Here is a 115,343-nt window from a genome sequence, read left to right on the forward strand (position 1 = left end):
GGCCAGAACTGGATCAGGTCCGGCATGCCAGCGCGATTGGCCTTGATGTCGAGCAGCAGTCGATTGAACCAGTGTTTCAGGTGTTCGGCGGGCAGACAGTCGAGCGCCTGCTCCAGCAGTTCTTCGCTCAGCACGCCCCAGAATACGAACGGTGACTGCACGCCCCACTTGGCGCTGTAACGCTCGCGGACAGTTTGCACATAACGCCCGTCATCGAGCTCGGCGAGGCAGGCCTGGAACAGGTCCGCGCGCCGCGCATGAAAGTCTTCGTTGTGCAGGTCCACCGGCCCGCGCTGGAACGGGTGAAAAAACGCCCCCGGCAACGGGGCGAAGATCGCCGGCCAGCACAGCAACCCGAACAGCGAGTTGATCAAGCTGTTCTCGACGTAATGCACCGGCGCCGACTCGTCCGCCAGGTGCGCCTGAACGTAAGACTCCACCGATAACGCCGGATCGGGCCTGGGCAGTTGCAGGTCCAGGCGCTGCATGGGCCGAGGGGCTGGCCGCTTGATCGGCGGCCCGCCCAATTTGCGCCGCAGTCTGGGCAGCACACGCGATAGATGCTGATGCTCGGCGGCGCTTTCAGGGGCTTGCTCGGCGTGGGCGGCCAGGTCCATCGCCAGTTGGTATTCAGCACAGCGCTCCAGCACGCGAATCAGCCGCAGACGCGCGCCGGGGTAAGCGCATTCGCGGTAGAGGCTCAGGGCGGTGGAAAAATCCGCGACGCGCTCGCAATGCTGACCGATCTGGAACAGCAGTTTGCCCCGACGTCTTTGCAGCCAGGGGTTGTCGAGCTGCAGCCCGTTGATCTGCCCGACAATCGTCGCCACGTCGTCACCGGCCTCGAAACGCTGCTGACAGTTATGCAGGAACAGGCAGGCATCGACGTCCTCGCGACTGCGCAACCCTCGGGACTCGGCGCAGAACTCGACTTTTTCATAGGTAAAGATGCCCAGGTCGGCCAGCACGAATTCCGACCAGTCCTGGTAAAGATTGCCAAAAAACATCAGCCGCAGCCGGTCGCACAGGCCCATGACGGTCAGGCTGAACAACCGGTCATTCAATGCCGGGCACCACCGGGCAAAACTTTGCGACTCGGGAAACTGCTCGCTCAGAACCGGCAGCCAATCGGTCTTTTTGCCTTTTGGCTGTTCAATAGCGTTGCCAAAGCACTGGAGAATCTCGGCCTTGAGCAATACCTCGAACAAGTCCTCGATGTGCAATGGCGATTGCTCGTCGATCCAGCCCGATGCCAGCAGCGGCGCCGCAGCGCTGTCGATGTCGCCGATCTCGACGTAACTCAGTTTGCCAGCTCTGAAATGCAAACCTTTACGCATCACCAGTCTGACCAGCAAGGCCTGGGACTCGCGGGGCATTCGATTGAAATCGCGGATGAAATCGTGTTCCTCGATGCTCAATACATCGGCATAACGATGTTCAAGCCAATCAAGCACTTGCATGAAGTTGTTCAAGTAATAGAACGGATCGTCGAGAGGATTTACAATCACGGGCAAAAGGGCCATGGCAAACGAGTACTGGTTATGCGTACAGATACCAGCTATGCCCCACCCGGTGCAAACGGAAAAGGATCAGTGGCGAGGCTATTCGGCAATTTTCGGGTGGCCATCGAACTTTCTGCCATTCCATCGCACCAACCGCGTTAGAAGGCACAGTGACGATTACCTCAAGCGAGGCGTTCGCGCTGTTTTTATTCAGTGATGAGAGGTGTGTATGAATATCAAGATTCTGGGTTTGCCCCTGGCCGCAGCGGCCTTTCTGGCCCTGGCCGGTTGCTCGACGCCAACGGTCGTGACCTTGCAGAACGGCACCCAGTATTTGACCAAGGACATGCCAAACACCAAGACCGAGGATGGCTTCTACGAATTTGAAGATATTTCCGGGGCGAAAGTGAAAGTCCGGGCCGATGAAGTGGCCACGGTTCGCAAGGAAGACTGATCCTCTAGTTGCCCGCGTTGTTGTCAACGCGGGCAGCCAATCAGAGATATTTGAGAATCGCAATGTCACGACGGCGCTGTTTGAGGTTGGCGAACCAGCGTGTCGGGAATAACAGCAACACCCCGAGAATCACGCTCCACAGCCAGACCATGGGCAGATTATCGAAGCCGTAATAGGTGCCTTGATTAACGCCCCAGATGGCGACAGCGACCAGGTACATGGCCTTGAGCACGTACAGGTGCAGCAAGTAGAAGAACATCGGCGCACCGCCGTAAATCGCCAGGGTCGCGGTAGACCAGCGATCCTGAGCCTTCTCGAACAACGCCAGAAGGATCAGCCCCAGACCGAGGGTCGGCATCAGGAACATCAGCGATGGCGGGTATTTCTTTGCACTCATGAAGCTCATGAAGGTGCGCAGCGAATCACCGGTCTGCACCCAAGGCTTCTCGCCGTAGACGTTCAGGTAACGGATGAACACGAACGCCACCAGCAGGCCGACGCCGACTTTCAGTAACCGGGAAATCCGCTGGGCCGGCTCCATGTCCTTGCCGAACCACGGCCCGATGGCCCAACCCAGCAGGATCACGCCGATCCACGGCAACACCGGATACGTGGTGCGGGCCCTGGTGAATTCGGTGATGTCGATGAATACCCGCTGATGCAGGATCGACCACGGTACGAAGAACGGCGATTCCGGCCCCACGGTCACGCCATCGAGCAGGTTGTGCCCGGCGACAATCGCCACCCCGAGCACGATCAGCCAACCGCGCTTGAAGTGCAGCAACCCGGCGAGCACGATCATGCAGATACCGATGCACCAGATCACTTGCAGCCACAACGTCTTGGGCGGGAACTCGGCGTTCCAGGCAAAGCACACGAACGTGAGTTCCAGAAACACCAGGAACAACCCGCGCTTGAGCAGGAACACCGAGGTTTCATTGGCCGTGTGTTTCTGGCTGTAGAGCCAAGCCGACAAACCGGTGAGGAAGATGAACACCGGGGCGCAGAGGGTGCTCAGCAGGCGGGTGAAGAACAGGTCCGGGGTCACGCTCAAGGCGTCGATCGGGTCGGTCACCTGGCGGTGTAGCAAAAAGGTTTCCCGCACATGGTCGATAAGCATCAACAGCATGACGAAGCCGCGCAGGGCATCGATGGCCAGCATCCGGGTGTTGGTTTTTGCAACGCTGGTGGCCAGCGCAGGGGAAATACTTCCCGCCTGCCCTGCCACGCTGGTGGATAGGGTCATATCAGTCACTCATGTCGTGGTCAGTGGACTATTGCTGGCGGCTCAGTGAATCCCGGAATGCTGCTGTCGCAGGAAATGTATTGCCCTCCGCGCCGAAGCAGTGGCTCCTGCATCCGCTGACAACGCTCCAGTTCCTGCTGCATCGAACGATCGATGCTGATGTTGCCGGTCTTCTCCGGTTGTTTGCCGTCGCCCAGGCGCACGGTCACCCAGGGCTGTTCCGGCTGGATCTGGAAGCGGCTTTTTTCTTCGATGGGGTTGGCGGGTTCGGTCACTGCCGGTTTCGGCAGTTGATCGGAGGTGACCCCGTAACGGGTCAGAATCGAGCTCTGAGGCAGGTCGGCGGCGGCGGTTGCCGATATAAAGGCCAGCGCCAAACCGAAGGTGTACCTCTTGCTGTTACTCACGTTGCAGAATCTCCTGTACTCAATGGCGGCATGCAGCTATAGCGTTATAGTGTAACGCATGAAAGGGCTGATGCTTTAGTGCCAGTTCCTGTTGATGCAGGTATTGGAGTCCAGGAGTGAATGGTGAGTCACGGAGGCAGGCAGGTTTACCGCGTTATCGTTCTTCGCGAGCAAGCCCGCTCCCACAGGGATTTGATGCGGACACAGATTTTGTGAACATCACCAACCACTGTGGGAGCGGGCTTGCCCGCGATAGGGCCCTAGCAGGCGCCCATTACCCTCAGGCGATCACAATCCCCCCACTGGACAAACTGTCCAGCCCGACCCCCACCAAGGTCACCGAATCACTGCCAAACGTAAGCAGCGTATCCTGCCCCACCGCCGTGGCATGGGCCCGATAATCGTCGTTCGGTGCAACGCCCTGGACCCCGAGGAACACCAGTTTGTCGTTGGCTTGATAACCCACCACCCGGTCCTGACCAAACGCGCAGCTGAACAGGAACGTATCGACCCCGCCACCCGACTCCATCAGGTCATTCCCCGCCCCGCCGACAAACACGTCGTTACCAATGCTGCCAATCAAATGATCGTTGCCATCAAGGCCAAACAACCAGTCGCCCGTTGCGTGCGCGTTGAGAGTATCGGCGCCGCTCGTGCCCTTCACGCTTGAGGCGTACTGGGTCAGGTTGCTGCCGGCCGCAAGGCCATTGGTGGTGACGCTGTGGGTCACGTCATCCTTGAACACACCCCAGAGAAAACCTGGCTCCTTGGTAACGATGCTGCCGATGTCGCGGGTGATGCTGATGCCGCCATTGGCGTCGCGCACGTACAGGTTGCCGGCACCGTCATTGGCAAAGGTGAAGTTCTTCACCGACTGCTGCAGGTCCAGCACGTTGCTGCCCTTGCCGCCCAACAGGATGTTGTAGCCGCCGCCATCGCGGAAGGTGTCGTTGCCGTCGCGGCCTTCCAGGTAGTCACTGCCCTTGCCGCCCTGGATCAAGTCATTGGCGTCGCTGCCGATGATGAAGGTGCTGCCTTTGTGGGTTTCGGCGTTGCGGTTCAAGTCCTGGACCCAAGTGTTGGCACGCGCCGGGTCCGAGAGGTTGGCGACGATGATGGTCGAGTCTTTGCTGGTCAGTTCGTAGAACTGCGACTCCAGCACCCGGGTCATGCCGTCGCCGTAACCGGTGGGCAAGTGCGAAATCCAGGTGGGAATGTTGAGGATGGAATACGGCAGCACGTTCCACGCCGTCGAGGCGTAGTGGTCGTTGAAGCTGACGATGTTATCGGTCGTCGAATCCTTGGCGGCATCGTGCACGCCCACCGAGGACAGGTTAAACGTGGAGCCATCAAGGGCCCGGAACACCGGGTCGTTTTCATAACCGATGTTCAGCACTTTGTCGCTGCTGCTCTGGGTCGGCGAGGCGTAGGCGATGTAGTTGGAATCCTGGTAGAATCCGGACCACTTTTCGCTGCTCAAGTCCGCCAAGCTGTTGACCGCCAACCCGCCGAGGCTGTGGCCGCTGACCAATACATCGTTGCCCGACAGCCCATTGGCCTGGGCAAACGCCGCCACTTTGCCGAGCAAATTGCCGAAGGCTTCGCCCGCGTAATTTTTCGCGTAATCCTTGGGACCCAACGCCGCCAGCAGATCGTTGATCACATCGCCGATGGAGTCGCCGATCTGGATCTCTCGCGGACCGCTGGTGCCACGAAAAGCGATGCCGATTTCGGTGAGATGACCCTGGGCGTCGTACTTGCCGAGGATCTCCACCTGCGCGCTGGTGTAACCGGCCTTCTCGCCGAAGAAGGTTCCGCGAGCGTCGGTCTTGCCGTCATAGCCCAGTTGCGCGGCGGTGATTGGCGTCCAACCGGCTTTTTGCACGGCGTCGAGCGCGGCTTTTTCCGAGTCGGGGTTCCAGGGAATTCCGGGGATGACGCCCTGGGAATCGGTGCCGCCAATCAGTGCGGTCACCAGGGTTGCCGGCAAGCCCAGACCGAAGCCGTTTTGCTGGTAACCAGTGGCGAAACCGTTGTCGAGGTTGTGATAGGAATACAGCGTGATCGCCATGGCGTCGCTGAACAACGCCTTGGAGTCTGCTGTGCCGAAGTTTTTGTAGTCATACACACCCATTGGTATTGCCTCTCTCTTTGTTGGAATTGTCAGAGATAGCTCACAGCCAGGACGCCTCAATCACAAGGCGCCCCGGAGCCTCCAGTGCATGCAGCCTTTACGCAAACGTAATTCCCGAAGCCGAGAGATTATCCAGACCCACGCCCACCAGTGTTACGGCGTAATCGCCAATCTTGAGCACAGTGTCGTTGCCGGCCTGGGTCGCGTGCTGAGCGTAGTCATAGCCCTGCCCCGCGCCCTGGACGCCCACGAACACCAGTTTGTCGCTGCCCTGGTAGCCATTGATCGCGTCGAAACCGAAGGCGCCGCTGAACAGAAAGGTGTTGCCGCCGCCCGAGGCGTGCATCACGTCATTGCCCGCGCCGCCGACGAAGGTCACGTGGCTTTTGTCGCTGCGCAGCAGATCGTCGCCGGCGTTGCCGAACAGCCAGTCACCGTCGACGCTGGCCACCAGCGTGTTGCCGTAGGCGTCGCCATTGAGCGAGTGGTTGTAGTGGGTCAGTTCCGTGCCATTGAGCAAGCCATTGGCGGTGACGTTGTAGGTCACCTCCTTGCTGCCCCACCACGAACCCGATTCCTTGCTCACCAGCGCGCCGATGTCGCGGGTCATGCTGATGCCGCCGTAGGCGTCACGCACATACAGCGTGCCGTCGCCGTCATTGGCAACGCTGAAGTTCTGCAACGGCTTCTGCAGCTCGAAGGTGTTGCTGCCCTTGCCGCCCAGCAGCAGGTTGTAGCCACCGTCATCGCGGAACCGGTCGTTACCGTCACGGCCTTCGATGAAATCATTGCCCGCGCCACCCTTGAGCCAGTCATGGCTGTCGGTGCCGATGATGAACGTGCTGCCGGTGTGCGGCTCGCCGCTGCGGCCCAGGTCTTCAACCCAGATCGAGCCTCGGGACGACTCCGACAGGTTGGACACGATCAGCGTCGAGTCCTTGTCGGTAAGGTCGTAGAAGCGCGAGTCGATCACCCGGTTCAAGCCGTCGGCATAGCCCAACGAGCCATGAGCCGACCAGTTCAGCGGGTTGAGGATGCTGAACGGCACCAGGTTCTGCGCGGTGGACGCGTACTGGTCATTGAAGTTGACGATGTTGTTGGTCGCCGACTCCTGATGACCGTCGTGCTTGCCCAGCGAGCCACTGCTGAAGGTGGTGCCGTCGAGCACGCGAAACACCGGGTCGTTTTCGTAGCCGATGTTCAGCACGTTGTTGCCGGTGGCGCTTTGGGTCGGCGAGGCGAAGGCGATGTAGTTGGCGTCCTTGAAGAAACCGCCCCAGTTATTGCCGCTCAGCTCTGCCAGACTGTTGACCCCCAAGCCACCGAGGCTATGCCCGCTGACCAATACGTCCTTGGCACTCAGGCCGTGAGCGATGGCGAACGCGGCGACGCTTTTCAGCAAGATATCGAAGGCGTTTTTTGCGTAGTTCGTCGCGTAATCCACTGGACCGACCGCGGCCAGCAGGTTGTTTTTCATGTCGCCGAAGGTGTCGCTGTACCCCAGGCCACCGGTGCCACGGAAGGCGATACCGATGCCGATCAGCTTCCCTGCCCCATCGTATTTACCGAGGATTTCGGCTTCGGCGCTGGTGAAGCCGTCCTTTTCGCCATAGAAGGTGCCTTGAGCGCCGACGTTGCCTTGGTAGCCCAACGCTGCAGCGCCAATCGGCGCCCAAGCGGTCGCCGGCAGTGGCTGGCCGGTGGGCGTGTACGCGTAGAGCGTCAGCGCGATGGCGTCGCTGTACAACGCCTTGCCGTCAGCATTTTTGTAATCAAACAGTCCCATGTTGTTGCTTCCTTAGCGTCAAATCAGAACTGCCAGTCCAGGGTCAGGCCCATACCGTGGTCTTTTTCCCGGGAGCCGAGCAGCCCGTTGTAATCCAGGCTCAAGCGGGTATCGCGGCCCAGCGCCAACCCGGCACGGGCACCGACCACCGCGGCATCGCGGTCCATGGACACGCTTTGCACGCTGAACGCGGTGTTGCCGTTGACGAAGGCCAAGTGGTCTTCGGAACGGGTGTTGCTCAGGTTGTGCTGCCAGCCGAGCGTGCCGGACAGTTCCAGCTGTTGCTGGTCGGACAGCGCAATGGCTTTGCTCGCCCGCAGGCCAAGGGTCGAGAGCACCACGTCGCGGTTGTTTTCACCGCCCTTGAGCGCGGCGGTGTCACCTTTTTCGCTGAAGCTTTCAGTGTTCAAGTGCACGTAAGCCAAGTTAACGAATGGCTCCAGAGCGATCGGTTGCAGGTCAAGGCGATACGCCGCCTCGGTGAACAGTTGCGCGGAGGTCGCATCGCGTTTGGATTTCTGCTTGCCGCTGACGCCGTTAAATTGCAGGTCACGTTTGACGTCAATGCGATGCCAGCTGTAAGCGCCGCCAACGCTCAGGCGTAGCGCGTCGATTTCATGGCCCAGGTACGCACCCAAGTGGTAGCTGTCGACCGAGGCCGACGAATGCGTGCCATCGCCCATGCTCAACGAACTGTCGCTGTAACCGGTGACGAAACCCAGTCGCGTATCTTCAGTGATCAAGCCATCGACACCGGCCAGCAACCCGCCAATGGAGCTGTTGGAACTGGCGTTGTCATGCCCGCCATCGCTCTTGCCCCAGGCGCCGAGTACTTTGAGCCAGGCGTTGCTGCGGTCATCGGTGGGTGCCGCGGCGTCGAACAGATCGTGCTCGCGCAGACGCTCGCCAACCGCATCGCGCAGGTAACGGCTGTCATTGATCAGCAGCGTGCCGATTGCCGGATGAATCTCGCCGGAGAGTTGCTGGAACGCTTGTTGCGCGACAGCGGCGGTCGGCGACAGCAGCAGGGTTTCGTAGAGCGGATTGCCTGCGCCCAGTTGCTCGGCGGCAGCGGCCACGGCGCGTTGGTTCGGGGTTTGGCCAGCGCTGGTGAAGGACGTCGCGTTACGCACCACTGCCAATTGAATGCCGCTAGCCGAGTAGTCGAGAGTGCCGCCGAGGAACAGGTAATCCGGCACCACCGCACCGAAGCGCCCTTCGATTCCACCAGCCGCTTGCAGGATGTTGTACTGATTGTCCAGCAGGGATTTCGCTTCGCTGGTGGTCAGCAATGTCGGGCTGTTTTCCAGAGACAGGCTGACGGTTGCGCCTTCGATGATCGCCTTGCCGCTGGCGATGATCTGGTCGCTGCTGGTGGGCGACAGCTCTACGGCGTAGGTCGAGCCAGGCTCGAAAGCCACGTCACCCGCCACCTGTAAGGTGCCGATGGAGTTGCCAGGCGCCACGGTACCGCCGCTTTTCGCGGTCAGCGCCGCGATGCTGCCGTTACCGCCGAGGATCCCGCTGTCATTGACGGTGACGGCCGACAGCAGCGAACCGTTGATTGCCAATCGGCCCTGATTGACCAGGGTCGGGCCGGCGTACGTATTGGCGCCGGTCAGCACCAGCGTGCCGATGCCCTGCTTGGTCAGGCCGCCATGGCCGGAAATGTCGTTGCGCCAGACGTCGAGCCCACAGTGCACGTCATTGCACACACGCTCGGTGGGTTTGCCGGCATCGATGATCGCGCCGATACCCGGCAAGTCCGCGACAAATTGACTGGAGCCGTAGGCGCCTTCGATGCGGAATTCCTCGGGAATGTCCTGCTCGGTCACGAACATGGCCGGGCCATCGATGCCTTTGCGCAGGTTGATCATGCCCCAGCCATACAGCGAATCGACGCCGGGTGCGCCAAGGTCGGTGGCGGTGGTACGCAGCACGCTGGCGACTTGCGCGCCGGTCATGTACGGGAAGCGTTCCATCAACACCGCCACCGAGCCGGCGACGTGCGGCGCCGCCATGGAGGTGCCGTTGTAGTTGGCGTAGCCGGTGGTCAGGTCAGCGGCATTGGTGCCGCTGATGATCGAGCTGTAGATCCGGCTGCCGGGTGCCGACACGCAGAAACTCGCGGTATAGCCGCAGCGCGACGAGAAGGTACTGATGTTGTAAAGCTCGGGACTGTTGATGTCCGGGTTCTTCTGCAACGCAGCGACGGTCATCCAGTTCGGCGCGATCTCCGGAACGAAGTAACCGAGACCGGCGATGGCGTCCGGGTTGTTGAGGTTGTAGTCGTTGCCGGCGGCGAAAATCGTCACGATGCCGCTGCGGGCCGCCGCGATGGCGCCGTCGTAGGCACCGCCGGGTTTGGTCCCGAGCAACGTCTGGATCTCGTTGAACTGCACCTGTGCGTCCTGCACGGTGAAGTGCGGGTACGCCGGGTCACGACCACCGAGGTCGAAGCGGTCGGTGATGCCGATGCCCCAGCTGTTGTTGATGATCCGTGCGCCGCTGGCGATCAGGGCGTCCCAACCGGCCTTGTACACCGCTCCGTCGTTGCCACGAATGATGCCGTCTTCCGGGCCTGGGTCGCCGTTGTCAGCGCTGATGATTTGCGCGCCAAAAGCGACACCGTGCATCGGGCCGCCATCACGACTGCCGGCGGCGATCCCGCCAACGTGGGTGCCGTGGGCACCGAGTTTGCCGTTGGAGCCTACCGAGGGCGAACCGTCATAGAGAAAGGCGTCCCCGGCTTTGACCGGAATGTAGGGGTCGGTGTATTCGCGAATGCCACTGGTGACCAGCGTGATCACCTTGTTGGCCCCGGAAAACTCCGGGTGCAAGGCGTAAACCGGTTGATCGAAGATCCCCAGTTTCACCCCTTTGCCGGTGTAACCGGCCGCGTAGGCCTCCTGAGCGTTGATCGCCCCTAGCCCCCAGTCGGCGTTGAACTCCGTGCTGCGCCAGCTATCGGGATCGCCTGTCCTGCCGTTTTCCACGTAGGGCGCCGCGTGTGCGGTGCCCAGGGTGGCCAGTGCGCAGAGCAAGGCAAGTTTGTTGTACTTGTTATCCATCGAGCTACCGTCCTTAGTTGTGTTGCCAAAATCCTTGTGGCCAGGGGCCTGCCCAATCCTGTCAGTCAAGGTGCGGAACCTGTGGGAGCGGGCTTGCCCGCGATAGCGGTGTATCAGGCAACATTAATGTCGACTGACACTCCCTCTTCGCGGGCAAGCCCACTCCCACAGGGATTGCGCCAGGCCCCCCTCGCCACAATCAGTGTTCACAGACTTAAAACTGCCAATTGAGACTCAGCCCGACGCCGTGGCTCTTCTCGCGGCTGGCCAGTTGGCCGGTGTAATCGAGGTTCAACCGAACATCCCGGCTCAAGGCCAGGCTCGCATGGGCGCCCACCAGCGCCGCATCGCGAACCAGCGGCGAGCTTTCCACCACGAACGGAGTGCCACCGCTGGCAAACGCCAGGTGTTCCTCGGAATCGGTGTTGCTCAGGTTGTGCTGCCAGCCGAGGCTGCCGCTCAGGTCCAGCTGTTGTTGACCGGACAACGTCACCGTTTTCAGTGCGCGTACGCCCAGGGTGCTGAGTACCGCGTCACGCCGATCGCTACTGCTTTTGAGCGCGGCGGCGCTACCTTTTTCGGTGAAGCCCTCGGTGTCGAGGTGCACGTACGCCAGATTGGCGAACGGTTCCAAGGCCAGTGCTTGCAGGTTCAGGCGATACGCTGCCTCGCCGAATACTTGGGTGGTCCCGGCATCGACTTTGGCTTTCTGTTTGGCGCTGACGTCACCGTATTGCAGGTCACGTTTGACGTCGGCCCGATGCCAGCTGTAGGCGCCGCCGGCACTCAAACGCCACGCGCCCATTTCGTGGCCGGCATAGGCGCCCAGGTGATAACTGTCGATCTGTGCTGATGAGTGAGTTCCGGAGCCCATGCTGACCGAGCTGTCGCTATAACCGGCGACCAGGCCCACACGAGTTTGGTCATCGACAGCGCCATCGACACCGGCCAGCAAACCGCCAATCGACGTGGTGTAGCCGGCGGTGTCGTGACTGTCATCGGTCTTGCCCCAGGCGCCCAACGCTTTGATCCAGCCGTTGTTTCGGGAGCCGTTGGCTTCATTGAGACGCTCACCGACCGCATCGCGCAGATAACGGCTGTCATTGATCAACACCGCGCCCAGCGCCGGGTAAATTTCCCCCGACAACTGCTGGAAGGCCTGTTGCGCTGAACTGGCGGTCGGTGACAGCAGCAGGCTTTCGTAGACTGCGTTACCCGCGCCAAGCCCTTCCACTGCGGCGGCGACGGAACGCTGATTCGGCGTTTGCCCGACGCTGGCAAAGGTTGTGGCGTTACGCTCAATGCTCAGCTGAATGCCGGTGGCGGCGTAATCGAGGCTGCCGCCGATGAACAGGTAGTTGGGCAGCACCGCGCCGAACTGGCCTTGAATCCCGCCCGCCGCTTGCAAGATGTTGTACTGATTGCCCAGCAGGCTTTGCACTTGTTGGGTGCTGAGCAAGGTCGGGCTGTTTTCCAGGGACAGGCTCACGGTGGCGCCGCTGATGGTCGCCGTACCGCCGGCAATAATCTGGTCGCTGCTGGTGGGTGACAGTTCGACGGCATAAGTCGAACCCGGCGCGAACGTCACATCGCCGCTGACTTGCAGCGTACCGATGGAGTTACCGGGCGCCACGGTGCCGCCGGCATTGGCATTCAAGGCGGCGATTCGTCCGTTACCGCCGAGGGTGCCGCTGTCATTGACGGTCACCGCCGACGTCAGCGAGCCGTTCACCGCCAGCAACCCGCCGTTGACCGTGGCCGCGCCGCGATAAGTGTTGTCGCCAGTGAGCATCAACCGTCCGGCCCCGGACTTGATCAGGCTGCCTTCGTAGACTCGGTTGGCGGCGGCGGAATCACGAGCTGTGCCCACCGCATAATCGGTCTGATCCTGCTGACTGGCGCCGGCCGGGACACCGTTCTCCCAGCCCTTGTCCTTCAACATCTGTTGCCAGGCGCTGCGTTCGGCGGCGTCTTCTGCCTGACGCTGAATCAGCGCCTTGTCGGTAATGCCGTTGCTCCAGACATCGCTCTGCCCTGCCCCCAGATTGGCGTCGAACGTCCCGAGCAATTGCCCCGGCCCGCGCATTGCCCGCTCAAGGTTGGCCACGCCCCAACCGATGCGCGTACTCGGTGCGTCAGTGATCGAGCCGTCGAGCTGGGTCGCAGTGGTCAGCAGCACCTCCAGCGCCTGCTGATTATTCATGTATGGATAGCGTTCCATCACCAGCGCCAGTGCCCCGGTGGCATGCGGCGCGGCCATGGAGGTGCCGGACTTGATCGCGTAACCGCCGCCGGGAATGGTGCTGTCGATCTTCGCGCCCGGGGTGGTGATGCACCAATACTTGGCGATCCCGCACTGGTTGTATTTCTGCTGGTTGCTTTGATCCAGCCCCGACACTGCGAGCCAGTGGCCTTCCAGGTCCGGCTGAAAATACGGCAAGGCCGAACGCACGCTGGCGTTCGGGTAGCCGCTGTTGCCGGCGCTGAACACGTTGATCACACCACGGCGCGAAACGTCGGCGGCGGCATCGAGCCAGGTGCCTTTGTTCCAGTGCTGGGCGTAGGCGGCATGCAGGTCGTCGAGGGTTCGGTAGCTGACGTCCGGAGGCTGGCTGCCCCAGCTGTTGTTGATCGCACGGACACCGGCATCCGCCAAGGCGTTGTAGACCGCAGTGAAGTAGCGCGGGTCGGGGTTGGGGCCGAATAGAAAACTGTCGTTCTTGTTGGTGTTGCCGACGTAGATTTGCGCGTTGTACGCCACGCCGTGCATGCCAGTGCCATCCCGGGAAGCGCCCATGGTGCCGGTGACGTGGGTGCCGTGGGAGTCGTTGTTGGTGTTGAGCGTGCCGTCGACGTTGAACGCCGAGCCGTCGACATAGCTGCCGCTGGCCGTCACCGCGTGATAACGGTCTGCGGCAAATTCGGGATGGCTGGAATCGAAACCGGAATCCAGCGCGCCGATTTTCACGCCCTTGCCAGTGATGCCGGCGGCATAGGCTTGATCAGCCTGCATGCGCGCCAGGCCCCAATCGCGCTGGAACTCCGTCGAGCGCCAACTGGCGGGGTCGCCGGGTTTGCCGGTTTCCAGATACAGCGCCTGGGCTGGGCCTGGTACTGATGAAATCAGGAGCAATAGCGCGCCGACCGACATCGGCTTGATCTGTACGTCCATGTTCATGACTCTCGCTTTTTTGGCGTTTTTAGAGTTGTAGTCCCCCGGTTCAGGGGCGGCGTTGCTCTGTTTCTGTGGCGAGGGAGCTTGCTCCCGCTGGACTGCGAAGCAGGCCCAATGGCGGTTGCTGCGCAACCGAACGGGAGCAAGCGCCCTCGCCACAATGTTCTAACCGCTACTGAGCTTTCGGGCCCTGGCCGAACGCCTCATCCACCTTGGCCAAATCCTGTTCGTTCAAGGTGCCGGCGTAGTAGTGCAATTTGGTCCAGGCCATCAAATAGTCATAACGCGCCTGGGCCAGATCCCGGCGGGTGGTAAACAGTTGTTGTTCGGCATTCAACGCATCGAGGTTGACCCGTTCGCCGCCCAAAATGCTCTGCTTGGTCGAGACCACTAGCGCTTCGGCCGACGTCAACGCCTTCTGATATGCCCGCAATTTATTGACCCCCGACAGACAGGCGCTGAACTGACGGCGCAACTGGATCAAGGTTTCCCGGGTCTTGCCATCCAGCTCGTACTCGGCCTGTTCCATGGTGCGGCTGGCCTGACGGGTCGAGGCCGAGACCCCGCCACCGGCATACAGCGGCACGTTGACTTCAATGCCGATGGTGTTGGTGTCATAGCGCTGGTTATAGGTATTGCCGCTTTCCGATTCGTTCTGGCGTACCGAGGCGTAGGCGCTGACTCTTGGCAGGTGGCCGGCGCGGTTGCGTTCAACCTCGTAGCGCGCCACTTCCACCGCCTGGCGTTGGGAGGCCAGGTTCGGGTTATTGGCCACCGCCATCTCGTGCCAGGTGTCGTAATTGGCCGGTTGCAGGGTGAAGGTCTGGAAGTTCTGATCCAGTGGTGTCAGGTCACCAATGTCGATAGCCGGCACGCCAATCAGTGCACCGAGCTCGCGCAGGGCCGCATCCTGTTCGTCCCGAGCCTCGATTTCCTCGGCGGTGGCCAGCTCGTAACGTGACTCGGCTTCGAGGATATCGGTGCGCGTGCCCTCCCCTTGGCGGAACATCTGCTCGTTCTGCTGAAACTGCTGCTCGAAGGCTTTTTTCTTGGCTCGCGCGATGTCGATCTGGTCCTGAGCGAACAGCGCCTTGGTGTAATTCTCCAGCACGCGAACCAGCAGTTCCTGGCTCTTGCCACGAAAGTTTTCGTCGGCGAACAGCGATTGCGCCACGCCCTTGCGGTACGCCGCATAAGCCTCGTAGTCGAGCAACGGCTGTTGCAAGGTCAAGGTCGAGCCGTAACTGCTGTAGTTGCGATCATCCGTTTGTCTGTTACCGCGATCGTTGAGGTATTTGACCTCGGAGGAGTTACGCCCCTTGTTGTAGTTGTAACCAATCCTGGGCAGCAGCCCGGCGCGGCCGATGGCACGGTTTTCAAGGCCTGCATCGCGCTCCTTGATAGCGCCGAGGAACACCGGATCATTGCGTAACGCTTGCTCATAGATGTCGAAGGGCCCCATGGCCATCGCGCTGTTGCACGTCAGCAACGCCAGGGTCGCTGCGAGCAGGGAAAACTTATTCATACAGCCGAACATCCTTATTCCTCGGTCAACGCGGAGCCTGCCCGGTCGAGCAGCGGCTTGAACAAATAGTTGAGGAGTGAACGTTCACCGGTGCGCACGAACATTTCTGCCGGCATACCGGGTTTGATCACCAAACCGTTGAGTTTTTCCATGGCCTGGTCACTGACGCTGCTGCGCAGCACGTAATACGGCACACCGGTTTTCTCATCGACCATCTGGTCGGCGGAGATCAGGCTGACTTCGCCGGGGACTCGCGGGGTACGGCTCTGGTTGAACGCGGTGAACAGGATGTCCACCGGCAAGTGCGTGTCGACCTTGTCGATCAGGTTGATCGGCAAGTGCCCTTCCACTTCCAGACGGGTGCCTTGCGGGACGATCTCCAGCAGCGTGTCGCCCTGACGCACCACGGCGCCTTCGGTATGAACCCCGAGGTTGACGGCGATGCCGTCGGCGGTGGCGATGATTTCGCTGTGTTGCAAGTCGAAGCCGGCGGAAGTCAGTTGCTCTTCCAGGGTCACGCTTTTGAGCTGCGCGTCGGCCAGTTGGCTGCGGACTTCCTTCTGGTATTCCTCGCTGTGCTGTTGCAGTTTCAGACGGGATTCAAGGATGCCCTGCTCCACGCGGCCGCTTTCGCCGGTGTTCTCTGCCAGCTGTTGCTGCACTTGCGACAACTGACGCTGGTAATCCATCAAGCGGTTGCGCGGGATGTAGCCGTTGTCCGCCAGGGGCTGAAGATTGCTCAGCTGTTGTTGCAGGGAACTGGCCTGGGCCGTCAGGTCGGTGCGCGCGCGGCGCATGCCGGCCAGTTGCGCGCTGGCGCCTTCGATGTTCGCGCGCAGGGCGGCTTGTTCCCGGGAAAAGGCTTCGCGACGGCTGCTGAACAATTGCCGTTGGCCTTCGAGCACCAAGGCCAGACGCGGGTCAGGATCGTTGCTCAGTTCGGCGGGGAAATTCACCTGCTTGAGGTTATCCCGTTCACTCTGCCAGCGCGCCAGGCTGGCCCACGCCATGCGGTATTGCGCTTGCAGCGATTGCACGTCGGCCGCGACCTGGGTCTGGTCGAGGCGGAACAGCGGCTGGCCTTGCTTCACCACTTGGCCTTCGCGCACCAGAATCTGGCTGACTACGCCGCTGCTCATCGATTGCACGGCTTTGCGCTTGCCCGAGACCACCACGGTCCCCTGCACCGGAATACCTTGATCGAGCGGCGCGAGACTCGCCCACGTGAAAAAACTGCCAGCACCGACAATCGCCAGAATCCAGCCCATGCGAGCGAAGAAACGCGCGTCGCGCTCAGGGCGTTCAACGATGTAGTCGTGTTCCATGGTCGCTTCGCTGTCGTCGTTCATGCGTGTGCTGCTCATACACACGGATTCCTTGTCGTGGGCTGATACTGCCGGCTCATGCTGAGCCCGCCCGGTGCTTGCGCAGGTTTTTCACGTTGTTGTTCCTGGGCGCCGGACGGGTTACCGGCCAGCGCCTTGAGCACTTCCTGGCTTGGGCCGAAGGCCTGCAAACGACCTTCGTTGAGCACCAGCAACTTGTCGGCCTGGGCCAGGGCTGAAGAGCGATGGGTGACCAGAATCACGCTGGTGCCCCGGGCCTTCATGTGCGCGATGGCGCCGGCCAATGCCGCTTCGCCAACGGTGTCGAGGTTGGAGTTCGGTTCATCCAGCACCACCAGACTCGGATTGCCGTACAGCGCGCGAGCCAGGGCCACACGTTGCTTCTGGCCACCGGACAAGCCGCTGCCGTCCTCGCCAAGCACAGTGTCGTACCCTTGCGGCATGCGCAGGATCAGTTCATGAACGCCAGCCTGTTGCGCGGCTTCGACGACTTTTTGCGGATCCGCCTCACGGAATCGGGCGATGTTTTCGGCGATGCTGCCGCTGAACAATTCGATGTCCTGGGGCAGATAACCGATGTAGGGGCCGAGGTCGTCGCGGTTCCAGCGATGAATGTCCGCGCCGTCGAGGCGCACCGTGCCGCCGAGCGTCGGCCAGACACCAACCAGCACTCGGGCCAGAGTCGACTTGCCAGAGCCAGACGCCCCGAGCACACCGAGCACTTCCCCGGCGCCCAGGTTGAAATTGACCATGTGCAAGGTCGCAGCCCGTTGCCCTGGCGGGCCGGCGCTGACTTGTTCGAACGTGATCTGACCTTTCGGCGCCGGCAACACCATCGCCTCTTCAGTCGGTGGATAGGCTTGCAGCAAGGCGTCGAGACGGCGGTAAGCGAGCTTGGCGCCGCTCCACTGTTTCCACACGGCGATCAACTGATCGATGGGGCTCAGTACCCGGCCCATCAGGATGGAACCTGCGATCATCATCCCGGCGGTCATGTCACCCTGGATCACCAGCAAGGCGCCCAGCCCCAGCACCAGGGATTGCAGGCACAGGCGCAGGGTTTTGCTCAGGGAACTGATGACCGCGCCGGTGTCGCTGGCCTGATTCTGCAAGCCGAGAAAACGCGAGTGCACCGCAAACCAGCGCTTGCGCAACGCGCCGAGCATGCCCATGGCCTGAATGGTTTCGGCGTTATGCAGATGACTGGTGGCCAGTTGGCTGGATTTCTGGGAGAACCCTGCTGCTTCGCCCAAGGGCTTTTTGGTCATCGCCTCGTTGAGGCAGGCCAGCCCGATCAGCAGCACCGCGCCTGCGGTGGCCAATACACCGAGCCAGACGTTGAATAGAAAGATCACAAACAAATAGACCGGAAACCACGGTGCGTCGAAGAAGGCAAACAGCGCCGGGCCGGTGACGAATTGGCGAATATGGGTCAGGTCGCCCAAGGATTGCCCCGCATTGCCCTCGCCCTTGAACAGGTTGCGCTCGAAAGCGGCTTGATACACCCGCAGGTTGAAACGACGTTCCAACTGGCTGCCGATACGGATGACAATGAAGCTGCGCACGATTTCCAGCAGACCGATGAAAGCGAAAAACCCGACCACCATCAACGACAACATCGCCAGTGTGGTTTCGTTTTGCGAAGACAGTACCCGGTCATAGACCTGAAGCATGTAAATCGACGGGACCAACATCAGCACATTAATCAGTGCGGTGAAACATCCGACGCTGATCAGGATGCTTTTATAGTCGCCCAGTGCCTTGAATAACGGTGCGGTGGCCGGGCTCTTCGCCATCTTCATTGGTTTTTCCTGAGGTATTAATCCTCGCCTTACTTGGCGAGGTTCCAATTAACTGTCCGCACATGGCCGAGACGTTCTTTTGCCGGTTATCGCTTGCACATTAATAACAACTCTTTGTGTTCTTCAAAGAGCTCCGGTTATTGAACGGCTGCTTATAACGGCAATAACGAGCTTTATATTCAGCGCCTGGTGTCGGTCCGGCATTGTTCACTTACTGCGCTGCGCGCTCGAGCGTAATGATCAGACCTGACTTCAAGGTGCTTTTATAAAGCCCCTCATGCTGTCGGCTGAAAAACACAATTCTTGAGCCTTCTTTACCGGTCACGGCAATGCCATCCGGTTCCGGGAACCAGCCAATCGCCGACTCGTTCAGCCAGGCGCCTAGGCAGTCGGCCCCCTCACCCAGGGTCTGGTTCAATTTGAGCTCGATCGAGCAGACATTCGACGGCTTGTCCTGCAGCGCTTGGGACTCGGGCGAGTCTTGCGCGGTATTCAAGATGGCCTGCCATTTCCCGGCGAGTTCCGACGGATCGGCTAGTTTCAGACTGCGTGCCATGGCTACATCTCCAAGAAACATCATCAGCGTCGCCAACAGCCACGCGGTTGCTTTGCAGGTAAAAGCGTTCTGGATCATAGGGCGTTTTACTCTGGATCGGGGCAGAGAGTGGCGCATCAAGCGCCACCCGCCTTTTTGCCTTGAATCAGGCCACGATGTCCGAGAACGCTGCCTGGCCAACGGTGCTGACCAGGAAGTCAGCCATGCCGTGCCCGGAGAAGTCCACCGACAACAGGCTGTTGCCGCCCGAAGTGGTCAATACCGCATCGCCTGCCGCACCGGTGAACGAGTTCACAAAGTGCAGGCCCGCGCCCTTGGTGATGCCGGTCAGGTCGATCTTGTCCAGGCCACTGACAAAATCGAGGATCTGGTCGACAGTACCTGGCTTGGAGTCGCTGCTGGCCGCGAACACAAAGGTGTCCGAGCCCGAGCCGCCCCACAGTTTGTCCGCACCGCCCGCGCCGAACAGGATGTCGTTGCCGGCACCACCCTTCAACTCGTTGGCCACGCTGTTACCGATCAGCAGGTCGCTACCCGAACCGCCAATCGCGTTCTCGACGGTGACACCCTTGGCGATGGACACATTGCCCACCATGCCGCCAACGTCGGAGAACGAGGCTTCATTGAGGTTGATCTTCTGGTTTTGGGTAAATCCGGAGAAGTCCAGGGTGTCCTTGCCGCCCGCATCCCAGACCGAGAACACGACTTTGTCCGACGACGAAGACGCGCTCAGGAAGTCGCGACCGGCGTTGGAGTTGAAGCCGTAGGTGGTGTCACCGGTACGGGTGGTGGTGTTGGCACCGTAGAGTTTCTGAATGGCGGCGATATCGTCCATCAGCGGGCCGGACGCATAGGCTTCCACACCGCCCTTGCTGAAGTTCTGGTCGGTATTGCTTTCGCTCCAGTAACTCATGAGGCTGTAACCGCGGGTGTCTTCGCCGTAGGTCGCGTCATTGTAGGTCGGTGCACCTTCACCGGCGTTGTAGTCGCCAGGGTGAGCCAGGCCCAGGGAATGACCGATTTCATGGGTCAGGGTCTGACGACCGTAGTTGTTCAGGTCTGGCGTCTTGTTGACGTTATAGCCACTGCCCGTCAGATACCATGAAGTACCGTCATAACCTGGACCCGTGCCAGGCAGATAGGCAAATGCTGCCGCGCCATCCTGACCACCACTGTAGTTACCGAAGGTCATGTGACCGTCGCCGCCAAACGACTTTTCGGTGAAGGTGACATTGGCCACGTCGGCCCAGGATTGCATGGCGAGCACGGCCTGGGCTTTCTGCTGCGTATTGAACTGGCTGAACCCGGTAATGCCGTGCTTGTTCATGGTGCTCGACGAAGCCGAGGTCAGGAACGTATAGGTGAGTTCGATTTTGCCGCTGCCGTCCTTGTCCTGGTAGGCAGCGCCGTCACGCAGCAGTTGGGTAGCTGCCTCGTCGACGGAGAAGGAGGGTTTGCCATTGACCGTGAGATTGCCACCCCGATCATATTGATGGCTGAAACTATCGATCTGGTTGTAGGCGGAACTGGGTGCAGCCAGCGCTTGGAATGGCGCAAAGCCCTGTTCGGCAAGATCAATAGCGTTGTCTTTAACTTTCGACATAAACACACTTCCTTGTTTAGCAATGGAACAGTTTTTGTCCGATACGACAATCTCTGGCGAGATCGTCCTATCACTCGCCCAATGAAGGCGTATAAAAACTGACACAATTCGAAATCAAACGTCTACATTTTTTTTGACGTCAAATTGAGCGGTTCCGGCGAACTCCAGTAAACAGTGCGTGCGCTGTCGAAATATAGTTTTTAGTTGAAGGTTTTAGCCGGATTGTCTGACAATATGCTATCTAAATATTAAATATGGCCAAGTTGCTTTTTGTAGATGAGCTCTCATTTTCCAGGCCCTATTAATATAAGTGCCAGTGTATTGCTATCAACTCTAACTTCTATTGGATGGATCATTTTCACGACTGCTGCGCAGCCGAACGCAGCCTTCGGCAGCTGCTACCAGTCCCGCCCGAATGGGATTGGCAACGACATATCGAGCAAGATTTTTCGCGTCCTCCTCCCGCCGAACTGCTCGATCGTGATAGCCCTTCTGCCACAAACGCCCGCTTCGCCCTAGCGCCTGATTAACGGCCAGACTGCTACGGGATTTGATTCGGCACATCAACTCGGCCAGCGTTTTATCCCGAATTTGTACCAAACAGTGCATATGGTCTGGCATCACCACCCAAGTCAGAAAATCCGCCCAGCGTTCCTCCTGTGCCAGATGCAATTGCTGAGCAACCAGTCTTCCCATTTGCCAATCGGTAAAAATCGACCCGTTCGTGAACAACGGCTGGAGTCGATTCCTGTATGGGCTTTTTTTGTTGGCAGGCAATCAATGGATCAAAAAATCAAAACGTAAGTCTTGCGCACGGCTTCCCGGATGTTGGGACGGGCTACATCAGAGCGTCGCCGTTCAGTGCATGAACCCTTCCATGAACCCCGCGACCCGACTGGCCAGTTTGTGACGCCAGGGCGCGGTGGCCGGGTTGGCCAGGGTCTGGTCTTCGTGGACGAAGCTGCGGATGATCGCGTTGTAGCCCAACCAGCGGCAGGGTTCGGGCTCCCAAGCCTTGAGCGCGTCAAGACCGCCCTGAGCAATCACCCACGGCTGGCGCACCAGCTCGGTATCGCGCTGAAGAATCATATCGGCCAGCGTCCGCCCGCCGAGGTTGCTGGCTCCGACGCCCTCCCCGCCATAACCGCCCGACAAGGCGATGCCGCTGGCTCGATCGCAGAGCATGTGCGGCTTGAAGCGCCGGGACATGCCCAGGTTGCCGCCCCAGGCGTGGGTGATTCGTACGTTCTTGAGTTGCGGGAAGAGTTCGCCGAACAGGTAGCGCCGCAACTCTATTTCGCGAGTGGTCAGGCCGAAGTCATGGCGCAACTTGCCAGCAAATTGATAGCCGCCACGGGCACCGAACACCAAGCGGTTATCCGCCGTACGCTGGCCATAGGTAACTTGGCGGCTGCTTTCGCTAAAGGCTTGCCCGCGACTGAGGCCGATTTCGTCCCAGGTCGCGGCGGACAGCGGTTCGGTCGCCACCAGCAAACTCTGGACCGGCAACTGATAACGGTCCAGCGGTGGCAATGTGGCTGCGTAACCTTCTACCGCTGGCACGATCCAGCGGCCGCGAACCTGAGCCTTGGCTGTACGCAAACTGCCCGACTGCCATTGAGTGACGGGGCTGTTCTCATAGATGTTGACCCCCATGCGCTCCACCGTCCGAGCCAGACCTCGGACCAACTTTGCCGGGTGAATGGTCGCGACGTGCGGTGCATAGATACCGCCATAAGGTTTGGCAATTCTGATCTGCTGCGCCAATTGCTCGGGACTGAGCCAGCGGTAGTCGTGTTCGGTCAGCCCTTGGCAGTGGAGCCCATCCAGATAACCACGCAGACTGGCTTCCTGCTCCGGGTAACGCGCCGCGCAGTAAAGCGCCCCGCCCTTGCGATAATCACAGTCAATGCCTTCTCGTTCGAGGACGTTCTCTACTTCATCAGGGATGCTGTGGAGCAGTTCGAAAGAGGCGCGGCGTTGTTCGGCCGGTAAATCGGCGAGCAAGCGATCTTCGCCCAGCAGATTGCCCATCAACCAACCGCCGTTGCGGCCCGACGCACCAAAACCCGCGATGTTTGCCTCGACGATGGCAATGTTCAGCCCCGGCGCCAGGCGCTTGAGGTAATACGCGGTCCAGAGCCCGGTGTACCCGGCGCCAATGATGGCCACGTCGACGCCCAGATCCTGCTCCAGCGGCGGGCGCGCCAGCAATGGCTCGTCGAGTTGGTCCATCCACAAACTGATCGTGCGCCACGCTGACATGCAAGACTCCGCCACTCAAACCTTCGATGGCGTCGATCCTAGTGCGTGGGCACAGGGATTGGCGAGTATGTGCGCGACAGCATGCCTCGCGATCCGGATGAAGCCCTGGAGCATTCGGACCGTATTCGCCTGGACGGCGACACGGCGCTCATTCAGTACCGCATCACCCTTCGCGGCGGTGAAGGGCTGGACCGTCTCGCCCGTGGCCTGGGTTTGCAACCGACCATCATCATCGGCGGGCATAAAGGACTCGACGAGAAAAAACCGAGCTTGCCGAAGTTCTCGCAGGGCTTCAATGGCCCCGTGGAATGCCCCGGCAATATTGGCCCTTCGCCACAAAATCGGTGTCTCGTGATCTGCGTCAAAAAAAAATGAACCAATCGCTAAACGGCCTGAAAAAATCACATGACTTTCACATCTGGATGCTACTTTTAAAGACAGTCACCGGTTGAGCCATTGAAGGTTCTTCCCTCCTAACATGAGCTAAAGGAAGCGCTCGATGAATAAGGTGGGCAACACATGAATAAAGGCTCCTTCAGCAAAGTCACTTTTCCAAATGCCTGCCAGCTGATGCGCTGGCATTTTCATCCCATGGGTTTCGAAGCGACCATGGATGCACCGGGCAGTATGGTTGCCCGGCTGTTCGACCGCGCCAGTGGCGAAACCATGATCGCCATTGCCGGCATTCCTTGCGCAACGGTCATGAATGCGGCGGATGTAGAACGAATCATTGAAGCCGTGGAAGATGAGCTGGAGGCGTTCATTCCTCCGGAGGCCCTCAGGAGTTATGCCTGATGGTTGGCGTTCCACAAAACCTGTGGGAGCGGGCTTGCTCGCGAATGCAGTGTGTCAGGCAACATTAATGTTTACTGACACTCCCTCTTCGCGAGCAAGCCCGCTCCCACATTGATTGCGTTTAACCAATCTGCATCAGCGCCTGCGCCAGATCGGCGCGCAGGTCTTCGACATCCTCGACACCCACTGACAAGCGCACCAGCGCATCGCCAATGCCGAGTTGTGCCCGGGTTTCTGCGGGGATGCTGGCATGGGTCATGATCGCCGGGTGCTCGATCAGGCTTTCCACCCCGCCCAAGCTCTCGGCCAGAGCGAAGATCCGCACACTTTCGAGGAAACGCTTGGCGCCAGCCAGGTCGCAGTTCAGGTCGAGGGAAATCATCCCGCCGAACCCACGCATTTGCCGCCGCGCCAGTTCGTGCTGCGGGTGCGATGGCAGGCCCGGATAGTAGACGCGCGCCACCTGCGGCTGACGCTCCAGCCATTGCGCCAGCTCCAGCGCGTTACTGCAGTGGCGCTCCATGCGCAGCGCCAGGGTCTTAACCCCGCGCAACGTGAGGAACGCGTCGAACGGCCCGGCGATAGCCCCCACTGCGTTCTGCAGAAAACCCAGGCGCTCGGCCAGTCCAGCGTTCTGCCCGACCACCGCGATACCGCCGATCACGTCGGAATGACCGTTCAGGTACTTGGTCGTCGAGTGCAGCACGATATCGAAGCCCAACTCCAGAGGGCGCTGTATCCACGGGCTGGCGAACGTGTTGTCGGCCACACAAATGATGCCTCGCTCGCGACAGGTGCGCGCGACGGCGGCGAGGTCAGTGAGGCTCAGCAAAGGATTGCTCGGCGTCTCGACCCAGACCATCCGCGTGTCATCCTCAAGCGCTGCTTCGAAGGTCGCCAGATCAGTCAGATCGACGAAGCTGAAGCGATGCCCGGCACTGCGCTGACGCACCTTGTCGAACAGCCGGAATGTACCGCCGTACAAGTCATTACCAGAGACGATGTGGGCGCCGGCGTCGAGCAGTTCGAGCACGTTGGCGATCGCCGCCAGCCCGGAAGCGAAGGCGAAAGCCTGGGTACCACCCTCGAGGTCCGCCACGCAACGCTCCAACGCAAAGCGCGTCGGGTTGTGCGAACGCCCGTAGTCGAAGCCCTTGTGCACACCGGGGCTCTGCTGCGCATAGGTGGAGTTGGCGTAAATCGGTGGCATCAACGCCCCGGTGGTCGGGTCCGGTGTTTGTCCGGCATGGATCACACGGGTGGCAAAGCCCCGTGGCGCGGTGCTTTCATCGTGCTGACTCATGCCAGGGACCTCCGCAAGTGATTGAGCATGTCGACGCGGGTAATCAGGCCATGGAAGCCCGAGGTGTCGGCGATGATCGCCACCAGCCCACGGTCGAGCACCGCCTCCAGCTCAGCAAGACTGGCGCCGGGAGGCAGGGTTTCGAGCTTGTCGGTCATCGCGCTGGTCACGGTCATGCGAAAATGCGTAGCGTCTTCATGCACGCCAAACAGAATATCGGACTCGTCGATGACCCCGACCAGCCGCTGCCCATCCACCAGCACCGGCAGTTGCGACACATCCGCCAGACGCATGCGCTGGAAAGCGGTGAGCAGCGTGTCGTCCGGGCCCACGCTGACCACCCGGCCATCTTCGAAACGCCGCGCGATCAGGTCACGCAAATCACCGTAACGCTTGCGCGCAAGCAGCCCCTGATCGTTCATCCACTGGTCGTTGTAGACCTTCGACAGGTAGCGGGTGCCGGTGTCGCAGACAAAACTGACCACCCGCTTCGGCTCGGTTTGTTCGCGGCAGTAACGCAGTGCCGCAGCGAGCAATGTGCCGGTCGAGGAGCCGCCGAGAATGCCTTCGGCGCGCAGCAGTTGGCGGGCATGATCGAAGCTTTCTTCGTCGCTGATCGAATAGGCCTTACGCACGCTGGACAGGTCGGCAATTGATGGAATGAAGTCTTCGCCAATGCCCTCCACCGCCCAGGAACCGGGCGTACCAAGGGTGCCGCTGCGGCTGTATTCGGCCATCACCGAACCGACCGGATCGGCCAGCACCATTTCCAGGTTCGGTTGTACGCGCTGGAAGAAACGGGTCAGCCCGGTCAGCGTGCCAGCCGAACCGACGCCGACCACGATGGCATCCACATCATGCTGAGTCTGCGCCCAGATTTCCGGAGCGGTACTGCACTCGTGGGCCAGCGGGTTGGCCGGGTTGTTGAATTGATCAGCGAAGAAGGCGTCGGGAATATCCTGCGCCAACCGCGCAGCGACGTCCTGGTAATAATCGGGATGGCCCTTGCCGACGTCGGAGCGGGTGATGTGCACTTCCGCGCCCATCGCCTTGAGGTGCAGGACCTTCTCGGTGGACATCTTGTCCGGCACCACCAACACCACCCGATAACCCTTGGCTCGGCCGACCAGGGCCAGGCCCAGACCGGTGTTGCCAGCGGTGGCCTCGACGATGGTGCCACCGGGGCGCAGGCGGCCATCGCGCTCGGCGGCATCGATCATTGCCAGACCGATACGATCCTTGATCGAGCCACCGGGGTTCTGCGATTCGAGTTTGAGAAACAGCGTGCACGGACCGGTATCGAAGCGGCTGACGCGCACCAGCGGCGTGTTGCCGATCAGTTCGAGCACGGCGGGACGGGAGTCGTTCGGCATGTCGTCACCTCGCTGCATGTATCCGCACTGGATGGACAGCGACCTGCGGCGAATCATTGCGCGCCAGTCGCAAGCAAAGCCTCGCCTTGGACCATAGGCCGGGATTGCGCGCCCCGCAACTTTTCGTAGCCAGTCGGTAACGTCGTCGCCTGAACGCCGCTACCTGAGAGTTCCCGGTTTCATGCAGGCACTTTTCCCTGGCGGTGATCTGCGAAGAACGCCTTGCCCTTGCCGATCCGGTCGGAGGCCTTGGGCATATTCGCAGCCGAGGCATCCTGGCCATCGACATACCAGTAGCAATGGCTCACTGCCCGGGTGATGCCCACGTAGGCCAGCCGCAAGATCTCGTCTTTCTGTGCGCTGTCGTAAGCTTCACTGTCGCCAGCCTTACCGAGTCCGGCCATGCGATAGACCTGGTTCTTGTAAGGTGAACTGGTCAGGTGCTGGCAATCGCCCAGCAGAAACACCGCATCAGCCTGCAGGCCCTTGGCGCTGTGATAGGTCAGTTGTTTGAGCCGTCGCGCCTCATACGGCAAGCTAGAATCCACATTAACTACAGACTGAATATGCTCTTCTATCAATGACTTATCGCTGCTTTTTCGATAAAGCATCAAGATTGAATCGCCCATTCTGTAGTGCTCGGTCAGGCGCTGGGCCATGCCCTGGTCATCCCGGTCGAGCACATTCACCGGCAGCAGTGCCTTGGGTTCACCACTGGCCTTGGCTTTCTTGCCAGCGATCGCCGGTGCCGCGCGGACAATATGCTCCGCCGCGTCGATGATGTGCTGATGGCTGCGGTAATTGTCGCTGAGCATCACTTTGGTCGTGCTTGGCGACGGGAATTCCTTGTTGAACTCCATGAAGTAAGTCGGCGAACTGCCGCGCCAGCCATAAATGGACTGCCAGTCATCACCGACACAAAGCAATGACGATCGTTGCGCGCCGCGCCCCACATGCATGGCCGGTCCGCGACTGCGGATCTCCGTCAGGCTGGCGCGAATCCACGAAACGATCTGCGGCGACACGTCCTGAAACTCGTCGATCATCAAGTGCGACATGGGCCTGAGCAGCTCATCGCTCAGCAGCTTGAGATTCTCCGGCGAATGTTCGCTGAACAAGGCGAACATCCGGTTGTAGGTCATCACCGGGGGCGATTGATCCAGCAGATGATCTTCCAGCGCTCGCCAGAACAGGCTCAACGCCTCGAAGAAAAACCGGTCCGGGTCATCCTTGGCGAAACTCATCTGGCCCACGGCATTGGGCACATCCAGGCCGAGGTTTTCAATGAACCCGGCCGCCGCGACAAAACAGTCCAGCAACGGCGCGGAGCCGAGCTCGCCCTTGACCTTGTAATCGAAGCCCGGTCCGGCGCTGGCGTCTCCGGCAAGCGATGCCAAAACACGCTTTGAAGACTCATAACTATCTAGCCATATCAAAGGCTTACGACAGAAAGCTTGAAACAAGGTACGCTTCACCGCCCATTCTGCGCGCACTGAAAGCTTGGCATTCGGACGGCTGACCTGGGGATTTTCCCGGGGATCGAAACCCAGCACCACCCAGGCGTCCAGCGTCGGAATGTAGCCGTGGCAATGGAAGGTCGCGCCATTAATGTCGAAGGTCTGACGATTCGGTTCGATGCCCTTGATCGGCCAGGCACCGGCGCGAAACCACAAGTCTTCGATTGTGTCGCACAGTTCTTCATCGCGCTTGGCGGCGAGCTCAGTCACCGCCATGCGTTTCTGCACGTCCGGGTGATCACGCTCCAGCTCCTTGAGCTGCAAGGCATGACGAGACAGAGGTTTGATCAATTCGCGAAAGCGCTCATCGCGATTGTGCAGGCTGTGATAACAGGCATTGAGTTGCTGACGCTGAGCGTCGTTGATGCGCAGGTCGAAGGGGTTGCTGTCGACCTCCTCATCGCCGCCTTGCACGCGGTGACTGAGGTTTTCGAAGGCTTGCAGCCGCTCGAAACCTGGCAGGCTACGGACCATCGGCAGAATGCGCGAGTGAAAAGTGCGCACCAGGTCGCGCGCTTCTTTAAGGCTGATTCCCCGGCCCCAGACTGCAAACAGTTCGATCAGCTTGTTGATGAAGTCCTTGCGCGATTCGCGGGTGAAAGTCACCACGGTCATCGAGCTCAGCTCAAACCCCAGGTAATGACTGAGCAGCAGAATTCGCAACACCAGGGTAGTCGACTTGCCCGCGCCCGCCCCGGCGATCACCGAGGTCGACGGTGTGTCGCTGAAAATCATCTTCCATTGGGCAGTACTTGGCTGGGCATGCGCTGGCAGCAGCCGCGCCACGTCGGCCTTCATGCGCTTCTTCAGCTCAGCACTCAATGGCAGGCGCCAATCGTCGAACAGATTGTTATCGACATTGGGCGGTCGATGCTCGGTTGAGCGCGAGTCGCGAATCAATAGAACCTGCCGACCTTCCTCCAACCCCTCGAGTTTGCCTTCCTTATAGCCGTACTCCACACCGGCGCTGTGGCCGCTGCGAAAACCGTCGGCTTGCCCGTGCAACCAGGAAGCACGATGTTGCGCGCGCAGGCGGGTAAGGCCATGGCCAAAGAACCGGGCGGCCAGGCGCTTGAACAAAGGCATCTCGGCCAAGGGACGAAGTTCGGGGGGAAGATCGGGGGTGTGTTGCGGCACGCTGACGGACTCCAGAGTGTGAGGCTGTTGAGGGCTATGGTGTCTGCATTTGCCGTTGAGTTCTAGTGAAATGCTTACAGGTCATTGGCTTATACGATGAAGTGAAGGCTGGGTGAGAATGTTTCGAGGTTATTTGATATCAACTAATTCGATTGTATTGAGGCATTTTTTACGCTTTTTATCGATGAGTGCCTGATAGATGATGCTCGCCATCAACCACCGGTTCTCGTTTGTGGCTCAGACGCTCTGCCCCATGACGAACCTTTTCAGGAGACGATCATGCTTGAACTCAGACCCTTCAACTCGCTCGGCGGCGCGCACCATGGCTGGTTGGATGCCCATCACCACTTTTCGTTCGCCGAGTACTACGACCCCAAACGCATGAACTGGGGCAACCTGCGGGTGTGGAACGATGACGTGATTGCCCCCGGCACCGGGTTCCCGCAACACCCGCACCGCGACATGGAAATCATCACCTACGTTCGTGAAGGCGCGATCACCCACCAGGACAACCTCGGCAACAAGGGCCGCACCGAAGCGGGCGACGTTCAGGTCATGAGCGCCGGCACCGGGATCGCTCACAGTGAGTACAACCTGGAAGCCACCGAGACCCGGATCTTTCAGATCTGGATCATTCCCAACGAAGCCGGTTCGGCACCGTCGTGGGGTGCCAAGCCGTTCCCCAAAGGCGAGCGCGAAGGTTTCGTGACCCTCGCCAGCGGCAAGGCCGGCGACGATCAAAGCCTGCACATTCGCGCCGATGCGCGTCTGGTGGCGGCGAACCTGAAGGCTGGTGAGTGCGCGGAGTATCACCTGGACAGCGGCCGTCGTGCTTACCTGGTTCCAGCCACCGGCGTCATTGAAGTCAATGGCTTGCGTGCACAAGCTCGAGACGGTGTTGCGATCGCCGATGAGCAGGTGTTGCGCGTGACCGCGATTGAGGACAGTGAAATCGTGTTGGTGGATGTGGCTTGATGGGGTAAACGCAGGACAAAAAAAGGGGCGACCGTTGATGGTTGCCCCTTTTTTCTTAAATGTTAGTGACTGTACTGACGCCATCGCGGGCAAGCCCGCTCCCACAGGTTTAGCGCAATCCTTGTGGGAGCGGGCTTGCCCGCGATGGGGCCCTCAATCACTTCGCAGAAATCGCGCCGTCCACCAAGGTCTGAGCTTCCGCTACCAACTGCTTCAGGTGGTCGTCACTGACAAAGCTTTCCGCGTAGATCTTGTAGATATCCTCAGTACCCGACGGACGCGCCGCGAACCAACCGTTCTCTGTCATGACTTTCAGACCGCCAATAGCCTGGTCGTTACCCGGTGCATGGCTGAGGATGCTCTGGATCGCTTCGCCCGGCAGTTGAGTCGAGGTGACCTGGTCCGGCGACAATTTGCTCAGCAGCGCTTTCTGTTCAGGGTTTGCCTTGGCATCGACCCGTACCGAGAAAGGTTCGCCCAGTTCATCGGTCAATGCGCGATAGGCCTGGCTAGGGTCACGGCCCGTGCGAGCGGTCATTTCGGCGGCCAGCAAAGCTGGAATCAAGCCGTCCTTGTCGGTGCACCAGACACTGCCGTCCTTGCGCAGGAACGATGCGCCAGCACTTTCTTCACCGCCAAAACCGAGGGAACCGTCGAACAGACCGTCGGCAAACCATTTGAAGCCGACCGGCACTTCGTACAGACGGCGACCCAGACGTTTGGCAACGCGATCGATCAAGCCACTGCTAACCACGGTTTTGCCCACGGCCGCATCGGCGCGCCACTGTGGGCGGTTCTGGAACAGGTAATCGATCGACACCGCGAGGTAGCTGTTGGGGGCCAGCAAACCACCGGACGGAGTCACGATGCCATGGCGGTCGTGATCCGGGTCACAGGCAAAAGCCACGTCGAAACGCTCTTTCAGACCGATCAGGCCTTGCATGGCGTGGCTGGACGATGGGTCCATGCGGATCTGCCCGTCCCAGTCGACGGTCATGAAACGGAATGTCGCATCAACCTGTTTATTCACCACCTCCAGGTCCAGGCGATAGTGCTCGGCAATCGCCGACCAGTAGCGCACGCCTGCTCCGCCCAGCGGATCGACACCCAGACGCAGCTTCGCATCGCGGATGGCGTCGAAATCGATCACGTTGATCAGGTCGGCGACATAGGTGTTGAGGTAATCGTGGCGATGGGTGGTGCTGGCCTTCAGGGCCTGCTCGTAGCTGATGCGTTTGACGCCAGCGAGTTTGGCCGCCAGCAACTCGTTGGCCTTGGCTTCGATCCACTTGGTGATGTGGGTATCGGCCGGGCCGCCGTTGGTAGGGTTGTACTTGTAGCCACCGCTTTGTGGCGGGTTGTGGGACGGCGTGATGACAATGCCGTCCGCCAGGCCCGAGGTGCGCCCACGGTTGTAGCAAAGAATCGCGTGGGAAATGGCCGGCGTCGGCGTGTACTCGTCTCCTTCGGCGATCATCACTGTCACGCCGTTCGCCGCCAGGACTTCCAGGGCGCTGGCACCGGCTGGCGTGGACAGCGCGTGGGTGTCAATCCCGACGGACAGCGGACCGTTGATGCCCTGGGCTTCGCGGTACAGGCAGATCGCTTGGCTGATGGCCAGAACGTGCCATTCGTTGAAACTCAGGTCGAACGAGCTACCTCGGTGTCCGGACGTGCCGAAGGCGACGCGCTGGGTAGAAATGGCTGCATCGGGCTGGCCGGTGTAATAGGCCGTTACCAGTCGCGGGATGTCGACCAACAGTTCTGCCGGTGCCGGTTTGCCCGCAAAAGGACTGAGTGTCATGCAAAACCTCTGAGGAAGAGTGGTTCGGGAATAGCACGCAGTTTACTGACAGTTTGCTCCTGGCGCGATGTTATCGATTGTCAGGTTCCGAGGATGATTGGCGTCGTCGCTCAGTCGATCGATTCCAGGCGCAAGGCATCCCCCAACAGTCCCAGCGCGTCGGCGAGGTCGTGGTGACCACCGACGGTATGACTCAGGCGCAAATGCTGCCCGTGCAGGCCCTGCAAGCTGAACAATTCTCCCGGAGCAATCACCACATGCTGCTTGAGCAAACGCTCGAACACTCGATGCACATCGACCTGGCGCAACGAGCGAATCCAGATCGTCGCCCCGCCTCGGGGTTCAACGAAGTGCAGCGCGTCGGGCAGTCGCTCTTCAAGCAACTGTGTCATCTGCACCATGCGTTCCTTGAGCAGTCGACGCAATACCACCAGGTGTTGATCGATGCGTCCGTTGCTGTACAGCCGCGCTATGGCTTTCTGACGGATCAACGACAAACGGAAAGCGCGCAGCAAAAAGTGCCGCTGCAATCTGGCACGCAATTGTCGCGACAGCAGATAGCCGAAGGGCGCCTCCGACCCGATGAATTTCTCGAATGTGGAAAACACGATCAGCCGATCCGGGTCCAGCAGATCGCGAAATCGCAGGCCGTTCGGCTCGAACTCAAGCTCGCCATAGCAATCGTTTTCCAGTACCCAACTGCCATGTCGTTTCAGCAGCTGTGCGGCGGAATGCCTGTTGCTGTCGGGCGCCACACTGCCTCGTGGCATGTTCAGCCCCGATGAAAGCATCACCAGTCGCACCGGCTCGGTCTCAAGCAGTTCCTGCAACTTCTCCAGATCCAGACCATCATCGGCTTGCAACGGCAGCTCGATCACCCGCACGTCCGCATCCTGGAGCAGACGCAGAATGCCCCAGTCGCACGGTGATTCGACCACCACCACAGCGTCTTTGAGGCCAAGAGCGGCGATCAATATTTCCAGGACTCCCCGCAGGTCGGCGCCGATATAGACATCATCGGCATGCCAGCAACGTGTCGGCGAAGTGGTGTAACGCGCCGCCAGGGCTGTGCGCAGCTCCAGTTCGCCGCAGGGTTGCGAAGACGGTTGTGGCTGGCGTGGGTACTGGCGCAGCAGTTCTCTCTCCAGCAACAGCAACGGGCTATCCAGCGGTTGTAATAACGCCGGCTCATCGGCGCTCAGCACCAGCATACCGGGACGTCTGGCGTTGACATAAACCGTTTCGAGCAAGTCCTTGCCGCGGCCGGGCATGCCTATTGAGGATACGGGTACGGCGTAGTAGCCGGACTTGGCCACCGAATAGACGCGCCCTTCCTTCTCCAACAGCGAATAGGCGTACTGAATGGTCGAGATCGACACACTCAGGCGGTGCGCCAACTGTCGCAATGAGGGCAGGCGCACTTGCACGTCACTGCCCGGCTCATTGATCAGATTAGTCAGGTAACGGTACACCGCCTGGTACGCAAAATCGGTATCTCGTGGTCCTTTCATGGGTAACGGCCGAACAGGCTACGAACGTCGTGACGCATCCTTGCTGAATCCGTCAGACCTGGCACTTTCACCGGCCCGTCGACCATTCGCCAGCCACAGTCGTTTCACTGTCAGGTTCCACGACTTCAGCGTGCGCACTCACTTCGCCGCTTTCCATGCCGAGCCCCCTGCCCTCATCCCGAACCACAGGCCCCATGCGGTAAAGCGTACCGATCAGACTTACAGGCAACCCGCTGACATCGACCATCCACTGCAGAACCTGCTCGGGTGCCGGACCGCCCTGCATTGCCCGGTGCAAGTCCGGCAACGCCACGAGCATGCCGGGATGGCACTGACGAAGAAAATGCTCAAGCGCCGCGCCGTTATCGACAAAAGGGGCGAACAGCAGACACACCAGTTGAGCCTCGCTCAAACCGAGGTTCTTTTGTGCTTCGACCGCCGCCAGTGCGCGCTGGTCGATCATTGTCACAGGGTTGCCGAACGTCTCCATTGCCTGTTCGCAAAAGCGCTCTGGCACTTGTTTACGCCGCATCATCACCAGCGCCCGCTGCAAGAACTCGCTGACGCCCGCCTCGTAGGTACGACCCTGTGCATAGCACGCTTGCAAGCCACGAAGATGCGCGGATATCGACAGGCTGACGTAGTCGTTATCACTGAGCTGAGCCGACAACTCATCAGGTTGAAACCCGAGGAAATCGGTGAGCAGTGGCCAGCGCTCTTCCAGGTTGCTGACCAGCATGTCGTGAATATCGATGAAGGTTGTGCGGCGACATTCTTCAAAATGCTCGGCGGGACGCCACGCCGCCTGGGCAGACTCAGGATAAAACTCGCGGTAGCAATCGCTGCCCAATTCATCGAGTCGCGCGAACAAGCCCTCATAGCCCGCTTCATGATGGTCCGATGCCTTGAGCCCGGCCTTGGCCGCTGCACGGATCAATCCCTCGAGAAACTGCTTCTGCCGACGGGGCGTATCGCTACTGATCAATGCATCGACACCCTTGTCCCAGCGGGCGATTTGTCCGTAAAACTCGCCGGTCGCCAGATACCCGTCATCCCACAGATCAAGCGGTCCGTCCCAGGCACGGCGGTGCCCGACCATCAGCAGATTGAGCCGATTCGACTCGCGACCGGCTTCGGAGATCGGCGCCAGATGGTTGAACGGCAGGACTTCACGATTATCGACCATCAACACTTCGACCCTGGGATCGTCGTAGAGAAACAACGCACTGCAGCTGCGATGGATGTTTTCCAGGGCCGTCGAGGCCGCACCGTTCAAGCGCAAGGTCGCCACTCGCAGTTGAAACGTCGCCGGTGCCCGGCCGGCAATACTCAGCTGCGCGGCGCGCAGTAGCGCCAGGGTGTAGCAACTGTCGCGGGACCCGGACTGGATCGCCAGCACCTTGTAATCGCTGATACGCTCCAAACCTCCTGCGGACATCACCAGGCGCTGAATCAGCAATTGCAATGCCGTGCGTTCGGCGCGAGAGAAAAAACCCAGCAAGCGCTGCAGCATTTGCTGATAAACATAGTTCATTGCCTGATCATGGGTAGCGGTCATCATTTATTTACCTGTGACTCATAAATTCAATGCCGCGCCAATAACGGGGTGTATTGCGCAACAAGTTGTTTGTCATGAATGGAGTGCCAGTGCCGTTATTCAAATGCTAGCACTTAAGCATTGTGTAATTATTTGAAATGATTGAACGTTGCAGGTACCCCAAGGAGATCAAGATCGGCGCAACACCCCGGAGAGCGGGCGTCTTGCGCCCCCAAGCGTTTTCCTAGGAAATTTCCGACAGCGTCCCACAGACACTTAGCACAAGAAATAAAGAAAGAAGTTGTCCATGAATGTAAGACAACTGAGCGGCGCTGCATTATTTGTTGAGCATATATTGCCGGCGCGCATTGAGGAGTTTCAGGCTGATACTCGGCCATGACTCTTTCCTTGAGATGAAATTAATCATTCAATTATCAGGGCTTATATAATGATTAGAAGACACAGATTGAGAGCAAAAACCAGTTCAGTTGCTGAACCGGCCCACCGACAGATCGATGGACGTCTCATTTGGGAGTGACTGCCAGCAGAAGAGTCCGTGCTTTCACGGACTCTGCAGAGAAAGGGCTCAGGCAGGTTCGACCTGTAGGGCGACCCGTTCGCGACATGGGCATTCGTCCATATAGCGGTGGGCTTCGACAAATTCGGAAAACGGGAACACCCGGGTTTTGAGCGGCAGCAGCACATGGTCCGCGGTCAACTGGTTGATGTCGCGCAGGGCACGTTGCAGTGCGGCCTGATCCTGGATGATGCCCAGCTCCGGCTTGCCGGTGAAGTTGCCGATGCAGTGTACGAAGAACTGAATGTTCTTCTGGAACGCCGCACAGGCCGGGAATGGCGTCTGGTTCCCCCCTTGCAGACCATAGAGCACCAGGCTGCCGCGAGGCGCCAGCACATCACCGAGCAGTGACATCTGCGGTCCGCCAAGGCCATCGAACACCACATCGACGCCGCGGTTATCGGTGATCTTGTTGATCTGCATCAGCAGATCCTGTTCTTCGGTGACGATGACTTTTTCGGCGCCCAGGGACAGCAGATACTCACGCTCATCCGAAGTTTTGGTCGCAGCAATCACTCGCACACCGAGGGCTTTGCCCAATTGCACGAACGACGGACCGGCGCAGTGGCTGGCGTCGGTCACCAGCGCAAATTGCCCAGGTTTGACTCGCGCCAGGTCGGTGTAGGCAAAATAAGCGATCAATAGCGGCGTGTAGTGCACGCTGGCTTCGATCGGGCTGAGTACGTCCGGGTAGCGGGTCAGCGCCGAGCGCGGCAGAACGATCTGTTCGCCATAAACCGGGTAGTCGTTGGGACTCTCGGCCGGGAAGCTGGCGACCTTGTCACCGACGGCCAGGTCATCAACGCCCTCGCCGACCATCGTGACCACACCGGCCATTTCATGACCCAGGCCTGAAGGCAGACGAGCATGGGACGAGGCCAGGTTCTGGCGCCACAGAATGTCGTACCAACTGATGCCTATCGCTTCGACGCGCACCTGCACTTCGCCCGGCGCAGGCAGAGCGGCCGCATGCTCTTCGCATTTGAGCACCTCGGCTGGACCAAACTTGTGAAAACGGATCGTGCGGGACATCGCAAACCTCGTCAAATTAACCTCTAATGCCCCGAACTCTATCTGGGCTTTCTACCCAAGACCATCAGTGGCTATTAATAGTCGACATGCCTGTCATTGATTCCGCAGCGACGGCGACATCATCCAATGCCGTAAAAAACCGAAGCAGCCTTTCAGAAAAAACTGAATTACCCTGTGCAGAGTACCAGTCTTTGCCCGTAAGATTCATGCCGGCCATTCTTCTCATATAGCCGCTCACGTCAAGTTTGCTGAATCTGCCAGGACTCCAGATGAATCGTAATGACCTGCGTCGTGTCGACCTGAACCTGTTGATCGTTTTCGAAACACTGATGCACACGAACGCAGCGTGACCCGCGCTGCGGAGAAATTGTTCCTCGGCCAGCCGGCCATCAGTGCGGCGCTCTCGCGCCTGCGCGGGCTGTTCGATGACCCGTTGTTCGTGCGTACCGGCCGCAGCATGGAGCCTTCCGCCCGGGCGGTGGAAATCTTCGCCCTGCTCTCGCCGGCCCTGGATTCGATTTCCACCGCGGTCAGCCGTGCGGCGGAATTCGACCCGGCGACCAGCACCACGGTATTCCGCATCGGTCTGTCGGATGATGTTGAATTCGCGCTGCTGCCGATGCTGCTCAAGCGTTTGCGCGCGGAATCGCCGGGGATCGTGCTGGTGGTGCGTCGGGCCAACTACATCCTGATGCCGAGCCTGCTGGCGTCGGGCGAAATTTCCATCGGCGTCAGCTACACCGCCGACCTGCCGGCCAACGCCAAGCGCAAAGTACTGCGTCGCAGCATGCCGAAATTGTTGCGGGCCGACACGGTGCCGGGCCCATTGAGCCTGGATGATTTCTGCGCCCGCCCCCACGCTTTGGTTTCGTTCGCGGGCGACCTGAGCGGCTTTATAGATGAAGAGCTCGAGAAGCTGGGGCGAAAACGGCATGTGGTGCTGGCAGTGCCGCAGTTCAATGGGTTGAGCACGCTGATCAGCGGAACCGATATCGTGGCTACCGTCCCGGACTACACCGCTGAAGCGTTGACCGCCGCCGGTGGTGTTCGGGCAGAGGATCCGCCGTTGCCGGTGCGCAGTTTTGAGCTGCACATGGCTTGGCGTGGGTCGCAGGATAATGATCCGGGTGAGCGTTGGTTAAGGTCGCGGATTCAGATGTTCTTCGGGGACCCCGATAGCTTGTAATGGAATTCCACCAAGCTCCATATAATTGTTATATAACAATAACTTATTGGTAATTTCAGTCTACTGCCGCCTGTCTAAATCCAATGGATTCCACAGCTTATGGGGGCATAATTGGGGGCAAATTTCGGATCCTTAAAAAGGATGCCCCCACCGATGCCCCCAGATAATGCGGCTGTTTTCAAACGAAAACTCAGCGATGCCTTGATCCGCTCGCTGACCGAACCCGGCAAACACGCTGACGGCGAAGTCCCTGGTCTCTACTTGGAGGTGAGGGCGTCGAGCAAGGCCGGCAAAGCCCCCTCCAAGTTCTGGCGCTTGAAGTATCGACTGCACGGCAAGGAAAACCGCTTCTCCATCGGCGCTTACCCCGATATCGGCCTGAAGGAGGCTCGCGACATTGCTCGCGGCGCGCGGCGCGACGTGGCTAATCACACCGCCCCGCTCAAGGCCAAGACCGCCAAAATCGAGGCACAGTTGCTTAATGAAGAGCGCACCTTCGCGTACGTGGCCGAGCAATGGTTGTCATTCAAGTCGGCCGAACTGGTGACCAAATCCATCTCGGGGTTTAACGGAGCGCTGAACAACCACATCTTGCCCGCGATTGGTAAAAAACCGGTTAGCGAGATCAAGCTGGAGCACATCACCACAATCATTACGGAGTTGCGCCGCCAGCGCACCATGGCCATGGCCCGGCGCGTGCGTACCATCATCCGTGCCGTCCTGGGCTTTGCCGAGGGGCGCGGATGGGTGGAACGCAATGTGGCGCTTAGTAACATTGAGGAGTTGAAAATCCGCCATGTCGTGACCAGCAATCCAGCGATCGAAAGGCCAGCGGATTTGGGAAGGTTGCTTCTACGCCTGGATGATTGCAACGACGGCAGCGTTGCCACCGCGATGCGCCTGCTGGTGATGTTGCCGGTCCGCCCTGGCGAACTGGTGCAGATGCGTTGGGAAGACGTTGACTTGGTGGGTGCCGATTGGCGTTACGTGGTCAGCAAGACCCAGCACTTAGACAAGAGCAAGCACATCGTGCCTTTACCCGAGCAAGCTCTCGTCCTGTTGCGCGAGCCACATAAAACCCGCGTGGTGGATGCAGAGGGCAAAGGCTGGGTGTTCGTCTCGCCGGTCTATCCGGGTCGACCAATCAATCCGACCTCCATGCTCAAGTCATTTCAGCGTATCTGGCCGGAGTACGACATCACTGCACACGGCTTTCGTGCCACCTACCGGACCATTGCCCACGAGCACTTGGGTATCGATCCCATCGTGCTCGAACTGTCATTATCCCACCGAATGCCAGGGGCGCTGGGCGCTGTGTATGCGCGTGCTCAACTGCTGGTGCAGCGCCGGGAGGCTGCTCAACAATGGGCAAACTACCTAGACCAGTTGCGGCAAAACGCGGCGCGAGTGAAGACAGATTGACGATACAGTGAAAACAATCAAGAGATTGGAGTGGGAAACGAAACTCTCATCCAGCGTCCGACCCATTGAAATCTAAGGGGTTTCTTTTCTCTCCAAAGCAGGAAAAGACTCGATTCAGGACTTGTTTTTGGGGCGTTTCAAGAGCAAAAAAGGAGAAATCCCAAGGCAAGCTACTGGGTTCTGCTTCAAGCCATTTGAACATTGTTATCAAACTGAAGACGTCAGTTACGCAGGTTCAGCATCGAGAAGCGTCCGCTGAACGATTTAGCAAATCTGTTGCATGGACCGATTGAATCCACAGCCAAAAGCAGTCACTCACCGTCATTGATAGCCGCACTGACGCTCCGAATAGCGAGAAGGCTCAACGCTTTTTCTGGCTACCGAAATCTGCTTGAACACAAGGTAGTAGCCATTGCAATCGCAGATACCAAACTCCTTTGATCCGTAAGGCGCGTCCTGGAGTGGCCAGGCGATCGCGGCCTTGTCTTTCACTGACTCCTCGGGTGAGGAGATGATATATCGCCACTGCTATTCGCCCCCGGACATTGAGAAGGCCTATGACGAACTGATAGTCGCCGGTGTTCAGCTAGAAGACGAAAACGGAGAGCCATTGGCCCGTGCGAGCCTGCGCACAGCTGTCGATCACGTGTTGGACGGTGACTGCGGAGTATCGGGATTAAGTTGCTGACGTCTGAATTGCCCAGGTGGCTGGCCATGTATCTGGCGAAAGCGTCGGGAGAAATAAGCCTCGTCAGCGAAACCGCACAACCTCGCCACCTCCCCCACCGGTCGTGTCCCATTGAGCAGATAATTGCGTGCCGCGTGCATCCTGCGCTCGAGCACCAGCTCAGTGAAGGTCTTGCCGATTTCCTTGCGCAACCAGTGCGTCAGATACGTCGGTGACAGGTAAGTCGCAGCAGCCACCTTGATCAGGTTGAGATCGGGGTCGGCAATATTCTTGCGCAAGTACTCGGACATCCTGCTCAGCGCATCGCGTCGGCTGACTTCGGCGGCATTCTCTTCGGCCAACCGTTTGAGCGGCTCGGCATACAAGGCACAAACACTCCCCACCAGTTGCAACAACAACCCCTTGAGCATTTCGCGGGTGCCAAACTGACGGTTCTCATCCAGGACTCGCATCTGTTCGATCAAGCCGCATACTTTACGGAAGTCCTCATCGCCCAGAATGAAATCCAGATGTTCCTGGAAGCGGAACGGCGACAACTCGGGTGCCAGGAGAATCGAGACTTCCTCCAGATCCATCGGGTCGCACTGCAAATGCGGCAGCAGGAAGGTCTGGGAAAAATTGATCACCATGAAGTTGCTGTCTGCCGGATGCGGAATCACGTGCACGCGATGCGGCAGGATGAAGGCCAGCGTATTGCGCGGAAACGGACGTTCGACGTTGCCGATGTGCTGCACGGTATCGCCACCGAGGTTGACCTGGATCTGGAAATACTCATGGCGATGCGGGCTGGTTTCGGCGCGCCGGCCCTTTTTGTCGCGGATGTAAAAGTCCGTCAATTCGCTGCGTTGTTGCATGCCGTAAGTGGGTACTCGACTCGGTGACGACATCGCCTGAGGATCCTCGACAGGTACATGGACAGGTTGTCATCGCGCCGCGACGCAGGCGGCGACCTCGGTGATTGTGAAGGCAGACACCGCTGGCTTCAACACGTCATAGGATGACAGCGAAATACAGAGAATTAATTGTATCCGTGTGTGATGTGTCGTCTGTCCAAAAAACTACGAGCACGCAAAAATATTTAATCTCTTAAAAACATCAACTTATGAATCGAATAAAGCATAACGAAGGAAATGAGCTGATTTGATTTTTCTTGGACACCTGCATTGATCGCCTTTTACAGGAGAAAAAACGATCTAACGCCTCCGTTGATTTTGAGAGGTTGTACGACCACTGTAACAACCAATGCAGCCCGACCCTTCCAAAAACAATCAAAAGGTGCGCTCGTGATGAACCTGCTTTTTTCCCTCGCCAACCCTCCCCCGATCGAGCCGATCCGAAGGCGTATCTGAGCGCCTGACAGCGGCTGTCCGCGCCTCTCATTCAAGTAGCGATTGCTCTGCCCCGACACTCGGGGCATCGGCTTCGGCTGCGCGCGAACATCTCGATTCTTCTAACAATAAAAAGGTCTACTCATGTCGAACTCGCAAACCTCTCCGTCCACCGCGCCGTCGGTGAGCGCCGGCGCCCGGGACGCCCTGTTGCCTCAGCGACTACCGACGCGGCGGCGCTGGTTCATGCTGTCATTGCTGCTGATTGCGACCATCATCAACTACATCGACCGCGTAAATATCTCGATTGCCGCACCGTTCATGGCCAAGGATCTGGGCCTGGACAAGATCGAAATGGGCCTGATTTTTTCCGCGTTTGCCTGGACCTACGCACTCGCCCTGGTCCCCGCCGGGTTCATCGCCGATCGCTTCGGTTCCCGGTTCACCTACGGTGTATCACTGATCAGCTGGTCGACGGTTACCGTGTGCCAAGGCTTTGCCACAGGATTCGCTTCGCTGTTCGGGCTGCGCCTGGCCGTCGGCGCCATGGAAGCTCCAGCATTTCCGGCCAACAGCCGAGCGGTCACGGTGTGGTTCCCGGCCCGCGAACGAGGCCTTGCCAGCAGCATTTACGTGTGCGGCCAGTATCTGGGCACGGCACTGTTTACCGGTGTGCTGTTATGGCTGGCCACGACCTATGACTGGCGTCATGTGTTCTACAGTACCGGGCTGCTCGGCATTGTGTTCGGTGTGATCTGGCTCTACTTGTACCGTGATCCGCTGAGCTGCAAGAACGTCAGCCAGGAAGAATTGAAGTACATCGAAGCCGGGGGTGGACTGGTCAAGAGCAGTCAGGAGCGCACCAAGTTCAACTGGCGGCAGATCGCCGAGTTGTTCAGCTATCGGCAGATCTGGGCGATTTGCATCGGCAAGTTCGCCAGCACCTCGGCGTTGTACTTCTTCCTGACTTGGTTCCCGACGTACCTGATCGAAGAACGCAAGCTGACCATGATCAAGGCCGGGGTCTTCGCCGTGTTGCCGTTCGTGGGTGCAACGGTCGGCATCTTGCTCGCCGGCATCATCTCCGATCTGCTGATTCGCCGTGGTTACTCAATGTCCTTTGCCCGCAAGTTGCCATTGGTGGTCGGCTCGATGCTGGGCATGTCGATCGTGCTGGTGAATTTCACCGACTCGAACGTGATCTGCATTGCGGTGCTGACCATTGCCTTCTTCGCCCAGGGAATCGCTTCGTCGTCGTGGGCGGCGGTGTCGGAAGTCGCGCCCAAGGAATTGATCGGACTGACCGGCGGGGTCACCAGCCTGGCAGCCAACATCGGCGGGATCGTTACCCCGATTGTGATTGGCGGCATCGTCCACGCGACAGGCTCGTTTGCCTACGCCTTCTGGTTCATTGGGGGTGTGGCGCTGATGGGGACCTTGTCCTATTCGTTGCTGCTCGGTCGCTTGTATCGCATCGAACTCAAGGCGCGCTGAGCCAAGAAACCGTTTTTCTCCAACACGAGGCGGCATTCGTCCAACTTCGCAAAAGATTGCCGCCGTACGCTGACGCTTCTAACAGGACGACTACAAAAATGACGATGACTGAGTATGTGTTTACCCCGGATCTACCCGTGACCTTGCCGGTTGCCGGCAGCCAGCAGCGCTTTCCCGTTGGCCGGGTATTTTGCGTCGGCCGCAACTACCCTTGGCCAGACACCCAAGGCCAGTCCCGCCAGCCGCCAGTGTTCTTCATGAAACCGGCGAGCAACGTGGTGGATGCGGCGGGTGAAGTGACTTTCCCGCCGTTGACCGAAGAGTTTGTCCACGAAATCGAATTGGTCGTGGCCATCGGTGAAGGCGGCGCCAATATTCCGGAGAGTCAGGCGCGGGCCTATGTCTGGGGCTATGCCGTCGGTCTTGACCTGACCCGTCGTGATGTCCAGCGCACGGCCAAAAGCAATGGTTTGCCGTGGGAAGGTGCCAAAGTGTTCGACGGCGCCGCGCCGATGACCGCCATCGTGCCAGTGACTCGCGCCGGACACCCGGACGGCGAGTTGTGGCTGAACGTCAACGGCGAAGAACGCCAACGCGACAGCCTCGACAGCCAGATCTGGTCAGTCAGTGAAATCATCAGCCGGATCTCTCAGTCGGTGGCGCTCCGGGCCGGCGATCTGATCATGACCGGCAGCCCGGCAGGCGTCGATGCGCTGCAACCAGGCGACATCATCAACGCCGGGATCGACGGCATCGGCCAACTGGAAATGCGCGTCGGCCAGCGACCTTGAACCCGACACACGCCCTCTCGAATAACAAGGAGAAACACATGAACAGTCCTTTGAAAGTAGCCCTGGTCACCGGCGCCGGTAGTGGAATCGGCCGCGCCGTGGCCCTGGCGCTAATGGCCGACGGGTTCACCCTGGTATTGGCCGGACGCCGACCGGAGCCATTGCAGGCATTGATCGAATGGGCGCTCAGCGAAGGACACGAAGCGTTGGCGGTGCCCACTGATGTGCGCGACCCGGCCAGTGTCGATGCGCTGTTTGCCACCATCACCGAGGTCTACGGACGCCTCGATGTGGTGTTCAACAACGCCGGGGTCAACGCCCCTGCCGTGCCGCTCGATGAGCTGACGTTCGAGCAGTGGCGCAACGTGATCGACACCAACCTCAACGGCGTTTTCCTCTGCGCCCGTGGAGCCTTCGCACTGATGCGCCGGCAACAGCCACAGGGCGGGCGAATCATCAATAACGGCTCGATCTCCGCCCACACCCCACGACCGTTCAGCAGCGCCTACACCGCCAGTAAACACGCGGTGCTGGGGCTGACCAAATCCCTGGCCCTGGACGGGCGCGAATTCAACATCGCCTGCAGCCAGATAGACATCGGCAACGCCCTGACCGAAATGTCGGTGCGCATGACCAAAGGCGTGCGCCAGGCGAACGGCACCATCGCCGTGGAGCCGATGGTGGACGTCAAGCACGTGGCCGATGCCGTGCGCTACATCGCCGGCCTGCCGCTGGAGGCGAACGTCCTGAACATGACCGTCATGGCCAGCGCCATGCCGTTTGCCGGTCGCGGTTGAACCGGCCTTTTTATTCCGTTACACGAGGTTTACATGAAGCCAGAAGTCTTGCAGCTCAGCCCGATCCTGATCCCCGACATCAACGCGCGGCTCGATGAGCTGTTTACCGTCAGACGCTACTTCCAGCAGGCCGACAAGCAGGCTTATTTGCAGGAACACGGCGCGAACATTCGCGGGGTGATCACCGGCGGGCATACCGGCATCAGTCAGACACTCATGGCGCAACTGCCCAAGCTGGAAGTGGTGGCGGTCAACGGCGTGGGCACCGATGCGGTGGATCTGGCATACGCCAGGGACCGCGGGATCCGCGTGACCGCGACCATCGGCGCGCTGACCGAAGATGTCGCCGACCTGGCCATCGGCTTGTTGATTGCCGTGTGCCGGGGTCTGTGCACCAGTGATCGGTACGTGCGTTCGGGCCAATGGCCCCATAGCCCGACACCGTTGGCCCCGTTGCCGTTGGCGCGCCAAGTGTCCGGCATGCGCATCGGCATCGTCGGCATGGGACGGGTCGGCCGTGCAGTGGCGACCCGCGCCGCGGCGTTCGGTTGCCCGATCAGCTACACCGATTTGCAACCAATGAGCGACGTGAACCACACCTTCATCGCCGACTTGAGCCAACTGGCCCGCGACAGTGATGCACTGATTCTCGCGGCCGCTGCCGACAAGGCTGAAGCCATCATCAATGCCGAGGTACTGCAGGCGCTGGGCAAGGACGGGTATCTGATCAACGTGGCGCGGGGCAAGCTGGTCAACGAGGTCGATCTGGTGGCAGCGCTTGCCGCCGGTGAGATCGCGGGTGCGGCGCTGGATGTGTTTGTCGATGAACCGAACGTCCCCGAGACACTGTTTGCCAACGAGAAAGTGGTACTGCAGCCCCATCGCGCGAGTGCGACGCTGCAGACCCGCACGCGGATGGGCGTGATGGTGGTGGCGAGCCTGGTGGACAGTTTCGCCGGGAGAATACCGCAGGGGTCTGTGACTGACTGAACGTTGGCCGCCGAGGAGACGTTGCGTCCCCTCGGCGGCTCGGTGTCAGGTAAACAGATCGACGCCCAACTGGAAGGCGACCCACAGCGCGAGGCCTGTCGCAAAGAGCAGCGCGATGTTTTCAAACAGGTTGTTGCGATACTTCTTGTCCAGCAGCGACTTCTGGTTGGACATGATCAGCAGGCCCAGGGAAATGACCGGTAAGCCAATGATGTTCAACGCGCTGACACCAATGGTCAGGGTCACGAAATCCGGCATGCCTGGCAGCGACCAGATCAATGGCGTCACGAGGATGAACAGCATGAACCATTTATGCATCGGATCATGGTGAAACTCTTTTCCGTACTTCTCGCGACGCTTGGGGAGAACGTGTTGGAAAGCATCGGTAATCAGCATCGGGAACGCCGTGGTCTTACCGGAAATACTGGCAAACAGTGTCGCGAACACGCCGATGAAGAACACATACCAACCAATCGGACCGAAGAAGATTTCCAAGGCCTTGCCCAGGTCGCCCAGGGTTTTTACCTCGATACCATTGGGACGCAGGATTTCCGCGCCGACGATCCAGATGGCGAGGTTGATGACGATCCCGACGAACACCGCAAACAGCAAATCGTTACGTTGAACACGCTTGTGTTGCGGCCCTACCCAGCCCTTTTGGCGCATGACATACGGATGCACGAAGTTGGCAATGGAGCCTGCAACCGCGCCGATAACCGATACCGCCACCAGCAGCGCGCCATGCACGCCTTCATCCGGCGGGATGCTGAAGCCGATGGTGCCTTTGACGATGCCGACGACATCGGGGCCGGACATCACGGCCAAGGCGATAAAGGCCAGGGTCATGATCGCCAGCAGCACCTTCATCACGCCTTCGATCATCGAATAAATATTACGACCCACCAGCATCCACACAGCGAGTACCACCGCCAGTGAACACAGCAGGGGCTGGTCGATTTTCAACAGCATCGCCAGCGACTCACCCGCCCCCTTGATCATGTAGGCGTTCATCAAGTGCCCCATCAACAGGGCGTAGACAAGCATGAACCAGGCGAAAAAGGGATTCAGCTGCGCATAGCCTTGCAGGATGGTCATGCCCTGGTTATTGCACAACTGGAAGCGAGCGATGATGTTGACGATCAGGTATCTCAAGAGCAGAGAGACCGCCAGCACCCACATCATTGCGTAACCGTAATTGGCACCGGCCACGGACGACGTGATCAGGTCACCTGCGCCCAGCCAGGACAGTACGGCGATGATTCCGGGGCCCAGCAGTTTGAGTATTCGGGAAAATCGATTTTGTGCGGGCACCGCAGCCTGGCCTTCGACGGAAGGAATGCTCGTCATAGAGGGTATCTCCATTTATTTTTTTTGTGAGAACGAGCGCAGTCGAACATAGTAGATACGACGTCGTACAACAATTCTTGAGCGAGTGTGTTTAGAAATGTTTCAAACTCGGGTGAGCGTCGGGCTGCGTGAATAGCACCGAACCGGACCAAGGTCAAGCAAACACTGCGCCTTGGCCACGACGCATCTTTCCAATTTGAGAAAAACAGCGATTGATGTGGCGTAAGCACAGTCATAGGATGACCGACCACGCCATAAAAATAAAGGATCACCCGTGAATAAACCCCTTCTCTTGGCCGCTGCCGCTGCCGTTGTCTACGGCCTCAGCCTGCAAGCCAATGCCGCCACTTTTGCCTATATATCGAGCCCGGGAGACGGTCTGATTTCCCAGTATCGCCTTGACCAGAACAACGGCGCGTTGAGCCTGATTGAACAGGTCAACGCCGGTGATCAGGTCAACCCCATGGCCATCACCCCTGACAGCAAAGTGTTGTTTGCCGCCTTGCGGGTCAAGCCGTTTCAGGTGCTGGGCTACAGCATAGATCCCAAGAGCGGACATCTGACTCCTCTGTCCAAAGCGCCCCTGGCAGAAAGCATGGCTTACCTGTCTACCGATAGAAAAGGACGCTATCTGCTCGGCGCATCCTATGGTGCCGACACCGTCAGCGTTCAGGCCATCGACAAGGCCTATCAGCCTTCTGCCAGCATCCTGAGCTACAAGACAGGCCCGCATGCGCATTCGGTTCGTACTGACCCGAGCAACCGTTTTGCCTACGTGGGCAATCTTGGCGCGGACCAGGTGCTGCAATATCGCCTTGATGCCAAAACCGGCGCGCTCTCCCCTATTGGCAACGGCCACGTCAGTGTCCCGGAAAATACCGGGCCTCGGCACCTGGCCTTTTCCCCGAATGGAAAATACCTGTATGTGGTCGGTGAAATGAGCGGCACGGTCACAGCGTTTTCAATCAATGACAGCACCGGCGCATTGACTCAGATTGCCGTTGCCAGTGGCATTCCCGAGCGTTTGAAACTGGCTCACGGCGAAGTGCGTGATTCCCGTAACAACGACTTGAAGGATGACCCCACACCACGTATCTGGGCGGCGGACCTGCGGATCTCGCCCGATGGCACGCTACTGTTGATGACCGAGCGCACCAGCAGTTCGGTATCAGCATTCGCGGTGAACCCTTCGACAGGCGGCTTGAGCTTTCTCGAGAACTATCCGGTGGAAGAGAAGCAGCCACGCAATATCGCTTTTTCACCCAACGGGCGCTGGTTGCTGGTAACTGGCGAGAAAAGCCAAAAAGTCGGCACTTACGCGGTCAGCAACAACGGCGCCTTGAAACGTGTCGGTGAAGCGGCATCGGGCAAAGGTGCGTTATGGGTTGAGGTACTGCAAACGTCGGCGGAGTAATCTTCGGGCGAAAAAAGGCGCGACGCATGGAGGTCGGGAGGTGGCTCATTCCGACCTCCATGGTTTGGCGGTCATCCATAAAACGTACCGCAAGGTGTTTGCCTTGAATCGCCGTGGGTTTCTCCGGGCACATTCGACTGCTGGTTTTTATCCGTTAATTACCGGATGCGACGGGCAGTAATCGGCTGTGGATTCAACCGGCCATTCAAAACTTGCAGATAGCTGTGGAAGACGCGCCACACTCAAGACTTAGGTTCCCAGCGGCGGAACAGTACGCTGGCGTTAACTCCACCAAATCCGAACCCATATGAGAGCGCGTGCGTTATCAACATCGTGCGGGACTTCAAGCCGACCAGATCGAGCCCGCCGGCCGCCTCATCGGGATTAACCAGGTTCAGCGTGGGAGGCACGACCTGGTCACGAAGCGCCAATACCGTGAAGATGGCTTCAATGCCTCCGGCCGCTCCAAGAAGATGCCCTGTGGCGGACTTAGTCGAGCTGATAGCCACGCCAGAGTCACTCCCGAACACCGAACGAATTGCCGCCAGCTCTCCTTTGTTGCCAACCGGAGTGGAGGTCGCATGCGCATTAATGTGTTGCACGTCCGCAGGACTGACAGCGGCCTGCCGCAGTGCTTGCTCCATGGCGCGCCGTGCGCCGCTGCCATCTTCCGGACCTGCCGTCAGGTGATAGGCATCGGCGCTGGTGCCATAGCCGACCAGTTCCGCCAAGGGTTTGGCTCCACGTGAGAGGGCATGCTCCAGCGACTCGATTACAAGCAACCCGGCCCCCTCAGACATAACGAAGCCGTCACGATCGCGATCAAAGGGACGTGATGCCTCCTGCGGACGCTCGGCAAAACCAGTGGATAGCGCGCGGGCCGCAGCAAAACAACCCAGGGTCACACGGTCTATCGCAGCTTCGGTACCGCCGCATATGGCGATGTCCGCCTCACCACTTCTGATGAGCCTGGCCGCATCGCCGATGGCCTGAACCCCTGCAGCACAAGCGGTTATCGGTGCGCCGAGAGGCCCTTTGAAACCGTGCCGAATGGATACGTGCCCGGCCGCCATGTTGGCGAGAAAAGACGGCGCAGTGAAAGGCGACAATCTGCGAGGACCACGCGCATCGGTGGTGCGCACAGCGTCGGCAATCGCGCCAAACCCACCTACGCCCGATGCAATGATCGTGGCTGTCCGCTCCTGGTCTGCGACATCAGTCGGATGCCAACCCGCCTGCTCCAGAGCTTCGTGCGCAGCCACAAGTGCAAACTCGATAAAGCGATCCATCTTCTTGCGATCCTTGGCCGAAATGATGCGCTCAGGGTCGTAACCCGCGATAGCATCATCTTCTAGGGACGGCACCTGGCCGCCTACTGCAACGCCTGTACCCTCAGCAAGATCGTCGGGCAGATTACGGATGCCAGAACGCCCCGCCAGCAATCTCTGCCAGACCTCTTCCACTCCAGAGGTCCGACAATTCCTGCTCCCGTGACTACGATTCGCTTTTGACCTTCGAGATTAATCATTGAACCCTCTTCATTTTTCAGTCGACGCCCACTAAAAGCAGCACGCTATGGCCTACGGCTAAAGCTCTGTGGTTTGGTGAACGTCGAGAGGACGAGGTGGCGTCCTATCCACCAGGCTTGCTTGCTTATTAGCTGGTTCAGTTTTCCCCGTATGGTCAGGACGGATCTTGAACCAGATGGAGTACATCGCTGGCAGGAATACCAGCGTCATGATGGTTCCGACGAACGTGCCTCCGATCAGCGTGTAGGCCAACGTCCCCCAGAAGACGGAGTGTGTCAGGGGAATGAACGCCAGGATTGCCGCCAGCGCTGTCAGCAGTACCGGGCGGGCACGTTGGACCGTGGCTTCGACCACCGCGTGAAACGGATCCAGCCCTTCTTGCGCGTTGTGATGGATTTGCCCAATCAGAATCAGCGTATTGCGCATCAAAATGCCTGAAAGGGCGATTAGACCGACCAGAGCGTTGATACCAAACGGCTGCTGGAAGATAAGCAGTGTCGGCACCACACCAATCAACCCCAGTGGCGAGGTGAGGAACACCATGACCATCGCCGAGATCGAACGTACCTGCAGAATAATGATCAGCAGCGTCATGGCAATCATGATCGGGAACAGCGGCAACATCGCTTTACCGGCTTTGCCCGACTCCTCGATTGCACCCGCCTGCTCGATCCGGTACCCGTCAGGCAACTGGTCGATGACCGGTTGCAGCTCCTTCATGATCACGCTCGAGACGTCCGGTGGCTGCAAGCCTTCGGCAATGTCGCCGCGCACGGTAATGGTCGGCGTGCGGTCACGACGTCGGAGGATCGGATCCTCCATACGCACATCGACCTCTCCCACCTGGGACAGCGGAATCCGCTGACCCGCCGAGCCCACCAGCGTAAAGCCTTCTATCTTGGCGGGATCGAGCCGGATATCACCCGCTGCGCGACCAACCACCTGCACCGAGCGAATGTCCTCACGAACTGCGGTGATCGGTACTCCGGCCAACAGGAACTGCAGTTGCTGCGCGACTGAGTTTGACGTCAACCCCACCGCCTCCAAGCGATCCTGATCCAGAGCGAAATGCAGCGTCGGCGTCAGTGGCCCCCAGTCAGTGTTGACGGTTCTCATCATCGGGCTCGACTGCATCACGTCCTGTACCTGGCCCGCGATCTCGCGCAACTTTGACGGATCAGGCCCCATCACCCGATAGGCAACAGGGAACGGAGAATACGGACCAAATACAAGCTGAGTCACCCTGACACGCGCTTCTGGGGCAAGTCCCTCAGCAGCGGCCTCGCGGAGACGGAACTTGAGGGCCTCGCGCTCCTCCTGGCTGTCCGTCAGCACCACAATTTTCGCGAACGATGGATCAGGGAGTTCCGGCGCCATCGCCAGATAGAAACGCGGCGCGCCTTGCCCGATATAGGCCGTGACGATTTTTGCCTCACCCTGCTTTTGCAGCCAGGTCTCTATCTTGGCGGTGGTCGCACTGGTCTGCTCAATGGAGGTTCCATAGGGCATTTGCACTTCAATCAATACCTCTGGACGGTCCGAGGTAGGGAAGAACTGTTTTTTGACCAGGCTCATGCCGAGAATCGCCACGCCAAACATTGCGATAACACTACCGGCCACCAGCCATTTGCGAGCAATGACTCGCGTCAAAACCTGGCGGAAGCGGTTGTAGTTAGGGGTGTTGTAGATGGCCGCGTGACCACCCTCGACCTTCTTGATGTTCGGCAACATCTTCACACCCAGGTACGGGGTAAAAGCTACCGCAACCACCCAGGAGGCAATCAGGGCAATGCCCACGATCCAGAACATGTTGCTGGTGTACTCGCCGGCTGTCGACTGCGCGAAGCCGTTGGGCATGAAGCCGATAGCCGTCACCAGCGTACCGGAAAGCATCGGTGCGGCCGTATGACTCCAGGCGTACGCGGAAGCTTTGATGCGGTCGTAGCCCTCCTCCATTTTCACCACCATCATTTCGATAGCAATGATGGCGTCGTCCACCAACAGTCCGAGCGCCAGAATCAACGAGCCAAGGGTGATACGGTCAAAGTTCTTTCCAGTGGCCGCCATCACCACAAACACCACAGCCAACGTCAACGGTACAGCCGCAGCGACCACAACGCCTACCCGCCAGCCCATGCTGAGAAAGCAGACAAGCATCACCACAAGCAGCGCGACGAAAAATTTGACCATGAACTCGCCGACGGCCGAACTGATATTTACAGATTGATCGGTGACCTTGGAGAGCGTCATGCCCAACGGCATACCTTCATTGATCTTGACCGTCTCCGCGTCCAACGCCTTGCCGAGGTCAAGACCGTTCCAACCCTCACGCATCACGATCCCCAGCAACAAGGCCTCTTCACCGTTATTACGCACGAGAAAGGTTGCCGGATCTTCATAACCACGTTCGATCGTCGCCACGTCCGAGAGCTTCAGCGTCCGCCCCTGAACCGCAATGGGTGTGTCACGAATCTTCTGCACCTTATCGAAGGCGCCATCCAGCCGAAGAAAGACCTGCGGCCCGTCGCTTTCGATCGAACCGGCAGGCGTGAGCACGTTCTGATTATTCAGCGCGGCAAAGATGTCCTGGGGCGATACGCCCAAGGTGGCCAGCCGATCATGGGAAAAGGAAACAAAGATGCGCTCGGGTTGCTCCCCAATAATGTTGACCTTCTTCACGCCCGGCACATGCAACAGCTGTTGGCGCAACGACTCTGCATCACGTACCAACAGTCGCTGCGGTTCGCCTTTGGCTTTCAGGGCGAACAGTGCAAATGTCACGTCCGAAAACTCGTCGTTGACCATTGGCCCGATGACACCCGCCGGCAGCTTCCTGGCCTCATCGTCGAGCTTTTTACGCGCCTGATAGAACTCCTCCTGCACTTGCGCGGGCGGCGTGCTATCGCGCAGTGACACCATCGTGAAGGCGAGGCCAGGACGGGTGTAGGTTTCCGTGCGGTCGTACCATTTCAGTTCTTGCAGGCGTTTTTCAAGTGGCTCTGCTACCTGATCCTGCATCTCCTGCGCAGTAGCACCCGGCCACGCGGTGATGACAGTCAACTGCTTGACCGTAAATGGAGGATCCTCCGCGCGTCCCAACTGGAAGAACGACAGGATGCCCGCAACAGCAATCAGGAAGATCAAAAACACCGTGATGGAGCGCTCGCGAACGGCGATCGCCGACAGGTTGAAACGACCCTCGCTCATGGATGACTCCCGGCAACCTTGACGTCACCCGGTTGAGCCAGTCTTACCTCCTCACCATCGCGCAGCAGATGCGCGCCTAACGCTACGATCTGCTCGCCGACCTTGAGATCGCCTGCGACTCGCGCTGCGTCGTCGCTCAAGCCCAGGACCTGAACAGATCGCCAAGTCACTTTCGCCGGTGTACCGGCGATGACCCACACGCCAGTGCCTTGGCCTGGGTCATAAACGGCAGCGATCGGTACTTGCAGCCCCTGCCCTTGCGTGGTGCTTTCAGCGATCCGAAGCGTGACGGTCGAACCTATCGGTGCATTGGCCAGCGCGCCCTCAAGCACATAACGCGCCTCGAAGGTACGCGTCATACGGTCGGCCGAGTCAGAAAGCAGCCTCAGCTTCGCCGTAACAGCACCCGTGGTATTGCCATAAAGCGTCGCCTGCGCGGTGGATCCTGCTGCGGGGCGCAACGTCTCGGGCAGGTGCACGATGGCTTCGCGCTGCCCTGCCCGCGCCAGTCGAACTACGGGCTGTCCCGGGCTGACAACTTGTCCGGGCTCGGCGAGCGTCTCTACCACTACGCCGTCGGAATCCGCAAACAGCACCGCATAACCAGAAGCATTGCGGGCTACATCAGCCTGCGCTTCAGCAGCGCTGAGCTGCGCCTTTGCGGTATCCGCTGCGGCTTTGATCTGGTCATAGGTCGATGCAGAAATAGCACCTGCGGCGACCAGGTCGCGATATCGCGCCTCGTCATCTGCAGTCTGCTTAGCACGGGCCCGAGCGGCGATGACCGACTCTTGCTGTGCTCGCGCCTGCAACCCCAGGTCGATTGGGTCAAGGCGCATGAGTGGCTGCCCACGTTTAACGGTCTGGCCGGTGTCAACCAGACGCTCAAGTATCTTGCCTGACACCCGGAAGCCCAGGTCGCCCTGGACGCGGGCAGCCACGACGCCCGTGAAAGAACGCGAGACGTCGGACGAACCCTGAACCGCAGAGGACCTCACCAGAGGGGCCTGCGTGCGTGGATCTTCAACGGTGGATGAGTCGCCACACGCCGTCAGGACGAGAGGCAACAAGCAAGCGGCAATGGGGACAGATCGAAGCCGGCGCATAGGTTCCCTTACTTAAAAAATAGGACAGGCGCCACATTCTCAGCCTAGTGACCATTACTGTCAATGGTCACACATTGTGAAATGCCAAGCCCCTCGGCCTAAGCAACAGAACCGCCGCACGTATTGAGCCAATTTCGAACATAGCCCAAAGAGCGTCGATTGACAGAAAGTGACCATAACGTAATATGGTCACAAACATCCTCGATTGAAGGTACCTCAATGCCTCCCCTCCGCCCCATTGCTCTCTTGGTGAGTGCCAGCTTGATGACAGGTTGCGCGGTCGGTCCGGACTATCACCGTCCGGACGCCCCACTGTCGGACCATTACTTGGGGCAGTCTTCTGTCGAACAGAGGCCTGGGGCGACGCCGGCCAGTCTTGTCGCCTGGTGGGAAGGTTTTGGTGATCCACTGTTAGCCGACTTCGTCTCCAAGGCACTTGAGCAGAACCTGGATCTGGCGCAGGCGTCGGCGCGAGTCACGCAGGCACGGGCAGGACTGGGCGCCGCAAATGCCGCTTTACTGCCCTCAGGGAACATCACCGGACAGGCCGCGCGCTCCTACCAGTCAATCGAGACGCCGCTCGGCCAGGTGTTGAACTCAACGCCTGGCTATGATCGGTACGGAAGCTCCTACGAGGCCAACCTCGATGCCAGCTGGGAGGTAGATGTCTTTGGCGGATTGCGCCACGGACGCGAGGCTGCTCTGGCCGAGTACCAGGCTTCCCAGGCCGGCGTCGCTGCCACACGATTGGCCATCGCTGCACAGACCGCCGATATCTACATCACTATCCGCGGACTACAGGCCCGGCTGGACATTGCGAACCGACAAGTCAAAACACAGCAGGAGCTACTAGAGAAAGTCCAGTTGCTCTACAGCAAGGGGCTCGCCGCCAATTATCAGGTTCGCCAGACCGAGGGGGCGCTATCGCAGGTCCAGGCGACAGTGCCGGTCCTGCAGACCGGTCTGGATGCTGCCATGAATGCGCTGGATGTAATGCTCGGCACGCCGCCAGGCACTCACCGCACACAACTGGCAAGTGCGGGGAGCATTCCTGTAGCGCCGCAGTTAAAGACGATGGGGACGCCGGCCGATTTGCTGCGCCGCAGGCCAGACCTCATTGTGGCTGAGCGCCGTCTTGCGGCTTCAAACGCACGCATCGGGGAGGCGATTGCTGAGTACTACCCGAAATTCTCCCTCAGCGCATTGCTGGGTAGTGCTACGGCTGTATCCGCAGGCAATCTTTTCACCAGCGGCGCCAGCCAGTCAGCGGGCGTACTGGGCCTGCACTGGAGGCTCTTCGATTTTGGTCGCATAAACGCTCAAATCGACCAAGCCAAGGGACAGGAAGCCGAAACCCTGGCCGCTTACCGTCAGTCCGTGCTGCGCGCCACCGAGGATGTAGAAAACGCGTTCTCCGCACTGGTGAATCGGGAGGCTCAAGCAACCACCCTCACCGGGGGTGAGGCGTCTCTGACACAGGCTCGCCAATCGTCGTTCATTGCCTATGAGAAAGGCACGGCCAGCCTGATCGACGTCCTGCACGCCGACGAGACGATGCTGCAGGCTTCCGATGCTCGGGCACAAGCGCGAACGGAATCGGCACGGGCGGCGGTTGCGGCATTCAAGGCGCTAGGTGGTGGCTGGCAACCTCCTGAAGCCCAGCCTGTTGCGACACGATGATTTAACCAGGTGACGTAGAACTTGATGCACGCACCTCCCCTTCTCTTTCAGCTACTACCCAATCCGAGAGCGGGTTTCGCTCACCGACTGACGCGATCAGCAACCAATTGCTCAATAGAAACCAACCGGAGTACAGCGAAATGAAATCGAACGAGAATTCCTGGGTGCTCATCACCGGAGCATCAAGCGGATTTGGCGAGGAGTTTGCCCGGCAATATGCAGCGCAGGGAAAATCGCTCGTTCTGGTAGCAAGAAGGCTGAGTAAGCTCGAAGCGCTATCGGCGCAGCTGCGCGAACGCTTCGGCGTTGATGTGATCGTCGAACAAGTAGACCTGTCCTCGATCCCGGCGATCATCGAACTGCATGAGCGACTCAGCGAACGCAATATAGTGATCGATGTGCTCATCAACAATGCGGGTCATGGATTGCAGGGGCCTTTCCTGGATCAACCTCTGGATCAGTCCCTGACCATGATTGATTTGGATATCGCCGGCCTGACAGCCCTGACACGCCTTTTCGCGGCCGACATGCGAGCCCGCAAACGTGGCCACATCCTGATGGTCGCCAGCTTGCTGTCCTTCCAGGGCGTGAAGAATTTCGCTGTTTACTCTGCCGCGAAAGCCTATGTTCTTCGCTTCTCTGATGCGCTTCATCGCGAACTGAAAAATGATGGTGTCGTCGTTACCGCACTTTGCCCAGGGATGTCGGACACCGGATTTGCAGAAAGCGCCAAGCAACGGATCACACCGGCCTTAAAAATGGTGATGATGCAGCCTCAACCCGTCGTGCGTGCAGGAATCCGTGCGCTGCAAGCCGGACGCATGAGTGTGGTGCCGGGTTTTGGCAACAAGGCCATTACTGTCTTGACTTGGGCCACGCCTCGTCGGTTTCATCAGGGCCTTATGGCGCAGGTGATGGGAGTCTGAGGGGGGCGACAAAGAGGTCTTTTACCTCAGGGGAAAGGCCCGATATATGTTCTTAAAGGTCGGGAGGCAACGCGCGCTCCCGACAGGACATTTATCGTGTAACAGCACTCAATTAGAAGCGGTAACTGACAGACGTACCGAGTCCGCTCGCACTGTTCTTATATTTGGCACTGTATGCGCCTCTTGTAGCCGAAGCATCGTTGATCTGCACGCTCTCCTCCCATAGGTAGGAATAAGCAACATCGATCGTGACATTGTCCGCCGGAGTCCAGCCAGCACCGAAGCTGATAACCTTCCGGTCGCCCGTGGGAATACGTGGTCCTCGGTTGGTGTTGTTGGTGGGAGACTGGTCGACCGAGAAGCCTGCGCGAAGTACCCATTGGCTGTTCAATTTGTACGCCGTGCCGATAGCGTGAGCCCACGTATCATGCCAGTTTTGTTCTTCGGTAATAGTGCCCAGCGAGCCGCTCAACAAAGGGGGTAAACCAGTGTTCTCGATGGTTAACTCTTTGAAGCGACTCCAGCGTGTCCAGGTACTCCCCAAGTAGAGTGTCCAGTCGTTATTAAGCTGATGAGTCATCGAGAAATCCACTGACTCTGGGGTATCCACATCCAGCGAAGCGTCATAACTGCGGCCGCTAACCCCCAACACACTAAAGATGCCGTCGGTGACCTTGGTCTTGGCGTCCAAGTGGTAACTGACCTTGGAATGGTAGGTCATTCCCAGGCGGGTTCGGTCTGTAGCCTGCACCAGGATGCCGGCATTGAAACCGAGGGCCGTGTCGTCGCCCGTGCTTTTGAGCTTTCCGTCATTGCGACCTGGGCTAAGTGGATTGGGCACCATCCCGGACAGCTCACCGGTGATGCGGTTGATGGTCGGACCCAAGCCGATCGAAACTTTGTCGTTAAAGGCATAGCTGATGGTGGGCTGGAACGTAAGGGTCGTGACCTCACTTTTGTTGGCGTAGTAACGCCCGGCAAAACCGCTGCCATAGTCAGTCATCAGACCGAAAGGTACATAAAAACCTACACCGAATGCCCAATGCTCATCGATGGGTTTGACGTAGTAACCCATAGGCACTGTGGTGGTTGGCACCATGTCACCGTCTTCCTGCCCCCCGAATGTACTGCGGGTTTGGCTTATGTCGGACTTAGCGAAAAGAGTCGCAGCCCCCACGCTGACCTGCTCCCTTTTCAAGCGAGACATGCCCGCCGGATTACCAAAGACCGTGCTCGCATCTTCAGCGGAGGAAGAGCGACCGGCAAACCCGGATCCCATGCCACTGACGCTTTGTTCATTGAGAGCGAAACCGCTTGCAAACACATTTGAAGATGCGAGCACGACAGCGAGGCCAAATGGGCTCTTGAGCATTATTTTTTTCATTGTTTGAACTCTATGGGATCACTGAGATGAAGCAGTAGAAGCGCCAGCTCACCATATTTATTCATGTGACCAATTCAGTCAATGGTCACAATGCGAATAAATGAAATGCCCTTCGACGACTGGAAGAAGGGCAAAATGAAAAGCCGTTTTGGTGATCTGTCGCTTACACAGGCATGACGTAAAACCGTTAGCCGAAGGTCAAGGCATGAGGCTACGCAAAATGAGGTTGGAGGTGAGCGTGGGCGCCTCCTCGACATAATCGAGGTTGTACTGCAGGAGTAAAGGATTGACGAAAGGCCGCAAAGCCAGATGTATCGCTTCTACTGTTTCGTCCAGGGGAGTCTTGCGTTCAAATTCGCCGATCTCTCGCCCCTCCCGCACGATTTGCAACACGAAGCGTTTGATCTGTGCGTCATAAGCCTGCGTACTGGGCCAGCTTTCCGACGCCGCAAATGCTGCAATGTCATAGAGTTTTCGGTCGTTAAAGAACAGATTCACGCCTGTGGCGACCACAGTTTTGACCAATCGTCGAAAGCGCTCCGTCGGCGACAGGTCTTCTACATTGATCGCCTGCTCCACAGCCGCGACGATTTCTGCCAGGCAATTTGCGCAGATGGCTTCACCGATCGCCTGCTTGGAATCAAAAAATTTGTAGATGTACGCCTTGGAAAACCCGATGGCCCTCGCCAGATCGGAAACCGTGGTTTTGCCGTAGCCGTATTGACTGAAGTGTTCGTTGGCCGCCGCGACAATCTGGTCTCGAATGTCGTGATCGGCTGGGCCACGGGGGCTGGGCGAAGATGAAGATATTGATGGCTGATTCATGAGAACAGCTTACTCATCCTATCGAGGACTGACAACTTGTGACCAAAAAGATATACAGTCACAAAACAGCAGCTGTGGCCGAGTGGCGTCCGAGGTACTAAACTGGCAACTCAGCCCTGATCGACATGAGTTCCGTCATACGACAGAGCCTCCCCGCGCCATGAAGAATCTAACGCTACATTACCTAGCGACACTGTGTAGCCTGCGCGTAATTGTCCGGGCCACACTGCAACGCAATCCTGTTTGCGCGGATGTTGAGTGGCCTTAACATGTTCGCTCAATTGAAACAGTCATGGCGCACTCAACAGCAGATTACGATCTCCACCTCGCAGCATCCGAGGCTAAACCTCTGATTCCTTCAGACTAAAACCTTTCTGGCATCACACTCTCCACTCCGCAATAAGGCTCAAACCAATTCGGCTAAAGATGCCGGATTGAAGCCCTTCAGATCCGCGTAATCGCCTTTTTCCACTTTGGCGACCCAATCCTTGTCACTCAGCAGAACACGCCCTACTGCGATCAGATCAAACTCTTCGCGTTCCATACGCTCGACGAGCCGATCCAGACTCGCAGGGGTTGATCCCTGGCCGGCGAATGCATGAGTAACATCATTATCCAGCCCGACCGAACCGACGCTAATGGTTGTGGCCCCTGTGACTTTCTTCGCCCAGCCCGCGCAGTTCAGCCCGTTCTCACCATCAATTTCGGGAAACTCAGGGTCCCAGAAGCGTCGCTGCGAGCAATGCAGAACATCAACACCAGCCTCAACCAACGGTAGCAGCCAGTCTTCCATTAATGCTGGGGTCTCGGCGAGGCGCACTCCAAAGTCCTGCTGCTTCCATTGGCTAACGCGCATGATGATAGGGAATTCGGGCCCGACCGCATGACGAACGGCAGACACGATCTCAGCGGCAAAGCGCGAGCGCTCTTTGATCGTCGGTCCGCCGTAACGATCGGTGCGCTGGTTGGTACCCGCCCAGAAGAACTGATCGATCAAATAACCATGAGCCCCGTGGATCTCAACGGTGTCGAAGCCCAGGCGTTGGGCATCCGCCGCCGCCTTGGCGAACGCAGCAACTGCGTCTGCAATATCCTCTTCGCTCATCGCCACACCGCGCGGGTCATTTGGCGAATCGAGGCCAGATGGGCTTTCAACCGGCGCATCAGGCTCCCAGCCGCTGACGTCACGCACTGCACCGGTGTGCCAGAGTTGCGGCCCCATGCGGCCACCAGCATTGTGAACAGAATCGATCACGTTCTTCCATCCAGCTAGCGCTGCTTCGCCGTGGAAAAAAGGGATGCTGGAACCGTTACGTGAAGCGGGACGATCGATGACGGTCCCTTCTGACAAAATCAATCCGACCCGACCCTCAGCCCGCCGCCGGTAGTATGCTGCGCTCCCTTCCCCGGGGATGCCCTCCGGCGAAAATTGCCTCGTCATCGGCGACATGACAATCCGGTTTTTCAGTTCAAGCGATCGGATGGAAAAAGGACGAAATAAGATGCTGGTATCAAGGTTTGACATTGGATGGACTCCATTTGCTTTTGGAAGCCATATAAGTATATTTTGTAAACCAGATGTCAATTAGGCACCTAAAGTCGCCTAGGTATACATGAGGAAACTTCGATGCTGGAATTAAAGCCGCAATGTTTTTCGTCGGAGTGCCCAAGCCGGGCGCTGTTCGACCAAATCGCAGATAAGTGGTCGATGATGGTTCTGGCGGTGCTTGATGATGGCCCGCACCGCTTTAATGCCATCAAGCGCCGCCTGGAGGGCGTCACTCAGAAGGCACTGACACAGTGCCTGCGACGGCTGGAACGAAATGGCCTCGTCTCGCGCAAGGTCATTTCGTTCTCGCCCGTGGCAGTGCAGTATGAGATTACCCAACTTGGTCGAACACTGCAGCAGCCATTTCGCGAATTGCATAAATGGACACTCGACAAATTGCCTGAGGTTGAAGCGGCCCGGTTGAAGTTTGACGAGGCCGCGGAGGTAAACCTACCAACGCCACATTAAGTGCCTAATTGACGCTGGGTTTATCTGCAACCGCCTGATGAAGTTATTACTGTTCAAGCGATCGCAGAAGTCACGCTGCCAGCGTATTGGGCGTGCGAAATAATCGTCACAATAACGATATGGGAAAATTAATAAAAATCCGGTTTTCATCAAACTCATTGTTGCTGAAATCCCTGCGAACACTCGCATTACGCCATCTAACGCTGAGATTTTTCAGCGCACCGGACTGTACGACGTAGGCCAATTCCGATTCTCGGCCCCATTCTTTGCCATCTGTTATCGAACCTGTGTGGACATTATCACCGCTGATATATCGGTTCATTAATGTCAGGCCCGGGACACCGAGCACCGCGAAGTTAAAGTCATGGCGTAGCTGCCATGAACGCTCCTGAGCGTTATCAAAACTGGCGTTATAGCTATCGTTGGCCAAGGTTCCGCCGCTGGTGCCGTTGACCCGCATCCACGCGCTTTCGCCGGTGAGTTTTTGCAGGCCCACGTAGAAGGTATTGCCACCGTATTTGGCCGGGAGCAGGGCGAACGCGGTTTTGTTGTCCAGGTCGCCGGCTAGAGCGCTGCCGTCTTCCTTGCCGATGAAGTAGCCGAGGTTGGCGCCCAGGGTCCAGTCGCCGATGGGCTGGCTGTGGGTCAGGTTGAAGTATTTTTGCTGGTAAATGTCGGACAGTTCCGCGTACCAGACGCCGACCTGAGTACGTTTTTCGTTGAAGGCATATTCACCGCCGCCAAAGTTGAAACGGTCGGAGGTGAAGGCGCCGCGGCCGTTCATCGACATGTCTTCCATGCTCGCGTCGTTGCGCGGGCTGTTGCCACGGAACTGACCACCGTAGAGGCTCAGGCCGTTGATTTCGGTGGAAGTCACCTGGCCGCCACGGAAGGTTTGTGGCAGGGAACGGCCGTCGTCGGAACGCAGAATCGGCAGCACCGGCATCCACTCACCGACCTTCAGTTCGGTCTTCGACACCTTGCCCTTGAGGGCGACGCCCAGGCGACCGAAGTCATCAGCCGGGCGGCCGTCATCGTGTACCGGCAGCAGTTGTGTACCTGCCGTGCCACGACCGCCATCGAGCTTGACCGAGTACAGGCCCAGCACGTCCACGCCGAAACCGACCACGCCTTGGGTGAAACCGGACTTGGCGTCGAGGATGAAACTCTGGGTCCATTCCTCGGCTTTACCTTGGGCGGCGTTCGGGTTGATAAAGTTGCGATTGATGTAAGCGTTGCGCAAATTGAGGGTGGCCTTAGCGCCATCAACAAAGCCGCTATTCTGATCGGCTTGAACAGCCGCTGACGAACCCGCGCAGACCGCAAGAGTCAGACTGATCAGAGATTGATGTGCAGGCACGCTGCGGGAAATAACAGGGTAGCGCATGATGTTTTCTCACAATGAATTATTATTGTTTTGTGGCGATTTTTAGCACGTTAATAAACCTACGCACAGGCAGTTTGAAGAGCTAACTACCGAGCGACTGCAGGGATCACTTATGTGTTTTGTTACAGCCCTTTATTGAGAAATTTATAATTGCTTAATATCGACTTATGCAAAACCCGAGCGTGCGCAGATGCGAGCCTGACTCAATGCCGGTAATGGCACGCTCGTGGGGAATTGCGTAAGAACAACGACTGAAAGTTAAAACGTACTCGAACGCTCGGCGATCAACCCGCACTCCCCGGCGTTTTACAACGTGTGTATTCCAATTGATAAAGCGTGGTTTCTGGTCCCGTCGATTGCCCCTCCAGCAGCCGTTGCAGCTCCGCTACAAAAGACTCGCCAGCGTCACGAACATAGTCGGGCGCACACCCTTCGATCATGACGATCCAGGCTGGTATTTGGGTCCCTTCGGCGCGGGCCTTTTTCTCTGCGGTTTCAACCCTGCTCACGGCCTCATCAGCCACACACAAATGCACGCCCGTAATACCCTGTTTATCAGCGAGGGGAGGAAGCACGCGTTGGCGCAATGCGTCCGACACTGATTTATGCTGCCCTTCGACGACATCGAAACGGACCGTTAACAAATACGCGCCCTGCCCCACACCGCTGGTGTAAGTGACCTCGCAAATGGATCGCGCGACGTTGCGATAGGACTGCACCGACTGCTGGGTCCACGCCGTCGGACTGTTGAGACGCGATAAATAATCCTGCCCGCCCAACACCTGCACAGTGTCAGCCTCATAGAGGTTGAAATAGGTCGGCCCTGCATCCAGAGCGATGTATCGGCGCCCCCGTAAAAAGCCCGGAATTCCGGCCCGCTCAGGCATGTGTTCTCGGTTATGCCACTCATAGAACTCGTTCCGCGCTTCGGGCAAAAGATCATGCCAGATCGCGACTACACCTGTTCCTGCAAAGCTCATAGCGTTTTCCTCTAGCGATAGTCAGTCAACATTGGGATGGCGACCGGCGACCCATGCAGCGCCCATTTCAGCAACGTAAGGAACCACGGTCTGAAATTGCTCACCCAGCCCTTGGCCACCGACACGCATGGTGTCACCCGCCTTGAGAAATACCGGTGGTTTCTGCCCGAGCCCTACACCTGGTGGCGTACCGGTAATGATGACGTCACCCGGCATTAGCGGCATGAAGCGACTGAGGTACGCGACAATATGTGCAACGCTGAAAATCATCGTACGGGTATTGCCGGTCTGGAGACGTTTGCCGTTCACGTCGAGCCAGAGGTCAAGTGCCTGCGGATCGGCAATTTCGTCGCGAGTGACCAGCCAAGGTCCCAGAGGTGCGAAAGAAAAACCGCTTTTCCCCTTGGTCCACTGACCTTCGTACTCAAGCTGATAAGCCCGCTCGGAAACATCATTGGCCAGGCAATAACCGGCAATGTGATTCAATGCCTGCGACTCATCAATCTGCCAGGCGGGCGTACCGATAACGATGGCCAGTTCAACTTCCCAATCAAGCTTCTGAGCCCCCGTTGGTAAAATGACCGGGTCATTGGGGCCGCTGATGGACGCGGTGTGTTTGTTGAAGACCACCGGCTGGCTCGGGATAGGTGTATCCGTTTCAGCCGCGTGATCGGAGTAGTTCAGGCCGATGCAAATCAGGTTCGGTACGTTGCCTACGCATGGACCAAGACGTGTGCCAGGCGCCACCACTGGCAGCTTTTCAACGTCAACAGCACGCAGTTTTTCAAGCACTGTGGGGCTCAGGGCCGACGCATCGATGTCATCGACAATGCCCGAGAGGTCTCGAACGATTCCTTGCGAATCCAAAATTCCCGGCTGTTCCTGCCCCGGCAAACCAAAACGAACTAAGCGCATTTGTTACTCCTCCAGCGTTGAGAAATGGACAGACAATGAGCCGGCTTCGCCGAACTGAACATGCAGTGGCTGGTTGACGGGCACATCGAGAACACCTGCATAGGACCCGGTGATAATCACCTGCCCTGCTTGCAGCCCTATCCCTTGTGTAGACAGAAAATTGGCCAGCCATACGATCGGCAACGACGGATTCCCGTCCGGATGGCGGCCCTTGATATTCACAAGCTCTGCCGTTGCATCGCTCAGGGTGATATCCAGTTCAGAGGGAATGCTGGCAGGGTTCGACAGCGTGATTGGCGCCCCGAGTACCAGGCCGTGATTGAATAAACCGTCCGCGAGCAATTGCTCGAACGGCAATGTGTGTGGATCGGTGTAACGGCAATCGATCACTTCCAATGCCAAGTGCACGACGCTGATCGCAGCAATGATCTCTTCAGTTGCATAAGGCTCGACACGAGCCGGCAAATCATGGGCCAGGACGCACGCCAGTTCAGGCTCGATGCGCGCCTTATCGGCGTCGGCGGCCAGTCGGTAACGTTCGCCTTTTACGATGCTGTCGCTGTAGATCGGGGCAACGATCCACTTGCCAGCCGGGGGTAATGCACACTTCCACCCCCCCACGGTTTTTCCAGCCAATGGCCCCACATGCTGCTGAATGGCAAAACCTTGTGCGAGGCTGCTTGGCAGGCTCGGGCCTGGCAAGGATGCCAGCCGAACCCCCTCCAGCCGTGCACGGACCAGAGCGGCAGCAGCGACTTCCAACCCTGACCCCGCCTCGGTCCATGCAGGTGCGAGCTGGCTCATACGTTCTCCGAATGCACGCTGTTCTGGCGCGGCCAAACCGTCCCCAGCTTGTTGGCGGCATCTTCCAGCAGAGCATGCAATTCGTCATAACGTTCAGGCTGCATGCGCAAGACCGGGCCGGCGATACTCATCGTGCCAACCACAGTGCCAGATGGAACCAGCTTGACCGGTACGGCGATCGCCCAGACACCCGCCTCGGCTTCTTCAATGACCAAGCCATACCCGCGCTTGCGGGTCAGCGCCAGCTCGGCCAACAAGCCTTCAATGCTGTTGATCGCTTTCGGCCCCTGCCCCATCCCGGCATCAGCTTTCCCCAGTCCGCTACGCAGCGCATACTCAATGGCCAGTTCATCCGGCATTGAGGCCAGCCAGGCTTTGCCATTGGCGGTGGCGTAGAGATTGATCGGCTTATCCATGGCTGGCGAATACATAAGCCCTGGCGCGGCGCCTTGGGCCGAAGACAGCCAGGACAAGGTACCCTCGTTGACCACCGTCAGGCGCACCAACTCTTGGCACTGAACAGCCACTTGCTCAAGGATCGGCTGGACCAACTCAGGCAAGCCAATCCCATGTAAATAGCGCTGCCCCAGCAGTGCCAGCTTGAGAGTCAATCGGTATTGCGAGGTGGCTTCATCCTGTTCTGCCCACCCTTGCTCGACTAACTGAGCAAGCACTCGATGAGCAGGCCCCTTTTCCAAGCTCAGCTCGGCTGCGATATCGGACATCCGCATCCAGCGAGCTTCACGCGCCAGCAGCTCAATAGCCTCCAGGCAACGGTCAACAGCACCTTTGACGACTCTCATATTTTTCTCGACTTATCTTTGACAATGAGGTGAATGTGAGCAACATTGTTCGTACTGGAACGACGTTCCAATAGTATGCAGGCGTCACCCGATAAGTCAAACCTGCTTGTACCTGGTTGGCCTTATCGAGACAGGGCTAGCCATGCAACCGGGTCTCCAGAAGGTGGGAGACGCCTGGCGGATATAAAAAACCGGACCCTTCGGATTCGGCTCTTTATCAATAGACGTGCACCCGTGTTTGTTCAATCGTTGCGGGAGAACACCCAATGCAGCTCACCCACCTGCCTTACCTACAGCAGCCCGCGGGCAGCAAGATTGTGCATCATCGCTCGCAAGCCGAAAGTCCAGGGCGCAGCCTCATGGCTGTAGGTGACTGTGTTGCGCAACGTGCCCAGCAACGGGCTCCCAATGCTGACTTCATCACCCTGCTTATGCGTAAAGCCGCTTCCCGGTGCCTCACGATCCTGGGTAGGCGCAAACAAGGTTCCGAGAAAAAGCATGAAGCCATCAGGGTATTGGTGATCGCCGCCGACCGTCTGGGTCACGAGATCCAATGGATCACGGCTGATCAACGCCATGGAACTGCTGCCTTCAAGGACGAAGCCGTCGCCGCCCTGAACCTGCAAATCCACGACGCAGTTGCGCACGTCGTCGAGGGTAAACGTTTCATCGAACAGACGAATAAATGGGCCGATCGCACAGGACGCATTGTTGTCCTTGGCCTTGCTCAGCAGCAGTGCGCTGCGGCCTTCGAAATCACGCAAATTGACGTCATTGCCCAAGGTGACGCCATGCACTTGGCCTCGACTGTTCACCGCCAGCACAATTTCCGGCTCTGGGTTGTTCCATTCAGACTTATGATGAATGCCGATTTCGCTGCCACTGCCCACGGCGGCCAGAACCGGTGCCTTCGTGAAAATCTCCGCGTCCGGGCCGATACCGACCTCCAGGTATTGCGACCACATGCCTTGCTTAATCAGCACAGCTTTAAGGCGCATCGCTGCTGGCGAGCCCGGCTTGATTGCCCGCAAGTTATCGCCGATGGCTTCTTGCACCAAGCGGCGAACACTTTCCGCTTTTGCAGCATCACCTCGGGCCTGCTCCTCGATTACCCGCTCAATCATGCTGGACGCGAACGTCACCCCTGCCGGCTTGATGACTTGCAGGTCTGCTGGGGGCAGCAGAGATGCCTTGTCGGGATTGGCATGACTGCCAGTGTTCCCAAGCAACTCCTCGACAGTCCCGATGTACCTGCCAGGCGCTTGACGAACCGCCACCAATGGCGAGGTGTGCTCCAGCAGTTCGCTTATGGTCGAAAAGACTTCAGAAAGGTCAAACACACCGTCCTCACGCAGCAGCACCGGCGAGGGGCCTGCAATCGCACCCGGGATCCAGGCGCGGCCGATCAGCGTTCCGGCCAGGCCATCCACTGGCAGGGTGTTTTCGCGCGTCAGTTTCAGATTCGACATAGAGCTTCCAGATCAGTCAGCCATCAGAGCCGTAAAAGTAATGGACCTCCCCCGTAAATCCCAATGAAAGAATCTCACCGATCAATGCTGTTTTGTTATCGACAGACAAGGCCTTATCCGATGGAAAACGATCAAATTACTTTTGGCAGTGTTACTCGATGGCTGAAGATCAAACATTTGGTACTGGTCAATAGCTTGGCCAAGACCCGCAATATGCACACGACCGCAGAACAGATGAATGTTACCCAACCGGCCATAAGTAAATTGCTTCGCGATCTGGAAGTACTCCTGGGTTTCCCACTGTTTGAGCGTCAAACGCGCAACCTGGTCCTTACTGAACTAGGAGAGTTCGTGGCCCGTTATGCGCGTATTACCTTGGAAGACACGGAATCGTTCGTCGACCAAGTCAACAAGCTGCGCAAAGGCGGGCATGGCCATTTAAAGATCGGCACCATTTTCGCCGCAACATCAGTGGTGCTGCCGGAAGCGATCGCCAGCATAAAGCGTGAGCGCCCCCTCCTTTCTATTGAGGTAATCGAACAAACCAGCAACCACTTGCTGGAAATGCTCGAACAGAAAAAACTCGATTTAATCATCGCGCGCTTCACGGACGAGGATTGTCAGCCTTTCGAATTTACGTCGCTGGGACCTGAACCCTTCTGCCTTGTCGTGAACAGCACACATCCGCTGTGCCAACTTGAAGAGGTCCCCACCGAAGCACTCAGCGAATGGCCATGGGTCATGTATCCCTTTAATACGCCGATCCGACAACGCATGGAGCGCGCTTTCGCGATGTTCAAGATCGCCCCGCCAACCAACACAGTGGAGACAATTTCGATGCAAACCTTCCTGCAATTGCTGCAGTCCGGGCCAATGCTCGCCATGCTCCCCGAGTCCATGGTCCAGTCGCAACTGCAAAATGGGCAGCTTCAAATCCTCAATACGCCCTTCAAAGTTGAATCTCAGGATTACGGAGTTATCACTCGCAAGGATGAGCCCCTGTCAGAGCCAACGCGGATGTTTGTTGCGACCTTATTAGAGTTCGCCAGACTGCGGCAAACGGCTACAGAGAAGAAGCACTGCAGCGATCCAAGTAAAGGTCGATGAGGCAAAGTTATCGAGCAATCGAAAGCTCTCATTAGGCAGCCATTTCTATGAATCCTATAGTGCCGGCACAAAAGTGCGGCGCTATGAGTGACCGCGCACCACCCAGCAGCCCGTGAGGATGCGATGGAACTGATCATGAAAACCGGCGCAGCAGCTGTGCTGCGTTTGAACCCGCTGGACGATGTGCTCATCGCACGCCGACCGCTACTCGCTGGCGAAATCCTAGAGCAGGAAGGCGTGACCATCCGGCAAGCGATTGTGGCGGGCCATAAAGTGGCCTCCCGGCGTATCGAAGCCGGTCAACCGGTAAGGCGCTATGGGCAGATCATTGGCTTTGCGGTTGTCGACATAGAAGCAGGCGAGCATATCCATGTGCATAACCTGGCCATGGGGGAATTCACACGAGATTATGCTTTCAGCGTCGATGCGAAACCCAACGTCAAGCCGAGTGAAGCCCCGTCATTCATGGGCATCATACGCCCGGATGGACGCGTCGCGACGCGCAACTACATCGGCATTCTTACGTCAGTGAATTGCTCTGCCACAGTCGCGCGGGCTATCGCTGACCATTTTCGTCGAGACATCAATCCCGCCGCACTGCAAGCGTTTCCAAACGTCGACGGTGTTGTGGCTCTGACGCATTCCGCCGGCTGCGCCGTTGACCCTGCGGGCGACGGCTTGAGCATGTTGCGCCGGACATTGGCCGGATATGCGACCCACGCCAACTTTGCGGCCGTGTTGGTGATCGGTTTGGGGTGCGAGACGAACCAAATCGATTCATTACTCACGACGCAAGGACTAACCCGTAGTAATACTCTGCGCACATTCAATATCCAGGACAGTGGCGGTACATCCAAGGCCATCGCCAGTGGCATTGGTCATGTGACGGAATTGCTTGGCGAGGCCAATCGGATTCAGCGTGAACCGGTTAGCGCCCGCCATCTGACCGTAGGGCTTCAGTGCGGTGGCTCGGATGGCTACTCCGGTATTACTGCCAACCCAGCATTGGGCAACGCGGTGGATCGTCTGGTCGCTTGCGGCGGTACCGCGATTCTTTCTGAAACCCCTGAAATCTATGGTGCCGAACACTTACTGACACGGCGGGCTGTAAACCGTGAAGTCGGCGAAAAACTCATCGCTCGAATTCATTGGTGGGAACGCTACTGCGAGCGTATGGGAGCCGAGTTAAACAATAACCCCTCTGCCGGCAACAAGGCAGGTGGCTTGACCACCATTCTGGAAAAGTCGCTGGGCGCTGTGGCAAAGGCTGGCTCGAGCAACCTGATGGATGTCTACGAATATGCCCAGGCCGTCACTGCCAACGGGCTGGTTTTCATGGACACCCCTGGCTATGACCCCGTCTCCGCAACCGGCCAAGTCGCCGGTGGTGCCAACCTGATTGCGTTTACCACCGGGCGCGGATCGGCCTATGGCTGTGCCCCTGCCCCATCAATCAAGCTGGCGACTAATAGCGCCTTGTGGGCTCGTCAGCGAGAAGACATGGACATCAACTGCGGCGAAATAGCCGAAGACACTTTGACCATCGAAGAGTGCGGTGCAGCGATCTTTGAAACCATGCTGCGCATTGCCTCGGGCGAGCGCAGCATGAGCGAACAACACGGATACGGACAAAATGAGTTCGTGCCTTGGCAGATCGGCGCCGTCACCTGATTTTCAGTCCTGGGAATGCCTTGCCCAGCTATCTCTTGCACATTCAACCTGGAGACAACGATGTCCCTCATCACCGGCCAGAATTTTATCGGCGGTCAGCGCAGCGCCGCCGGCACTATCATCGTCAAGAGTGTGGATGCCAGCACGGGGGAAACCCTACCCTATGCCTTCCACCAGGCGACCTCGCAAGAAATCGAGGATGCTGCCCATGCAGCCTACAACGCTTTTTCCAGCTACCGCATCCTGAGCGCGAGCAAACGGGCTGAGTTTCTCGATGCTATTGCTGAAGAGCTAGAGGCTTTGGACGATGAGTTTATTGCCCTGGTTTGCCGTGAAACAGCATTGCCTGTAGCTCGCATCCAGGGCGAACGCGCACGTACCAGCGGTCAAATGCGCCTGTTTGCAAACGTACTGCGGCGCGGTGATTTCTATGGCGCTCGCATCGACCAAGCGTTACCACTTCGCAAACCGTTACCGCGCCCTGACCTTCGCCAGTACCGCACCGCCATCGGTCCGGTTGCTGTATTTGGTGCCAGTAATTTTCCGTTGGCCTTCTCCACGGCCGGCGGCGATACCGCCTCCGCGCTCGCGGCGGGTTGTCCGGTGATATTCAAAGCCCACAGCGGCCACATGGCTACTGCAGAACAGGTCGCCAACGCAATTATCCGGGCGGCCGAGCGCAGCGGCATGCCCGCCGGTGTCTTCAACATGATCTATGGCAGTGGCGTAGGCGAAGCCTTGGTAAAACACCCGCTCATCAAGGGCGTTGGTTTTACCGGATCGCTAAAAGGCGGTCGAGCATTGTGCGACATGGCCGCCGCTCGCCCCGAACCCATTCCAGTCTTCGCTGAGATGTCGAGCATCAACCCGGTGGTGATCCTGCCCCAGGCCCTCTCGCGTCGGGCCGACAGTATCGCTCACGATCTTGCCGCCTCGGTGGTTCAAGGTTGTGGGCAGTTCTGCACTAATCCAGGACTGGTGGTTGGCATTCGCTCGGATGCATTCAGTGCCTTTCAGGATAGAGTGGCAGCGTTGATAAACGACCAACCGGCACAGACAATGCTCAACGCAGGCACCCTGCGTAGCTATGCTTCTGGGTTGCAGAACCTGCACGCGCACCCAGGCATCGTGCATCTGGCTGGCAGCAACCAACAGGGGCACCAGGCCCAGCCACAGTTGTTTAAGGCCGACGTAGAGTTGCTGCTTAACGGCGACAAGGTTCTTCAAGAAGAAATCTTCGGCCCCACGTCGATCTTCATCGAGGTCACTAACCAGGCGCAACTCAACGCTGCCATCAATGCCCTTCACGGACAATTGACCGCAACCTTGATTGGTGAGCCAGAAGACCTTACGCAATTCGCAGAGTTGACTGCTTTGTTGGAGGTGAAGGTTGGTCGCATCCTTATCAATGGCTACCCAACGGGTGTCGAGGTCTGCGATTCAATGGTCCACGGTGGCCCTTATCCTGCAACTTCCGACAGTCGCGGCACCTCGGTTGGCACCTTGGCCATTGACCGCTTCCTGAGACCCGTCTGCTTCCAAAATTACCCCGATGCATTGCTTCCCGATGTGCTCAAGAACGCGAATCCGTTGAACATTTCGAGGCTCGTCGACGGTTCTCTCTCGAGAGATAGTTTGTAGGTTGGCGAGCGTGCAAGGCGGCATGTAGACGGATTGATTAAGGCGCGCGGGCTAGCGCGCCTTAAGGTCACCCTGCTCCTCTTACACCCTATTCGCTCAATTGCACGAGCGGGCTTTAGAGTGCTCGCTCGGCTTGGCGAGGACGTCCTCAACACCTCACAAATAACCTGCGTCCCCCTTGATCGACCAAGGAACGACTTCCCTTGACAGGGCGGTAATCTCAGTAACAGAATTACTGATGGAACGTAGTTACAATAACAACAATTGAGAAACCGGAGACACGTTATGAAGCAGAGCATACCGATCGACGCTCATTCCAAAAGCCAGTCAAAGAAAGCCGCAGCCAGCGGTTGGATCGGCTCGGCACTGGAGTATTACGACTTCTTTATCTATGCGACCGCGGCGGCCTTGCTGTTTCCACAGCTCTTTTTTCCGTCTGATAACCCAGCGGTCGGCATCATTGCCTCTCTGGCCAGCTTTGGTGTGGGCTATATTGCTCGACCGATAGGCGCTGTCGTCCTGGGGCATTTGGGTGATCGCCACGGCCGTAAAACGGTTCTGGTTTACTGCATGTTCCTGATGGGCTTCTCGACGATGTGTATCGGACTTCTGCCAACGTACCAGCAGATCGGGATCTGGGCGCCGGCGCTGCTTGTGATGTTGCGCCTGATTCAGGGTTTTGCGGTGGCCGGGGAGATCTCCTGCGCCAGCTCCATGATTCTCGAACACGCCCCGTCCGGTCGCCGTGGTTACTTCGCGAGCTTTACTCTCCAAGGGGTTCAGGCCGGGCAGCTGCTCGCGGCAGCAGTTTTCTTGCCTCTCGCTCACTTTATGCCTGCGGATCAGTTCGCATCCTGGGGCTGGCGGATTCCGTTCCTGCTCAGCGTTGTAGTCGTCATCATGGGATATATCATTCGCCGCCAGGTCGACGAGACACCTGTATTTGCCAAACAAAAAAAGCAAGGCGAAGAAGCTACTGTTCTGCCAGTTGTCGAAGTCATCCGGCAGAGCTGGGGTGATCTCTTGCGTGTGATCTGCATGGCACTAGCTGCGGTGATCGCCATTGTCGCCTCGGTATTCGGCGCTACCTATGCGGTTCAACCGGCCTATGGAATCGGTTTCCCTGCAGGTGTCTATTTGTGGATTCCTCTGCTGGGTAACATGTGTGCGGTGATCCTGATCCCCTTGGTCGGTAACCTCTCAGACAAAATCGGCCGCAGGCCCCCAGTCATTATTGGCGTTCTCTGCGCTGGACTGCTCTCGTACGCGTATCTGTACGCTATTAGCATCCACAACCTGTGGCTTTCGCTGGTCCTCTCTGTACTCATGTGGGGCGTCGCCTACCAGGGCTTCAACGGCGTATTCCCAAGTCTCTTTCCCGAATTGTTCCGTACGCGGGTGCGTGTGACCGGCATGGCCATCGGACAGAACATAGGGACCGCGATGACTGCGTTTCTCCCGGCAATCTTCGTCACTGTTGCGCCCCCCGGCTCCGAGAATATCCCACTAAAAATCGGTTCTCTTACATTAGGTATCTGTGTTATCGCTGCGATCGCGGCGTTCACTACACGTGAAACATACCGGATTCGCCTTGAAGATCTCGGCAAGCGCAACGCAGTGCCTATTGCCAAAGAAGAATACGATCGTATGCGGGCCGACGCGATGCAGGGCACAGCTCAGACAGATGCACCGAAGGATCTGGCTAGCCAACTGCACTCATAACGACTTTCGACGATCACACTGGTGCGACCATTAGGTTTTCGCGACCCACACAGGCCCGACGGGCAAAGCAGAGCAGCATTATGCGGTCGGCACTTGCCAATGCATAGCCATCGACGTTGTGCATGACCCAAGAAGCCGCCAGGACGCCTCTTCCCGTCAACATCAAATATCAGGCAACCATGGCCCCACATATCACAGGAACAACTCGGCTTTATGGATTGGTCGGCCATCCGCTGGTGGCTGCCAAGTCTCCGCAATTATTCAACCGACTCTTTATAGAACAGCAGGCAGACGCGGTTTGTGTTCCATTGGAGGTCAAGGCCGATGACCTGCCCTCGTTCGTGACGGGTGCCAGGGCACTGAACAATCTCGCTGGCATCCTGGTCACCATGCCTCACAAGCAAAGGATGCTGGATGTTGTCGACGAACTTCATCCGACTGCGCGTCAAGTCGGCGCAATCAACGTCATTCGTTGCGAGACAGACGGACGCTGGGTCGGCGCTGTATTCGATGGCCTCGGCTGTGTGCTTGGCATGCAATGGGAAGGCTACTATCCAGCGAACAAAAACGTTCTTTTGGTCGGCGCTGGAGGCGCAGGCAGAGCGATCGCATTTGCCGTCGCGTCGGCGGGCGCCCGATCCCTCACTATCTCCGATGTCGACGAACACCGAGCCGAGGAACTGGCGAAATCAGTTGCTGCCGAAACAGGTTGCATCACGCAGTCCGGCCCACCGGATCCACATGACTATGAAATCGTGATCAATGCCACGCCGCTTGGCATGAGCAAAAATGATCCTATGCCTGTGGACCCCGACCGGCTCCAGCCCGGCACCCTCGTCGTGGATATCATCAACTCGCCGGACTCGACACCGCTTTGCGATGCTGCGCGTAAACGAGGTTGTCGTACCCAGGACGGGGGTCCCATGCACAAAGGTCAGGCGCTGCTTGCACTGCGCTTCCTTGGGTTCGATTACCACCCCGACAACGTAACAGCACCGCGCTAGGAGTGAGTACATATGAAAGTTGCGTTACTGGAAGTCAGCCATTGGCATGTCCCACTGTATCTGAATGCGCTTGAGACCCATGGGGTCCAAGTGGTGGCCGTGTCGGATTCAGAGCACGTGAAGGGCACGGCCATTGCCGAGCGATTCAAATGCCCTTTGTATAGCTCCTCCTATGAATTGCTTGAGCGCGAGGCGGTCGATTTTGCTTTCGTGTTCGGCAGGCATTCGCAAATGCCGTCGCTGGCAGAGGCCGTGATCGCACGAAACATCCCTTTTGCCCTGGAAAAGCCCTGCGGCATCAACATGGCGCAGGTCACACGACTGCGTGAGCTGGCCGAGCAAGCCAATCTCTACTGTGCTGTGCCGTTGATCTTCCGCATGAGTGAACTGCTTAGCGCGCTGCAAGACACTGAGGGACACTTGGCCACTGACTTCAACTACATGTCTTTCCGTTTCATCGTAGGTCCGCCCGCTCGTTATGAAACGGCAGGCTCAGGCTGGGCCATCGATCCCGTTTTTTCAGGAGGCGGATCGACGATCAACGTGGCGACGCATTTTATCGATCTCTTCAGACTGCTGACCGGTAAGGAGGTCTCGCGAGTCTCAGCCGTCATGAATTCGCTCACGCATCGGGGTGCCGTCGAAGACTATTCGTTATTGACCCTGCAGACTGAGGATGGCGTGATCGGTGTTGTGGAAACGGGATACAGTTTCCCCAGTACCGCCGACGAGCAGCGCGAGTTCTCCTTCACCCTCTCATCTGATCGCATATATGCCAAATCCGGTCCCGACCGAATCGAAATAAGGGATCGACAGAACCTTGCCGCCGGCACTCGAAGCCGCCGACTGCAACTGGATACAGACGTCTATTACCCACTGTTCGTCAAGCAAGTGCTTACTGAATGTCGTAACGGCGCCAAGCCAATTGCCTCATTGCGCGACGCCGAGGCCATCATGCAGGTCATGGACGCCGCCTACGCTTCAGCTCGGCAAGGAGGTACGCTTTTGACGCTTACGCCGACGTCTGAATGATTCGAGCCGCCGAGCTGAATCGACACCTAGACAGCTAACAATTGCGACTTGCGCCGGTCTCTGTCTGGATTGAGGTGATTGGGTCGCTTAATTAGTCGAGCCGTCCACCATTCTCCCGTGCGTGCTTGATGTCTCTCGAGGGTGGGGCTCCGAAACGCCGGGCATATTCGCGACTGAATTGAGCGACACTTTCATAGCCTACCCGCAAGGCGGCCGTGTTCACATCGACCCTATCGGTCAACATCAGGCTGCGCGCGGCTTGCAGCCGTAACGACTTTTGATATTGAACGGGGCTGGTGCCTGTCAGCTTGCGAAAATTGTGATGCAGAGTAGAGCTGGCCATGCCCGATCGTTCGGCGAGATCGGCCACGTGCAGCGGTTTGTCGTAATGATGTTTCAACCATTCAATGGCTCTCACGATGCCCTTGTCTCGGTAACCATCGCGAGTGACGCTGCGCAGCCACTGGCCTGCGCCACTGAGCAGCAGCCGAACGCATATCTCCCGCTTGATAAGGTTCGACATCAAACCTGCCTCAAGCGGCCGTTCGATCAGCGTGGAGAGTCGGGTGAACGCGTCGAGCATCTCACTCGACGCCGCACCAGATGCGAAGCCTCGTGCTTCAGAAGCCATTTCCTGCCTTGGTGGTTCCAAGGTCTGGATCACCTCATTGAGCATGGCAAGATCGAGCTTCAACACAACTGATAGATAAGGGGTTTGCTCGTTAGCCGCGGTAACGCGAGCCAATGTGGGTATAAACGCCCCCTGCCCGAACTCACAGGCTTGCTCACCGAACGTGATCTCCTTCGCACCCTGAAGAATGATGGCTACACAAGGCTCATAAATGCAGTACGTGGGTGTACCTAGCTCGGCCATTCGATAAAAGGTCAGGCCTGGAATCGATGTTATGCAGACCTCGTTCAAACCAATCTGCTGGGTGACTTTTTCGATAAGCCGTCTGAGTACCTGGAGGCGTTCGTTGGGCTGAGCGGGTTCGCTCAAGGTCAGGGAATGCACATGGCCGAAACCGAACTGCGAGAAGGAACCGCTCGTCATCACATGCCCCCCTATTTACGGAATGTTCGAGTCTGCTGAGAGTGCGTGACCAGCACAAGTGCATCGGCAGGATTGTGCAAAAGATATGGCGCATTAGGGTCACCCGGCCAACCCTCGTTGTTCTAGTTTCTAGTATGAAGACCGGCTTCGATGAGCCTGTGAACCCTCAGTCGCGAAAGGAAAGTTGGATGGACAGACGAGATTTTCTTACCTATTCGGCGGCGGGTGCTGTTGCAGCCGCTTTGCGAGTGGGGGCAAAACTGGGGGCATCATTAGTTTTTTATGACCCTAAAACACCGTCCTAGAGCCCGGTCAAAATGTTCTTCGGCGATCCGGACAGTCTCTGAAGAGGGACGCCAAATCGCCCTCTCAGGCCCTGACTTACAAGGTTAAGTGTCTTGTTAAAGTTCACTGTCATCCGTCAAAAGCCTGCTTTATTCCATCACCTCTGGGGACATCCTGAAAAAGGATGTCCCCAGCCATGGCCCAGAAAACTCCTCCCTACAAGGTGTATGAAACTCCCACCTGCACGGTTCTCGGCGCGCCCGGATAGGCGTAAACGTTGCCAAAGGCGCCTTCATCATAGTGGCTGTCGAACACATTCTTCAGGTCAAGGTTAAGCCGCAGGTGTTCGTCGACTTTGTAAAAGCCGAGCAGGTCGAACACCTCGTAGCTATCCATGGAAAAGGCATTGGCCGCGGTCTGGCCGGCGCGCTCGTCGACATACTTGGCTCCCAGCCCCAGGCCCAGTCCTTTGAGGCCACCGTCCTGAAACTCGTAGACGTTCAGCAGGCTGAAACTGTTGCGCGGAATGTTCACCAGGCGGGTGCCTGACTTCAGCACGTTGTCCTGGGTGACTTCGGCATCTACATAGGCGTAGCCACCGATCATGCGCCACTCTGGCGTGAGGTTGCCGGCCACATTCAGATCAAAGCCACGGCTACGAACTTCACCCGCCGCAACGCTGAAGGTCGAGTCCACCGGGTCTGTCGTCAGGACGTTGCGTTTTTCGATCTGATACACCGCGGCATCCACGCTCAACTGACGATCGAAGGCCTGCCACTTGACACCCACCTCATAGGATTTGCCTTCTTCAGGTTTGAAGCCACCGCCCGTTCGACTGGCACCGCTGTTGGGCTTGAAGGACCGTGCCGTATCGGCATAGATCGCCACGGTCGAGGTCAAGTCGTAGATCAGCCCCAGGCGCGGGGTGACAGCATTGTCGCTGTTGGTCCAGCTCACACCGTTGACGAGGTTGTTGTCGTAATCATGTTCGAAGCGTTCAAAACGTACGCCTGCCAAGACTTTCAAGCGCTCGGTCAGCGCCACCTGATCTTGCACGAAAGCAGCATAGGTCTTGAGGTTTTCCTGATCATGGGTGGTGGTGCGAGTCAACGCCGGACGCGGCTGGCCGTAGACCGGACTGAAAATGTCGATGGGGTAGGCACTCACCGCCCCACTGGAGCGACGGATGATCGATTTGTAATCGTAATCCTCATACTCGATGCCCGTGAGCAACGTGTGGTCGAAGCCACCGATGGAAAAATGTCCGGTCAGGTTCAACTGCACATCAAGGTCACGCCATTCCAGTTTGCGATAGTTGAAGTTGCGCCCCAGCGTTCGGCCGTCGGCAGCGACACCGTTGGCTTCGATGGCATTGCCTTGCAGACTGCCGTCGAGAAATTGCGTGCCGCCACCCAAGGTCCAGTTGTCGTTGAGGAAATGTTCGAAACGCAGTTGCGCCATGTTGTTGTCGTTGTGCAGCTTGCCGATATCCTTTTCACCGAAAAAAGTATCCCGCGATGCGACGCCAATCTGATTGCGATAGCGAGTCACGCCCCGATCGAGCGGCGCGTTGTTGCGCATGAAATCGCCTTCAAAGGTGATACGGGTAGTGTCGTTGACCTGCCAACCGAGGACCGGCGCCACACCGTAACGCTCGTTTTCGACGTGATCACGGAAGGTGTCGCCACCCTCGCCTATCACGTTCAGCCGATAGGCCAGTCGCCCTTCATCATCCAGCGGGCCTGAGGCATCCAGCGTTCCGCGACGCATGCCCTGATCGTTGAGCTGACTGCCTAACGTGACCGTGCGCTCGGGCAGAGGTTGTTTGGACACCACGTTGAAGGTGCCACCCGGGTCGCCACGGCCATAGAGCATGGTGGCTGGCCCGCGCAGGACCTCCAGGCGCTCGATGGTGTTGGCATCGGGCATGTTCGGATAACCGCGGTTGATCGGGAAACCGTTGCGGTAGAACTCACCGGTGGTAAAGCCTCGCACGGTGAAAGTGGTCAGGCCCTGGCCGCCGAAGTTGTTCGCGCGACCCACGCCACCCGCGTAATCGAGAGCGTCCTGCAGGCGAGTGGCGCCGAGGTCTTCCACGACATCCCGGGTGACCACGCTGATGGATTGTGGGGTTTCATGAATCGGAGTGTCGGTGCGCGTCGCACTGGCCGAACGGGTCGCTCGATACCCCTGTACCGGGCCCTGGGCCGGCTCTTCGAATGTGCCGTTGATATCGATCGCTTGTAACTCTATTGACGCAGGATCAGTCGGTGCCTGGTCAGCCCAGGTGGTCTGGGAAATGGCTTGGATCACACACAGAGAAACGAGAGTTCGACGCATCGACAGACAGCCTTGAGAAGATGCCGGGCACATCACGGGCTCGGCGAGAATTGATGACGAATAATATCAATTCCCATTCGCTGCTGATACGTTTTATCTCTGTAAAACAGGGGCAAGTGCAAAATTAATTGCGGCTCATGGCCGGGCATTAGTGACGCAATAGCCGACGCAGCGGAACCCCATCTTTGAGGACCGGCGACTTGATGACGATGTAACTGAAGTACTTGGATATACCGATGTTCTTGTCCAGCAGGCCTTCAATCACTTCCTGATAATGCTGGATGCTGCAGGTCATGAAACGCACCAGGTAATCGTAACCACCGCTGATCAAGTGGCACTCGAGTACCTCATCGACCAAACGGATATTGGACTCGAACTTGGCGAAGTCCTCCCGCTTGTGGTCGCTGAGCGTGATCTCGGTGAATACCGTGACCGAGTCGGTGATCTTGGCAAGATTGAGATGGGCTCTATATCCGGAAATATACCCGGCCGACTCGAGCCGCTTGACCCGTTGCAAACATGGGCTGGACGACAGACCCACCGCATCGGCCAAGCTGACGTTAGTCATTCGGCCGTCTTTTTGAAGTTCAACCAGGATACTGATATCAATTCGGTCTAGTTTGATTAAACCTTCCATCGTGTACCTCTTGATTGCCATTCAGTTATACAGTGGTTTTAGCAAAGTCAGCGTCGCAAAGATAGCTGATGCTGAGCGACCAAGTCGGCCATGCTATTGATGCAAAAATCCGCGGGACATTGCTGGGTATCGTTGCCATGGCCACGACAAATCAGGCACAAACCAGCCGATTTTGGCGGCTCGGCAGGAGGCCTGGAGACCTGCAGGATATCTTTGGCTTGCAGGTTATTGTCCTGCAGCCAGACGCTGTCCTCCAGTGGCTTGCTGACTCGGGAAAGCAAGTCTTCGGGCGTAATCCCCAATCGCTCACAGAGCTGTTCGCGATCCTCGGCATCACGATCGCAGCACACCAGCAGCCGATAGAATTTGCGCAGATACAACATGGCTCCGGGCGCATCCTCGAACAGCGTCCAATTGCCCACCGATCGGGCGAAACTCATCCCCTCCTCCCAACTGGCCTTGAGCCCATAACGCTCTGCCAACTGACGATGGGCGAAGCACAATAAGCCACTGAAACCCAGCTCGGAAAAACGTGGATAGAGCGTGCGCACCGCCTCGTCAAACGCAGCCAATACCTCTTCCCTGCCCAGCACGCCCGGATGGTTTTCGAGCAACGGTTGCAGGGCCGTCCAGATACCGGAGTCCCGATCGACAAGGACTTCGTCGCAATCGATCAGCAGTGCACGATAATCAGTCAGGAACATGGTGTGTTGCCTCCCATGATGCATTTCATCAATCCATGCGTTCCAAATGCCCCGGTTGGCGCAGTGCTACGTTGCGCCAACCGAAGCCTGAGATTAATTCAACACGCGTAATAAAGCTGCCTCAAGAATCGTCAGCGCTTCGTCGATCTGATCCTCTTCGGTGACCAGAGGCGCAAGGAAGCGCAGCACATTGCGGTACACGCCGCATTTGATCACCAACAGCCCGCCAACCCTGGCCTGATCGATCAGTTGCTGGGTGAGCTCGGCATCGGGGGTGCGGGCCTCATCGTCTTTGATCAGTTCGATCGCCAACATGAAGCCGGTGCCCCGTACGTCACCAATCCGAGGGTGACGTGCCTGCAAGCGCAGCAGGCCCTGACGCAACCGCTCGCCCAATACTTCACCGCGCGCGAGTAACTGCTCTTGTTCGTAGGTTTCGATCACCGCCAACGCCGCGGCGCAAGCCAGGGCATTACCACCATAAGTACCGCCAAGACCGCCGGGTAATGGCGCATCCATGATGTGTGCACGCCCCACCACGCCCGATATCGGCAAACCACCGGCCAGGCTCTTGGCGACGGTGACCAGGTCCGGCTGAATGCCTGCGTGCTGGAAACCGAACCATTTGCCGGTGCGGCCGAAGCCGGTCTGAATTTCATCGAGAATGAGCACGATGCCATGTTGTTCGGTCAGAGCCCGCAGTGCCTGGAGAAACTCCGGCGGCGCGGAAAGGAAGCCGCCATCGCCCTGCACCGGCTCGATGATGATCGCTGCGACTCGGTCCGCAGGGACTTGGGTCGCCAGCAATTCGTTCAAGGCTTGCAGGGCCATCTCGCTGGTGAAACCGCGATAGGCGTTAGGGTACGGGGTATGAAAGACCTCAGGAGCAAAGGGCCCGAAGTTCTGTTTGTAGGGTTGGCTCATGCCGGTCAAGGTCGTGCCGAGCAACGTGCGTCCATGGAAACCGCCGCGAAAGGAGATGACCGCTGGGCGATTGGTATGCGCGCGGGCGATCTTCACCGCGTTCTCCACAGCCTCTGCGCCGGAGGTAAACAGCGCCGCCTTATAGGCTTCGCGACCACCGACCAACTCGCACAAACGCTGGACCAGGTCGAGATAGGGTTTGTAGGCCACTACCTGGAAGCACGCATGGCTGACCTTTTGCAGTTGGGCTTGCACCGCCGCGACCACTTTCGGGTGATTGTGACCGATGTTCAACACGCCGATGCCGCCGACGAAATCCAAGTAACGCGCCCCATCCACGTCCCACACCTCGGAACCCTGGGCACGATCGATAACCAGCGGGTGTGCGGTGACCAAACCCCGTGGCACGAATTGATCGCGTTGACGGAGCAAACTCGGGGTTTCTTCGACTTTACTGTTCATTGGCATCTCTCATAGTGGGCCTGGCAACCGGAAAGCGGCTGCGATGTGCTTCACAGGTTAAGCTTTCGACACAATTGTCTAAGCCGAACTTGGCCTCTGAGAAATTCGGATCGACTGTTTTCACCCCGGTAAACAGCAGAATCCTTCAGCGGTGGCCAGCCCCATGGAATCTGCCGATATGCGCCCCCTACAACGCAGCGTCATGTGTTTACGCAGAGTCTTTCGACATATCCTGCTTTGTCACTCGGGCATGCTGGATGCTCCCTATTTAATGCGAGAAATGACCCATGGCCCTGCTCTATAAAGCTGACCCGGTGCGCGGCGAACACTGGAAGCGCCTATTCGCCGAGCATGCTCCAGATATCGAATGGCGTGCCTGGCCAGACATCGGCGATCCGCAGGATATTCGCTACCTGGCGGCCTGGCAGGCACCGGACGATCTCGACACCTTGTTGCCAAACCTGCAGGTATTGTTCACCTTGTCGGCCGGGGTCGATCAGCTTGACCTTGACCGTTTGCCCACGACCCTGCCAGTGGTTCGTTTACTCGACCCGAGCATCACCCGGGGCATGTGCGAATACGCCAGTTTTGCGGTACTGACCCTGCACCGGGACATGCTCCGTTATCGCCAGCAACAAATGGCCCGGTGCTGGCAGGCTCACCTGCTGCAACCGGCAGCCAAACGTCGGGTGGGCGTGATGGGGCTCGGCACGCAGGCTCAACAGATTCTGGCCACGTTGCAGCCCTTTGGCTTTGCCTTGTCGGGCTGGGCGCGCAGCGAACATCACATTGCCGGAGTCGACTGCTTTGCGGGTGCCGAGCAACTGCCGGCCTTCCTCGGCCAGTGCGACATCGTGCTTTGTGTCCTGCCATTGACCGAACAGACTAAAGGGATTCTCAGCCGTCAGTTGTTCCAGCACCTGCCCAAAGGCGCTGCCTTGGTCAACATGGGCCGGGGTGGGCATCTGGTAGAAGAGGATCTGCTTGAAGCCCTGGCCAGCGGCCAGCTCAGCGCGGCGGTGCTCGACGTACTGGAACAGGAGCCGGCAGCGCCGGATCATCCCTTCTGGCAACATCCGCAGATATTGCTGACACCGCATATCGCTGCGATGACCCAGCCAGAAAGCGCGTTTGGCGTATTGCTGGAGAATATCCGCCGGCATCAACGCGGTGAGTCAATGCTTGGCCAAGTTGACCGCAAGCGAAATTACTAACCAGCGGCTGTCAACTCGACAGAAACAAGCGCCCGGCCAGATTTGTTACTTCGCAAACAGGCAAATCTGGCGTTTTGCAAAACAGACCTGTTTTTCATCCCGTTTCGGGCTTCTGCGGGTCCCTCTTTCCCGGAAAAAGCAGTCGATAGTTGCTGCTGACCTTACCCCCCGTTTGAGCAATAACTGCGGCCTATGAAGTCGCAACTTATGCAATCTACCGAATTGATTGCAGCCCATTGTCAGGCCTCGCCATAGCTGCGATACAGCCACCGCTGTGTGCAGCCCGGCGGTGTTTTCTTCCGGTTTGCTTCGCAGAGTTTCACTTGAGCTGCCGTAAGCGCGTTGCCTGCCGTGCAGGCAACGAATACTAATAAGATCAAATGGGGTAAGCGATGAACTTCGCAAAACAAAGCTCTCTCTCCCTGGCTGTCATTGCCGCCACCGCGCAACTGGCAATAGCGGGTCAGCAACAGCAAGCCAACGGCTTCATCGAAGACAGCAGCCTCGGGCTGCTCAACCGTAATTTCTATATGAACCGCGACTTCCGCAATGGCGGCAGCAATAGCCAGGGGATCAACGGCTCCAAGCCGTCCAGCGAGCGCAACGGCTATCGCGAGGAGTGGGCACAGGGTGCCATGCTCAACTTCGCCTCCGGTTTCACCCAGGGCACCATTGGCTTTGGCACCGATGCCTTCGCCTACGGCGGGGTCAAGCTGGACACCGGCCGTGGCCGGGCTGGCAACGGCCTGTTGCCGATCAGCAACAACCGCACGGCAGATGCCGACGTGCCAGACGCCTATGGCGAGATCGGCGGCGCAGTGAAGATGCGCATTTCCTCCACCGTGCTGAAGTACGGCGAACAACGCCCGACCGCGCCGGTATTCGCCACCGGCGACAACCGTTTGCTGCCGGAAACCGCTACCGGCTTTCAGCTGACGAGCAACGAGTTCGATGCCTTATCCTTCGAGGGAGGCCACTTCACCGCATTCAACAATCGCAATTCGACCAACTCTGATGATGGGCTGTTCACCACATACGGTGGGACCGAAGCCGACAGCGTCGACTTCATCGGCGGCACCTATAAAATCAACGACAACCTCAGTCTGAAGGCGTACACCAGTGAGGCCGTCAATGTCTGGCGTCAGCACTTCGCCAGCGCCTCCTATACGATTCCCCTGGCTGACAAGCAGTCGCTGAATTTTGGTTTGACGGCCTATAAGACCAAGGACCAAGGGGAAGCGCGAGCCGGCAAACTGGACACCACGAGCTGGTCGGCCAAGGCGGCCTGGTCCATCGGCGCTCACAAGCTCACCCTGGCCTACCAGAAGATCGATGGCGACGAGTATTTCGACTACATCGGTGTGGACTCGATCTGGCTGGCCAACTCGGTTCAGTACTCCGACTTCAACGCCCCCAACGAGCGCTCCATCCAGGCTCGTTATGACCTGAACATGGCTACGTTCGGCATACCGGGGCTGAGCTTCATGGCCCGCTATGTCAAAGGTGATCAAATCGATGGCACCAAAGCCGATCCGAACGGTGCCTATGCCAACAAGGTGGGTGACGACCAGAAGGAGTGGGAGCGTGACCTGGAAGCCAAATACGTGATCCAGGAAGGGACCGCCAAGGACTTGTCCTTCCGCCTGCGCCAAGCCACCCATCGCTCCACCTCCTTCGACAGCGATATCGACGAAGTCCGTCTGATCATCGAGTACCCGCTGAGCATTCTGTAACGGTTGTTCCCGGCCGGTTTTGCTCGTGGACCCGGCCGGCTTTCTTGAAGGCCTGCTCCTCGCTCCCTTTGCCTCGAGGCGCCCATCCGGGCGCCTTTTTTTTCAGCAATATCACCATCAGGAGTGCCTTTCGCCTTGTCCTGCACCCTGAAACCCAACCCAGTATTTGCTGCCGATCCTGCTTCTCATTTGAGCAGTAACTGTGGTCTGCAGAGCCGTCGCTGACGGAATCTGCCGAATCAATTGGAGCCTCTTGTCAGGCCTCGCCGCAGGTGAGATACCAATACTTTCCGCGGAGAAATCCGACCGATTACGCTCCCTGTCAATGGAGACCTGCCATGTCCATTTCGCAACGCCCTGCCTATATCTATCGCCCCATGACCTCGGCCGATATGGCGTCGGCCCATGCCTTGTCCGTGCAGTTGAAGTGGCCCCACCGCCTGGAAGACTGGGCCATGCTGCAGCGCATCGCGCAGGGTTTTGTCGTAGAAGACGCAGGCCGCCTGATCGGTACCGCGTTCACCTGTGCGCAGGGACATTACGCCACGATCGGCCTGGTGATCGTCAGTGACGAGTACCAGGGCCAGGGTATAGGTCGCAAGCTGATGGAGCTGGCACTTGAGGCGTGCGGATCGCGTACCGCCATGCTCAATGCGACGCTGGCCGGCGCCCCGCTTTATGCCAGCCAGGGGTTCATTGACTTTGGACATATTCAACAACATCAGGGGCACGCGCGGGTTCCTGCACCGAATGACCTGGCAACCGGTGAACGCTGCCGCCCGCTGACCGAAGCCGATCGGAGCATGCAGATTGAACTGGCCAACGCCGGCAGCGGCCTGGACAGACACGCCGTGCTCAATGATCTGTTCGATGTTGTCGAACACTCGGTCGGTATCGAGCGCGATGGTCAGCTGCGCGCTTTCGCCCTGCTGCGCCCATTCGGCCGTGGTCGCTGTATCGGCCCGGTCATCGCAGAAAACCCAGAGCAGGCCAAACACTTGATCGCGGTGTTGCTGGCCCAAGTGCCAGGCGCCTTCGTGCGCATGGATATACCGTCCGACAGCGGTCTCGCCCCTTGGCTGGAAGAGGCCGGGCTGAAGCACGTCGACACCGTCGCACAAATGGCTCGCGGTACCCCACCGCAGGCTATCGGCGCAGTGCACCAGTTTGCTCTGGTGACTCAGGCCATCGGCTGACAAATCCCACCGTTACATCCAACGCTACACGATGCATTTTCCTGGAGAAACACCTTCATGCTAGAGCCCACTGCAGTGCTGTTGGCACACGCCGATGGCAGTCCCGTCCCAACAAAATTCACCCCCGGTTCGTTGGGGGCCAACGATCCTTTCGACAGACACATTGCTTATAACGGGCCGCAGGACATTGCTGCCGGCGTGGTCCAGGCGAGCGGACAATTCAACGTCGATGACTATCCCTACAGCGAAACGATCGTGGTTCACGCAGGACAAGTCACCCTGCAGAGCCAGGATTGCACGCTCCAGTTAAATCCCGGTGACAGCGCCGTGATCGCCCGCGGTACGTCGCTGCAGATCGAAGCGCAACCCGACTCTCTCTGGGCATTCTGTGCGGATACCCAGCCCGTTGAAGAGCGCAATCCCGGGCTCACGGCACTTCCCCCGCTAACCCTGCTCTCTCCCTCGGCAGCGCCGGATGCACAAATCCTGCTAAGCCCGGCACCGCAATGTCGCTCGCACAATGTGTTCGTCGAAGAAGCGACCAACTTGCGCATCGGCATCTGGGACTCGACGCCTTATACCCGCAGAGCGAGGCCGCACATGCTGCATGAACTGATGCACCTGCTTGAAGGCAGCGTCACCCTCCAGGTGGCGGACGGCGCCCATCTGACGGTCAACACTGGCGATACGGTGTTCGTACCCCGAGGCGCCCCATGCGCCTGGAAGAGCAGCGCCTATGTGCGCAAGTTTTACGTCGTCAAATAACTCGAACTGCGTGAGCGCCGGCAGATGGATTTCTCCTTCGCCGGCCCCACCACCGAACTGATCAATCAGTTACTACGGAGCACAGATAATGGGAATAGGTGGCTTCAGTACCGGCAAGCTCCTGATCATCCTGTTGATCGTGATCATGCTGTTCGGAACCAGGCGCCTGAAAGGTCTGGGGGCGGATCTCGGCGAAACGATCAGAGGATTTCGCAAATCCATAGGCGACGATAAGTCCGTCACTGATGAGCCCAAGGACACGTGAAGTCCGGCAGACCTAGATGCCATCACCCGGAGAGTACAAGGGATTAACCAAATCATAACTTAAAGCCCCTTGGCCTCATCCCCCTCGGCGTAGCTGTAGGGCGGGTAGCCCGCGTCACAAAGAATGACCACGTCTATAGGGTCGCTCGCCCAACTCCTCGCGTGCAACGCACACCCCAGTAAAACCATCAGCAACATCCGCATGAAAGGCTTCCTTCACATTCCGTTGATCCCCTCCGCTACCCCCTTCGCTACAAGGGAAGGGATGTTAAAAACGGGCGCGATAAACAAAAAAAAGCCCGCAGTGTGAACGGGCTAAAAGGGTGAGTCACAAGAATGAATAAAGCTTCCTGCTGACCAGTTGTTACCTCGGCTCAAAGCAACGCGGCGATTGCCCTGCCGACATCCTGGGTCGATCCCTGCCCTCCCAGATCGGGAGTGATTGGCCCCTCGGCGATGACCTGTTCGATCGCCTGTAGAATTCCGTCATGCGCCGCGCGATAACGTTCATCACCGTTGCCGAGGAAATCCAGCATCAAGGCCCCGGACCAGATCATCGCAATCGGGTTGGCGATGTTCTGCCCATAGATGTCCGGCGCCGAGCCATGCACCGGCTCGAACAGGGAGGGGAAGCGTCGCTCCGGATCGAGGTTGGCCGACGGCGCGATGCCGATGGTTCCAGCGCAGGCCGGTCCCAGGTCGGACAGAATGTCGCCGAACAAATTCGACGCCACCACCACATCGAAACGGTCCGGTTGCAGCACGAAACGCGCGCACAGAATGTCGATGTGTTGCTTGTCCCAGGTGACGTCCGGGTACTTCGCAGCCATCAATGCAGTGCGCTCGTCCCAGTACGGCATGCTGATGGAAATGCCGTTGGACTTGGTCGCCGCCGTCAGGCGTTTGCGCGGCCGGGTCTGGGCCAGGTCGAAGGCGAACTTGAGAATCCGGTCCACGCCGCGTCGGGTAAACACCGACTCTTGCAGCACGAACTCATGTTCGGTGCCTTCGAACATCTTGCCGCCGACCGACGAATACTCGCCTTCGGTATTTTCCCGGATCACCACAAAATCGATGTCCCCGGCTTCGCGCCCGGCCAGCGGACAGGGCACACCGGGAAACAGCCGCACCGGGCGGATGTTCACGTATTGGTCGAAGTCACGGCGAAACTTCAGCAGCGAACCCCACAGGGAAATGTGATCCGGCACTTTGTCCGGCCAGCCCACGGCGCCAAAGTAAATCGCGTCGAAGCCCTTGAGTTGCTCGAACCAGTCGGCGGGCATCATCTGCCCGTGTTCCAGGTAGTAGTCGCAATGCGCCCAGTCGAGAACCTCAATGCTCAAATCCAGTTGCCACTTCTTCGCGGCTTGTTCCAGTACCCGCAGCCCTTCCGGCAAGACTTCCTTGCCGATGCCATCGCCGGCAATCGCGGCGATTCTGAATGGTTTGCTCATCAATCGTGGCTCCTCAATATCTGTTCCAACGGTGACCGGATCACAGCCCACCGATGTGGAAGGCTTTGACTTCAAGGTATTCATCCAGGCCGTACTTGCTGCCTTCGCGACCCAGGCCCGATTGCTTGATACCGCCGAAGGGGGCGACTTCCATGGAAATGAGCCCGGTGTTGAGACCAATCATGCCGAACTCCAGCGCCTCGCCAAACCGCCATGAACGGCGCAAGTCCTGGGTGAAGAAATAGGCGCCCAAGCCATACGGCGTGGCATTTGCCAAGGCCAGCGCCTCTTCCTCAGTGGTAAAACGCATCAGCGGTGCAACTGGGCCGAAGGTTTCTTCGCTGGCCAGCAACATCCCGGCATGGGCTTCAGCGAGCACTGTCGGTTGGACGAACTGGCTGTCACCCTCGGGGATACCACCACAGAGCAGACGGGCTCCCTGGCTCAAGGCATCGTCGATATGTCGGGCGACCTTGCTCACCGCTGCGGCATTGATCAGTGGGCCGATGGTGACATCGGCGTCCAGGCCATTGCCGACCTTGAGCTTGCCCACCTCCTCCACCAAACGCTGGGCGAAGCGCTCGTAGATTCCGTCCTGCACCAGAATCCGGTTGGCGCAGACGCAGGTTTGCCCGGCGTTGCGAAACTTGCTGAGCATGATGCCGGCCACTGTCTGCTCAAGGTCAGCGTCGTCGAACACAATGAACGGCGCGTTACCGCCCAGTTCCAGGCTCAAGCGCTTGATGTGTTCGGCGCTCTGGCGCATCAGCAGTCGACCGACAGCGGTGGAACCGGTGAAGGAGATTTTGCGCACTGTCGGGTTGCCGGTCAGTTCTTCGCCGATGCCGGCGGGCATGCCGGTCACTACGTTGAACACCCCGACCGGAATGCCGACCCGTTCGGCGAGTACTGCCAGAGCCAGCGCCGACAGCGGGGTCAGGTCCGAGGGTTTGACAATGACCGGGCAGCCCGCCGCCAGGGCTGGTGCGCATTTACGGGTGATCATCGCGTTGGGGAAGTTCCACGGGGTGATCGCGGCGCAGACCCCGACCGGCTGCTTGAGCGTGAGCAAGCGGCGGTCGCCGCTGGGTGCCGGTATGGTTTCGCCGTAGACCCGTCGGGCTTCTTCGGCGAACCATTTGACGAAGCCGGCGCCGTAGCGAATTTCGCCCTTGGCTTCATTCAGCGGTTTGCCCTGTTCGCAGGTCATGATCAGCGCCAGGTCGTCGAGGTTGTCGATCATGGCCTGATACCAGCGCTCCAGCAGCGCCGCGCGCTCTGCCGCCGGGCGTGCGCGCCATGCCGGCCAGGCGCGGTCGGCGGCTTCAATGGCGCGTCGGGTTTCGCTGCCTTGCATCGCAGGTACGCGAGCGAGCAACTGGCCGCTGGCCGGGTCGATGACGTCAAGGGTGGCGGCGTTGTCGGCGCCGATCCACTGACCGTCGATGTAAGCGAGTTCTACCAGCAGGCTGGGGTCTTTCAGGCGATTTTTGAGCATGGTGTCGAGTCCTGTTCCGAGACAGCCTTCAGTCTATTGGGTCGTCCCGGACGAGGATGCTGAAAGCGCCGCCCCAGCAGCCTTCGAATGCTGAAAATCAGCATTCGACAGCAGGCTCTACCGTTGGTTTGTGATGATCGGACACGACTAACTCGGTCAGACGATGAAATGCTTGACCATGCTATTCAACTCGCTGGCCAAGCCCGCGAGTTCGCGGCTAGAGGCCTGGCTCTGATGGGTCCCGGCCGAAGCCTGTCGGGAAACATCACGGATATTGAGCAGGTTGCGGTCCACCTCACGGGCAACATGGGATTGCTCTTCGGTGGCACTTGCAATACACAGATTGCGTTCGTTGATCTGAGCGATGTCATCGACGATGGCATTCAGTGCCGCGCCTGCCGCACGAGCGACCTCCAGGGTTTCCCGGGTTTTACCATTGCTGCTTTGCATGGCTCGCAAGGTGCCGTGGCTGCTTTTTTGCACAGAGCCGATGATCGTCTCGATCTGTTTGGTCGATTCCTGGGTTCGTTGCGCCAACGCCCGGACCTCGTCCGCCACTACGGCGAAACCCCGTCCACTTTCGCCCGCGCGAGCCGCCTCGATCGCCGCATTCAAGGCAAGCAGGTTCGTTTGCTCGGCAACGCCGCGAATTACATCCATCACCGAGCCGATATCACCTATCTGGCCTGCCAGGGCCTGCAGGGCTCCGGCGGTATCCTCGATATCCTCGGTCAATGATTCGATGGCACCGACGGTACGGCTGACACTCTCCTGCCCCTGTCGCGAGCGCTGGTCTGCTGCCTGGGACACCTCCGAGGCCCAGGCGGCATTGCGCGCCACGTCTTCAATCGCGCCAGTCATTTGGGTCACCGCACTGGCTGCCTGATCGAGTTCAGCGCTCTGGCGTTGCACACCACGGGTGGCCTCATCGGTCACGGCGCTCAACTGAGCGGAGGTCGTGGCCAGTCGCTCGGAAGAACTCAACACCTGCCTGACGGTACTGCGCAAGTTCATCTGCATGCGTTCAAGCGCCTGCAGCAGGCGCGCCGCCTCATCCATGCCAACGATATCCAGTGATTGGGTCAGGTCACCCTTGGCGATACGCTCGGCTGCCGCCATGGCAATCGCCAACTGTTTCAACAGACGCAGCACGATCAAGGTCGCCAAGGTCCCGCCAGCTAACAGCAGTGCCAGCAAACCTGTAGACATCAGGATGAGTCTCTGCCGGTCACTGTCGCGGCGTTTCATCAGCGCCTCATCGAGCGCCGTCAGCGCTGATTGGCCGAGGGCATACAAGGCATCAACCGGTTTGTTGTAAGCAGTCAGGTAATCGCCAACCGGGTAATTGAGCTTAAGCGCGTACAAGGCATCGGTAGGCTCGTTAATCCCTGCGGAGTTTGCGCTGGGCACGAAATCCAGGTCCATTTCGACGACCGATACCAATCGCGCATTGCTGAGTTCAAGCGCCTGCTGGATCTGCGGACCTAGCGCCGTTAGCGGTGCTTCCAGCAGAGCCTTGAGTTCCGGCTCGGCAGCACTCGCCTTGGTCAAGGCACGTGCCGTCTTGTCAACGCTGCTCAGCGCCTGAGTGGCCAGGCCACGCAACGCACCTTGTTGCTCGGGCAAGATCCGGCCCTGTGCCAGATACAGGCCACCGGCACCACGCAACTGACCCAACAACTCGCTGGCTTTCGGCAATTCGATCAGGGCACCCGCAATCAGCGCGTCAGTCCCTAAAACCGGGTCCAGTGACAGTTCGAAGTGATCGAGCAACGCATCCTCAATCAGCAGGCAGGCTGCGATCAACTGGCTATGCCAGGCCAGACTCTGCGGACCTTTGACTGTGGCCTGGCTAACCTGGTCGGCCAGCTCGCGCCATTGTTGTTGCGTCTGCCGCCAGGTAGCCAGGATCTCGGGGCCGACCTCGGCCTCCTGTAACACACGCTCGGTTGCGTCGAAGGCGCGATCCACCTCGGCCTGCTTGTTCAGACGAGCCTCGTGGAAGGTCTGGTTGCCGCCCAGCACGACGGATGACAAATCGCGATGTTGCTGCGTCAAGTGAATGAGCTGGAGCAACCCCTGCACCGGTCGTATGCCGCGCAGCTCAAGATTTGTCTGGCGGCTATGCTGGTACGCACCCAGTACGTAAAGGCTGGTTGGAATGGCAATCAGGGTCACGGCTAGCAAGCCGAGCAAGACAAACTTGCCAGAGAATGACAGGCGCTCAAGCACTTTCATGAGGGAACTCCGGAAGGGTTGCGAGTGGCTAGCGGCTTTCTGAATAGACGCAGTCAAGCCTGGGAAGGCTTTCTCAGCACTTCCCACACTGTCGGTACGTTGAAGGGGTGAACCGGGCGTCATGCCATAACCAGGACACAAGCGTGGTGCGCAAAGTGTTCGGCGTAGGCAAACGGAACTCTAAAGCCGCATCGAGCCCAACAACCCTTGCAGAAAGTGCTCGCCGGCTTCCATCTGGTTGATCTCGATGAACTCGTCAGGCTTATGCGCCTGTTCTATCGAGCCCGGGCCACAGACCACCACGGGTACATCCAGCCGCTGTTTGAACAACCCGCCCTCGGTGCCGAAGGAGACCTTGGCGGTACCGGTATCCGGTGCGGCAAAGTTCTTCAGAAAACGCACCGCTTCGACACTCGGGTGAGTATCGAGGCCGGGATAGACGTTCAGGGTTTCGATTTCGATGTCCGCCACACTGGACAGCTTTTTGGCTTCACGCACGATCACTTCGGCGCGCTCGCGCATCTGCTCCAGAAACTGATCCGGATCGTCCGCCGGCAAGTTACGCACTTCGAAATCGAGGGTGCACAGATTCGGCACGATGTTCAGCGCCTTGCCGCCGACAATCTGCCCGACATGCACGGTGCTGTAAGGCACGTCGTAATCCGCATCCTGCGCGCCCTGCTCTTGCAGTTGCAGCTGGCTCTGACGCAGCGCAGCGATGAAATCACAAGCCACGTGAATCGCGTTGACCGAACGCGGTGCCAGCGAGGAATGCGCTTCCAGGCCGCGACAGTAAGTGCGGTAAGAACCCTTGCCCTTGTGCCCAAGCACGAATTGCATATGGGTAGGTTCGCCAATCACACATAAAAACGGCCGCACCGGCGCCAGGTGCAACACGTCGAGCAAACGGCGCACACCCACGCAACCGATCTCTTCGTCATGGGACAGCGCCAATTGCAATGGCCGATTCAAGGAATGGTCAGCGGCGTCGAGCATGGCGTCGATGGCCAGCGCGATAAAGCCCTTCATATCGCAACTGCCACGCCCGTAAATCCGCCCGTCCTGCACCGTCGCCTGAAACGCCGGAAAGGTCCAGGCCTGCCCCGCTGCCGGCACCACATCGGTGTGCCCGGACAGCAAAATCCCCGGCACCTCCCGTGGACCGGTACTGGCGAACAGGTTGGCCTTTTTGCCGCTTTCGTCCTTGACGATCAATGACTCGATGCCCTTGGTCAGCAGCAGATCGCGCACGTACTCGATCAAGGCCATGTTCGACTCCGACGACACGGTGTCAAAGGCCATCAGACGTTTGAGAATGTCCAGTACGCGGGGTTTCATAAAGCCCTGCTCCTTTGCTCAGTTGTCCGTTGCTCGGCTGAAGACGCGAACCGGTTGATGGAGAACGGTAAAATCGAAGTGCTGGTGCTGCCGGTGCTGATCAGTTCGGCCATCACGTCGCCCACGCCCGGACCGAGCTGGAAGCCATGGCCGGAGAAACCGAAGGCATAGAACAAGCCATCAACGGTGCCGCTTGGCCCCATCACCGGCAGAGAATCAGACAGATAGCCTTCGATGCCGCTCCACACGCGGATGATGTTCAGGTTGCCGACACCCGGCAGCAGGCGCCGCATCTGATCCATCTGATTGAGAATGCTGCGCGGCTCGACATAGGCCCGACGGTTGAGCATGTCTGGTTCGCTGCGATAGCCGCCACCGATGATGATGTTGCCGCGGGGTATCTGGCGGAAATAGATCACTTCCTCGGGAATTTTGGTGTACACGCCGATCACCGTCGGCAAGGCGTACGGCACCGGTTCGGTCACGGCCATTTGCGGACCTTTGGTCTCAAGCGGCACCGGCTCGCCGAACTGCGCCGAGAGTTTCTGGCCCCAGGCGCCGGCAGTAATCAGCAGGCGTTCTGCGCTGAACTGGCGGCCGTCGGTGGTACGGATGTTGAACTCGCCGCCGACCTTCTGCACCTCGGCCACTTCAGTCCGTTCTTCGATCCGTGCGCCGAGACGTCGTGCCGCCCGGGCAAACGCCGGGGCTGCCAGACGCGGGTTGGCGTGACCATCGTGGGGAGCGTAGGAGCCGCCCTTCACATCCGGGCCGAGGAACGGAAAGCGCTTGTGCAACTCGTCGCCACGAAAGATCTTCAAGTCCAGCTGCTCCGCCTCAGGGGCGTCTGCGTAGGCTTGCAACTCGGCGATTTCGTCTTCGCGGTAACACACGCGCAAATGCCCGCTGGCGATGAATTCCAGGTCATCGTCGATCAGCTCCGGCAGACGCTTCCACAGCGCCCAGGAGCGATTGGCCAGTTCCAGCTGCCCAAGATAACGCCCTTGACGTCGCACGTTGCCGAAGTTCACGCCGCTGGCGTACTGACCGATCTGGTCGCGTTCCAGCAAAATCACTGACTTGCCGCGCTGGCGCAGAAAAAACGCCGCCGCCGAGCCCATCAGGCCGCCGCCGACAATCACGACATCGGCTTTGTGTAGCGTCATGACGACACCTCCTCGGTGAGCATCGAAAGGGGTTTGACCGGTGCCTGACCGCGCTGACGACCGACCTGTTCCACGCAAACGCCGGCGGCCGCGGCAATCACTTCAGCCCCGGCCTGGGAGCAATAACGCCCCTGGCAGCGGCCCATGCCGACCCGGCTGAAAGCCTTGGCCCGGTTGACTTCACAGGCGCCTTTTTCCCGGACCACTGCACGCAATTCACCTGCGCTGATCATTTCGCAGCGGCAGACGATGGCCGTGTCCGGCAACGCTTTGGCTTGCGCCGTCGGCCAGGGAAACGCCTGGGCCAGACCGAGACGAAATTCATCCATCACCGCCAGCGCGTGCCGTTGTTCGTCGCGCAACCCGATGTTCACCGGTTGCTGCAGATCCTCCAGCAACGCCATGGCCACCAGTCTCCCGGCGTGCTCGGCAGCATCGGCACCGCGAACTTTCGAACCGTCGCCGGCGGCATATACACCGCTGACCGAGGTCCGACCGTCTTCATCGACGGCCAGCCACCATTGGCTGGAGGCCTCATCAAAGCGCATACGGCAGCCGGCCAGGTCGGCCAATTGGGTTTCCGGGCGCAAGTGATAACCCAGCGCCACGGCATCGCACGCCACCGTCAAGGTGTCGCCGCGCGCCGTGCGCACGCGTACGCCACTGACACCGTTGGCCGGATCGCCCAGCACTTGAAGCGGCGAAATGCCCAGATGCACCGGGATTTTCGCTCGATAGAGCTGCGCCAGCAGTTTCATCCCGGTGAACAGCAATCCGGGGCGCGCCAACAGCTTGGGCAACGCACCGATCCGCTTGCTCAACGGCGAAGTGTCGAGCACCGCCGCGACCTTGGCCCCGGCTTTCACATACTGACTGGCGACCAGATACAGCAACGGTCCGCTGCCCATGAACACCACGCGGTGGCCGATGGATACTGCCTGGGACTTGAGCGCGATCTGCGCCCCGCCGAGGCTGTAAGTGCCCGCCAACTGCCAGCCTTCAATCGGCATCAAGCGGTCGGTGGCACCGGTGCACAGGATCAGCGTGTCGAAATCCACCGTCGAGTGCTTGCCCTGGCTGACGCAGCACAGTTGCCCCGGCGTCAGGTTCCACACCAGTGTGTCCGCACGATAGTCGATCTGCCCGCGCAAGCGGTCGAAGCTCTGGTGCAGGTCGTTGGCCTTGGCGGCTTCGGTGCCATACAGCGTGGCGTAATCGCGGGTAAAGCCTTCGGGTTGGCGACGGTAGATCTGCCCGCCATCCCGGCGATTCTCGTCAATCAGGATGGGCTTGAAACCAGCGGCGACCAGGGTTTCGGCACAACGTATGCCGGCCGGCCCGGCGCCGACGATAACGACTCGGTGAGTGCTCAGCCGCGCAGTGGCCATATCGCCTCCGGTTGTGTGGTGACAATATCCAGCCCTTCACGGACTTCATTGGAACAGGCGCGCAGACGCTCGCCGCTGCGGGTCCAGACCCAGCAGTCCTGGCAGGCGCCCATCAGGCAGAAACCGGCGCGGCGGCCCGGATCGAACTCCGATTGGCGCAACGCCGAACCCTGGGTCAGCAACGCGACCATCAGCGTATCGCCCTGCAGCGCCTCGATAGGCTTGCCGTCTACCTGCAGTTTGATGGTGGGGCGGCCCTGTTCGGCCAGCCTTACGAAACGCCCGTTCATGCATAGGCTCCCGCGATCATGCTGTTTGAATCCTTCTGGGTTTTCAGCAACTCGGCACTGTCGTGATGACAAAGGACTTCACTGCCGCCAACAATCATCCGACGGGGCGCAGGGACGCAATTGCACAGACCGTCGACCCGCACCGGGCAACGATTGAGGAAGGTGCACAGCCCAGGCACATCGGCCTTGGCCCCGATCGGCGGCAGCGTTCCGCAGGTGGTTGTTCCGCAAGCTTCCAGCCAGCCCTGGCGCAACTCCGGCACCGAATGGATCAACAAATCGGTGTAGGGATGAAACGGCGCCTCAGCGTACGACTGGCGACTGCCGGCCTGAATCTTGTGGCCGCTGTACATCACCACAATGTCGTCGCACAGCGCCCGCACGGTGGAGATGTCATGGCTGATGAACAGATAGGACACCCCCAGTTGCTGGCGCAGGTCACGCAGCAGTTCGAGAATCGCTGCACCCACCACGGTATCCAGCGCGGAGGTCACCTCGTCGCACAGAATCAGATCCGGTTTGGCTGCCAGGGCCCGGGCCAGATTGACCCGTTGTTTTTGCCCACCGGACAGTTCGTTCGGACGACGTTCAGCCAGGCTCCGTGGCAGGCGCACCAGGTCCAGCAGCTCATCGATACGCTGGCGCAGTGCGGCGCCCTTGAGGCCGAAATACATCTTCAGCGGCCGGCTCAGGATGGTGCTGACGCTGTGCATCGGGTTGAGCGCGGTGTCGGCATTCTGGAAGACCATTTGAATACGTCGGAACTGCTCGTCGGTGCGCGACGACAGGCTGCCACCCAAGGGCTGGCCATCGAAGGTCAGCCCGCCGAGGGCCGGCGCCAACAATCCGGCCACCACCCGCGCCAGGGTCGACTTGCCGGAACCCGACTCACCGATCACGCCGATGGCCTGGCCTCTGCGAACCGTCAGGTCGATGTCTTCCAGCACGCGAATGGCCGGCATGCCTTGCGCGTTCTTGTTGCCGTAACCGGCGGTCAGGCCGTGGATAGTCAGTAGCGGCGTCTCTTCGGCGATGCCGCAAGGCGGGCGGATCGTCGTATCCGGCCGCGCCGCCGCCAACAGGCTGCGGGTGTATTCATGGGCCGGACCATCGAGCAATGGGCCGGTGGCGCTCTGTTCGAAGATCTGGCCGCCATTGAGCACCACGATCTGGTCAGCCATCTGCGCGACCACGGCCAAGTCATGGGACACATAGACCGCTGTCGCCCCACGTTCACGGACCACCCGTTTGAAGGCACGCAGCACATCGATCTGGGTGGTCACATCAAGCGCCGTCGTCGGCTCGTCGAGCACTACCAGCAATGGATCGCTGATCAGCGCCATGGCCGCCATCACCCGTTGCAGTTGCCCGCCGGAGACTTGATGGGGGTAGCGTTGGCCAATGCGATCGGGGTCTGGCAGGGCCAGATCGCGGAACAACTCGATGGCCTTGGCCTCAAGCACAGCCCGGCTGCCCAGACCATGAATCAACGCGCCCTCCACCACTTGGTCGATGAGTTTTTTCGCCGGGTTGAACGCCGCCGCAGCGCTTTGCGCGATGTACGACACCCGATTGCCGCGCAGGCCTTGCAGCTCGCTTTCGCTCAACGCCAGCATGTCGTGTTCGCCGATTTGCACCACGCCGCCCGCCAGCCGACAACCGCGCCGGGCATAACCGAGCAACGCCAAGGCAATAGTGGTTTTGCCGGAGCCGGACTCACCGATCAACGCCAGCACTTCACCTTTTTGCAGGGAGAAGCTCACGCCCTTGACGATTTCCACCTCACCGAGCTCGCCACAGGCGACCACTCGCAGGTCCTGAACTCGAATTAATTCGCTCATTTCAATGGCCTCCCGAACGTCGACTACGTCGCGACGAAAACCGGTCGATAAACAGATTCACACCGATGGTCAGGGTGCCGATGGCCAACGCCGGAATCACGATGGCAGGCGCGCCCTGGTTGAGGCCGCCGATGTTCTCGCGCACCAGCGACCCGAGGTCGGCATCCGGCGGTTGCACGCCCAGGCCCAGGAAGCTCATGCCGCTGAGCAGCAACACGATGAAACCAAAGCGCAGCCCCAGGTCTGCCAGTACCGGGTTGAGCATATTCGGCAGAATTTCCACGCAAGCCACATACAGCCGACGCTCGCCACGAGTACGGGCCACTTGCACGTACTCCAGCGCTTCGATGTTCACCGCCATGCTGCGGGCGATACGGAACGCACCCGGGGTGAAGCTCAGTACCGCCGTGCAAATCAGCAAGGTGACCGAGGAGCCGAAGGCTGAGACCATGATCAGCGCCAGCATCTTGCTCGGGATCGAAATGAAGGCGTCCATCAGGCGACTGATCAACTCATCCAGCCACTTTGGTGAAACCACCGACAGCAACGCAAAGCTGGTTCCCAGACCGCTGGCCAACACCGCGGCTATCAACGCCAGGCCGACGGTGAATCGTGCGCCGACGAGGATCCGGCTGAGCATGTCGCGGCCCAGGTAATCGGTGCCGAACGGGTACGCCGCGCTCAGGTTGTCGAAGACATTATCAGAGACCACTTCCCCCACCGGATGTGGCGCCAGCCATGGGCCGAAGATGGCCACCAGCAACCAGATCACACACATCGCAGCGCCAATCAGGCCGAGCCAGGACGATCCGTGGGAAACCTTGCCCAGCGCTAATTTGGTAGGAGCCGGCGATTTCACAATGAGATTGTTCATTGATTTCTCAGCCTCGGATTGGAAAGAATCGCGCACAGGTCGGCAATCAGCACCAACGTCAGGTACGCCGTACAAAACAACATGGTGCAGGCTTGAACGAGGGCCATGTCGCGGTTGGTCACGGCATCGACCATCAGGCTGGCGATGCCGGGGTAGTTGAAGATCGTCTCGACGATCACCACCCCGCCCAACAGATAGGACAGGCTCAGGGCGATGGCATTGGCAATCGGCCCGATGGCATTGGGCAAGGCATGGCGCAGGACGATCCGCATCTTGCTCACGCCTTTGAGCCGGGCCATTTCCACGTAAGGACTGTCGAGCTGGTCGATCACCGCCGCTCGAGTCATGCGCGCCATTTGCGCGACAATCACGCAGCACAGCGTCATCACCGGCAATGCGTAAGTGCGCATGAATTGCCAGGGTGACGTGATGTCACTGGCATAGGACAGCGCCGACAACCAGCCCAGGTTCACCGCAAAAATCAGCACCGCCAGGGTCGCTACCAGAAACTCCGGCACCGCCACCATGGTCAAGGTCAGAAAGCTGAGGACACTGTCGATGCGCCCGCCCCGGCCCATGGCTGAACCGATGCCAAGGATCAGCGCCACCGGCACTGATACCAGCGCCGTGGCGGCCGCCAGCATCAGAGTGTTGGGCAGCCGCCCGGCCATCAAGTCACTGACCGGCATGGCGTTGGATACCGACAGCCCCATGTCACCGCTAAGCAGGTTCATCAACCAGTGCAGGTAACGCAACACACCGGGCTGATCCAGCCCCATCTTCAGGCGCAAGGCTGCCACTTGTTCCGGCGTGGCGAACTGCCCCAGAGACTGTTGAGCCGCGTCCCCCGGCAGCACCGCCGTGATGGCGAAAACCACCATGGACACAATCAACAAGGTCACGATCGCCGCGCCCAGGCGCCGGCCGATCAACCAAAGTGTGTTGCTATTCATCACCCTTTCCTCATGCAATATCGCTGCAGCAAAAACCCGACTTTCATCAAGCGTCCAGCCAGATCTGCTCGGCAAACATGTAGCCCATGAAACCGCCCAGAGGGTTGGTGCCATAGCCTTTGACGCGCTGGTCGGCGCCATCGATGTTGCTGATGAACACCGGCACGCCGATACCGCTGTGCTGATGCACCAGGGTTTGCATGTCTGCGTACATCTTGCCTCGCTTGACCTCGTCGGTTTCACCGCGGGCCTGTATCAGCAACTGGTCGAACTGATCGTTCTTCCAGCCCGATTCGTTCCATGGCGCGCTGGACTGGAAGAACTGCGAGAAAAGCATGTCGGCATTGGGCCGCGGGTTGATGTTGCCGAAGCTGATCGGATGCTTCGCCCAGTGGTTGGACCAGTAGCCATCGCTCGGCAGGCGGTTGACGTCGAGCTTGAGCCCGGCCTGTTTGGCCGACTGCTGCAGCAGCACGGCGATATCCACCGAACCGGTTGCGGCGGGCGAGCACATCAACGGCATGGTGATGTTTTCCATGCCGGCCTTTTTGAGCAGGAACTTGGCTTTTTCCGGATCGTAGGCACGTTGTGGCAGGTCGGCGTTGTAGAAGCGCGCACCGGGTGCGATCGGGTGATCGTTGCCGACCCTGGCGAAACCACGGAATATCGCCGACTTGATCTGTTCCCGGTCCAGCAGCAATTTCATGGCTTCGGTGAATTCCGGGCTTTTGCCCGGCAACTGGTCCTGGCGGATGATCAGGTCGGTGTAGTTACCCGATGGCGAGTCCACGACCCGATGCTTGGTGCTGGCCTTGATGCGGACCGTTGAGCGAGGGTTTACCTCGTTGACGATGTGTACGTCGCCCGATAACAGGGCGTTGATCCGTGACGACTCGTCGGCAATGCCGATAAATTCGATCTCGTCCAGATACGGCAAGCCGGGTTTCCAGTAATTGGTATTGCGCACACCAATCGAACGCACCCCAGGCTTGAACTCCTTAGCCTTGAACGGACCGGTACCGATGCCCAGGCTGAAATCGCTCGTACCTTCAGGAACGATCAGCATGTGAGAGATGGCAAGAACCGACGGCAGTTCAGCATTGGGGCCGCTCAGTTGTATCTGCACTTCGTGGGTGCCGTTGGCCTTGACTTCGGCGAACTGCGACGCCAGCGGCAGGACCTTGGAACCGGTGATCGGATCCTTGTGCCGCAACAGAGAAAACACCACGTCGGCCGCTGTCAGAGGCTTGCCGTTGTGGAAGACCACTTCCTTGCGCAGAGTAATCACCCAGAGCGTGGCGTCAGTGGTGTCGATACGCTCGGCCAACTCCAGTTGCGGCACCATATGGCTGTCGAAACGCGTCAGACCGTTGTAGAACATGTAATGGCGCACATAGTCGGTGGACGATGAGCCTTTGGCCGGGTCCAGCGTATCGGCGGTGGAACTGGATGAGCCTGCGACGCGGATACGACCGCCGGGTTTGCCTTTGCCAGGGCTTGCGGCTTCATCATCGGCAAACAGCTTGCCGGCGGCGCCGAACAGGCTGCCCGCGCCCGCGACGGCCACCCCTGCCAACCCCAGCATTTGCAATGCATTGCGGCGTGACATGCCGCGATTGAGCCCTTCGAAAATGCGCAGACTTTCTTTCCCTGTGATCAACTGGGAGTCGATACTGTTTTTGTTGTCAGTCATGTCAGTTCTACCTTTCGAAAAATGATAAGGCTCGAGTGCTCGCGATTAATCGTGTGTGGTTGAAACGTAAAGCAAATACCTTGAACTCAGTGTAGGTAGTCCTGCAGGCGGTAATACGCACCTACCAAGGGCAGGAACCAGGGCTTGCCGAAATGCCCGGGAATGGCTGGCCAGTCGAGTTCGCGCCACGGGTTAGCCTCGACCTTGCCGGCCATGACCTCGGCCATGACCTGCCCCATGTGCACCGACATCTGCACCCCATGACCGCTGTAACCCATGGAGTAATAAACCCCTCCATGCTGGCCGGCCCGGGGCAACCGATCGGAGGTCATGTCCACCAACCCACCCCAGCAATAGTCGATTTTCACGCCAGCCAACTGCGGGAACATCTGCACCATCGCCGCTTGCAATACCTTGCCGCTCTTGGCGTCGGAAACGCTGTCAGACATGGCAAACCGCGCACGGCCGCCAAACAGCAAACGGTTGTCCGGCGTCAGGCGGAAGTAGTTACCGATCATGCGGCTGGTGACATAGGAACGCCGTGCTGGCAGCAAGCTGTCGATCAGGGCCTGCGGTAGCACCTCGGTGGCGATTACGAAACTGCCCACCGGCACGATCCGCCGCCGATACCAACCCAATCCGCCCTGCTGGCACGTGCCTGTAGCGAGCAGAACCTGTTTGGCGTGCAGCGAGCCCTTGGCGGTATTGACCTGATAGCCGCCGGCACGGGCTTTCCAGTCCGTCACCGGTGTACCTTGATAGATCAACGCACCGTGACGTGCTGCCGCCTCGGCCAGACCGACACCGAAGCGCCCGACATGCATTTGCACGCCGTTACGCTGCAGCAAGCCTCCATGGAACTGGGCCGAGTTGACTTCAGCACGGACCTCTTGCGCAGAGAGCAACTCGACCTCGGCATCGACCTCCCGCCGAATCAGTTCGCAAGTGCGCGCCAGGCCTTCGTAATGCATCGGTTTGGCGGCCAGCTTGAGCTTGCCATTGCGCTTGAGGTCGCAGGCAATCTGCTCCCCCTCCACCAGCGAGACGACACTCTGCACGGCGCTTTCATAGGCCAGGTAATAGGCTCGCGCTTTATCAGCGCCGAGGCTGGCGCTGAGTGCCGCGTAGTCCTGGGCAACGCCGGTGTTGCACTGACCGCCGTTGCGCCCGGAGGCTTCGCCAATCACCCTTCCGCCTTCCAGCACCACCACACTGGCCCCCTTCAAGGCCAGGGCCCGGGCCGCCGCCAGACCGGTGAGACCACCACCAACGATGGCCACATCGACCTGCCCGGGCAACGCACCGAGCTGGGCACCGGTGAATGCCGGTGCGGTATCGAGCCAATAGGACTCACTGCCCATGTCTAACCCCTTTTACCTTGAAGAGTGCCCTGAGACTCAGAGACCGACCAACCCAGCCAAACCACCGATATCGGGGATCTGGTGGTAGCTGTAGCAGGCGTTTCCAGGCTGTTCGTGACCACGGGCAACGAAGGCTTTGTTCTTGATCTTCATATCGTCGGCCGGCATCAGGTCGTAACGGAAGCTCGAAGACACATGCAGAACGTCCTCCGGCCCGCAGCCGAGGTTATCGAGCATGAACTCGAAGGCGGCCAGGCGCGGCTTGTAGGCCTGGGCTTGCTGGGCAGTGAAGACTTTATGGAAAGGCGCGCCGAGCTTGTCGACGTTGGACATGATCTGCTCGTCCATCGCGTTGGAGAAAATTACCAGCGGGATCTTGTCGGCGATTTTCGCCAGGCCGGCCGGTACGTCGGCATGCGGACCCCACGTTGGTACGGCATCGTAATAGAGCTGGCCTTCGCCTTTGTACTCGATGCCCCAACGCTTGCAGACCCGCGCCAGAGAGGTCTTGATAATCTCATCATACGGCCGCCAGTCACCCATCACCTGATCCAGACGATAGGCGGAGAAGTCCTTGACGAACTGATCCATTTGCCCGGCTGGAACACGATCGGCGAACAGTTCGCGCGTCATGTTTCCCATCTGGAAATTGGTCAACGTGCCATAGCAGTCGAAGGTAATAAACTTGGGTCGAAGAAAGCTCATGAGTGCAGTCCTGGATAATTGTTGATGTCATGGTGGGGCAAGCAATTACTCCGTTCGGGAAGCATCGGGGTAACGCTGCATCACGAATTCATTACAACATCATGAGACCATGCATAAATCGTTAAATGTGCAGGCAGCTTGGTACAAACCACCGTTTTGCAGGGCTCGCTCAGCAGACTTTGCGGAACGCTCCAGACTCGGGCGTTTCACCTCGGTTTTTACGCCTTTTCGGGCAGTTATGGTGCGCTGACGAGCCCTGCACAACCGAAATCAAGCGGCGCAATCAAGCAGTTTGCTCTGGTTACCAAAAGCTATCGACTAACCGTCAGCAAGAGGCTTTATCAGACGGGTTACTGACGTAAAACGAGTCAAGTTACGTTGGTGCAAAGTTAGCCCGGCAGATACAGCAGATTGTCCTTTGCAACCTTAAAGAACGGCATATTTCGTCTGGCCTGCTTTGTTAGCTTATTGAGAAGACTCGGCAGCCTTGCAAGGTCGCAAGACAGCCCGCCCTCTGCTGCTCGCAGTGCCTATTACCGTTCTAAGGGAGCTAATTGGATGACAACACAATCTTTGAATAGCCACAGCGTCGATCCGCAAACGTCTCACACGTTTTATATCAACGGCTGTTGGTCTTCCCCGGCAATCCCGGCCAGTTTGCCGGTGGTCAATCCGGCAACTGAAGAGGTTGTTGCGCACGTCGCGCAAGGGTCCGCCGCGGATGTTGATCGGGCAGTCGCTGCGGCTCGTGCAGCATTTGCTGGTTGGTCTGCCACCTCGGCAGAATCGCGCGCGCTTTTCCTTGGAAAGATCTATGACCTCATCCTTGAACGAAAAGAAGTGCTTGCCCAGGCGATCTCTCTCGAAATGGGCGCTGCCATCGGTTCCGCACGGGCCATGCAAGTGCCTCTTGCAGCCGAACATGTGCGGGTCGCACGTGATCTGCTGTCCACCTATCGTTTCCAAACGGTTGAAGGCGGCACCGCGATTGAACGCGAACCCATAGGCGTCTGCGCTCTCATTACTCCGTGGAACTGGCCGCTTTATCAAATCACTGCGAAAGTCGCCCCGGCTATTGCTGCCGGCTGCACAGTGGTTTTGAAACCCAGCGAGCTGTCGCCACTGAGCGCCCTTCTTTTCGCACAACTGGTGCATGACGCCGGCCTTCCACCGGGCGTGTTCAACCTTGTGAATGGAAGCGGTTCCGAGGTCGGCGCAGCCATGGCGGCACACCCTGATATCGATATGATTTCGATTACCGGCTCAAACCGCGCGGGCGCGCTGGTCGCCCAGGCAGCCGCCCATACAGTGAAGCGCGTTACGCAAGAACTGGGAGGCAAGTCCCCGAACGTTCTGCTTCCCGACGCTGACTTCGCCAAAGCCGTCCCGCTGGGAGTGATGTCTGCGTTTCGCAACGTCGGACAATCGTGCAGCGCCCCGACAAGAATGATCGTTCCCAAGGACAGGCTGGCAGAGGTCGAATCGCTGGCTGCTGCAACCGCCAATGCGATTATCGTGGGAGATCCACAATCGGAAGAGACGGTACTCGGTCCGATTGCCAATGAGGCCCAGTTCAATCGCGTGCAAGCAATGATCGAGGCTGGCCTGAATGAGGGCGCAAAACTCGTTTGCGGTGGACCAGGACGTGTGCCGGGCCATGAAAAGGGTTTCTACACCCGACCGACTGTTTTCTCCGAGGTCGATTCCGCCATGCGAATCGCTCAAGAAGAAATTTTTGGCCCAGTGTTGTGCATCATTCCGTATGAGACGGTCGATGAGGCGGTCGCTATCGCAAACGACACGGTTTATGGGCTGGGCGCCCATGTTCAGGCTCAGAACCTTGATCTTGCACGTGCCGTTGCCTCTCGCATCCGCGCCGGACAAGTGCACCTGAATTACCCCGCCTGGAATCCAATGGCTCCGTTCGGTGGCTACAAGCGATCTGGTAATGGTCGTGAGTATGGTGTCTACGGCTTTGAAGAGTATCTGGAAACCAAAGCGATCATTGGATTTGGCGGATCGCTGGAGAGCCCTTCGCGCACATAGAACTCATGGCTTTGACCGTTGAGCGTTTTAACGTACGCGGAGTCATTAATGCCCGGGCATTGGACTGCCTGGGCGTTATACAACGCTTTTTCGCCTGACCGAGTCTGGGCTCGCAATGCGGCTCGGTTGAGGCAACCGGGGCGTACGCAATAACAGACTGATTTCCTCTGCGCTGATCGCACTGCTGAAAAAATGGCCCTGGATTTCGTCGCCGCCGTTTTCACGCAGGAAGGTTTGCTGCTCTTCGGTTTCGACACCTTCGGCCACTTGGCGAGACTCCTTCAACCACGCTTAGATTCCGAAGCTGAACTCAGAATTCACAGTGCCCGGTCCAGCGCAACCTCAATGATGGTGCCGCGGGCCTGGCCTCAGCAACACTCCAACATCAGCCCCTCCCCAACTGATTATGGCCAAACCTCAAAAAACTCATGTCGAGCTTCCTTCCCTGAAGAGCCATAGGTTGGCCCGCCTGGATCGCCGCATTGCCAACAGCTTTGCCAATCACATTAAGCACTACGACCAATAAGCTCAGTGTTATTAACTGACTATTGCGCTTAGTCCCTGAGACCACCCCTCTATTCGTGGTTCACTTGCAGTTTTACGCTGCCTGAACCCCATGATTTCGACTTCTTACCAAAGAGGTGCTTTTGAATGCCTCCAGGACCGCCATAAAAACGTCGTCAACTTTTTGAAATCATTAACAACATCCAAACATGAGAACTAATAACGTCCAGGCGAACACCCGAAAACACGTTGCTGACGTTTAATAACATTGTTTGACACCCGAACACAGACGTCTGAATATAGGCAAACCCCTTCCATACCAAGACGATACGTCGGTTTTTTTAGTTAACGGAATATTGAGTTTCTGAGTCACTTCATTCTTGGTGCAATGCATGAAATATGTGGACGACATTACGAAACTTTTTACAAGTTTTGGTGCTAGTGCGGGAAGTTACCAGGAAATACAACCCAACTATAAAAACTTTAAAGATGATCTGAGTACAACTACGACACCCATGACTGAGCAAGGGTTAATAGATGTATTATCTCCCCTGAAACCCACTGCCACAGTGTCACTACTTGGCGAGCAAAAGCCTCCTTTATTGTTGATTGACACGCCGGTTGAACCTGCGAAGAACATCACCCTCTCACTGGCTGCCTCCCTGCTGAAGGAGCGCCCTGAAGCCTCTGCAACGAGTGATCGCCAGCGATTGAGCGATCTGTTGCGCGACCTCAACCAGATGCGTAGAGGCGGCCTGCCGGAAACACCTCGCAAGCGCACCAAGGCGAAGGTCATCGCGATCATTTCGGCAAACGGAGGGGTGGGCAAAAGCACCATCGCTGCTGGTCTTGCGAAAACACTTAGGCGTCCTGGCGGGCGAACCATTGCCATTGATCTGGACCCTCAGAACGCCCTGTCCAGCCATTTGGGCATCACCAGACAAGTTCCTGGTCTGATCCAGCTGAAACAACAAGACGCAGATTGGGGGGCTCATTGTCTACCGGGCTATGGTGACAGTGAGTGCCTGCCCTTCGGCATTGACGAGGTGAACGATCGCCGATTGCTCAAGCAACTGATGCTTGAAGATCCTGGCTGGTTGAATCAGCGCCTTGCGTCGATGAACCTGGGCGAAAACGATACCGTGATCCTGGACACCCTTTCAGGCGCAACCGTCTATTCGCAACAGGCACTCGACGCCGCCGATCTGGTGCTGGTGATGACGATGGCCGACGCGGCCTCCTACCTGGCACTGGACACCCTGACACAGTGGCTGGAAACCAGCCGACGACCTGCGCAACGGCACAGCTATGTGCTCAACCAACAGGATGACTCGCATTCGTTCAGCAAGGATATGGCTGTGCTGTTTCGGCGGCGGCTCGGCACTGACCTGATCGGGACGATTCGCCTCGATCACCAGTTCAACGAATCGCTGGCCTATGCTCGGGACCCGCTGCAGTACTCCCCCTACAGCATTGGCAGCCAGGACATGCTTTCGCTGTCGCGCGAGGTCCATGCCCTGCTTTTCCCTGAGCCATCCGGCCAGCAGGTGATGCCGTGACCGCACACCTGAATCAGGCACCTGCGAAGACGTGGTGGTTGCAGGAGCTACTGGATACTTGCCAGGCTCGCGTCAGTCGATGGCCCCTGCGTTGGCGCCAAGGCCTGAAGATCTCGGTCGGGCTGATCGCGGCATTGTTGGTGCTGGGTATCCTCACTGCGCCGCTGAATCTGTATTCCCAGGCCGCATTTGCCGCCGTCTGTTTTGCAGCCAGCCTGATCATCCGCAAGCAAGCCGGACGTCTGGCGATCCTGACCCTGATCACCCTCTCGCTGATCGCTTCGTTGCGTTACATGTATTGGCGCCTGTCCGACACCCTGAACTTCGACAGCTGGCAGGATGCCGTATTTGGCTACGGGCTGGTGCTGGCCGAACTGTATGCCTTGCTCGTGCTGGTTTTCGGTTATGTACAGACCGCCTGGCCGCTGCAGCGCAAACCGCAGCTTCTGCAACAGCCGCCCGCTGAATGGCCAACGGTAGACGTCTTCATTCCCACCTATAACGAAGCATTGGGTATCGTCAAACTGGTGGTGCTCGCTGCTCAGGCCATTGACTGGCCCGAGGGGAAACTGCGGGTACACATGCTCGATGACGGACGCCGGGAGGAATTCAAGGTTTTCTGTCAGCAGATTGGTGTCAACTACATCACCCGCGACAACAATCAACATGCCAAGGCCGGCAACCTCAACGAGGCACTCAAAGTCACCGATGGCGAGTTCATTGCCATATTCGACGCCGACCACGTGCCCACCCGCTCCTTCCTGCAGATCACCATGGGCTGGTTTTTAAAGGACCCGAACCTGGCGTTGCTGCAAACGCCGCACTTTTTCTATTCACCCGATCCGTTCGAAAAAAACCTCGATACCTTTCGTTCGGTACCCAATGAAGGTGAGCTGTTCTACGGCTTGGTGCAGGACGGCAACGACCAGTGGAATGCGGCTTTCTTCTGTGGCTCCTGCGCGGTCATCCGGCGGACTCATTTGCTGGAAGTCGGCGGCATCGCCACCGAAACCGTGACGGAGGATGCGCACACGGCACTCAAGCTCAATCGCCGTGGTTTCAATACCGCTTACCTCGCCATTCCACAAGCGGCGGGACTGGCCACCGAAAGCCTCTCCCGACACATCAGTCAACGCATACGCTGGGCGCGGGGCATGGCGCAGATTTTTCGGACCGACAATCCGTTGTTTGGCAAAGGACTGAACCTGGGGCAGCGTATCTGCTACCTCAACGCCATGATGCACTTTTTCTACAGCTTGCCCCGTCTGGTGTTCTTGACCGCACCCTTGGCCTACCTGTTCTTCGACGCGCAGATTTTCCATGCCTCGGCGTTGATGGTCACGGTCTATGTACTGCCACATATTTTCCATTCCAGCCTGACCACCTCCAGCATCCAGGGGCGCTTCCGCCATTCCTTCTGGAACGAAGTGTATGAGTCGGTATTGGCCTGGTACATCATGCGACCGGTGCTGCTGGCCCTGATCAGCCCTTCGCTGGGCAAATTCAACGTGACCGACAAGGGCGGCACCATTGAAAAGGACTATTTCAACTGGAAGCTCGCGCGGCCTTACATCGTCCTGCTGACCTTGAACATGATCGGCCTGGCGATCGGCGTGGTGAAACTGATCGGGAGTGATTCGGCCGAGGCCACTACCCTGCTGATCAATCTGGCCTGGACCGTGTACAACATCGTCATCGTCAGCACCGCCGTGGCGGTGGCCACTGAATCCTCTCAGGTGCGCAACGAACCCAGGGTGCCCGCGGACCTGCCCGTGCGCGTCTATCGCGAAGACGGCACCTGGTTCGATTGCATAACCCGGGACTTCTCACAAAACGGCGTGGGTCTGGCACTGCCACCGCAAGTTCAGCTCAGCGTCAAAGAGAAGCTGCGGCTGTGCATTCTGCGCACACCTCCCTCAAGCCTCTTCCCCGCAAAAACGGCCTTCAGCAACGACAACGTGGCGGGCGTGCAATTCGAGGCTTTGACCCTGCGCCAGCAAAGTGAGCTGGTGCGATTGACCTTTTCACGGGCCGACACCTGGGCCAACACGTGGGGTAACGGCCGCCTCGACGCACCCATGTCGGCGTTGCGCGAGGTCAGCCGCATTGGCTTGCGCGCCATCCTGCGCTTGTTCGTTGCAACCCTAAAGGACAGCCAGGCGCTGCTGCGCAAACGCCCGGACACTCCATCACCTATCGACTCCAACGCGGACACGCAACGATCTTGAAGCCTTCCATTCGCCGGACCTTTCTTCCTCGTCGCTCACTCATGCTGATCACCTGCTCGCTAATGGGCTGGAGCGGCTGGGCATTGAGTGCTACCGCCCAAATCAGCGCCACAGAACCGGCGGTAATGCCGGTCGCAGCGTTGCCCGGGGCCGATGCCCCGGGTAACAGCTATACCCGCACCCTCAAGGAGCTGGGCAAAAGCTATTCGATGACCCTTAAAGGCGTGGAGGCTACCGACAGTGTGAACTTCGATGTGCGCGCCGATGAAGTCGTCACGGCTGCGCAGGTCACGCTGCAGTACAGCTACTCACCGGCGCTGCTGGCCGACCTTTCGCAGATCAATGTGCTGGTCAACGATCAGGTGGCCGCCAGCCTGCCCTTGCCGAAGGAAGGGGCCGGTAAATTGCAGACCCGGACCGTACAGATTCCGCCGCAGACCATCACCGAATTCAACCGGCTCAGCCTGCAATTCATCGGTCACTACACGATGCAATGTGAGGACCCTTTGCACTCCAGCCTGTGGGCCAGGATCGGCAACGAGAGCCAGCTGAGCCTCCAGGTGTCTTCGATTAAACAGCCCAATGACCTGTCCGCTCTGCCGCTGCCCTTGTTCGATCGTCGAGACGCCTCGCCCCTGAAGCTACCCTTCGTGTTCGCCGGACGCCCGGGCGGTCCTGAGCTTGAAGCCGCCGGTATCCTGTCGTCCTGGTTTGGCGCCCTGGCCAGCTACCGCGGCGCCACCTTCCCCGCCAGCCTCACCAGCCTGCCGGCCAAAGGCAACGCCGTGGTGTTTGTCAGCGGTAGCGAATCAACGACCTTGAGTGGTTTACCGATCAAAGAGGCCACGGGGCCGACATTGACACTCGTGAGCAACCCGAATGATGCCCAGGGCAAACTGTTGATCGTCTCCGGGCGCGATGGCGCCGATCTCAAGGTCGCCGCGACAGCGCTGGCCCTCGGCGGCTCGGCCTTTTCCGGGCAAAGCGTGGTGATCGAGCGGATCGACTCGCTCAAGCCACGCCGACCGTACGACGCGCCTAACTGGCTGCCCTCCGACCGCCCGGTTCGCCTGGGTGAACTGGCGAAGCCCGCAGAACTCAATGTGTCGGGTTATAACCCGGGACAAATGACGGTTGCGCTACGCCTGCCACCCGACCTGTTCAACTGGCGCGAGCCCGGTGCGCAACTTGACCTGAAATACCGCTATACGCCGCAACCGGTCTCCACCAATTCCTCGTTGCTGGTCAACTTCAACGACACCTTCATCAAGTCGATCGATCTGCCTTCGATCGAGAAACTCGGCAACAGCGACAGCCTGCTGGCGATGCTCAAAACCGACGACAGCCTGGCCCGCACGTCGCGCATGCTGTTGCCGCTCAATTCCGTAGCGCTGCAATCGCGCCTGCAATTTCGCTTCATGTATGACTACATCAAACAGGGCGACTGCCGCGACATCATCATCGACAACATGCGCGGTGTGATCGACCCGGACTCGACCCTGGACCTCAGCCAATACGAACACTTCATGGCCATGCCCAACCTCGGGGTGTTCAAGGACAGTGGCTTCCCGTTCACCCGCATGGCTGACCTTTCTGAAACATCGGTGATCCTGCCCAACGAGCCAGGCCCGGCCGAACTGAGCGCCTACCTGACCCTGCTGGGCCGCTTCGGCGACTCCACCGGTTATCCGGCCACCGGCGTGAAGGTGGTCCACGCCGACCAGCTGGCCGAGCAACGCGACCGGGATTTGCTGGTGCTCGCCTCGGGCAACAATCAGCCGCTGCTGGAGCAATGGCAAAGCCTTTTGCCAGCCAAGGACGAAGACGCTGCGCAGTACTTTGAACTGTCTGACCTGCCCTTGCGTCTGCGCAACTGGATCAGCCCGGATACGAAAACCAATCTGCGTGAAGCACGCAGCAGCTTCAGGTTTACCGCTGAGGACGGCAGTGCGTATCTGACTGGATTCGAATCGCCGCTCAAGAGTGGGCGCAGCGTGGTGTTTATCGCCAGCGCAAGGCCCAACGGCTTGGCCGACGTGACCAACGCCCTGCTCAGCGGCGAAGAAAACGCCCACGAGTTGCAAGGCAGTCTGGTGGTGGTCAGGGGCAAGCATATCCAATCGCTGGTTGCCCAGCAGGATTACTACGTCGGGAGCCTGGGCCCATTGCGCTATCTGCAGTGGTACCTCTCGCAAAACGTAATAGCGCTCATGCTATTCACGCTTCTCGGGGTCTTGCTGCTTGCTTCGATGGCCTACCTGGCTCTGCGTTTACGGGCCAAACGTCGTCTTGGTCAATGAGCCGCGCATGCCTGTGTCGTCCATGAGCAGCCGGGATGTTTCACTTCGCCAGAGCCTGCGCGGTAACGCGCGCAGGTTGAGCGCTGTGCTTGCGCTTGCCCTGCTGGCGCCCGCGATAGCGGCCGCGAAACCCTGTGACCCTTCGACCTGGCCACTGTGGCAAACCTATGCGACGCGCTTCGTCCAGGCTGACGGCCGGGTTCTGGAATCCAGCCTGGAGAACAATCACAGCACCTCTGAAGGGCAGTCCTATGCCATGTTCTTCGCGCTGATCGGCAACGATCAGCCACGCTTTGACAAACTCTGGCGCTGGACCTCAGCCAACCTCGCAGGCTCCGCCACCGTCACACGCCTGCCGGGCTGGTTATGGGGGCAAGGCACGGACGGTCAGTGGCGCCTGCAAGACGCCAATTCGGCCGCCGACGCGGACCTGTGGATCGCCTACGCCCTGCTCGAAGCCGCACGCCTGTGGCATCGGCCGGACTATCACCAGGACGCCCTGCACCTGATGGCGACGATTGAAGCACAATTGGTCGTCAAGCTGCCTGGGCTGGGCCCAATGGTATTGCCTGGACCACAGGGTTTCGTCCTGCCGGACGCTCTCTGGCGTCTGAACCCCAGCTACCTGCCACTGCCACTGTTACGACGGCTGGCCAAGGAAGCACCCTCCGGGCCCTGGCAAGCGATTGCCAACAACACCGCGACGATGATTGCCCAATCGAGCCACCACGGTTTCGTCGCGGACTGGGTTGGTTATCAAGGTACTTCAGCGCAATCGGGTACTTTCGTAAACGACCCGATCAACGGCGACACGGGCAGCTACGATGCCATTCGCGTGTACCTCTGGCTGGGCATGAGCGACGCCTCCGAACCGCTGGCAGCGCTCCTGCTCAAACGGCTGGACGGCATGGCTCGCAGCACTGTCGCGACGGGTTCCCCCCCGGAAACAGTCCGGATTCTCCACGGCAGTGTCCAGGGTCAGAGCCCGTTTGGATTCTGGGCTGCACTGATTCCCTACCTTGAGGCCAAGGGGCATCCCCGGTTGGCCGATCAACAACGCCAGCGCGTGGAGCTCGCCTTGCAAGAGGCGCTGGCCAGGCCTGATGCCGACGCCAGTCCGCCGCGTTACTACAACTTCATGCTTAGCCTGTTCGCGCTCGGCTGGGCAGATAAACATTACCGATTCCGGGAAGACGGAACGCTGAAACTCTCCTGGGAGACCGCATGCACGCGCACCACCGCACGCTAGCCATCGCCGTCATGAGCGCATGGACGGCTGCTGCCCACGCTCAAACTCCGACGCCACAGACCTTACTCGTCGAACAAGGGCAGTACTGGCAGTCGCACAACAACCCTCAACGCGCTGCGGAAGTCTGGCTGAAAGTCCTGCTGCTGGACCCGGTCCAGGTTGACGCACTGTATGGCCTGGGCTTGATCGGCGTGCAACAGGGCAAGCCACAACAGGCGCAGCAATACCTCGCCCGCTTGCAGGCCATCCAGCCACCGCCTCGGCAGGCACTGCAATTGGCGCAGGATATCGGCGTGACCCAACCGCAGAACCAGCAGCGCCTGGAAGAGGCTCGGCGCCTCGTCGATGCCGGTGAGCGTGACAAGGCGACCGCCGTGTTTCGCTCGCTGTTCGATGGCCGTCCACCTCAAGGTACGATCGGCCGCGAGTATTACAACAACCTCGCCTTCAATCAGGCTGACTGGGCTGAAGCACGCAGCGGATTTCAGCGCCTGCAACGTGAGATGCCCAACGACTCGATCGTTGCGCTGTTTTACGCCAAGCATCTGGTGCGCCGTGAAGACAGCCGTGTCGAGGGCATCCGCGCCTTGGCCGCGCTGACCCAGCGTGCCGACATTGCCGGTGATGCCGACGAAAGCTGGCGCCTGGCGCTGACCTGGATCGGTCCGCCCAATCCGGCACAAGTGCCGTTGTTCAAGGCGTACCTCAAGACGCATCCGGATGACGCGGAAATCCGGGCGCAGATGAACAAGGGCAAGCAACAGGTGGCAACGACGGCCAGCAAGGCATGGCAACCGCCCGCCGAAGTCGCGCGCGGCCTGAAGGCGCTCAAGGAAGGCGATCAGGTCACCGCCGAACAGGCTTTTCAGGCACGCCTGAAAAGTCGGCCCGATGATGCTGACGCGCTGGGCGGCCTTGGGGTTATTCGCCAGCAGCAACACCGACTGGCCGAAGCGGAAAAGCTCTTGGGTCAGGCCACGCGACAACACGACGGCAGCCACTGGCAAGTTGCGCTGAACGAAGTGCGCTACTGGTCAGCGTTGCAGCAGGCCCGCGACGCCCAGGCCAAAGGCCAGACAGCCCAGGCACAGGTCTTGGTCAACCAGGCGCTGCGGCTGAATCCAAACGGGGTCGATGCTCGCCTCGCTCTGGCGGATATTCAGGCCCGCGCGGGCCAGTTCGATGACGCTCAGCGCAACTATCGGCAGATTTTGAACCAGCGCCGCGACGACCCTAAAGCACTGGAAGGGCTGGTCAACGTGCTGCTCAAGAGCGGCAAGAACGATGAAGCCCTGCAACTGATTAACAGCCTGCCCGCCACCGGACAGGCAAAGATCGGCCAGTCCGCACGCCTGCAAGCCTTGCGCGCGACGCAACTGGCCGCCCTCGCCGAACAACGCAACGACCTGCCCGCTGCGCGCAACGCCTTGCAAGACGCGCTGCGCTACGAACCGGACAATATCTGGACACGCTTCGCCCTGGCGCGCCTGAACCTGGCGATGGGCGAACCGCAAAAGGCTCGGGACCTGATTAACGCCATGCTCCAGGCCCACCCCGACAATGCCGATGCGCTTTACGTCAGCGCCTTGCTGTCGGTGCAGTTGGGTGAGTGGAAAGCCGCCCAGGCAACCTTGGGACGCTTGCGTCCCGACCAGCGCACCCCGGACATGGAAGCGCTGGCCGCCGATGTCAGCCTCAACCTGCAACTCAGTCAGGCGATCGAATTGGGCAAGCGCGGACAGCGCCAGGAAGCCCTGACCTTGCTCGATCGTCTTCAGCCGCTGGCCAACAACAGTCCGGATCGCACGGCGAGCCTGGCCTCGGCCTATGTCGACATCGGCGAGCCGACCCGTGCGCTGGCACTCATGCGTGGCCAGTTGCAACACACCGCTGCGCCCTCGGCGGACTTCATCCTGCAATACGCCGCTGTCCTGCTTGAGTCCGGAGAAGACGCACAGGTCAACGAGATCCTGCGCGACCT

82 protein-coding genes and 5 pseudogenes (2 of these 87 running past the window's edge) are annotated in these 115,343 nt (G+C 58.7%); 33 read left to right on the forward strand and 54 right to left on the reverse strand.

The window, feature by feature from the left end; genetic code table 11:
- A protein-coding gene (locus tag PSH65_RS16395; RefSeq protein ID WP_305421264.1) for a VRR-NUC domain-containing protein crosses the window boundary here: on the reverse strand, positions 1-1,523 show its 5' portion. Its footprint begins 145 nt before the window's first position; the window shows 1,523 of its 1,668 coding nt (coding positions 1-1,523); the start codon lies at positions 1,521-1,523; the stop codon falls past the left edge of the window.
- A 208-nt stretch (positions 1,524-1,731) separates the two neighbouring features.
- On the opposite strand from PSH65_RS16395, the gene PSH65_RS16400 reads away from it, so the two are divergent.
- On the forward strand, positions 1,732-1,956 hold the full coding sequence (locus PSH65_RS16400) for a YgdI/YgdR family lipoprotein (RefSeq protein ID WP_305421265.1): 225 nt from the start codon (positions 1,732-1,734) through the stop codon (positions 1,954-1,956).
- Between the two features lie 40 nt (positions 1,957-1,996).
- On the opposite strand, the gene PSH65_RS16405 is transcribed toward PSH65_RS16400, so the two are convergent.
- The 13 genes from PSH65_RS16405 to PSH65_RS16465 all read right to left on the reverse strand — a co-directional run bounded on the left by PSH65_RS16405 (position 1,997) and on the right by PSH65_RS16465 (position 22,872).
- Positions 1,997-3,202, reverse strand: a complete 1,206-nt coding sequence (locus PSH65_RS16405) for a DUF1624 domain-containing protein (protein WP_305421266.1) — start codon at positions 3,200-3,202, stop codon at positions 1,997-1,999.
- A gap of 20 nt (positions 3,203-3,222) precedes the next feature.
- A complete protein-coding gene (locus tag PSH65_RS16410; RefSeq protein ID WP_305421268.1) occupies positions 3,223-3,609 on the reverse strand; it encodes a hypothetical protein in 387 nt (128 codons plus the stop codon).
- 280 nt (positions 3,610-3,889) lie between these two features.
- Complete coding sequence (locus tag PSH65_RS16415; RefSeq protein WP_305421270.1) at positions 3,890-5,743, reverse strand: polyurethanase; 1,854 nt, start codon at positions 5,741-5,743, stop codon at positions 3,890-3,892.
- A 97-nt stretch (positions 5,744-5,840) separates the two neighbouring features.
- The gene (locus tag PSH65_RS16420) at positions 5,841-7,529 is read right to left on the reverse strand and encodes a polyurethanase (protein ID WP_305421272.1); all 1,689 of its coding nucleotides are present in this window, start codon (positions 7,527-7,529) and stop codon (positions 5,841-5,843) included.
- A gap of 23 nt (positions 7,530-7,552) precedes the next feature.
- Complete coding sequence (locus PSH65_RS16425) at positions 7,553-10,600, reverse strand: autotransporter serine protease (RefSeq protein ID WP_305421274.1); 3,048 nt, start codon at positions 10,598-10,600, stop codon at positions 7,553-7,555.
- Between the two features lie 214 nt (positions 10,601-10,814).
- Positions 10,815-13,772: an autotransporter serine protease gene (locus tag PSH65_RS16430; protein WP_305427001.1), complete on the reverse strand. Its 2,958-nt coding sequence runs from the start codon at positions 13,770-13,772 to the stop codon at positions 10,815-10,817.
- A gap of 175 nt (positions 13,773-13,947) precedes the next feature.
- Positions 13,948-15,312 carry a TolC family outer membrane protein gene (locus PSH65_RS16435; protein ID WP_305421276.1) on the reverse strand — a complete coding sequence of 455 codons (1,365 nt, stop codon included), beginning with the start codon at positions 15,310-15,312 and terminating at the stop codon, positions 13,948-13,950.
- A 2-nt stretch (positions 15,313-15,314) separates the two neighbouring features.
- Positions 15,315-16,664, reverse strand: a complete 1,350-nt coding sequence (locus PSH65_RS16440) for an HlyD family type I secretion periplasmic adaptor subunit (RefSeq protein ID WP_305421277.1) — start codon at positions 16,662-16,664, stop codon at positions 15,315-15,317.
- A complete protein-coding gene (locus PSH65_RS16445; RefSeq protein WP_305421279.1) occupies positions 16,661-18,448 on the reverse strand; it encodes a type I secretion system permease/ATPase in 1,788 nt (595 codons plus the stop codon). The genes PSH65_RS16440 and PSH65_RS16445 overlap by 4 nt, the downstream gene beginning before the upstream one ends.
- Before the next feature lie 211 nt (positions 18,449-18,659).
- Positions 18,660-19,082, reverse strand: coding sequence for an AprI/Inh family metalloprotease inhibitor (locus PSH65_RS16450; protein ID WP_305421281.1), 423 nt, complete (start codon positions 19,080-19,082; stop codon positions 18,660-18,662).
- A gap of 67 nt (positions 19,083-19,149) precedes the next feature.
- Positions 19,150-20,607: a serralysin family metalloprotease gene (locus PSH65_RS16455; protein ID WP_305421283.1), complete on the reverse strand. Its 1,458-nt coding sequence runs from the start codon at positions 20,605-20,607 to the stop codon at positions 19,150-19,152.
- A gap of 333 nt (positions 20,608-20,940) precedes the next feature.
- Positions 20,941-21,384 (reverse strand): transposase, encoded by a 444-nt coding sequence (locus tag PSH65_RS16460; RefSeq protein ID WP_370694647.1) that lies wholly within the window; start codon positions 21,382-21,384, stop codon positions 20,941-20,943.
- Between the two features lie 81 nt (positions 21,385-21,465).
- Positions 21,466-22,872, reverse strand: coding sequence for an FAD-binding oxidoreductase (locus PSH65_RS16465; RefSeq protein WP_305421285.1), 1,407 nt, complete (start codon positions 22,870-22,872; stop codon positions 21,466-21,468).
- Positions 22,873-22,935: 63 nt separating this feature from the next.
- Here PSH65_RS16465 and PSH65_RS16470 point away from each other — a divergent pair.
- Positions 22,936-23,061 (forward strand): annotated as a pseudogene (locus PSH65_RS16470) (DUF4440 domain-containing protein); the annotation flags it as partial.
- Between the two features lie 330 nt (positions 23,062-23,391).
- Complete coding sequence (locus tag PSH65_RS16475; protein WP_007896200.1) at positions 23,392-23,667, forward strand: DUF1652 domain-containing protein; 276 nt, start codon at positions 23,392-23,394, stop codon at positions 23,665-23,667.
- 121 nt (positions 23,668-23,788) lie between these two features.
- On the opposite strand, the gene PSH65_RS16480 is transcribed toward PSH65_RS16475, so the two are convergent.
- The 3 genes from PSH65_RS16480 to PSH65_RS16490 form a co-directional block, all read right to left on the reverse strand.
- Positions 23,789-24,970, reverse strand: coding sequence for a cystathionine gamma-synthase (locus PSH65_RS16480; protein ID WP_305421287.1), 1,182 nt, complete (start codon positions 24,968-24,970; stop codon positions 23,789-23,791).
- Positions 24,967-26,343: a cystathionine beta-synthase gene (locus tag PSH65_RS16485; protein ID WP_305421290.1), complete on the reverse strand. Its 1,377-nt coding sequence runs from the start codon at positions 26,341-26,343 to the stop codon at positions 24,967-24,969. Before PSH65_RS16485 ends, PSH65_RS16480 begins: the two co-directional genes overlap by 4 nt.
- A gap of 179 nt (positions 26,344-26,522) precedes the next feature.
- Positions 26,523-28,997, reverse strand: a complete 2,475-nt coding sequence (locus PSH65_RS16490) for a UvrD-helicase domain-containing protein (protein WP_305421292.1) — start codon at positions 28,995-28,997, stop codon at positions 26,523-26,525.
- Between the two features lie 279 nt (positions 28,998-29,276).
- On the opposite strand from PSH65_RS16490, the gene PSH65_RS16495 reads away from it, so the two are divergent.
- Positions 29,277-29,972: a pirin family protein gene (locus PSH65_RS16495; protein ID WP_305421294.1), complete on the forward strand. Its 696-nt coding sequence runs from the start codon at positions 29,277-29,279 to the stop codon at positions 29,970-29,972.
- 157 nt (positions 29,973-30,129) lie between these two features.
- Here PSH65_RS16495 and pgm read toward each other — a convergent pair whose 3' ends face one another.
- The 4 genes from pgm to PSH65_RS16515 all read right to left on the reverse strand — a co-directional run bounded on the left by pgm (position 30,130) and on the right by PSH65_RS16515 (position 36,433).
- A complete protein-coding gene (gene pgm / locus PSH65_RS16500; RefSeq protein ID WP_305421296.1) occupies positions 30,130-31,776 on the reverse strand; it encodes a phosphoglucomutase (alpha-D-glucose-1,6-bisphosphate-dependent) in 1,647 nt (548 codons plus the stop codon).
- 110 nt (positions 31,777-31,886) lie between these two features.
- On the reverse strand, positions 31,887-33,287 hold the full coding sequence (locus PSH65_RS16505) for a PLP-dependent aminotransferase family protein (protein ID WP_305421298.1): 1,401 nt from the start codon (positions 33,285-33,287) through the stop codon (positions 31,887-31,889).
- A 67-nt stretch (positions 33,288-33,354) separates the two neighbouring features.
- On the reverse strand, positions 33,355-34,845 hold the full coding sequence (locus tag PSH65_RS16510; protein WP_305427003.1) for a hypothetical protein: 1,491 nt from the start codon (positions 34,843-34,845) through the stop codon (positions 33,355-33,357).
- 565 nt (positions 34,846-35,410) lie between these two features.
- Entirely contained in the window at positions 35,411-36,433 is a 1,023-nt protein-coding gene (locus PSH65_RS16515) for a zinc-dependent alcohol dehydrogenase family protein (protein ID WP_305421300.1), read from the reverse strand.
- Between the two features lie 269 nt (positions 36,434-36,702).
- On the opposite strand from PSH65_RS16515, the pseudogene PSH65_RS16520 reads away from it, so the two are divergent.
- From PSH65_RS16520 to PSH65_RS16530, 3 genes and pseudogenes are all read left to right on the forward strand, one after another.
- Positions 36,703-37,619: pseudogene (locus tag PSH65_RS16520) on the forward strand (LysR family transcriptional regulator).
- A 153-nt stretch (positions 37,620-37,772) separates the two neighbouring features.
- Positions 37,773-39,041: an integrase arm-type DNA-binding domain-containing protein gene (locus PSH65_RS16525; protein ID WP_305427004.1), complete on the forward strand. Its 1,269-nt coding sequence runs from the start codon at positions 37,773-37,775 to the stop codon at positions 39,039-39,041.
- A 493-nt stretch (positions 39,042-39,534) separates the two neighbouring features.
- Positions 39,535-39,675 (forward strand): annotated as a pseudogene (locus PSH65_RS16530) (methylmalonyl-CoA epimerase); the annotation flags it as partial.
- Positions 39,676-39,683: 8 nt separating this feature from the next.
- Here PSH65_RS16530 and PSH65_RS16535 read toward each other — a convergent pair.
- Positions 39,684-40,616: an AraC family transcriptional regulator gene (locus tag PSH65_RS16535; protein ID WP_305421302.1), complete on the reverse strand. Its 933-nt coding sequence runs from the start codon at positions 40,614-40,616 to the stop codon at positions 39,684-39,686.
- Between the two features lie 585 nt (positions 40,617-41,201).
- Between PSH65_RS16535 and PSH65_RS16540 the strand changes: the two genes are divergently transcribed.
- The 4 genes from PSH65_RS16540 (at position 41,202) to PSH65_RS16555 (ending at position 45,129) form a co-directional block, all read left to right on the forward strand.
- Positions 41,202-42,551 (forward strand): MFS transporter, encoded by a 1,350-nt coding sequence (locus tag PSH65_RS16540; RefSeq protein ID WP_305421304.1) that lies wholly within the window; start codon positions 41,202-41,204, stop codon positions 42,549-42,551.
- 98 nt (positions 42,552-42,649) lie between these two features.
- Positions 42,650-43,342 carry a fumarylacetoacetate hydrolase family protein gene (locus PSH65_RS16545; RefSeq protein ID WP_305421306.1) on the forward strand — a complete coding sequence of 231 codons (693 nt, stop codon included), beginning with the start codon at positions 42,650-42,652 and terminating at the stop codon, positions 43,340-43,342.
- Between the two features lie 38 nt (positions 43,343-43,380).
- Positions 43,381-44,139: an SDR family oxidoreductase gene (locus PSH65_RS16550; RefSeq protein ID WP_305421308.1), complete on the forward strand. Its 759-nt coding sequence runs from the start codon at positions 43,381-43,383 to the stop codon at positions 44,137-44,139.
- 33 nt (positions 44,140-44,172) lie between these two features.
- Positions 44,173-45,129 (forward strand): 2-hydroxyacid dehydrogenase, encoded by a 957-nt coding sequence (locus PSH65_RS16555; RefSeq protein WP_305421310.1) that lies wholly within the window; start codon positions 44,173-44,175, stop codon positions 45,127-45,129.
- Positions 45,130-45,174: 45 nt separating this feature from the next.
- Here PSH65_RS16555 and PSH65_RS16560 read toward each other — a convergent pair whose 3' ends face one another.
- Positions 45,175-46,476, reverse strand: a complete 1,302-nt coding sequence (locus PSH65_RS16560; RefSeq protein WP_305421312.1) for an Nramp family divalent metal transporter — start codon at positions 46,474-46,476, stop codon at positions 45,175-45,177.
- A 274-nt stretch (positions 46,477-46,750) separates the two neighbouring features.
- Here PSH65_RS16560 and PSH65_RS16565 point away from each other — a divergent pair, with 274 nt between their 5' ends.
- Entirely contained in the window at positions 46,751-47,890 is a 1,140-nt protein-coding gene (locus tag PSH65_RS16565) for a lactonase family protein (protein ID WP_305421313.1), read from the forward strand.
- 242 nt (positions 47,891-48,132) lie between these two features.
- Here the strand turns inward: PSH65_RS16565 and fabF are convergent.
- From fabF to PSH65_RS16580, 3 genes and pseudogenes are all read right to left on the reverse strand, one after another.
- Positions 48,133-49,418, reverse strand: a pseudogene (gene fabF, locus PSH65_RS16570) (beta-ketoacyl-ACP synthase II).
- A 58-nt stretch (positions 49,419-49,476) separates the two neighbouring features.
- Positions 49,477-52,626: an efflux RND transporter permease subunit gene (locus PSH65_RS16575; protein ID WP_305421315.1), complete on the reverse strand. Its 3,150-nt coding sequence runs from the start codon at positions 52,624-52,626 to the stop codon at positions 49,477-49,479.
- Positions 52,623-53,732: an efflux RND transporter periplasmic adaptor subunit gene (locus tag PSH65_RS16580; protein WP_305421317.1), complete on the reverse strand. Its 1,110-nt coding sequence runs from the start codon at positions 53,730-53,732 to the stop codon at positions 52,623-52,625. Before PSH65_RS16580 ends, PSH65_RS16575 begins: the two co-directional genes overlap by 4 nt.
- 219 nt (positions 53,733-53,951) lie before the next feature.
- On the opposite strand from PSH65_RS16580, the gene PSH65_RS16585 reads away from it, so the two are divergent.
- Both PSH65_RS16585 and PSH65_RS16590 read left to right on the forward strand, forming a co-directional pair.
- Positions 53,952-55,412: an efflux transporter outer membrane subunit gene (locus PSH65_RS16585; protein WP_305421319.1), complete on the forward strand. Its 1,461-nt coding sequence runs from the start codon at positions 53,952-53,954 to the stop codon at positions 55,410-55,412.
- Between the two features lie 140 nt (positions 55,413-55,552).
- Positions 55,553-56,338 carry an SDR family oxidoreductase gene (locus PSH65_RS16590; RefSeq protein ID WP_305421321.1) on the forward strand — a complete coding sequence of 262 codons (786 nt, stop codon included), beginning with the start codon at positions 55,553-55,555 and terminating at the stop codon, positions 56,336-56,338.
- Between the two features lie 112 nt (positions 56,339-56,450).
- Here PSH65_RS16590 and PSH65_RS16595 read toward each other — a convergent pair whose 3' ends face one another.
- The 3 genes from PSH65_RS16595 to PSH65_RS16605 all read right to left on the reverse strand — a co-directional run bounded on the left by PSH65_RS16595 (position 56,451) and on the right by PSH65_RS16605 (position 60,072).
- Entirely contained in the window at positions 56,451-57,722 is a 1,272-nt protein-coding gene (locus tag PSH65_RS16595; protein ID WP_305421323.1) for an OmpP1/FadL family transporter, read from the reverse strand.
- Between the two features lie 198 nt (positions 57,723-57,920).
- Positions 57,921-58,547 carry a TetR/AcrR family transcriptional regulator gene (locus PSH65_RS16600; protein WP_305421325.1) on the reverse strand — a complete coding sequence of 209 codons (627 nt, stop codon included), beginning with the start codon at positions 58,545-58,547 and terminating at the stop codon, positions 57,921-57,923.
- Between the two features lie 406 nt (positions 58,548-58,953).
- A complete protein-coding gene (locus PSH65_RS16605; RefSeq protein WP_305421327.1) occupies positions 58,954-60,072 on the reverse strand; it encodes an NADH:flavin oxidoreductase in 1,119 nt (372 codons plus the stop codon).
- 102 nt (positions 60,073-60,174) lie between these two features.
- Between PSH65_RS16605 and PSH65_RS16610 the strand changes: the two genes are divergently transcribed.
- Positions 60,175-60,564 (forward strand): helix-turn-helix domain-containing protein, encoded by a 390-nt coding sequence (locus PSH65_RS16610; protein ID WP_160892790.1) that lies wholly within the window; start codon positions 60,175-60,177, stop codon positions 60,562-60,564.
- A gap of 106 nt (positions 60,565-60,670) precedes the next feature.
- On the opposite strand, the gene PSH65_RS16615 is transcribed toward PSH65_RS16610, so the two are convergent.
- From PSH65_RS16615 to PSH65_RS16640, 6 genes are all read right to left on the reverse strand, one after another.
- Positions 60,671-61,951 (reverse strand): OprD family porin, encoded by a 1,281-nt coding sequence (locus tag PSH65_RS16615; protein ID WP_305421331.1) that lies wholly within the window; start codon positions 61,949-61,951, stop codon positions 60,671-60,673.
- Between the two features lie 284 nt (positions 61,952-62,235).
- Positions 62,236-62,931: a DUF4286 family protein gene (locus tag PSH65_RS16620; RefSeq protein WP_305421333.1), complete on the reverse strand. Its 696-nt coding sequence runs from the start codon at positions 62,929-62,931 to the stop codon at positions 62,236-62,238.
- Between the two features lie 21 nt (positions 62,932-62,952).
- Entirely contained in the window at positions 62,953-63,846 is an 894-nt protein-coding gene (locus tag PSH65_RS16625) for a fumarylacetoacetate hydrolase family protein (protein ID WP_305421335.1), read from the reverse strand.
- 3 nt (positions 63,847-63,849) lie between these two features.
- The gene (locus PSH65_RS16630) at positions 63,850-64,650 is read right to left on the reverse strand and encodes a fumarylacetoacetate hydrolase family protein (RefSeq protein WP_305421337.1); all 801 of its coding nucleotides are present in this window, start codon (positions 64,648-64,650) and stop codon (positions 63,850-63,852) included.
- Positions 64,647-65,453: an IclR family transcriptional regulator gene (locus tag PSH65_RS16635; RefSeq protein ID WP_305421339.1), complete on the reverse strand. Its 807-nt coding sequence runs from the start codon at positions 65,451-65,453 to the stop codon at positions 64,647-64,649. Before PSH65_RS16635 ends, PSH65_RS16630 begins: the two co-directional genes overlap by 4 nt.
- A gap of 290 nt (positions 65,454-65,743) precedes the next feature.
- Positions 65,744-66,922 carry a fumarylacetoacetate hydrolase family protein gene (locus PSH65_RS16640; RefSeq protein ID WP_305421341.1) on the reverse strand — a complete coding sequence of 393 codons (1,179 nt, stop codon included), beginning with the start codon at positions 66,920-66,922 and terminating at the stop codon, positions 65,744-65,746.
- A gap of 120 nt (positions 66,923-67,042) precedes the next feature.
- On the opposite strand from PSH65_RS16640, the gene PSH65_RS16645 reads away from it, so the two are divergent.
- From PSH65_RS16645 to PSH65_RS16670, 6 genes are all read left to right on the forward strand, one after another.
- The gene (locus PSH65_RS16645; protein ID WP_305421343.1) at positions 67,043-68,029 is read left to right on the forward strand and encodes a LysR family transcriptional regulator; all 987 of its coding nucleotides are present in this window, start codon (positions 67,043-67,045) and stop codon (positions 68,027-68,029) included.
- A 123-nt stretch (positions 68,030-68,152) separates the two neighbouring features.
- Positions 68,153-69,700, forward strand: a complete 1,548-nt coding sequence (locus PSH65_RS16650; protein ID WP_305421344.1) for a UxaA family hydrolase — start codon at positions 68,153-68,155, stop codon at positions 69,698-69,700.
- A 60-nt stretch (positions 69,701-69,760) separates the two neighbouring features.
- The gene (locus PSH65_RS16655) at positions 69,761-71,341 is read left to right on the forward strand and encodes an aldehyde dehydrogenase (NADP(+)) (RefSeq protein ID WP_305421345.1); all 1,581 of its coding nucleotides are present in this window, start codon (positions 69,761-69,763) and stop codon (positions 71,339-71,341) included.
- A 285-nt stretch (positions 71,342-71,626) separates the two neighbouring features.
- A complete protein-coding gene (locus tag PSH65_RS16660; RefSeq protein ID WP_305421346.1) occupies positions 71,627-73,063 on the forward strand; it encodes an MFS transporter in 1,437 nt (478 codons plus the stop codon).
- A gap of 122 nt (positions 73,064-73,185) precedes the next feature.
- On the forward strand, positions 73,186-74,067 hold the full coding sequence (locus PSH65_RS16665; RefSeq protein ID WP_305421347.1) for a shikimate dehydrogenase: 882 nt from the start codon (positions 73,186-73,188) through the stop codon (positions 74,065-74,067).
- A gap of 12 nt (positions 74,068-74,079) precedes the next feature.
- Complete coding sequence (locus PSH65_RS16670) at positions 74,080-75,099, forward strand: Gfo/Idh/MocA family protein (RefSeq protein WP_305421348.1); 1,020 nt, start codon at positions 74,080-74,082, stop codon at positions 75,097-75,099.
- 91 nt (positions 75,100-75,190) lie between these two features.
- Here the strand turns inward: PSH65_RS16670 and PSH65_RS16675 are convergent, their stop codons facing one another.
- The gene (locus PSH65_RS16675; RefSeq protein ID WP_305421349.1) at positions 75,191-76,153 is read right to left on the reverse strand and encodes an AraC family transcriptional regulator; all 963 of its coding nucleotides are present in this window, start codon (positions 76,151-76,153) and stop codon (positions 75,191-75,193) included.
- A gap of 188 nt (positions 76,154-76,341) precedes the next feature.
- On the opposite strand from PSH65_RS16675, the gene PSH65_RS31845 reads away from it, so the two are divergent.
- Positions 76,342-76,458 (forward strand): twin-arginine translocation signal domain-containing protein, encoded by a 117-nt coding sequence (locus PSH65_RS31845; protein WP_370694648.1) that lies wholly within the window; start codon positions 76,342-76,344, stop codon positions 76,456-76,458.
- A 196-nt stretch (positions 76,459-76,654) separates the two neighbouring features.
- On the opposite strand, the gene PSH65_RS16680 is transcribed toward PSH65_RS31845, so the two are convergent.
- From PSH65_RS16680 to gabT, 4 genes are all read right to left on the reverse strand, one after another.
- Positions 76,655-78,778 (reverse strand): TonB-dependent siderophore receptor, encoded by a 2,124-nt coding sequence (locus PSH65_RS16680; protein WP_305421350.1) that lies wholly within the window; start codon positions 78,776-78,778, stop codon positions 76,655-76,657.
- Positions 78,779-78,926: 148 nt separating this feature from the next.
- Positions 78,927-79,415, reverse strand: coding sequence for an Lrp/AsnC family transcriptional regulator (locus PSH65_RS16685; protein WP_008146530.1), 489 nt, complete (start codon positions 79,413-79,415; stop codon positions 78,927-78,929).
- A gap of 47 nt (positions 79,416-79,462) precedes the next feature.
- Positions 79,463-80,119: an HAD family hydrolase gene (locus PSH65_RS16690; RefSeq protein ID WP_305421351.1), complete on the reverse strand. Its 657-nt coding sequence runs from the start codon at positions 80,117-80,119 to the stop codon at positions 79,463-79,465.
- Positions 80,120-80,212: 93 nt separating this feature from the next.
- Entirely contained in the window at positions 80,213-81,505 is a 1,293-nt protein-coding gene (gene gabT, locus PSH65_RS16695; protein ID WP_305421352.1) for a 4-aminobutyrate--2-oxoglutarate transaminase, read from the reverse strand.
- Between the two features lie 287 nt (positions 81,506-81,792).
- Here gabT and PSH65_RS16700 point away from each other — a divergent pair, with 287 nt between their 5' ends.
- From PSH65_RS16700 to tatA, 5 genes are all read left to right on the forward strand, one after another.
- The gene (locus PSH65_RS16700) at positions 81,793-82,719 is read left to right on the forward strand and encodes a glyoxylate/hydroxypyruvate reductase A (RefSeq protein WP_305421353.1); all 927 of its coding nucleotides are present in this window, start codon (positions 81,793-81,795) and stop codon (positions 82,717-82,719) included.
- A 392-nt stretch (positions 82,720-83,111) separates the two neighbouring features.
- The gene (locus PSH65_RS16705; RefSeq protein ID WP_305421354.1) at positions 83,112-84,452 is read left to right on the forward strand and encodes an OprD family porin; all 1,341 of its coding nucleotides are present in this window, start codon (positions 83,112-83,114) and stop codon (positions 84,450-84,452) included.
- Positions 84,453-84,790: 338 nt separating this feature from the next.
- Complete coding sequence (locus tag PSH65_RS16710; protein ID WP_305421355.1) at positions 84,791-85,648, forward strand: GNAT family N-acetyltransferase; 858 nt, start codon at positions 84,791-84,793, stop codon at positions 85,646-85,648.
- Between the two features lie 57 nt (positions 85,649-85,705).
- Entirely contained in the window at positions 85,706-86,413 is a 708-nt protein-coding gene (locus PSH65_RS16715) for a cupin domain-containing protein (RefSeq protein WP_305421356.1), read from the forward strand.
- Between the two features lie 88 nt (positions 86,414-86,501).
- On the forward strand, positions 86,502-86,678 hold the full coding sequence (gene tatA / locus PSH65_RS16720) for a twin-arginine translocase TatA/TatE family subunit (RefSeq protein WP_305421357.1): 177 nt from the start codon (positions 86,502-86,504) through the stop codon (positions 86,676-86,678).
- A gap of 373 nt (positions 86,679-87,051) precedes the next feature.
- On the opposite strand, the gene PSH65_RS16725 is transcribed toward tatA, so the two are convergent.
- From PSH65_RS16725 to PSH65_RS16785, 13 genes are all read right to left on the reverse strand, one after another.
- On the reverse strand, positions 87,052-88,131 hold the full coding sequence (locus PSH65_RS16725; RefSeq protein WP_305421358.1) for a tartrate dehydrogenase: 1,080 nt from the start codon (positions 88,129-88,131) through the stop codon (positions 87,052-87,054).
- Positions 88,132-88,171: 40 nt separating this feature from the next.
- Entirely contained in the window at positions 88,172-89,629 is a 1,458-nt protein-coding gene (locus tag PSH65_RS16730; RefSeq protein ID WP_305421359.1) for an NAD-dependent succinate-semialdehyde dehydrogenase, read from the reverse strand.
- Positions 89,630-89,785: 156 nt separating this feature from the next.
- Positions 89,786-91,867: a methyl-accepting chemotaxis protein gene (locus tag PSH65_RS16735; RefSeq protein WP_305421360.1), complete on the reverse strand. Its 2,082-nt coding sequence runs from the start codon at positions 91,865-91,867 to the stop codon at positions 89,786-89,788.
- A 180-nt stretch (positions 91,868-92,047) separates the two neighbouring features.
- Positions 92,048-93,205, reverse strand: coding sequence for an acetylornithine deacetylase (argE, locus tag PSH65_RS16740; RefSeq protein ID WP_305421361.1), 1,158 nt, complete (start codon positions 93,203-93,205; stop codon positions 92,048-92,050).
- Complete coding sequence (locus PSH65_RS16745; RefSeq protein WP_305421362.1) at positions 93,202-94,371, reverse strand: FAD-binding oxidoreductase; 1,170 nt, start codon at positions 94,369-94,371, stop codon at positions 93,202-93,204. Before PSH65_RS16745 ends, argE begins: the two co-directional genes overlap by 4 nt.
- Positions 94,368-95,759, reverse strand: coding sequence for an NAD(P)/FAD-dependent oxidoreductase (locus PSH65_RS16750; protein ID WP_305421363.1), 1,392 nt, complete (start codon positions 95,757-95,759; stop codon positions 94,368-94,370). The genes PSH65_RS16745 and PSH65_RS16750 overlap by 4 nt, the downstream gene beginning before the upstream one ends.
- A complete protein-coding gene (locus tag PSH65_RS16755) occupies positions 95,741-96,049 on the reverse strand; it encodes a (2Fe-2S)-binding protein (RefSeq protein ID WP_305421364.1) in 309 nt (102 codons plus the stop codon). The genes PSH65_RS16750 and PSH65_RS16755 overlap by 19 nt, the downstream gene beginning before the upstream one ends.
- Positions 96,046-97,890, reverse strand: a complete 1,845-nt coding sequence (locus PSH65_RS16760) for an ABC transporter ATP-binding protein (RefSeq protein WP_305421365.1) — start codon at positions 97,888-97,890, stop codon at positions 96,046-96,048. The genes PSH65_RS16755 and PSH65_RS16760 overlap by 4 nt, the downstream gene beginning before the upstream one ends.
- A 1-nt stretch (position 97,891) precedes the next feature.
- Positions 97,892-98,764: an ABC transporter permease gene (locus tag PSH65_RS16765; RefSeq protein ID WP_305421366.1), complete on the reverse strand. Its 873-nt coding sequence runs from the start codon at positions 98,762-98,764 to the stop codon at positions 97,892-97,894.
- Complete coding sequence (locus PSH65_RS16770) at positions 98,761-99,717, reverse strand: ABC transporter permease (RefSeq protein WP_305421367.1); 957 nt, start codon at positions 99,715-99,717, stop codon at positions 98,761-98,763. The genes PSH65_RS16765 and PSH65_RS16770 overlap by 4 nt, the downstream gene beginning before the upstream one ends.
- 46 nt (positions 99,718-99,763) lie before the next feature.
- Positions 99,764-101,410, reverse strand: coding sequence for an ABC transporter substrate-binding protein (locus PSH65_RS16775; RefSeq protein WP_305421368.1), 1,647 nt, complete (start codon positions 101,408-101,410; stop codon positions 99,764-99,766).
- 86 nt (positions 101,411-101,496) lie between these two features.
- The gene (locus tag PSH65_RS16780) at positions 101,497-102,771 is read right to left on the reverse strand and encodes an FAD-binding oxidoreductase (protein WP_305421369.1); all 1,275 of its coding nucleotides are present in this window, start codon (positions 102,769-102,771) and stop codon (positions 101,497-101,499) included.
- A 36-nt stretch (positions 102,772-102,807) separates the two neighbouring features.
- Positions 102,808-103,476, reverse strand: a complete 669-nt coding sequence (locus tag PSH65_RS16785; RefSeq protein ID WP_205888857.1) for a haloacid dehalogenase type II — start codon at positions 103,474-103,476, stop codon at positions 102,808-102,810.
- 558 nt (positions 103,477-104,034) lie between these two features.
- On the opposite strand from PSH65_RS16785, the gene PSH65_RS16790 reads away from it, so the two are divergent.
- Positions 104,035-105,522, forward strand: coding sequence for an aldehyde dehydrogenase family protein (locus PSH65_RS16790; RefSeq protein WP_305421370.1), 1,488 nt, complete (start codon positions 104,035-104,037; stop codon positions 105,520-105,522).
- 75 nt (positions 105,523-105,597) lie between these two features.
- On the opposite strand, the pseudogene PSH65_RS16795 reads toward PSH65_RS16790, so the two are convergent.
- Positions 105,598-105,789 (reverse strand): annotated as a pseudogene (locus PSH65_RS16795) (hypothetical protein); the annotation flags it as partial.
- A gap of 629 nt (positions 105,790-106,418) precedes the next feature.
- Here PSH65_RS16795 and bcsQ point away from each other — a divergent pair.
- The 5 genes in view from bcsQ to PSH65_RS16820 are tightly spaced (at most 41 nt apart) and all read left to right on the forward strand, a layout consistent with a single transcriptional unit that may run on beyond the window.
- A complete protein-coding gene (bcsQ, locus tag PSH65_RS16800; RefSeq protein WP_305421371.1) occupies positions 106,419-107,585 on the forward strand; it encodes a cellulose biosynthesis protein BcsQ in 1,167 nt (388 codons plus the stop codon).
- The gene (bcsA, locus tag PSH65_RS16805; protein ID WP_305421372.1) at positions 107,582-109,813 is read left to right on the forward strand and encodes a UDP-forming cellulose synthase catalytic subunit; all 2,232 of its coding nucleotides are present in this window, start codon (positions 107,582-107,584) and stop codon (positions 109,811-109,813) included. Before bcsQ ends, bcsA begins: the two co-directional genes overlap by 4 nt.
- Positions 109,814-109,854: 41 nt before the next feature.
- Positions 109,855-112,113 (forward strand): cellulose biosynthesis cyclic di-GMP-binding regulatory protein BcsB, encoded by a 2,259-nt coding sequence (gene bcsB / locus PSH65_RS16810; protein WP_370694649.1) that lies wholly within the window; start codon positions 109,855-109,857, stop codon positions 112,111-112,113.
- Between the two features lie 7 nt (positions 112,114-112,120).
- Positions 112,121-113,362 carry a cellulose synthase complex periplasmic endoglucanase BcsZ gene (gene bcsZ, locus PSH65_RS16815; protein ID WP_305421373.1) on the forward strand — a complete coding sequence of 414 codons (1,242 nt, stop codon included), beginning with the start codon at positions 112,121-112,123 and terminating at the stop codon, positions 113,360-113,362.
- On the forward strand, positions 113,338-115,343 hold the 5' portion of the coding sequence (locus PSH65_RS16820) for a cellulose biosynthesis protein BcsC (protein ID WP_305421374.1). The gene runs 1,855 nt beyond the window's last position; the window shows 2,006 of its 3,861 coding nt (coding positions 1-2,006); it begins with the start codon at positions 113,338-113,340; the stop codon falls past the right edge of the window. Before bcsZ ends, PSH65_RS16820 begins: the two co-directional genes overlap by 25 nt.

The sequence above is a fragment of the Pseudomonas sp. FP603 genome, from assembly GCF_030687415.1.
Lineage (GTDB): Bacteria > Pseudomonadota > Gammaproteobacteria > Pseudomonadales > Pseudomonadaceae > Aquipseudomonas > Aquipseudomonas wuhanensis.

Bases quoted from the DNA above. Each gene is read 5' to 3' on its own strand.
- PSH65_RS16400 (WP_305421265.1), top strand. From the start codon at position 1,732: ATGAATATCAAGATTCTGGGTTTGCCCCTGGCCGCAGCGGCCTTTCTG.
- PSH65_RS16405 (WP_305421266.1), bottom strand. From the start codon at position 3,202: ATGACCCTATCCACCAGCGTGGCAGGGCAGGCGGGAAGTATTTCCCCT.
- PSH65_RS16415 (WP_305421270.1), bottom strand. From the start codon at position 5,743: ATGGGTGTGTATGACTACAAAAACTTCGGCACAGCAGACTCCAAGGCG.
- PSH65_RS16420 (WP_305421272.1), bottom strand. From the start codon at position 7,529: ATGGGACTGTTTGATTACAAAAATGCTGACGGCAAGGCGTTGTACAGC.
- PSH65_RS16425 (WP_305421274.1), bottom strand. From the start codon at position 10,600: ATGGATAACAAGTACAACAAACTTGCCTTGCTCTGCGCACTGGCCACC.
- PSH65_RS16430 (WP_305427001.1), bottom strand. From the start codon at position 13,772: ATGGACGTACAGATCAAGCCGATGTCGGTCGGCGCGCTATTGCTCCTG.
- PSH65_RS16435 (WP_305421276.1), bottom strand. From the start codon at position 15,312: ATGTTCGGCTGTATGAATAAGTTTTCCCTGCTCGCAGCGACCCTGGCG.
- PSH65_RS16440 (WP_305421277.1), bottom strand. From the start codon at position 16,664: ATGAGCAGCACACGCATGAACGACGACAGCGAAGCGACCATGGAACAC.
- PSH65_RS16445 (WP_305421279.1), bottom strand. From the start codon at position 18,448: ATGAAGATGGCGAAGAGCCCGGCCACCGCACCGTTATTCAAGGCACTG.
- PSH65_RS16450 (WP_305421281.1), bottom strand. From the start codon at position 19,082: ATGATCCAGAACGCTTTTACCTGCAAAGCAACCGCGTGGCTGTTGGCG.
- PSH65_RS16455 (WP_305421283.1), bottom strand. From the start codon at position 20,607: ATGTCGAAAGTTAAAGACAACGCTATTGATCTTGCCGAACAGGGCTTT.
- PSH65_RS16465 (WP_305421285.1), bottom strand. From the start codon at position 22,872: ATGTCAGCGTGGCGCACGATCAGTTTGTGGATGGACCAACTCGACGAG.
- PSH65_RS16475 (WP_007896200.1), top strand. From the start codon at position 23,392: ATGAATAAAGGCTCCTTCAGCAAAGTCACTTTTCCAAATGCCTGCCAG.
- PSH65_RS16480 (WP_305421287.1), bottom strand. From the start codon at position 24,970: ATGAGTCAGCACGATGAAAGCACCGCGCCACGGGGCTTTGCCACCCGT.
- PSH65_RS16485 (WP_305421290.1), bottom strand. From the start codon at position 26,343: ATGCCGAACGACTCCCGTCCCGCCGTGCTCGAACTGATCGGCAACACG.
- PSH65_RS16495 (WP_305421294.1), top strand. From the start codon at position 29,277: ATGCTTGAACTCAGACCCTTCAACTCGCTCGGCGGCGCGCACCATGGC.
- pgm (WP_305421296.1), bottom strand. From the start codon at position 31,776: ATGACACTCAGTCCTTTTGCGGGCAAACCGGCACCGGCAGAACTGTTG.
- PSH65_RS16505 (WP_305421298.1), bottom strand. From the start codon at position 33,287: ATGAAAGGACCACGAGATACCGATTTTGCGTACCAGGCGGTGTACCGT.
- PSH65_RS16510 (WP_305427003.1), bottom strand. From the start codon at position 34,845: ATGACCGCTACCCATGATCAGGCAATGAACTATGTTTATCAGCAAATG.
- PSH65_RS16515 (WP_305421300.1), bottom strand. From the start codon at position 36,433: ATGTCCCGCACGATCCGTTTTCACAAGTTTGGTCCAGCCGAGGTGCTC.
- PSH65_RS16525 (WP_305427004.1), top strand. From the start codon at position 37,773: ATGCCCCCAGATAATGCGGCTGTTTTCAAACGAAAACTCAGCGATGCC.
- PSH65_RS16535 (WP_305421302.1), bottom strand. From the start codon at position 40,616: ATGTCGTCACCGAGTCGAGTACCCACTTACGGCATGCAACAACGCAGC.
- PSH65_RS16540 (WP_305421304.1), top strand. From the start codon at position 41,202: ATGTCGAACTCGCAAACCTCTCCGTCCACCGCGCCGTCGGTGAGCGCC.
- PSH65_RS16545 (WP_305421306.1), top strand. From the start codon at position 42,650: ATGACGATGACTGAGTATGTGTTTACCCCGGATCTACCCGTGACCTTG.
- PSH65_RS16550 (WP_305421308.1), top strand. From the start codon at position 43,381: ATGAACAGTCCTTTGAAAGTAGCCCTGGTCACCGGCGCCGGTAGTGGA.
- PSH65_RS16555 (WP_305421310.1), top strand. From the start codon at position 44,173: ATGAAGCCAGAAGTCTTGCAGCTCAGCCCGATCCTGATCCCCGACATC.
- PSH65_RS16560 (WP_305421312.1), bottom strand. From the start codon at position 46,476: ATGACGAGCATTCCTTCCGTCGAAGGCCAGGCTGCGGTGCCCGCACAA.
- PSH65_RS16575 (WP_305421315.1), bottom strand. From the start codon at position 52,626: ATGAGCGAGGGTCGTTTCAACCTGTCGGCGATCGCCGTTCGCGAGCGC.
- PSH65_RS16580 (WP_305421317.1), bottom strand. From the start codon at position 53,732: ATGCGCCGGCTTCGATCTGTCCCCATTGCCGCTTGCTTGTTGCCTCTC.
- PSH65_RS16585 (WP_305421319.1), top strand. From the start codon at position 53,952: ATGCCTCCCCTCCGCCCCATTGCTCTCTTGGTGAGTGCCAGCTTGATG.
- PSH65_RS16590 (WP_305421321.1), top strand. From the start codon at position 55,553: ATGAAATCGAACGAGAATTCCTGGGTGCTCATCACCGGAGCATCAAGC.
- PSH65_RS16595 (WP_305421323.1), bottom strand. From the start codon at position 57,722: ATGAAAAAAATAATGCTCAAGAGCCCATTTGGCCTCGCTGTCGTGCTC.
- PSH65_RS16600 (WP_305421325.1), bottom strand. From the start codon at position 58,547: ATGAATCAGCCATCAATATCTTCATCTTCGCCCAGCCCCCGTGGCCCA.
- PSH65_RS16605 (WP_305421327.1), bottom strand. From the start codon at position 60,072: ATGTCAAACCTTGATACCAGCATCTTATTTCGTCCTTTTTCCATCCGA.
- PSH65_RS16610 (WP_160892790.1), top strand. From the start codon at position 60,175: ATGCTGGAATTAAAGCCGCAATGTTTTTCGTCGGAGTGCCCAAGCCGG.
- PSH65_RS16615 (WP_305421331.1), bottom strand. From the start codon at position 61,951: ATGCGCTACCCTGTTATTTCCCGCAGCGTGCCTGCACATCAATCTCTG.
- PSH65_RS16620 (WP_305421333.1), bottom strand. From the start codon at position 62,931: ATGAGCTTTGCAGGAACAGGTGTAGTCGCGATCTGGCATGATCTTTTG.
- PSH65_RS16625 (WP_305421335.1), bottom strand. From the start codon at position 63,846: ATGCGCTTAGTTCGTTTTGGTTTGCCGGGGCAGGAACAGCCGGGAATT.
- PSH65_RS16630 (WP_305421337.1), bottom strand. From the start codon at position 64,650: ATGAGCCAGCTCGCACCTGCATGGACCGAGGCGGGGTCAGGGTTGGAA.
- PSH65_RS16635 (WP_305421339.1), bottom strand. From the start codon at position 65,453: ATGAGAGTCGTCAAAGGTGCTGTTGACCGTTGCCTGGAGGCTATTGAG.
- PSH65_RS16640 (WP_305421341.1), bottom strand. From the start codon at position 66,922: ATGTCGAATCTGAAACTGACGCGCGAAAACACCCTGCCAGTGGATGGC.
- PSH65_RS16645 (WP_305421343.1), top strand. From the start codon at position 67,043: ATGGAAAACGATCAAATTACTTTTGGCAGTGTTACTCGATGGCTGAAG.
- PSH65_RS16650 (WP_305421344.1), top strand. From the start codon at position 68,153: ATGGAACTGATCATGAAAACCGGCGCAGCAGCTGTGCTGCGTTTGAAC.
- PSH65_RS16655 (WP_305421345.1), top strand. From the start codon at position 69,761: ATGTCCCTCATCACCGGCCAGAATTTTATCGGCGGTCAGCGCAGCGCC.
- PSH65_RS16660 (WP_305421346.1), top strand. From the start codon at position 71,627: ATGAAGCAGAGCATACCGATCGACGCTCATTCCAAAAGCCAGTCAAAG.
- PSH65_RS16665 (WP_305421347.1), top strand. From the start codon at position 73,186: ATGACCCAAGAAGCCGCCAGGACGCCTCTTCCCGTCAACATCAAATAT.
- PSH65_RS16670 (WP_305421348.1), top strand. From the start codon at position 74,080: ATGAAAGTTGCGTTACTGGAAGTCAGCCATTGGCATGTCCCACTGTAT.
- PSH65_RS16675 (WP_305421349.1), bottom strand. From the start codon at position 76,153: ATGACGAGCGGTTCCTTCTCGCAGTTCGGTTTCGGCCATGTGCATTCC.
- PSH65_RS31845 (WP_370694648.1), top strand. From the start codon at position 76,342: ATGGACAGACGAGATTTTCTTACCTATTCGGCGGCGGGTGCTGTTGCA.
- PSH65_RS16680 (WP_305421350.1), bottom strand. From the start codon at position 78,778: ATGCGTCGAACTCTCGTTTCTCTGTGTGTGATCCAAGCCATTTCCCAG.
- PSH65_RS16685 (WP_008146530.1), bottom strand. From the start codon at position 79,415: ATGGAAGGTTTAATCAAACTAGACCGAATTGATATCAGTATCCTGGTT.
- PSH65_RS16690 (WP_305421351.1), bottom strand. From the start codon at position 80,119: ATGTTCCTGACTGATTATCGTGCACTGCTGATCGATTGCGACGAAGTC.
- gabT (WP_305421352.1), bottom strand. From the start codon at position 81,505: ATGAACAGTAAAGTCGAAGAAACCCCGAGTTTGCTCCGTCAACGCGAT.
- PSH65_RS16700 (WP_305421353.1), top strand. From the start codon at position 81,793: ATGGCCCTGCTCTATAAAGCTGACCCGGTGCGCGGCGAACACTGGAAG.
- PSH65_RS16705 (WP_305421354.1), top strand. From the start codon at position 83,112: ATGAACTTCGCAAAACAAAGCTCTCTCTCCCTGGCTGTCATTGCCGCC.
- PSH65_RS16710 (WP_305421355.1), top strand. From the start codon at position 84,791: ATGTCCATTTCGCAACGCCCTGCCTATATCTATCGCCCCATGACCTCG.
- PSH65_RS16715 (WP_305421356.1), top strand. From the start codon at position 85,706: ATGCTAGAGCCCACTGCAGTGCTGTTGGCACACGCCGATGGCAGTCCC.
- tatA (WP_305421357.1), top strand. From the start codon at position 86,502: ATGGGAATAGGTGGCTTCAGTACCGGCAAGCTCCTGATCATCCTGTTG.
- PSH65_RS16725 (WP_305421358.1), bottom strand. From the start codon at position 88,131: ATGAGCAAACCATTCAGAATCGCCGCGATTGCCGGCGATGGCATCGGC.
- PSH65_RS16730 (WP_305421359.1), bottom strand. From the start codon at position 89,629: ATGCTCAAAAATCGCCTGAAAGACCCCAGCCTGCTGGTAGAACTCGCT.
- PSH65_RS16735 (WP_305421360.1), bottom strand. From the start codon at position 91,867: ATGAAAGTGCTTGAGCGCCTGTCATTCTCTGGCAAGTTTGTCTTGCTC.
- argE (WP_305421361.1), bottom strand. From the start codon at position 93,205: ATGAAACCCCGCGTACTGGACATTCTCAAACGTCTGATGGCCTTTGAC.
- PSH65_RS16745 (WP_305421362.1), bottom strand. From the start codon at position 94,371: ATGACGCTACACAAAGCCGATGTCGTGATTGTCGGCGGCGGCCTGATG.
- PSH65_RS16750 (WP_305421363.1), bottom strand. From the start codon at position 95,759: ATGGCCACTGCGCGGCTGAGCACTCACCGAGTCGTTATCGTCGGCGCC.
- PSH65_RS16755 (WP_305421364.1), bottom strand. From the start codon at position 96,049: ATGAACGGGCGTTTCGTAAGGCTGGCCGAACAGGGCCGCCCCACCATC.
- PSH65_RS16760 (WP_305421365.1), bottom strand. From the start codon at position 97,890: ATGAGCGAATTAATTCGAGTTCAGGACCTGCGAGTGGTCGCCTGTGGC.
- PSH65_RS16765 (WP_305421366.1), bottom strand. From the start codon at position 98,764: ATGAACAATCTCATTGTGAAATCGCCGGCTCCTACCAAATTAGCGCTG.
- PSH65_RS16770 (WP_305421367.1), bottom strand. From the start codon at position 99,717: ATGAATAGCAACACACTTTGGTTGATCGGCCGGCGCCTGGGCGCGGCG.
- PSH65_RS16775 (WP_305421368.1), bottom strand. From the start codon at position 101,410: ATGACTGACAACAAAAACAGTATCGACTCCCAGTTGATCACAGGGAAA.
- PSH65_RS16780 (WP_305421369.1), bottom strand. From the start codon at position 102,771: ATGGGCAGTGAGTCCTATTGGCTCGATACCGCACCGGCATTCACCGGT.
- PSH65_RS16785 (WP_205888857.1), bottom strand. From the start codon at position 103,476: ATGAGCTTTCTTCGACCCAAGTTTATTACCTTCGACTGCTATGGCACG.
- PSH65_RS16790 (WP_305421370.1), top strand. From the start codon at position 104,035: ATGACAACACAATCTTTGAATAGCCACAGCGTCGATCCGCAAACGTCT.
- bcsQ (WP_305421371.1), top strand. From the start codon at position 106,419: ATGAAATATGTGGACGACATTACGAAACTTTTTACAAGTTTTGGTGCT.
- bcsB (WP_370694649.1), top strand. From the start codon at position 109,855: ATGCTGATCACCTGCTCGCTAATGGGCTGGAGCGGCTGGGCATTGAGT.
- bcsZ (WP_305421373.1), top strand. From the start codon at position 112,121: ATGCCTGTGTCGTCCATGAGCAGCCGGGATGTTTCACTTCGCCAGAGC.